The 101,434-nt window shown below is 65.2% G+C and carries 97 protein-coding genes, 1 tRNA gene and 1 pseudogene; 53 read left to right on the forward strand and 46 right to left on the reverse strand.

Annotation, left to right across the window (positions count from 1 at the left end; genetic code table 11):
• Positions 1 to 780 precede the first annotated feature (780 nt).
• The gene (locus tag U858_RS36240) at positions 781 to 1,095 is read right to left on the reverse strand and encodes a hypothetical protein (protein WP_025139489.1); all 315 of its coding nucleotides are present in this window, start codon (positions 1,093 to 1,095) and stop codon (positions 781 to 783) included.
• 229 nt (positions 1,096 to 1,324) lie between these two features.
• Here U858_RS36240 and U858_RS0122915 point away from each other — a divergent pair, with 229 nt between their 5' ends.
• Positions 1,325 to 2,272, forward strand: coding sequence for a LysR substrate-binding domain-containing protein (locus U858_RS0122915; RefSeq protein ID WP_025139490.1), 948 nt, complete (start codon positions 1,325 to 1,327; stop codon positions 2,270 to 2,272).
• Between the two features lie 50 nt (positions 2,273 to 2,322).
• On the opposite strand, the gene U858_RS0122920 is transcribed toward U858_RS0122915, so the two are convergent.
• Positions 2,323 to 3,840: an acetyl-CoA hydrolase/transferase family protein gene (locus U858_RS0122920; protein WP_025139491.1), complete on the reverse strand. Its 1,518-nt coding sequence runs from the start codon at positions 3,838 to 3,840 to the stop codon at positions 2,323 to 2,325.
• A 125-nt stretch (positions 3,841 to 3,965) separates the two neighbouring features.
• On the opposite strand from U858_RS0122920, the gene U858_RS0122925 reads away from it, so the two are divergent.
• Both U858_RS0122925 and U858_RS0122930 read left to right on the forward strand, forming a co-directional pair.
• On the forward strand, positions 3,966 to 4,889 hold the full coding sequence (locus U858_RS0122925; protein ID WP_025139492.1) for a LysR family transcriptional regulator: 924 nt from the start codon (positions 3,966 to 3,968) through the stop codon (positions 4,887 to 4,889).
• Between the two features lie 162 nt (positions 4,890 to 5,051).
• On the forward strand, positions 5,052 to 7,478 hold the full coding sequence (locus tag U858_RS0122930) for a DUF3772 domain-containing protein (protein ID WP_025139493.1): 2,427 nt from the start codon (positions 5,052 to 5,054) through the stop codon (positions 7,476 to 7,478).
• Positions 7,479 to 7,509: 31 nt separating this feature from the next.
• On the opposite strand, the gene U858_RS0122935 is transcribed toward U858_RS0122930, so the two are convergent.
• The 3 genes from U858_RS0122935 to U858_RS0122950 form a co-directional block, all read right to left on the reverse strand.
• A complete protein-coding gene (locus tag U858_RS0122935) occupies positions 7,510 to 8,232 on the reverse strand; it encodes a hypothetical protein (protein WP_025139494.1) in 723 nt (240 codons plus the stop codon).
• A gap of 46 nt (positions 8,233 to 8,278) precedes the next feature.
• Positions 8,279 to 8,752 carry a hypothetical protein gene (locus U858_RS0122940; protein ID WP_029954239.1) on the reverse strand — a complete coding sequence of 158 codons (474 nt, stop codon included), beginning with the start codon at positions 8,750 to 8,752 and terminating at the stop codon, positions 8,279 to 8,281.
• A gap of 458 nt (positions 8,753 to 9,210) precedes the next feature.
• The gene (locus U858_RS0122950; protein ID WP_025139496.1) at positions 9,211 to 9,624 is read right to left on the reverse strand and encodes a hypothetical protein; all 414 of its coding nucleotides are present in this window, start codon (positions 9,622 to 9,624) and stop codon (positions 9,211 to 9,213) included.
• A 122-nt stretch (positions 9,625 to 9,746) separates the two neighbouring features.
• Between U858_RS0122950 and U858_RS0122955 the strand changes: the two genes are divergently transcribed.
• Entirely contained in the window at positions 9,747 to 10,037 is a 291-nt protein-coding gene (locus U858_RS0122955; protein ID WP_025139497.1) for an antibiotic biosynthesis monooxygenase, read from the forward strand.
• 13 nt (positions 10,038 to 10,050) lie between these two features.
• On the opposite strand, the gene U858_RS0122960 is transcribed toward U858_RS0122955, so the two are convergent.
• The 5 genes from U858_RS0122960 to U858_RS0122980 all read right to left on the reverse strand — a co-directional run bounded on the left by U858_RS0122960 (position 10,051) and on the right by U858_RS0122980 (position 14,992).
• Positions 10,051 to 10,671: a PolC-type DNA polymerase III gene (locus U858_RS0122960; RefSeq protein WP_025139498.1), complete on the reverse strand. Its 621-nt coding sequence runs from the start codon at positions 10,669 to 10,671 to the stop codon at positions 10,051 to 10,053.
• 3 nt (positions 10,672 to 10,674) lie between these two features.
• The gene (locus tag U858_RS0122965; protein WP_025139499.1) at positions 10,675 to 10,899 is read right to left on the reverse strand and encodes a DUF1653 domain-containing protein; all 225 of its coding nucleotides are present in this window, start codon (positions 10,897 to 10,899) and stop codon (positions 10,675 to 10,677) included.
• Positions 10,900 to 11,027: 128 nt separating this feature from the next.
• On the reverse strand, positions 11,028 to 12,497 hold the full coding sequence (locus U858_RS0122970; RefSeq protein WP_025139500.1) for a methyl-accepting chemotaxis protein: 1,470 nt from the start codon (positions 12,495 to 12,497) through the stop codon (positions 11,028 to 11,030).
• 473 nt (positions 12,498 to 12,970) lie between these two features.
• Positions 12,971 to 13,678: a glutathione S-transferase gene (locus U858_RS0122975; protein WP_025139501.1), complete on the reverse strand. Its 708-nt coding sequence runs from the start codon at positions 13,676 to 13,678 to the stop codon at positions 12,971 to 12,973.
• Between the two features lie 105 nt (positions 13,679 to 13,783).
• Positions 13,784 to 14,992, reverse strand: a complete 1,209-nt coding sequence (locus U858_RS0122980) for a GlxA family transcriptional regulator (protein ID WP_369797713.1) — start codon at positions 14,990 to 14,992, stop codon at positions 13,784 to 13,786.
• Between U858_RS0122980 and U858_RS0122985 the strand changes: the two genes are divergently transcribed.
• From U858_RS0122985 to U858_RS0123010, 7 genes are all read left to right on the forward strand, one after another.
• Positions 14,991 to 16,046 carry an ABC transporter substrate-binding protein gene (locus U858_RS0122985; protein ID WP_025139503.1) on the forward strand — a complete coding sequence of 352 codons (1,056 nt, stop codon included), beginning with the start codon at positions 14,991 to 14,993 and terminating at the stop codon, positions 16,044 to 16,046. The genes U858_RS0122980 and U858_RS0122985 overlap by 2 nt on opposite strands.
• Positions 16,047 to 16,062: 16 nt before the next feature.
• Entirely contained in the window at positions 16,063 to 17,112 is a 1,050-nt protein-coding gene (locus tag U858_RS0122990) for an ABC transporter ATP-binding protein (protein ID WP_025139504.1), read from the forward strand.
• Positions 17,109 to 17,957: an ABC transporter permease gene (locus U858_RS0122995; protein ID WP_081821693.1), complete on the forward strand. Its 849-nt coding sequence runs from the start codon at positions 17,109 to 17,111 to the stop codon at positions 17,955 to 17,957. Before U858_RS0122990 ends, U858_RS0122995 begins: the two co-directional genes overlap by 4 nt.
• Complete coding sequence (locus U858_RS0123000; protein WP_025139506.1) at positions 17,954 to 18,745, forward strand: ABC transporter permease; 792 nt, start codon at positions 17,954 to 17,956, stop codon at positions 18,743 to 18,745. The genes U858_RS0122995 and U858_RS0123000 overlap by 4 nt, the downstream gene beginning before the upstream one ends.
• Positions 18,746 to 18,780: 35 nt before the next feature.
• Positions 18,781 to 19,794 carry a proline racemase family protein gene (locus tag U858_RS0123005; protein WP_025139507.1) on the forward strand — a complete coding sequence of 338 codons (1,014 nt, stop codon included), beginning with the start codon at positions 18,781 to 18,783 and terminating at the stop codon, positions 19,792 to 19,794.
• 643 nt (positions 19,795 to 20,437) lie between these two features.
• Positions 20,438 to 20,905, forward strand: coding sequence for a type II toxin-antitoxin system RelE/ParE family toxin (locus U858_RS34965; protein WP_081821694.1), 468 nt, complete (start codon positions 20,438 to 20,440; stop codon positions 20,903 to 20,905).
• Positions 20,889 to 21,329 carry a CBS domain-containing protein gene (locus U858_RS0123010; RefSeq protein ID WP_025139508.1) on the forward strand — a complete coding sequence of 147 codons (441 nt, stop codon included), beginning with the start codon at positions 20,889 to 20,891 and terminating at the stop codon, positions 21,327 to 21,329. The genes U858_RS34965 and U858_RS0123010 overlap by 17 nt, the downstream gene beginning before the upstream one ends.
• Before the next feature lie 55 nt (positions 21,330 to 21,384).
• On the opposite strand, the gene U858_RS0123015 is transcribed toward U858_RS0123010, so the two are convergent.
• Positions 21,385 to 22,149, reverse strand: coding sequence for a TSUP family transporter (locus tag U858_RS0123015; RefSeq protein ID WP_025139509.1), 765 nt, complete (start codon positions 22,147 to 22,149; stop codon positions 21,385 to 21,387).
• Between the two features lie 360 nt (positions 22,150 to 22,509).
• On the opposite strand from U858_RS0123015, the gene U858_RS0123020 reads away from it, so the two are divergent.
• The 4 genes from U858_RS0123020 (at position 22,510) to U858_RS0123035 (ending at position 28,005) form a co-directional block, all read left to right on the forward strand.
• The gene (locus U858_RS0123020) at positions 22,510 to 23,397 is read left to right on the forward strand and encodes an FxLYD domain-containing protein (protein ID WP_025139510.1); all 888 of its coding nucleotides are present in this window, start codon (positions 22,510 to 22,512) and stop codon (positions 23,395 to 23,397) included.
• Positions 23,387 to 24,295, forward strand: a complete 909-nt coding sequence (locus U858_RS0123025) for an FxLYD domain-containing protein (RefSeq protein ID WP_025139511.1) — start codon at positions 23,387 to 23,389, stop codon at positions 24,293 to 24,295. Before U858_RS0123020 ends, U858_RS0123025 begins: the two co-directional genes overlap by 11 nt.
• Before the next feature lie 304 nt (positions 24,296 to 24,599).
• Positions 24,600 to 27,191, forward strand: coding sequence for a bifunctional aconitate hydratase 2/2-methylisocitrate dehydratase (gene acnB, locus U858_RS0123030; protein ID WP_025139512.1), 2,592 nt, complete (start codon positions 24,600 to 24,602; stop codon positions 27,189 to 27,191).
• 214 nt (positions 27,192 to 27,405) lie between these two features.
• Positions 27,406 to 28,005, forward strand: coding sequence for a hypothetical protein (locus tag U858_RS0123035; RefSeq protein WP_025139513.1), 600 nt, complete (start codon positions 27,406 to 27,408; stop codon positions 28,003 to 28,005).
• Positions 28,006 to 28,082: 77 nt separating this feature from the next.
• On the opposite strand, the gene U858_RS0123040 is transcribed toward U858_RS0123035, so the two are convergent.
• The gene (locus U858_RS0123040; RefSeq protein WP_025139514.1) at positions 28,083 to 28,742 is read right to left on the reverse strand and encodes a thiopurine S-methyltransferase; all 660 of its coding nucleotides are present in this window, start codon (positions 28,740 to 28,742) and stop codon (positions 28,083 to 28,085) included.
• A gap of 283 nt (positions 28,743 to 29,025) precedes the next feature.
• Here U858_RS0123040 and U858_RS0123045 point away from each other — a divergent pair, with 283 nt between their 5' ends.
• From U858_RS0123045 to U858_RS0123055, 3 genes are all read left to right on the forward strand, one after another.
• Entirely contained in the window at positions 29,026 to 29,571 is a 546-nt protein-coding gene (locus tag U858_RS0123045) for a fasciclin domain-containing protein (RefSeq protein WP_025139515.1), read from the forward strand.
• Between the two features lie 50 nt (positions 29,572 to 29,621).
• Positions 29,622 to 30,377 (forward strand): tetratricopeptide repeat protein, encoded by a 756-nt coding sequence (locus U858_RS0123050; protein ID WP_051593663.1) that lies wholly within the window; start codon positions 29,622 to 29,624, stop codon positions 30,375 to 30,377.
• Positions 30,378 to 30,473: 96 nt separating this feature from the next.
• Positions 30,474 to 31,274: a hypothetical protein gene (locus tag U858_RS0123055; RefSeq protein WP_051593664.1), complete on the forward strand. Its 801-nt coding sequence runs from the start codon at positions 30,474 to 30,476 to the stop codon at positions 31,272 to 31,274.
• Positions 31,275 to 31,319: 45 nt separating this feature from the next.
• On the opposite strand, the pseudogene U858_RS0123060 reads toward U858_RS0123055, so the two are convergent.
• From U858_RS0123060 to U858_RS0123070, 3 genes and pseudogenes are all read right to left on the reverse strand, one after another.
• A pseudogene (locus U858_RS0123060) lies at positions 31,320 to 32,075 on the reverse strand (YoaK family protein); the annotation flags it as partial.
• Between the two features lie 9 nt (positions 32,076 to 32,084).
• Entirely contained in the window at positions 32,085 to 32,777 is a 693-nt protein-coding gene (locus tag U858_RS0123065) for a lysozyme inhibitor LprI family protein (RefSeq protein WP_157838838.1), read from the reverse strand.
• Between the two features lie 126 nt (positions 32,778 to 32,903).
• Entirely contained in the window at positions 32,904 to 33,950 is a 1,047-nt protein-coding gene (locus tag U858_RS0123070; protein WP_025139520.1) for an aldo/keto reductase, read from the reverse strand.
• Between the two features lie 319 nt (positions 33,951 to 34,269).
• Here U858_RS0123070 and U858_RS0123075 point away from each other — a divergent pair, with 319 nt between their 5' ends.
• The 6 genes from U858_RS0123075 to U858_RS0123100 all read left to right on the forward strand — a co-directional run bounded on the left by U858_RS0123075 (position 34,270) and on the right by U858_RS0123100 (position 39,144).
• Positions 34,270 to 35,229, forward strand: coding sequence for an AraC family transcriptional regulator (locus U858_RS0123075; protein WP_025139521.1), 960 nt, complete (start codon positions 34,270 to 34,272; stop codon positions 35,227 to 35,229).
• A gap of 104 nt (positions 35,230 to 35,333) precedes the next feature.
• Positions 35,334 to 36,302, forward strand: a complete 969-nt coding sequence (locus tag U858_RS0123080; RefSeq protein WP_025139522.1) for a LysR substrate-binding domain-containing protein — start codon at positions 35,334 to 35,336, stop codon at positions 36,300 to 36,302.
• A 125-nt stretch (positions 36,303 to 36,427) separates the two neighbouring features.
• A complete protein-coding gene (gene ycaC, locus U858_RS0123085; RefSeq protein WP_025139523.1) occupies positions 36,428 to 37,051 on the forward strand; it encodes an isochorismate family cysteine hydrolase YcaC in 624 nt (207 codons plus the stop codon).
• Between the two features lie 128 nt (positions 37,052 to 37,179).
• Positions 37,180 to 37,728 carry a DUF3455 domain-containing protein gene (locus tag U858_RS0123090; RefSeq protein WP_025139524.1) on the forward strand — a complete coding sequence of 183 codons (549 nt, stop codon included), beginning with the start codon at positions 37,180 to 37,182 and terminating at the stop codon, positions 37,726 to 37,728.
• A gap of 124 nt (positions 37,729 to 37,852) precedes the next feature.
• On the forward strand, positions 37,853 to 38,422 hold the full coding sequence (locus U858_RS0123095; RefSeq protein WP_025139525.1) for a sigma-70 family RNA polymerase sigma factor: 570 nt from the start codon (positions 37,853 to 37,855) through the stop codon (positions 38,420 to 38,422).
• Positions 38,419 to 39,144, forward strand: coding sequence for an anti-sigma factor domain-containing protein (locus tag U858_RS0123100; RefSeq protein ID WP_025139526.1), 726 nt, complete (start codon positions 38,419 to 38,421; stop codon positions 39,142 to 39,144). Before U858_RS0123095 ends, U858_RS0123100 begins: the two co-directional genes overlap by 4 nt.
• Before the next feature lie 3 nt (positions 39,145 to 39,147).
• Here U858_RS0123100 and U858_RS0123105 read toward each other — a convergent pair whose 3' ends face one another.
• Positions 39,148 to 40,293 (reverse strand): sterol desaturase family protein, encoded by a 1,146-nt coding sequence (locus U858_RS0123105; protein WP_025139527.1) that lies wholly within the window; start codon positions 40,291 to 40,293, stop codon positions 39,148 to 39,150.
• A gap of 261 nt (positions 40,294 to 40,554) precedes the next feature.
• Between U858_RS0123105 and U858_RS0123110 the strand changes: the two genes are divergently transcribed.
• The 3 genes from U858_RS0123110 to U858_RS0123120 all read left to right on the forward strand — a co-directional run bounded on the left by U858_RS0123110 (position 40,555) and on the right by U858_RS0123120 (position 41,940).
• The gene (locus U858_RS0123110) at positions 40,555 to 40,779 is read left to right on the forward strand and encodes a YdcH family protein (RefSeq protein ID WP_025139528.1); all 225 of its coding nucleotides are present in this window, start codon (positions 40,555 to 40,557) and stop codon (positions 40,777 to 40,779) included.
• Between the two features lie 175 nt (positions 40,780 to 40,954).
• Positions 40,955 to 41,206, forward strand: coding sequence for a hypothetical protein (locus U858_RS0123115; RefSeq protein ID WP_025139529.1), 252 nt, complete (start codon positions 40,955 to 40,957; stop codon positions 41,204 to 41,206).
• Between the two features lie 131 nt (positions 41,207 to 41,337).
• Positions 41,338 to 41,940: a LysE/ArgO family amino acid transporter gene (locus U858_RS0123120; RefSeq protein ID WP_025139530.1), complete on the forward strand. Its 603-nt coding sequence runs from the start codon at positions 41,338 to 41,340 to the stop codon at positions 41,938 to 41,940.
• A 57-nt stretch (positions 41,941 to 41,997) separates the two neighbouring features.
• Here the strand turns inward: U858_RS0123120 and U858_RS0123125 are convergent, their stop codons facing one another.
• The 3 genes from U858_RS0123125 to U858_RS0123135 form a co-directional block, all read right to left on the reverse strand.
• Positions 41,998 to 42,465 (reverse strand): carboxymuconolactone decarboxylase family protein, encoded by a 468-nt coding sequence (locus U858_RS0123125; protein WP_025139531.1) that lies wholly within the window; start codon positions 42,463 to 42,465, stop codon positions 41,998 to 42,000.
• Between the two features lie 106 nt (positions 42,466 to 42,571).
• On the reverse strand, positions 42,572 to 43,552 hold the full coding sequence (locus U858_RS0123130) for an esterase (RefSeq protein WP_198529755.1): 981 nt from the start codon (positions 43,550 to 43,552) through the stop codon (positions 42,572 to 42,574).
• A gap of 7 nt (positions 43,553 to 43,559) precedes the next feature.
• Complete coding sequence (locus tag U858_RS0123135) at positions 43,560 to 44,831, reverse strand: 2-hydroxycarboxylate transporter family protein (RefSeq protein WP_025139533.1); 1,272 nt, start codon at positions 44,829 to 44,831, stop codon at positions 43,560 to 43,562.
• Positions 44,832 to 44,993: 162 nt separating this feature from the next.
• Between U858_RS0123135 and U858_RS0123140 the strand changes: the two genes are divergently transcribed.
• Both U858_RS0123140 and U858_RS0123145 read left to right on the forward strand, forming a co-directional pair.
• Positions 44,994 to 45,935 carry a LysR family transcriptional regulator gene (locus U858_RS0123140; RefSeq protein WP_025139534.1) on the forward strand — a complete coding sequence of 314 codons (942 nt, stop codon included), beginning with the start codon at positions 44,994 to 44,996 and terminating at the stop codon, positions 45,933 to 45,935.
• Entirely contained in the window at positions 45,932 to 46,435 is a 504-nt protein-coding gene (locus U858_RS0123145; protein ID WP_157838839.1) for a hypothetical protein, read from the forward strand. Before U858_RS0123140 ends, U858_RS0123145 begins: the two co-directional genes overlap by 4 nt.
• A gap of 73 nt (positions 46,436 to 46,508) precedes the next feature.
• Here the strand turns inward: U858_RS0123145 and U858_RS0123150 are convergent, their stop codons facing one another.
• Both U858_RS0123150 and U858_RS35705 read right to left on the reverse strand, forming a co-directional pair.
• Positions 46,509 to 47,759: an NAD(P)/FAD-dependent oxidoreductase gene (locus tag U858_RS0123150; RefSeq protein ID WP_025139536.1), complete on the reverse strand. Its 1,251-nt coding sequence runs from the start codon at positions 47,757 to 47,759 to the stop codon at positions 46,509 to 46,511.
• 157 nt (positions 47,760 to 47,916) lie between these two features.
• On the reverse strand, positions 47,917 to 48,159 hold the full coding sequence (locus U858_RS35705) for a hypothetical protein (protein ID WP_157838840.1): 243 nt from the start codon (positions 48,157 to 48,159) through the stop codon (positions 47,917 to 47,919).
• Between U858_RS35705 and U858_RS0123155 the strand changes: the two genes are divergently transcribed.
• From U858_RS0123155 to U858_RS0123175, 5 genes are all read left to right on the forward strand, one after another.
• Positions 48,158 to 49,279, forward strand: coding sequence for an ABC transporter ATP-binding protein (locus U858_RS0123155; protein ID WP_029954243.1), 1,122 nt, complete (start codon positions 48,158 to 48,160; stop codon positions 49,277 to 49,279). The two genes, U858_RS35705 and U858_RS0123155, sit on opposite strands and share 2 nt — an antisense overlap.
• 84 nt (positions 49,280 to 49,363) lie before the next feature.
• The gene (locus tag U858_RS0123160; RefSeq protein ID WP_025139538.1) at positions 49,364 to 50,362 is read left to right on the forward strand and encodes an NAD(P)H-quinone oxidoreductase; all 999 of its coding nucleotides are present in this window, start codon (positions 49,364 to 49,366) and stop codon (positions 50,360 to 50,362) included.
• Between the two features lie 15 nt (positions 50,363 to 50,377).
• Positions 50,378 to 50,992, forward strand: coding sequence for a glutathione S-transferase (locus U858_RS0123165; protein ID WP_025139539.1), 615 nt, complete (start codon positions 50,378 to 50,380; stop codon positions 50,990 to 50,992).
• A gap of 10 nt (positions 50,993 to 51,002) precedes the next feature.
• A complete protein-coding gene (locus U858_RS0123170) occupies positions 51,003 to 51,473 on the forward strand; it encodes a type II 3-dehydroquinate dehydratase (protein ID WP_025139540.1) in 471 nt (156 codons plus the stop codon).
• A 12-nt stretch (positions 51,474 to 51,485) separates the two neighbouring features.
• On the forward strand, positions 51,486 to 52,445 hold the full coding sequence (locus tag U858_RS0123175) for a glyoxylate/hydroxypyruvate reductase A (protein ID WP_025139541.1): 960 nt from the start codon (positions 51,486 to 51,488) through the stop codon (positions 52,443 to 52,445).
• A 43-nt stretch (positions 52,446 to 52,488) separates the two neighbouring features.
• On the opposite strand, the gene U858_RS0123180 is transcribed toward U858_RS0123175, so the two are convergent.
• The 8 genes from U858_RS0123180 to U858_RS0123215 all read right to left on the reverse strand — a co-directional run bounded on the left by U858_RS0123180 (position 52,489) and on the right by U858_RS0123215 (position 59,261).
• Positions 52,489 to 53,310, reverse strand: coding sequence for an ABC transporter permease (locus U858_RS0123180; RefSeq protein ID WP_025139542.1), 822 nt, complete (start codon positions 53,308 to 53,310; stop codon positions 52,489 to 52,491).
• Between the two features lies 1 nt (position 53,311).
• Positions 53,312 to 54,166, reverse strand: a complete 855-nt coding sequence (locus U858_RS0123185) for an ABC transporter permease (protein WP_025139543.1) — start codon at positions 54,164 to 54,166, stop codon at positions 53,312 to 53,314.
• 70 nt (positions 54,167 to 54,236) lie between these two features.
• A complete protein-coding gene (locus U858_RS0123190) occupies positions 54,237 to 55,262 on the reverse strand; it encodes a PotD/PotF family extracellular solute-binding protein (RefSeq protein WP_025139544.1) in 1,026 nt (341 codons plus the stop codon).
• Between the two features lie 25 nt (positions 55,263 to 55,287).
• Positions 55,288 to 56,073 (reverse strand): amino acid ABC transporter ATP-binding protein, encoded by a 786-nt coding sequence (locus U858_RS0123195; protein ID WP_025139545.1) that lies wholly within the window; start codon positions 56,071 to 56,073, stop codon positions 55,288 to 55,290.
• A 38-nt stretch (positions 56,074 to 56,111) separates the two neighbouring features.
• Complete coding sequence (locus tag U858_RS0123200) at positions 56,112 to 56,801, reverse strand: ABC transporter permease (protein WP_025139546.1); 690 nt, start codon at positions 56,799 to 56,801, stop codon at positions 56,112 to 56,114.
• Positions 56,791 to 57,504 (reverse strand): ABC transporter permease, encoded by a 714-nt coding sequence (locus U858_RS0123205; protein WP_025139547.1) that lies wholly within the window; start codon positions 57,502 to 57,504, stop codon positions 56,791 to 56,793. The genes U858_RS0123200 and U858_RS0123205 overlap by 11 nt, the downstream gene beginning before the upstream one ends.
• Positions 57,505 to 57,628: 124 nt before the next feature.
• Complete coding sequence (locus tag U858_RS0123210; RefSeq protein WP_025139548.1) at positions 57,629 to 58,420, reverse strand: transporter substrate-binding domain-containing protein; 792 nt, start codon at positions 58,418 to 58,420, stop codon at positions 57,629 to 57,631.
• Positions 58,421 to 58,463: 43 nt separating this feature from the next.
• Positions 58,464 to 59,261, reverse strand: coding sequence for an Asp/Glu racemase (locus U858_RS0123215; RefSeq protein ID WP_025139549.1), 798 nt, complete (start codon positions 59,259 to 59,261; stop codon positions 58,464 to 58,466).
• A gap of 269 nt (positions 59,262 to 59,530) precedes the next feature.
• Between U858_RS0123215 and U858_RS0123220 the strand changes: the two genes are divergently transcribed.
• The 4 genes from U858_RS0123220 (at position 59,531) to argE (ending at position 62,935) form a co-directional block, all read left to right on the forward strand.
• Entirely contained in the window at positions 59,531 to 59,944 is a 414-nt protein-coding gene (locus tag U858_RS0123220) for a RidA family protein (protein ID WP_025139550.1), read from the forward strand.
• Between the two features lie 20 nt (positions 59,945 to 59,964).
• Entirely contained in the window at positions 59,965 to 60,636 is a 672-nt protein-coding gene (locus U858_RS0123225) for a DUF1028 domain-containing protein (protein ID WP_025139551.1), read from the forward strand.
• A gap of 95 nt (positions 60,637 to 60,731) precedes the next feature.
• Complete coding sequence (locus tag U858_RS0123230; RefSeq protein WP_025139552.1) at positions 60,732 to 61,700, forward strand: LysR substrate-binding domain-containing protein; 969 nt, start codon at positions 60,732 to 60,734, stop codon at positions 61,698 to 61,700.
• A 47-nt stretch (positions 61,701 to 61,747) separates the two neighbouring features.
• Positions 61,748 to 62,935: an acetylornithine deacetylase gene (gene argE / locus U858_RS0123235; protein WP_025139553.1), complete on the forward strand. Its 1,188-nt coding sequence runs from the start codon at positions 61,748 to 61,750 to the stop codon at positions 62,933 to 62,935.
• A 109-nt stretch (positions 62,936 to 63,044) separates the two neighbouring features.
• Here argE and U858_RS0123240 read toward each other — a convergent pair.
• Positions 63,045 to 63,121, reverse strand: a tRNA-Pro gene (locus tag U858_RS0123240).
• A 155-nt stretch (positions 63,122 to 63,276) separates the two neighbouring features.
• Here U858_RS0123240 and U858_RS0123245 point away from each other — a divergent pair.
• Complete coding sequence (locus U858_RS0123245; protein WP_025139554.1) at positions 63,277 to 64,632, forward strand: aromatic acid/H+ symport family MFS transporter; 1,356 nt, start codon at positions 63,277 to 63,279, stop codon at positions 64,630 to 64,632.
• Between the two features lie 64 nt (positions 64,633 to 64,696).
• On the opposite strand, the gene pstB is transcribed toward U858_RS0123245, so the two are convergent.
• The 5 genes from pstB to ppk1 form a co-directional block, all read right to left on the reverse strand.
• Positions 64,697 to 65,473 (reverse strand): phosphate ABC transporter ATP-binding protein PstB, encoded by a 777-nt coding sequence (pstB, locus tag U858_RS0123250; RefSeq protein ID WP_006221056.1) that lies wholly within the window; start codon positions 65,471 to 65,473, stop codon positions 64,697 to 64,699.
• A 47-nt stretch (positions 65,474 to 65,520) separates the two neighbouring features.
• Positions 65,521 to 66,375: a phosphate ABC transporter permease PstA gene (pstA, locus tag U858_RS0123255; RefSeq protein ID WP_029954245.1), complete on the reverse strand. Its 855-nt coding sequence runs from the start codon at positions 66,373 to 66,375 to the stop codon at positions 65,521 to 65,523.
• A 26-nt stretch (positions 66,376 to 66,401) separates the two neighbouring features.
• Positions 66,402 to 67,418 carry a phosphate ABC transporter permease subunit PstC gene (gene pstC / locus U858_RS0123260; RefSeq protein ID WP_025139556.1) on the reverse strand — a complete coding sequence of 339 codons (1,017 nt, stop codon included), beginning with the start codon at positions 67,416 to 67,418 and terminating at the stop codon, positions 66,402 to 66,404.
• A 136-nt stretch (positions 67,419 to 67,554) separates the two neighbouring features.
• The gene (gene pstS, locus U858_RS0123265) at positions 67,555 to 68,595 is read right to left on the reverse strand and encodes a phosphate ABC transporter substrate-binding protein PstS (protein ID WP_025139557.1); all 1,041 of its coding nucleotides are present in this window, start codon (positions 68,593 to 68,595) and stop codon (positions 67,555 to 67,557) included.
• Between the two features lie 320 nt (positions 68,596 to 68,915).
• Entirely contained in the window at positions 68,916 to 70,991 is a 2,076-nt protein-coding gene (gene ppk1, locus U858_RS0123270; RefSeq protein ID WP_025139558.1) for a polyphosphate kinase 1, read from the reverse strand.
• A gap of 221 nt (positions 70,992 to 71,212) precedes the next feature.
• Here ppk1 and ppx point away from each other — a divergent pair, with 221 nt between their 5' ends.
• A complete protein-coding gene (gene ppx, locus U858_RS0123275) occupies positions 71,213 to 72,700 on the forward strand; it encodes an exopolyphosphatase (protein ID WP_025139559.1) in 1,488 nt (495 codons plus the stop codon).
• 168 nt (positions 72,701 to 72,868) lie between these two features.
• On the opposite strand, the gene U858_RS0123285 is transcribed toward ppx, so the two are convergent.
• The 5 genes from U858_RS0123285 to U858_RS0123305 form a co-directional block, all read right to left on the reverse strand.
• Positions 72,869 to 73,672: a GNAT family N-acetyltransferase gene (locus U858_RS0123285; RefSeq protein ID WP_025139560.1), complete on the reverse strand. Its 804-nt coding sequence runs from the start codon at positions 73,670 to 73,672 to the stop codon at positions 72,869 to 72,871.
• A 216-nt stretch (positions 73,673 to 73,888) separates the two neighbouring features.
• Positions 73,889 to 75,232, reverse strand: a complete 1,344-nt coding sequence (glmM, locus tag U858_RS0123290) for a phosphoglucosamine mutase (protein WP_025139561.1) — start codon at positions 75,230 to 75,232, stop codon at positions 73,889 to 73,891.
• Positions 75,229 to 76,074, reverse strand: coding sequence for a dihydropteroate synthase (folP, locus tag U858_RS0123295; protein WP_025139562.1), 846 nt, complete (start codon positions 76,072 to 76,074; stop codon positions 75,229 to 75,231). Before folP ends, glmM begins: the two co-directional genes overlap by 4 nt.
• An 18-nt stretch (positions 76,075 to 76,092) precedes the next feature.
• Positions 76,093 to 77,991, reverse strand: coding sequence for an ATP-dependent zinc metalloprotease FtsH (ftsH, locus tag U858_RS0123300; RefSeq protein WP_025139563.1), 1,899 nt, complete (start codon positions 77,989 to 77,991; stop codon positions 76,093 to 76,095).
• Between the two features lie 228 nt (positions 77,992 to 78,219).
• Positions 78,220 to 78,852, reverse strand: coding sequence for an RlmE family RNA methyltransferase (locus U858_RS0123305; protein ID WP_025139564.1), 633 nt, complete (start codon positions 78,850 to 78,852; stop codon positions 78,220 to 78,222).
• Positions 78,853 to 78,870: 18 nt separating this feature from the next.
• Here U858_RS0123305 and U858_RS0123310 point away from each other — a divergent pair, with 18 nt between their 5' ends.
• Positions 78,871 to 79,482 (forward strand): YhbY family RNA-binding protein, encoded by a 612-nt coding sequence (locus U858_RS0123310; RefSeq protein WP_025139565.1) that lies wholly within the window; start codon positions 78,871 to 78,873, stop codon positions 79,480 to 79,482.
• A 131-nt stretch (positions 79,483 to 79,613) separates the two neighbouring features.
• On the opposite strand, the gene greA is transcribed toward U858_RS0123310, so the two are convergent.
• Complete coding sequence (gene greA / locus U858_RS0123315) at positions 79,614 to 80,090, reverse strand: transcription elongation factor GreA (protein ID WP_025139566.1); 477 nt, start codon at positions 80,088 to 80,090, stop codon at positions 79,614 to 79,616.
• A gap of 676 nt (positions 80,091 to 80,766) precedes the next feature.
• Here greA and U858_RS0123320 point away from each other — a divergent pair.
• Positions 80,767 to 82,386 (forward strand): methyl-accepting chemotaxis protein, encoded by a 1,620-nt coding sequence (locus U858_RS0123320; protein WP_025139567.1) that lies wholly within the window; start codon positions 80,767 to 80,769, stop codon positions 82,384 to 82,386.
• A 96-nt stretch (positions 82,387 to 82,482) separates the two neighbouring features.
• Here the strand turns inward: U858_RS0123320 and U858_RS0123325 are convergent, their stop codons facing one another.
• A complete protein-coding gene (locus U858_RS0123325; RefSeq protein WP_025139568.1) occupies positions 82,483 to 83,799 on the reverse strand; it encodes a solute carrier family 23 protein in 1,317 nt (438 codons plus the stop codon).
• A gap of 131 nt (positions 83,800 to 83,930) precedes the next feature.
• On the opposite strand from U858_RS0123325, the gene U858_RS0123330 reads away from it, so the two are divergent.
• From U858_RS0123330 to U858_RS0123355, 6 genes are all read left to right on the forward strand, one after another.
• The gene (locus tag U858_RS0123330) at positions 83,931 to 84,359 is read left to right on the forward strand and encodes a hypothetical protein (RefSeq protein ID WP_025139569.1); all 429 of its coding nucleotides are present in this window, start codon (positions 83,931 to 83,933) and stop codon (positions 84,357 to 84,359) included.
• A gap of 156 nt (positions 84,360 to 84,515) precedes the next feature.
• Entirely contained in the window at positions 84,516 to 85,841 is a 1,326-nt protein-coding gene (locus tag U858_RS0123335) for an ABC transporter substrate-binding protein (protein ID WP_025139570.1), read from the forward strand.
• A gap of 106 nt (positions 85,842 to 85,947) precedes the next feature.
• Entirely contained in the window at positions 85,948 to 87,654 is a 1,707-nt protein-coding gene (locus tag U858_RS0123340) for an iron ABC transporter permease (RefSeq protein WP_025139571.1), read from the forward strand.
• A gap of 15 nt (positions 87,655 to 87,669) precedes the next feature.
• A complete protein-coding gene (locus U858_RS0123345) occupies positions 87,670 to 88,755 on the forward strand; it encodes an ABC transporter ATP-binding protein (RefSeq protein WP_025139572.1) in 1,086 nt (361 codons plus the stop codon).
• A gap of 24 nt (positions 88,756 to 88,779) precedes the next feature.
• The gene (locus U858_RS0123350; RefSeq protein ID WP_025139573.1) at positions 88,780 to 89,688 is read left to right on the forward strand and encodes a LysR family transcriptional regulator; all 909 of its coding nucleotides are present in this window, start codon (positions 88,780 to 88,782) and stop codon (positions 89,686 to 89,688) included.
• A 39-nt stretch (positions 89,689 to 89,727) separates the two neighbouring features.
• On the forward strand, positions 89,728 to 90,372 hold the full coding sequence (locus tag U858_RS0123355) for a histidine phosphatase family protein (RefSeq protein WP_025139574.1): 645 nt from the start codon (positions 89,728 to 89,730) through the stop codon (positions 90,370 to 90,372).
• 46 nt (positions 90,373 to 90,418) lie between these two features.
• On the opposite strand, the gene U858_RS0123360 is transcribed toward U858_RS0123355, so the two are convergent.
• The 3 genes from U858_RS0123360 to carA form a co-directional block, all read right to left on the reverse strand.
• Positions 90,419 to 91,195, reverse strand: coding sequence for an SDR family oxidoreductase (locus U858_RS0123360; protein ID WP_025139575.1), 777 nt, complete (start codon positions 91,193 to 91,195; stop codon positions 90,419 to 90,421).
• 113 nt (positions 91,196 to 91,308) lie between these two features.
• Positions 91,309 to 94,551 (reverse strand): carbamoyl-phosphate synthase large subunit, encoded by a 3,243-nt coding sequence (gene carB, locus U858_RS0123365; protein WP_025139576.1) that lies wholly within the window; start codon positions 94,549 to 94,551, stop codon positions 91,309 to 91,311.
• 10 nt (positions 94,552 to 94,561) lie between these two features.
• The gene (carA, locus tag U858_RS0123370; RefSeq protein WP_025139577.1) at positions 94,562 to 95,716 is read right to left on the reverse strand and encodes a glutamine-hydrolyzing carbamoyl-phosphate synthase small subunit; all 1,155 of its coding nucleotides are present in this window, start codon (positions 95,714 to 95,716) and stop codon (positions 94,562 to 94,564) included.
• Between the two features lie 165 nt (positions 95,717 to 95,881).
• Here carA and tal point away from each other — a divergent pair, with 165 nt between their 5' ends.
• Complete coding sequence (tal, locus tag U858_RS0123375) at positions 95,882 to 96,835, forward strand: transaldolase (protein ID WP_025139578.1); 954 nt, start codon at positions 95,882 to 95,884, stop codon at positions 96,833 to 96,835.
• Between the two features lie 46 nt (positions 96,836 to 96,881).
• On the opposite strand, the gene U858_RS0123380 is transcribed toward tal, so the two are convergent.
• Positions 96,882 to 97,409 carry a carboxymuconolactone decarboxylase family protein gene (locus U858_RS0123380; RefSeq protein WP_025139579.1) on the reverse strand — a complete coding sequence of 176 codons (528 nt, stop codon included), beginning with the start codon at positions 97,407 to 97,409 and terminating at the stop codon, positions 96,882 to 96,884.
• A gap of 146 nt (positions 97,410 to 97,555) precedes the next feature.
• On the opposite strand from U858_RS0123380, the gene U858_RS0123385 reads away from it, so the two are divergent.
• From U858_RS0123385 to U858_RS0123400, 4 genes are read left to right on the forward strand one after another with little or no spacing between them, the layout of a single operon-like run.
• On the forward strand, positions 97,556 to 99,769 hold the full coding sequence (locus U858_RS0123385) for an ATP-binding protein (protein WP_025139580.1): 2,214 nt from the start codon (positions 97,556 to 97,558) through the stop codon (positions 99,767 to 99,769).
• Positions 99,766 to 100,131: a response regulator gene (locus U858_RS0123390; RefSeq protein ID WP_025139581.1), complete on the forward strand. Its 366-nt coding sequence runs from the start codon at positions 99,766 to 99,768 to the stop codon at positions 100,129 to 100,131. The genes U858_RS0123385 and U858_RS0123390 overlap by 4 nt, the downstream gene beginning before the upstream one ends.
• An 8-nt stretch (positions 100,132 to 100,139) precedes the next feature.
• Entirely contained in the window at positions 100,140 to 100,787 is a 648-nt protein-coding gene (locus U858_RS0123395; protein WP_025139582.1) for a hypothetical protein, read from the forward strand.
• Between the two features lie 19 nt (positions 100,788 to 100,806).
• Positions 100,807 to 101,376: a biliverdin-producing heme oxygenase gene (locus tag U858_RS0123400; protein ID WP_029954247.1), complete on the forward strand. Its 570-nt coding sequence runs from the start codon at positions 100,807 to 100,809 to the stop codon at positions 101,374 to 101,376.
• Positions 101,377 to 101,434 lie beyond the last annotated feature (58 nt).

Raw genomic sequence — 101,434 nt, forward strand, 5'->3', positions numbered from 1 at the left:
AACCCCGCTTTCCGGTGAATCGCTTCACTTTCCAGCAGCCCCGGGGAAACCCCAGAGGTTGGTTACCGCCCAGTCGGCTAGCAACTTGATTCAGGCCACCCTACCGGGTAAACCCTGATTCGCTGTCACCAGCCAAGCCCAAGACTATAGCACAATTTTTGCAGATTGTGCAACTGGCTTCTGCCTGATTTGCACCATCTTTTGCAAAACCCGCTGACTGCTGGTTCGAGAATCAGGTCACAAACTGCTGACCAACTCATCGCCTTGGAGCCCTGCGGCAAATCTGTCTTGCCGAGGCATCCAGATCCGTTGCACTTGCTTGGCTTCGCTGTTCACAAAACTGCTTGAACTGCGAAGGAGCGAGACTATAGCACAGAATTTTGCGTTGTCACGCGCCGGAAGCAAAAACCTGCGTATCTGCCGCAGGGCATGCGCCACCAGGCTGATCCAGCCGCAGAACGGCGCTACGGATTCGGGCGCGGCTCTACAGCGGCGGGCTGTAGCAGCGCTCTATATAGTGAAGCGCGTTCCAAGAGGGCGTTCCCCGCCAAGATGCCCTCCTCCTGCGCTATCTATATAGACAGAGGCCCCCAACCACCCATCTGGACAAGCGCCCTGGATGGGAGTCCTCTATAGAAAGTCACCTATAGACAGATAGCAGGACGATGCGGCATTTCCCTATCTATATAGATAGCAGGACGACGCAGCATCTCCCCTATCTATATAGGAGAGGGCAGAAAGGACGCCGCCGTGCTTGCCAACGCCCAACCGGACAGACGCTCACCAGCGCAGATTGTCGATAGAGGTGATGCGCTTCAGCGCCTGTTCGCGGGTGGTCTCGTTGACCAGCCATTGCGGAGCGCCGACGTCCTTGAGCATATGGGCGTCCATTTCGTCCGCCAGGTTGCGCAGGACGGCCTCGGCCCGCCGCTGGCGATAGGCGCGCCACAACCGACTGAGGATGCCGCCGCGCGATGCGCTTTGCGGCTCGGCCTGAGCGGTGACCGTGGCAGGCGCCGCGGTGCCCAGTTGGACCTCGGGGGACGCCGACTGGGGACGGGCCGCCCCCGAGCTGCCGGTCGTAGCGCTGGCCACAGCACCAGTCGCAGCACCAGCAGCACCAGCAGCAGCAGCAGCAGCACCAGCAGCAGTAGCAAATGGCGGGGAAATCGAGAGGCAGGTTTGCGCAGACATGGTTGGGCTCCTTGGCTTTATCCGTTTTGGTAAGCGTAGTCGCCCAATATCCGCCTGAAAATCGAATTGTTTTACCCATTACGGTCAGTTAATCTAACCAAATGCGATTCACCCCTATGAAAGTCCGCCCATGCGCCTGCCTTTGAACACCCTGCCCGCCTTTCGCGCCGTCGCCGAGCTGCAGAACCTGCGCGCGGCCGCGGACCGGCTACACCTGACGCACAGCGCGGTCAGCCAGCAGATCAAGGGATTGGAAGAGCAATTGGGCTTTCCCTTGTTCGAGCGCAGCGGGCGCGGCATTGTGCTCAATGCCGCCGGCGCGGCACTGCTGTGCAGCGTGCAAAGCGCCATGGCGTTGCTGGACGAAGGGCTGATGGCAGCGTCCGCGGCGGCCAGCGGCAGCGCGCAGCGGATGCGCGTGTCGGTGCTGCCGTCATTTGCGCAGCGCTGGCTGTTGCCGCGCATGGCGCGCTGGCATGCCCAGCACCCGGGCCTGTCGCTGGAAATCGAGACATCCCAGCAGGTCGTGGATCTGCTGCGCGACGGCTTTCATGCGGCGTTGCGGTTTGGCCGCGGGCCCTGGCCGGGCGTCGAATCCGAACCGCTGTTCGATATGCCGCTGCCACTGATCGCCCTGACGTCCCCCGAGACGGCGCGGGCCTTGCCGGACAACACGCCCGAAACGCTGGCGCGCCAGCCGCTGCTGGGCGAACGGGATATGTGGCAGCACTGGTTCGCCGCGGCCGGCCTGCGGGTGCCCGTTACGCCGGTGGCGACCTTCAATGACGCAGGCATGATGCTGCAGGCGGCGGAACAGGGGCTGGGCATCACGCTGGGGCGTGAATTGCTGGCGGCCGACGCGATCTGCGCGGGCCGGCTGGTGCAGGTGTCGCCCGTCAGCGTGCACTACGAACAGGCGCAGACCTATCACCTGGTCTACCGGCCCAGCCTGCGCGACTGGGCGCCACTGGTGGCGTTCAAGCAATGGCTGCGCGATGAGCTGGAGCGGTCGAGCAAGACGCTGGTGACGCCGGCGCGCCACGAGGCCGCCCAGGCCGCGCAAGAAAAAAAGGGGTAAAGCGGCCCGGCTTTACCCCCCACTGCGGCGGCAGTTAAACCGCGCCAGGCTCAGGCGACCTTGCGCTCGGCGGACGGGGCCGCGCGCATGCTGTCCGTTTCGTTGAAACGCTGGTGCCAGGAAAAGGCTTCTTCCAAGAGATGCGGCGTCTGGCCGCCGCGCTGGCAGGCGCGATCGAAGTAGTCCTGCAGCGCGTCGCGGTACGACGGATGCACGCAATGCTGGATGACGGCGCGGGCGCGTTCGCGTGGCGCCAGGCCGCGCAGGTCGGCCAGGCCGCATTCCGTGACCAGCACGTCGACATCGTGCTCGGTATGGTCCACGTGCGACACCATGGGCACCACACTGGAAATATCGCCGTTCTTGGCCATGGACTTGGACACGAAGATCGCCAGGTGCGCGTTGCGGGCGAAGTCGCCCGAGCCGCCGATGCCGTTCATCATGTGGGTGCCGCCGACATGGGTGGAATTGACGTTGCCGTAAAGGTCGAATTCCAGCGCCGTGTTGATGGCGATGATGCCCAGGCGGCGCACGATTTCCGGTGCATTGCTGATTTCCTGCGGACGCAGCACGATGCGTTCGCGATAGTGCTCAATGTTGGCCAGGATCTTTTCGTACACCGGCTTGGACACCGTGATGGACGAGGCCGACGCGAACGCCAGCTTGCCTTGGTCCAGCAGTTCGATGGCGCTGTCCTGCAGCACCTCGGAATACATGGTCAGGCCATCGAAATCCGACGACTCGAAGCCATGCAGGACGGCGTTGGCGATGGTGCCGATGCCTGCCTGCAGCGGCAGCAACGAATTGGTCAGGCGCCCTGCATCGACTTCGCGGCGCAGGAAGGCGTTGATGTGCGCGGCGATGGCATTGGTTTCGGCGTCGGGCGGCAAGGCGTTGGACGGGCTGTCCGGCTCTTGCGTGATGACGATGGCGGCGATGCGGTCAGGGTCCACCTGGATGAACGGCTGGCCGATGCGCTGGTCCGCCGACACCAGGCCGATCGGCTCGCGCCCCGGACGGTCGCCGGGCACGTAGATGTCGTGCAGGCCTTCGATGGCCGCGGGCACGCCCAGATTCAATTCGATGATGACGGTGCGCGCCTGCTGGGCGAACGACGCCGAATTGCCCACCGACATGGTCGGCACGATGGCGCCGGATTCGGTGATGGCGGCGGCCTCGATGATGGCGACGTCGATGGGGCCGATATGGCCCGCGCGCAATTGCTCGGCGGTCTCGGAAAGATGCTGGTCGATGAAGGCGATGTCGCCTTGGTTGATCTTGCGGCGCAGCGTGGTGTCGACCTGGAACGGCATGCGACGCGCCAGCGCATTGGCCTGCGCCAGCATCTTGTCGGTGTCGTGGCCCAGCGAGGCGCCGGTGATCAGCGAGATCGACAGCGGCTCGCGCTCTGCCCGGCTGGCCAGGGCCGCGGGCACGGACTTACAGTCCCCGGCGCGGGTGAAGCCGCTCATACCGACGGTCATGCCGTCTTGGACCAGCAGGGCCGCCTGTTCGGCGGACGTGATCTTGGCGCGCAGCCCAGGGTGACGGATACGGTCGAGATGCATGGTGTCTCCAGATTTTTTTCGCAGTATAGGAAGGCCTCGCCAAATCTCGTAATGACTTAAAATCATCCAATCCAGTCGTTTTTTTCATTGTTTGAATGTTCCGCGTCTTGCAAAGGAGTTGAGCCTTGGACGTGCGCGCCCTGCGTTATTTCGTGGAAACCGTCCGGCACGCCAGCTTTACGCAGGCGGCCAAGGCGCTGTTCGTGACGCAGTCCACGGTCAGCAAGATGATTCGCCAGCTGGAAGAAGAAGCCGGCACCGCGCTGTTGGTGCGCGACGGCCACACGGCACGGCCCACCGATACGGGTCGCGTGATGTACCAGCGCGGCCTGCAGGTGCTGGAAACCATGCGCCAGCTGACCGAGGAATTGCGGCAGACCGCCGATCTGCAGCGCGGGGCGCTTGAGGTCGGCATTCCGCCCATGATCAATCTGCTGTTCACGCCGGTGGTCAAACGCTTTCGCGAACTGCACCCCGGCATCCACCTGACCCTGCGCGAAGGCACGGGCCGCGCGGTCGAAGACCTGGTGGCCGGCGGAGAACTCGAAGTGGGCGCCACCATCTTGCCCGTCGCGCCCGACAGCGGCCTGGCCGTGCAGGCCTTCGGCAGCTATCCCATCTGGGTGATCGGGCCGCCAGACGCCGCCTGGGCGGGCAAGACGTCTCTGCCGCTGAGCGCGCTGCGCGACACCCGGCTGTTGATTCCCACGGACGATTTCGCGATGACACGGAGGCTGCGGCAGGCCTTTGCCGATGCCGGCATGCAACCCGGCATCGCCGCCCAGAGCGCGCATTGGGACTTCCTGGTGGCGATGGCCTCGGCCGGCCTGGGCGCCGCGCTGCTGCCCGAGCCGCTGATGCAGCGAATGAAGACGCGCGGCCTGAGCACCGCCAAGCTGGCCAAGTCCGGACTGCAATGGGAAGTCGGCCATATCTGGCTGGCCTCCGGCTATCTTTCCTACGCCGCGCGGGCCTGGCTGGCCGTGTGCGATGACGTGCTGGGCAAGCCTCGGCGAGCGGCTGCCCGCAAGCGCGGATCCCAACCCTGAAACCTGCGTCTATCCGACCCTATTTCCCCTGACAGACGGACAGCCAGCGGCATCGCCGATGCCACGAAATCTATCAGGGACGCAGCTGAGTTTTTGTTGCAACGGCCCCGTCTGCGGCTTGTTATGCTGCCGCCTCGACGCGAGCAAATCGCCCCAAGAAAAATGACCCCGAACCTGCAACACCCGCCTTTGCGCGCCGCCCGGCCGCGCACGCTGTCCTTTGCCGCGCTGATCGCCGCCCTGCTGCTGGCGTTCTGCATGGGCCCCGCCTTCGCCGCGGCGCCCGCGGCCCCCGCCGACACCGACGCCACGCTGGCCAACGCCCGCAAGCAGCTCGATGACATCCGCAAGCGCGTGCCGGATGAGACCGACGATGCCAACCTGCTCAAGCAACGCGGCGACGTGCAGGACATCCAATCCAAGGCCGATGCCACCGCCGATGCCCTGACACCGCAGTTGGCCAGCGTGACGGCGCGCCTGAGCGAGTTGGGCGCCCCGCCCGACGGCGTCAAGGAAGCGCCCGACGTGGCGGCGCAGCGCATGCAGCTGGAAAAGAACAGCCGTGCGCTGGATGCGCAGATCAAGCTGGCGCGGCTCTTGTCGGTGGATGCCGCGCAGACCGCTGAGCAGATCTCGGGCCTGCGCCGCACGCAGTTCCAGGCACGGCTGGGCGAGCGCCGTGATTCGTTCCTGTCCAGCCAGTTCTGGGCGGAGTTCCGCGAGGAATTTCCGGGTGACCTCGAACGGCTGGTGGCGCTGCGCGACGACCTGACCACCGCCGTGGGCCAGACGCCCAAAGGGGGCTGGCTATTGTTGGCCGTAGCGGCCGCCGTGGCGATCGCGCTGCGCATCTGGATCGGGCGCGTGCTGCTCCGGATCACGGCGACCCGGGTGCCGCCCGGGCGCCTGCGCCGCTCGTTCCTGGCCGTCGCCTTGCTGGCATTGGCCGTCGCGACGCCCGGCGTCATCGCCGTGCTGATCCACACCGGCCTGGACTGGAATTCGCAGCTGTCGGACAGTACTGGCGCGCTGCTGGCCAACCTGGTGGCCACGGTGTGTTTCGGCGGCTACGTGTCGGGCCTGGGCTACGCGCTGATGTCGACCAACCGGCCGTCGTGGCGCCTGCCGCCCATTACCGATGCAGTCGCGCAGCGCCTGCGCTGGCTGCCCGGCGTGCTGGGCGTGCTGGTCGTGATGATCTGGCTGGCCGAACGGCTGCCCGTGCTGCTGAACGCCAGCCTGACCACGACGATCACCCTGACCGGCATCGTGTCCGTCTTCGTCATGCTGACGATGGCGGTGGCGTTGTCGATCGGCCGCCGCCTGCGGCGCCAGGCGCAACAGGCGGACGCCGCGCCGACGCCCTTCTGGATCTCGTTGCTGCTTACGGCGATGGGTACGGTGCTGGCGATCAGCCTGGCCAGCCTGCTGGCGGGCTACGTGGCCTTTGGCAGCTTCCTGACCAAGCAGGTGCTGTGGGTCGCGATCATCCTGGCCTCGGCCTACCTGCTGTCGACCCTGATCGAAGACGGTTTCAGCACCCTGCTGGGAACGTCGCACCGCGACGACAGCGAAGGCCCCAGCCTGCGCGACCAGGCGGCAGTGCTGCTGTCCGGCGTGGGCCGCGTGGCGGTGGGGCTGTTGGCGGTGATCCTGCTGCTGGCGCCCTTCGGCGAAGGGCCGATGGACCTGCTGCAACGTTTTGACCAGCTGCGCAAGGGCCTGGCCATCGGCGAAGCGCAGATTCGCCCGGGCGCGGTGCTGCAGGCGTTGCTGGTGCTGGCGGTATCGCTCTTGAGCGTGAAGATGCTCAAGCGCTGGCTGTCCAACCGCTACCTGCCGACCACCGAGCTCGACCCAGGCATGCAGTTGTCGGCCGCCACCTTGTTCGGCTATGCGGGCTTCGTGCTGGCCGTGGCCTTGTCGCTGTCCGCAGCGGGCATCGGCCTGGAACGGGTGGCATGGATCGCCAGTGCGCTGTCGGTGGGTATCGGTTTCGGCCTGCAAGCGGTGGTGCAGAATTTTGTCTCGGGCCTGATCCTGCTGGCCGAGCGGCCGGTCAAGGTGGGCGATTGGGTGTCGCTGGGCGGCGTCGAGGGCGACATTCTGCGTATCAACGTGCGCGCAACGGAAATCCAGATGGGTGACCGTTCCACGGTCATCGTGCCGAACTCGGAATTCGTGACCAAGACCGTGCGCAACGTGACGCGTTCGAACCCGCTGGGCCTGGTGCAGATCAAGCTGCCGCTGCCGCTGTCAACGGATGCACAGCGTGTGCGCGAACTGATCCTGCAGGCGTTTGCCGATCACGAGGATGTGCTCGATACGCCGGCGCCGAATGTGTTCCTGGATGGCATCGAAGGCGGCAACCTGGTGTTCAACGCCAAGGGCTATGTGTCGTCGCCACGCTCGTCGTACGGCGTGCGCAGCGCCTTGCTGTTCACGTTGCTGCAACGGCTGCATGACGCCGGGCTGGAGGTCTCGTCGCCCCCCACCATGCTGCTGGCCTCTGCGCCGCAGGCCACGGCCTTGCAAGCGCCTGCCGCCGAAGGACCGGGCGCCACGGCCGCGCCAGCCGCCACGCCCTGATCCTTTGCGCATCGGTTCGCCGGACACGATCTCAACCCGGCGAATAGAAGTCCACCAGCCCTTGGCGATTCATCCGCGGATTGCGCAGCGGCGGCGAGTTGGACATGGAGTTCTGCACCGACAGCACCGGATAGGCTTGCGCGGCGACAGGCGCAGGCGGCGGCGCGTACTGTGCCGTCTGCATCGGCGGCTGAGCGGGCACGATCATGGCCTGCGGCGCGGCGCTGGCGGGCGCGGCCTGGGCCACGGTCGGATTCTCGAAACGATGGTCTGCCGTGGTCAACGACGGATTGGTGCACAGGCCCTGGGCGGTCAACGCCGCCTTGGTGCGATCGTCGGTCTGACACAGGATGTCGACCGCGGCCGTTTCCAGCCTGCGCGAGCGATCCGGATCCTTGGTCGACGCGGCGGCCTGCATGGTGCGTTCGAAGTTGCGGCGCAGGCTGCATTTGGTGTCTTCGACCGGAAACGCGACGTTCATGCCGAACCCTACGACTGAACCGCCGCCGCCCGCCGACACCATGCAGCTGTCTGACGAGAACGAGCCGTAGAAGCTCTGCGCGCCAATCGGCGGCGCCGTGCGCAAGGTGCTCGAGCCGCTATTGTTGGAGTTAAGCGTAATACCCTGGTTGTTGCCGGCGTTGGTGGACCCCGATGACGCCGAGGTCGTCGCAGCGGAAGAGCTGGTCTGGGCGTTGGCCGAGAACGCCACCAGCGACAGCGACAGGGATAAGGCAAGCGCAATGGTTTTCATGATGTCCTCCAGCCGGACGGCCGAGGCCGTCCGGGTTGCCTGCTGCTCAGTGACCGAACCCGCCCATACCGCCCACGGGGCCGATGCCGTGAATCGACGCCGTGGCGCCGATCGCCCCCGCATTGAACGTGCCCGTTGCCGAGGCGTTCGTGGTGGTGCTGCCGAACGTGGCGCCGCCGTTGGCGACACTGTCGCCCACCATGATCGGCGCATTGCCGGTGATGTGGCCGTACGTCTCGCTGGTGGCATATTGCCGGGTGCTCGTCACCACGTTGGTGCCGTCCTTGTCGAACGTGCCGCCGGCGCTGGCGACGCCGCCCGTCTCACCGAACGACGTCTGGTTCGATGAGCCATAGCCGTTGATCTGCGTCGACACCACGGAAGTGCCCGTGGAAACCGACGAGACCGTTCCGGTGATGGTGCCGACGTGGCCCGATGCGGAAATGCTGGGGCTCGGCCCGCCCGCGTAGGCGGAGAACGCGACGAAGGACAAAGTTGCGACTGCTGCGAGCTTTTTCATTTGAGCTCCTCCTGATCCGTTTCATGCGGATGAACAGGTGCCGGTGGCCGACCGGCGCGGACCTTTACCACCCCGACGCAGTACGCCCTTACGGCAACGTGACGCTTGGGACTTTTGTATTGGTACGGAATGATTGCGCCGCACTAAGGATGTCGATATCGGTTAAACGGGCGACCGGTCCCTAGAGAGTGGGGAAGAAGACGTAAAAGATGTCGTGGAATCTGCGAGCACCGCGCCGCGGGCCATGCGGATGGACGAGGCGGGACGCGCCGCGCAAGAAATTGCTGCGGCGCTTCTCAACTCTAAGGATGGGTCGACGGGCCGCGCCCTCGCGCAATTAACCTAGCGCGCACGGCGGCAGGCCGAGCGGCGATAGCCGTTAGGCTGACTGTCAGGATGGACGGAGCAAAGCCGTATCACGACGGCGCAATGGCGTGCCGACGCCGAGCGCGGCAGGGTCAGGCGCGCAGGTCCGTACGAATGCGCCCGGCCAGGCAGGCCGATTCTCGCCGCACAAGCGCAAGGTCCACCGCGACGAGCAACAACAGCACGCCGCACTCGGCCAGTTCCAGCCGGGCCGATAGGTGGTAGCTGGCCAGCAGCGAGATGCCCGCCCCGCCGGCCAGCCAGCAGGGCCAGACAGGTGCCGGTCCCTTGGGCGCGATGCCTTTGGCGCGGCTCAACCCCAGCCAGGCAATCAAGGGCAGGCCAAGCATGGACAGCGGCACATAGATGGCAATGGCCGACAGCACGGCGGCCACGCTGAACTGGGTTTGCGAGGCCAGCGCCATGACGGCGAGCGCGGCGACCGCCGCGTACCACAATAGGCGAGCAACGATCAGGCGCGGCAGGGTGACAGCTTGTCGGTTCATCGAAATGGCGGGGGGCCGGCAGGCCGAACCTGCTGCCCGCCCGGCGACGCGAGGGGATTTTTCAGCCATACTACTCCGCCCGACCGGGCCCTGCCCGGCCCCTTTCATCCGGAGACACCATCATGATCCAGGAGATCGCCAGCATTCATGTCCGCGAAGGCCAAGAGGCGCTGTTCGAGGCCGGCGTGGCGCAGGCCAAACCGCTTTTTATGCGCGCCCGGGGTTGCCATGGCATGGAGCTGTACCGCAGCATCGAGCAGCCGCAGCGCTACACGCTGGTCGTAGATTGGGAAACCGTCGAAAACCATATGGTGGATTTCCGGGAATCGCCCGATTTTCAAGAGTGGCGCAAACTGGTGGCGGGCTTCTTCGTAGAACCGCCGCAGGTGCATCACGAACAGAAAGTGGTCTGAAAAACGGGCGGCGTCAGTCTGACGCCGCCAGCCTTGAACTGGCCGCCAGCGCCACGGCGATCGTGGTGCGCACGTCGGCCAACGCCCGGTGGGTGGGTTCGGATGCCCCCACGTGCCGCGCCAGCACGTCCAGCTTGTGCGAGGGCAGTTCCGGCCAGGCCCGCCGGGCCAGCGCCAGCGTGCAATGGGTGGCATTGGCGAACGGCATGCCGGTCTGCAGCGCGGCCGCTTCCAGGAAGCGACGGTCAAACGACGCATTGTGGAAAAACACCGGCAGGTCTTCGACAAACTCCAGGAACCGCGCAAACGCCTGCGCCACGGGCAGGCCCTGGCTGTCGACTTCGGCTTGGGTGATGCCGGTCAGCCGCGAAATGAAAGACGGCACGGCGCCGCGGGTGCGCACCACTTGTGCGTATTCCCGTTCGGCGGCGCCGTCCAGTCCCACGCGGACTGCAGCGAATTCCAGGATCTCGCAGCTCGAAGTCGACAAGCCCGTGGTTTCCAAGTCGGCCACGATGAACGGGCCACGCAAGGCGTCCAGCGCCGCGGACACCGCCGCCGAAGGCGGGCGAGCGGCACCGGCAGGCCGGGCCGTGGTGCCCGGCTGACGCGTCCTGCGGTAGTAGAAGGCCACGGCCTACTCCGCCGCGCGCAGCGGGGCAAAACGCGGCGAGCCGTCGGCCAGCTGGCCGAAAAACAGGTCGGCCGGCCGCACCCACAGGCCGCGCGCGTGCGGCCAGAGATGCTCGTAGACCACCATCGACTCTTCCGTTTCGGAATGGCGGGCGGTATCCACATAGCGGTACAGGCCGCCCTTGTAGTGGCGATGGGTGGCAAGAGCCAGGGCTTCGGATTCGGTCATTGAAGATTGCCGCAAAAAAAGCACGGCCCGGGCGGGGGTTTCCTGCCTGGGCCGACGGGTTCAAACAAGACCGTATTTATAGCGCACTCGGGCGGCCGGTGGCGCCGCCCTGGGTACTCACCGGGTGTTCAGTACCGCACGTATTCCAGCACGGGCTTGGGCGGCAGCGGCGTGTTGGCGGCCGGACGGGCCCGCACGGCCGGCGCCACCGGTTTCACCGCCGGTTTCAGGATGGCGTGGCCGCCATGCAATTCGTGGGCGGCCTGCAAGGCGGAGGCTGCCTCGGCGGTCATCTGGGTGATGTCTTCGGTCACTTCGCCCAGCTTCCCGGATTGGGCCAGCGAAACCTCGACGACTTCTCCCATGATTTCCGTGACCCGGCGCGACGAGGCCACGATGTCTTCCATGGTGGCGCCGGCCGATTGGACCTGGCTGGCGCCGTTTTCGATCTGCTCGACCGAAGTCGTGATCAGCCCTTTGATTTCCTTGGCCGCAGCAGCGCTGTTCTGCGCCAGGCTGCGCACCTCGGCCGCGACGACGGCAAAACCCTTGCCATGCGCCCCGGCGCGCGCGGCCTCGACCGCGGCATTGAGCGCCAGGATATTGGTCTGGAACGCGATGCCGTCCATCACCCCGATGATCTCCGAAATGCGCTTGGAGCTGTCGGTAATGGCGCTCATGGTGCGCACCACGCCCTGCACGGTCTTGCCGCCTTCTTCGGCGACCTTGCAGGCGTCCTGCGCCAGGGTATTGGCCTGGCTGGCGCGCCCGGCATTTTCGGTCAACCCCTGAACGGCCACACGCAGGGTCTGGGCGGCGGTAAACCGCTTGGTGATGTCGGTGGCGAATTTCACGACTTTGAACGGCCGGCCCTCGGCGTCGAAAATCGGGTTATAGCTGGCTTCGATCCAGACCTGGCGGCCATTCTTGCCGATGCGCAGGTATTGTCCGGTATCGTGCTGGCCGCCGCGCAGTTTGCGCCAGAAATCCTTGTAGGCCTGGCCGCGCGCCTCTTCGGGCAGCACGAACATGCTGTGATGCCGGCCCACGACCTCGTCTTCGCGATAACCCACCGCATTCAGGAACAGGTCGTTGGCGCGAATGATGGTGCCGTCCAGTTCGAACTCGATAATGGCCTGCACCTTGGAAATGGCTTCGAGCTGGCCCTCGGTATCGGCCTGGCGCTGTTGCTGCTCGGTAATGTCAGTGGCGTACTTGACCACTTTGAAGGGACGATTTCGTTTGTCGAAAATCGGGTTGTAGCTGGCCTGCAGCCACACATCCGAACCGTCCTTGCGCATCCGCCGATAACGGCCCGCATCATGTGCGCCCTGCCCCAGCCTTTGCCAGAAATCCAGATATTCGGGGGATTCACGCTCGTCGGGGTCGACGAACATGCGGTGATGCTGCCCCAGCACCTCGTCCAGTTCATAGCCCATGGTGTCCAGGAAATTCTGGTTCGCCATCAACACGTGGCCTTCGAGATCGAATTCGATAACCGCCTGCGCCTTGTGGATGGCCGCGATCTGGCCATACAGGTCCGCTTTCTGCATACCGCGCTCGCCACGGAGCAAGCGGTTTAGGGTAAGCCATTGCATGTTGACATCTCCTGCCAGTGGATGGGACGAGTGTTCTGAAACGGATAAAGAAACGGCGGCTTATCTGAAGCAGACTGCTTGGCGCGTCCCAACAATCAGGCAGTGCACGCCGCGCCGCATGCACACGCTTGCCTGCATATCCGTCGCTACCGCAGCGACGGCAGGTCAGTGAATACAGAAAAAACGGAAGAATGTATCCAGTCGAAAATATTTAATCCTAAAAATCAGGCGTTCTCAATATTTTGAGAAGGCGGTTACTGAAAAAAGTTTCACGACGTTTCTTTATTACTCGCAAATTCAGCATTAATTCAACTACGGCATAAACCGCAATACATGGCGACGTCAGGGTTAATACGCATCCGTCTCGCATTTTCCGAATGCCTGGCGGTAATAATGAAAAGGCCGCCTCGACGGCGGCCCTATTTATTTAACTCGTGAATGAAAATGGCGTCGGATCGAAAACCAATGAGGGTTTATTCCGCGTCCAGTTCCCGATAGTGACGGAATATGCCTTCGCCAAAAGGCAGGCGCCGGCCACTGGCGAAGTAAGGCTGCAACGCCGACAGTTCCGCCACACGCCGATGCAGGGCCATGATGTTGGGAAATTTCACGGCCTGGGTGCCCATGCGCTTGGGAAATGCGTACAGCAGGCCATCGATCAGGTGGAACAGCGATAAATCCACGTAGGTCCAGTGCTTGCCGCCCGCCAGCCAGGCATCCGGCCCGGCCAGCACCCCTTCGAAATAACCCAGGAATTTGGGAATGCGTTCTTCGCGGAAACTGCGAGCCCGGCGGACGGCCTCTTCCTTCTGGTCTTCGTAATAATCGCTGGCGGCAATGGGATGGTGCGTATCGTGCGCCTCGGCCACCATGTCGGCGATGGTCAGCTGCAATTGATTCACCCACAGGCGGCCTTCGACGGTGTCAGGCGCCAGGCCATGTTTTTCGCCCAGGAACAGCAATATGTTGGCAGTCTGCGCCAGCGTCATCTGGCCGGCCACCAGATACGGCGGCGCGAATGGCGGATGCTTGCGGTCGGACAGCATGTCTTTGAGCAATGCGTTTTCACCGCCGGGTTCGCGGGCCCGCTCGCGATAAGGAATACCGCCCGCCTCCAGCGCCAGGCGCACGAATTCGCCCCGTCCGGGGATGCCGTCCCAATACCAAAGATCGTAGGTCATGCAGGTCTCCTTCCAAACGGAATGCCAGTTCCTGCCCATACTAAGGCAGGGGCCAGCCATGCCTGATGACGGCACGGAGCCACACGGTTTCGGGAGGTAACCGGCCTAGACAGCAAAGACGCTGATTTCGCCGTCGACCTGCGCGGCCTGGCGTCCATGCACCTGTTGATACTGGCGCGGCGACTGGCCGAAATGGGCACGAAAATCGCGCGAAAAATGCGCGCCATCGGCAAAGCCGCAGTCCAGGGCAATCTGCGTGATGCTGCAGGCATTATTCAGCAGCAACCAGCTGCCATATTCCAGGCGCAGTTGCCGTTGAAACGCCATGGGCGACATGCCCGTGGCCAGGCGAAAAGCTCTTTCCAGCTGCCGGCGGCCCACGCCGACATAACGGGCAATGGCATCCAGCGGCGGCGGATTGTCGATGCGCTGTTCGATGAAATGCGCGGCCTGGCGCACCCGCACGTCCTGGATACCCGAAAGATCGGTGCGGAAATGCGCTTGCGGCACGCGACCGGGCCGCGCCCCTTGCAGCATCATGTGGCGCATCGCCTGCTGCGCCTTGTCGCGGCCGCAGTGGCGCGCCACCAGGTACAGGCCCAGATCGATCGCGGCCGTCGATCCTGCGCAGGAAATCAGATCGCCTTCGTCGACAAACAATCTGTCGACCACCGCCCGCGTCTGCGGAAAACGTTCGCGAAAGGCTTCAAGCACATTCCAGTGCACGCAGACCGTGCGCGGGCCGATCACGTCGGCCTGCGCCAAGGCGAAGGTGCCGGTGCAAATGCCCAGCAGGCGTACCCGCTGCGCGGCCGCCAGCCGCAGCCAATCGCGCAGCGGCTCGGGCATGCGGCCGCTGGAATAGTCGTTGCCGCCGCAGACGGCGATGTAGTCGAACTGGGTCGGGTCGTCGGGCAGGCCCGCGGCGACGTCGATGGTCAGGCCGGCGCTGGAGCAGCGCGGCTTGCCGTCCCAGCTCATCACACGCCAGGCGGTGTGGATCTGCCGGCTGCGCCCGCCGTGGTCGCCCGCCAGGCGCAGTACATCCACGAAACCGGCAAAGGCGGCCAGCGTGAATTGGTCCAGCAGCACGAGGCCGACGGTCAGTGCGGGTTTCCCCGGGGGCAGCAGGTCTTCGCCGTCTTCATAGGAGAGCGGTGCGGACGAAGGTGGCGCGGCGACAGTCATGACGCAATTATTCAAGTTTATGTCCCGCGCCTTCAAGCTCGTTTTCCCGAGCATCGCCCAAGATGTGGCTGTGGTACTTGAGTCAATGATTCGCGGATCGACAAATCTACAAGGGGAATCCGACATGGCAACACACAGCCGCAGCGCGCTGGGCGCCGCAGTACTGGGTGCGGGGCTGATCCTGGCGTCGCAGGCAGCGCTGGCGCAGCAGCAGAAGATCACCGTCGCCTGGTACGGCGGCAATTGGGGCGACGCGTTCCGGGCCTGCGTGGCGGACCCGTATACCAAGGCGACCGGCGTGACGGTGGTGCCGGAAGTCGGTACGTCCACCACTACGCTGGCCAAGCTGCAGCAGCAGAAGGCCGCGCCGACCATCGATGTGGCCTGGATGGATGGCGGCATCAGCGAGCTGGCGCAGCAGGCCGGCGTGCTGGATGCGCTGGACCCGGCCGCCGTGCCCAATCTGAAGAACGTGATCGACCAGGGCGTGTATCGCGACGGCGCATCCGTGTTCGCGGTCAGCACCGGTTATTACTCGCTGGGCATTACCTACAGCACCAAGGAAGTGACCCAGCCGCCGACCAGCTGGAAAGACCTGTGGAAGCCCGAATATGCAGGTGCGGTGGCGGTGCCCTCGCCGGCCAATTCGTCCGGCGTGCCATTCATTTTCTTCCTGGCCCGCGTCTGGGCGATCGATCCGTCGAACCTGGGCCCGCTGTATGCCAAGCTGGCGTCGCTGGACACCGCCCTGTTCTTTGACAGCTCGGGCGCGGCCACCAACGCCTACCAGAGTGGCGAGGCCGTGATCGGCGCGCATTTCAACGTGGGCGCCTGGGACCTGATCGACAAGGGCCTGCCGATCGGCTTCACGGTGCCCAAGGAAGGCGTCTGGGCGACCGACGCGCGCCTGCACCTGGTCAAGGGCGCGCCCAACAAGGCTGCCGCACAGAAGTTCATCGACACCGCGCTGACGCCGGATGCCGCCGCCTGCCTGGCCACCCGCCTTTACCTGGGCCCGGCCGTCAAGGACGTGCAGGTGTCCAAGGACGTCGCCCGCAAGTTGCCCTGGGGCGCGGAAGGCTCGGTGAAGAACCTGAGCCTGTTCGACTGGAACATCATCAACGCCCGCCGCGCCGAGGTCACCGATGCGTGGAACCGGCAGGTTGCCCGCAAGCGCTGAGCAAGGTCCCGTTCCCATGTCCGCTTTGCTCACTATCGAAGGCGTGTCGATGCGCTTTGGCGCCTACCAGGCGCTGGACCGCATCGACCTGGCGATCCAGCAGGGAGAGTTCGTGGCCCTGCTGGGCCCCAGCGGCTGCGGCAAGACCACGCTGCTCAAGTCGATCGCCGGCTTCCTGAAGCCGGAGTCCGGCCGCATCCTGATCGACGGCCAGGACATCAGCCGCCTGGCCGCCCACCACCGGCCGCTGAACACCGTGTTTCAGAACTACGCGCTGTTTCCGCACATGACGGTGCTGGAAAACGTGGCCTATGGCCCGCGGCGCCAGGGCGCGTCCCGAGCACAGGCCGCGACGCGCGCCCGGGACGCGCTGGACATGGTGGGGCTGGCCGATTTCGGTGCGCGCTACCCCCGGGAAATGTCAGGTGGCCAACAGCAGCGCGTGGCGCTGGCGCGCGCCATCGTCAACCAGCCCAAGCTGCTGCTGCTGGACGAGCCGCTGTCGGCGCTGGACCTGAAGCTGCGCAAGCGCATGCAGCTTGAACTCAAGCACCTGCAGGCACGGCTGGGCATCGCGTTCATCTTCGTCACACACGACCAGGAAGAGGCCATGACCATGGCCGACCGCGTCGTGGTGATGCACGCGGGCCGCATCGAGCAGGTGGGCGCGGGTACCGATATCTACCGGCGTCCGGCCACGCAGTTCGTGGCCGAATTCATCGGCGACGCCAATTTCCTGGCCTACACCGCCACCGACGACGGCGCCCTGGTGCTGGACGCCCAGGGCCTGCGCGTGCCGCACTTTCCGCAGCCGGCCGCCGCCCGCGGCCTGGCGGTATTGCGGCCCGAAGACCTGAAGCTGTGTGACGCGGCCGACGCGATGCTGACCGGCAAGGTGACCGACGTGATCAACGTCGGCAGCCACAGCATGATCCACGTCGACATCGGCGCGCAGACGCTGGTGGCGCGGCATGGCGGCATTGCCCCCACGGGGCTGCATGGCGGCGCCGACGTGGCGCTGGCGTTTGCGCCCCAGAACCTGCACCTGATAAGCGGGCAGCCATGATGCGGCGCGCCTGGCTTTCTCCCGCTTTGCTGCTGGCAGCGCCCGTGCTGTTCTTCGCGGCGTTCTTCCTGGCGCCGCTGGCGGTGGTGGCGCTGGCCAGCGCCACCGGCGGGCCTGACGGGCTGACGCCCACGGCCGCCCAGTACCTGCGCGTGCTGGCCGATCAATACCACTGGGACGTGATCCTGGTGACGTTCCGGCTGGCCCTGTTCACGACGCTGGCCTGCCTGGTGCTGGGCTATCCGCTGGCCTGGTACCTGGTGCGCGTGGTGCGCTGGCAGGCCTGGCGCCGCGCCTGCGTGATCCTGCTGGTGGTGCCGCTGTTCACCAGCAACATCGTTCGCGCCTTTGGCTGGATGGTGCTGCTGGGCCGCAACGGCCTGGTCAACCAGGGCCTGATGGCCACCGGCGCGGTGGACCGGCCGATGCGCTTCATCGGCACCGAGCTGGGCATCCTGATCGGCATGGTCTATGTGCTGCTGCCCTTCGTGGTGCTGGCGGTGGGCAATGCGCTGGCGCGGGTGGACCCGGCCTGCGAACAGGCCTCGGCCGACCTGGGCGCCAGCCCTGCCGCGACTTTTTTCCATGTGACCTGGCCACTGACGCTGCCCGGTGTGGTGTCGGGCGCGATCATCGTCTTCACGCTGGCGGTCAGCGCCTATGTGACGCCGGCGCTGCTGTCGGGCGGCCGCGTCACGGTGCTGTCGATGCTGATCTTCCAGCAATACAGCACGGTGTTCGACTTTCACTACGGCGGCGCGCTGAGCATGGTGCTGCTGGTCTTTACCCTGATCCTGGTGGCGCTGGCCAACCGCGCCGCCACCTTGCCGGGAGCCGCGCGATGATCGCCCGCCACCTGATCCGCCTGATCGCGCTGGTTGTGCTGGCCTACCTGGCGCTGCCGCTCGTGGTGATCCTGGGCGCGTCGTTCACCGCCACGCCGTACCTGGCGTTTCCGCCGCAGGGCTGGACACTGGATTGGTATCGCACGCTGTTGGTGGAAGCCGGCTACGTGGCCGCGTTCACCACCAGCACGGTGCTGGCGCTGGCCGCGACGGTGGCGGCGGTGCTGCTGACGGTGCCCGCGGCACTGGCCCTGGCGCGCTACGAATTTCCGGGCAAGGCCGCATTGACGTCGGTGCTGATGTCGCCGCTGGTGCTGCCGCACATCGTGCTGGGCGCGGCGCTGTTGCAGTTCGGCGCGTACTTCGGGCTGACGCGCAGTTTCCTGTCGCTGTTGATCGGCCACATCGTGATCATCGCGCCGTTCGTGCTGCGATCCACGTTGACGCTGCTGACGCCCGAACAGCGGGCGCTGGAAGAAGCCTCTGCCGACCTGGGCGCCAATCCCTGGACCACGTTTTTCCTGGTGGTGCTGCCGCAGATCCGCCCGGGCATCGTGACCGGTTCGATCTTCGCGTTCATCTCGTCGTGGATCAACGTGGAGCTGTCGATTTTCAATACCACCGCGGACCTGAACACGATCCCGGTGAAGCTTTTCAACTATGTGCAATACACGATTGATCCGACCATCGCAGCCGTATCGGGCGCCACGATCGTGGCTGCGGTCGTCGCCATCGTGATCCTGGATTTGACCGTCGGGCTGGACATGCTGTCCGAACGCGGCAAATAACTTTTCTCTTCTATCTACCGCCTGGAGCTTTTGTCATGCGCAAGCAAGACGCGTTCGATGTCATCTATACCCATACGGAAGGCGAGCCCCTGTGCATCGTGCATAGCGGCATTCCGTACCCCGCCGGCTCGACCATCCTGGAAAAGCGCGCGTTCCTGGAACAGCACTACGACTGGCTGCGCAAGGCGCTGATGCGCGAACCGCGCGGCCACAAGGACATGTTCGGCGTGTTCCTCACGCCGCCGTCCAGCCCCGAGTACGACGCCGGCCTGATCTACATCGACGGCACCGAGTATTCGCACATGTGCGGCCACGGCACCATCGCGGTCAGCATGGCCATGGTGGCCAACGGCCTGGTGCCGCGCGGCAAGGACGGCATCACCCGCATCCGCTTCGAGACCACCGCCGGACTGGTGGTGTCGGAAGTGGCGTCCGAAGGCGACAACGTGCTGTGGACGCGCTTCGAGAACGTGCCGGCCTACGTGGCGGCGCAGGACATCCCGGTGGAACTGCCCGGCTACGGCAAGCTGTCGGCCGACATCGTGTGGGGCGGCAATTACTTCGGCATCGTCGACCTGTCGAACTGCGACCTGCGCATTTCGCCGGACAACGGCACGGAACTTTCGCGCATGGGCCTGTTGGTGCGCGACCAGCTCAATGCACGCCACCGCATCCAGCATCCGACCGAAGCGCACATCAACAACCTGAACTTCATCACGTTCTGGCACCAGCCGACGATCGAAGGCGCCTTCTACAAGAACGTGCACGTGTTCAGCGCGGGGCAACTGGACCGTTCGCCCGGCGGCACCGGCACCAGCGCGATGATGGCGATGTTCGAGGCGCGCGGCAAGATGGGCTTGAACCAGCCGATCAAGTCGGAAGGCCTGCTGGGCAGCGGCACGTTCGAAGGCTGCCTGCTGGGCGAGGTGAACCTGAACGGCACCCGCGCGGTGCGCCCCACGGTCAAGGGCACCGCCAGCATCCTGGGTACGGCACGCTGGGTCATCGACAAGAATGACCCGGTGGGCGCGGGGTTTCTGATCCGTTGAGGTGATGCGGGGCGGCGGCCTGCGCTTGCGGGCCGCCGCCGAGTTGGCATGACCTTATGGCGCAAGTGTGAAACGGTATCTGGCCTTCAGCCTGCGCTAGTTCATACAGGGCCATTAAACCCGCTTCACGATATTCAGGATGGCTTAACTCTGTTAGCGCCGCTTTCCTGTATTCGTCTGTCAAGTTCATAGCCCGGGGACTCCTAGGAACGAAAGTGATGTCCCATAATCGGCGATGTTGACAGTATTCGCTATTGTGGATGGCCGCAGACTCCGCAAATAGATCTCTTGTTTTCAGCACACGACATCATCGAAATAAAGATCGGACGTATTGACGGGGTCGAAACGCTTGTAGCGGCATAGAGCAACACGTAGCCTGTCCTTGTCCAAAACGACAAGGAGCCTTCCATGCTGCGCTGCCCAATCCCCCCCTATTCCACTGCGTTAACGGCCAACCGCAAATCCGTGCCACTCCCGCCCCGATATGTTCAGAGGGACAAACATCTCACTGAACAAGATTGGATCAGACAAATCGAGGCGATCAGTGCGGCTTGCCAGGCAGATCCCTCTCGACTGCTGACCATCAACGACGTTCGAGCAGCGCTTGCCGCCGAGCGCGCATCATCTCGCCCATCGCGCTGACATGACACACGTCGTGTTTTCCCCCGATGCCTTGCGCGACATCATTGAAATGCAGCGGTACTTCAGCGCTGCGGGATCAGCCGGTGCGGCGGATCGATACATCGATGATGTTGTACGGGCCTGTCTGGACTTGGTGAGTTTTCCCAACAGGGGTGCGCAGCGCGATACCGCCACTCCCGATGTGCGATTTCTGCACCACCAACGACGCTGCACGATTGCCTATAAAGTGGGCGAACACGCATCTGTGACCATCATTGGCATTTTCTACGGCGGACGTGATTACAGCCATCTGCTCCGGGAGCCTCTGCCCCAATACCGGCTCTCTATTTATCAGACGCTTGCGGCAATCCCTGCCCCGGGCTTAGGATGGAGCCACGGCCACACCGCTCGCCGCGCGCAGGCGCACGGCAGGGGCCGGCGTTTGAACCTTGCCAGCGATTCGGGAGCACATCGTGAAGAAAGTTGCTGAGATTCTCAGGGAAAAGGCCAACCCCGCCGTCGTGACGGTCTCGCCGGAATCTTCGGTGTACGACGCCATCAAGACCATGGCCGAGCGCGGCATCGGCGCCGTGGTGGTGGTCGATGGCGCCGAGGTGCTGGGCATGCTGACCGAGCGCGACTACGCCCGCAAGATCGTGCTGCAGGACCGCTCGTCGCGCACGACCAAAGTGCGCGACATCATGACCGATTCGGTCTTCTACGTGCGCCCCGAAGACACCCGCGAACACTGTATGGCGCTGATGACCGAACGGCATTTCCGCCATCTGCCGGTCATCGACGAGCAAAAGCTGGTGGGCCTGGTGTCCATCGGCGACCTGGTCAAGGATGTCATGAGCGAGCAGAAGTTCATCATCACGGAACTCGAACGCTACATTTCCGGCCAGTCGCACTGACCTTGCCGCGCGGCGGCTTTCAGCCTACGGCCGACCGCCATTCCCGCCCTGGCGGCTAGCTGCCCGCCAGGATGCGGGACGCGGGCACCACCAGGCCCAGCCCGGCCGCCACCAGCAGCACGAAGACCATCCGCTTGATGGTCTTCATGGACCCGGCGGTGCCGTAGCGGCGCGCCGCCCAGGTCACACCGATCACCACGGGCAAGGCCTGCAGGCTGAGCCAGACCGAATTCGCCTTGAACGCGCCCTGCCCCGTCACCAGCGCCAGCCGCACCAGGGCATTCAGGGAAAACAGCACCAGCAGGCTATTGCGAATGGACGCCAGCGGCAGAGGCTGGCGGTACAGGTGATACACCATGGGCGGGCCGGCGCTGGAAAACAGGCCGCCCAACACGCCCGACACGCCGCCGAAGAACAGGAACGAAGCGCGCGATGACACGCGCTCAAGCGGCTGGGTGCGCGCAACCAGCAGCACGGCACAGGCCATGATGGTGACGCCCAGCAGCAATTGCAGCAGCACCGCCATGGACCCGCTGATCCACGCCAGCGCGGCCACCCCCGCCCCCACGCCGACCAGGCTGCTGGCCAGGGCCGGCGCCATCAGCCGCCAATTGACCTGCGGCTTGGCGCGGGCCAGCGTGACGGCCGCATTGACCAGCGACAGCACGCTGACCACATTGGCCACGTCGGACACGGACGCCAGCTGGAATACGCCGGACAGGCCCAGCAGCACCAGGCCGAAGGCGAAACCCGTCATGGTCTGGGCGTAGGTGGCCAGCGCCACGCAGGCGAGGAACAACACGTGTTGGAAGATGCTCATGCTTCGGGCGGAGCCTGACCTGCCTCGGCTCGGCCCGACCGCGGCAGAAGGCGGCCCAGGGCGGAACGACTGGGAACGGCGTATTCAAGAAGAGGATGGGACGCGGGCGATGATAGCACCGGGGGTGGAGCGCCCTGGCTCCCTTGCCCGAGCCACCGGCTGCGGCCGCCGCCAGCCCGGCGGCCCGGGATCCGATTGCAACCTGACGCTCCGCCCATACATCTTGTCATAACTGGATGCGTTCATGCACCCAGCCTTTCGCCGCCCCCCGCTATCCTTCCCGCCCTGTAAGCCACGCTCTGCCGGGTCTTGCCGCGCCATCCCGGCGCCGCGCCGAACCCGGCGCGTTTTCCATCCAGCATGACGCCCAAACAGACCACGATCAATACGGTGACACTGACCTGCTCCACTTGTGGCAGCGCGCAGTTCATCAAGCTGGACACCAACGAGTACCAGTGCAGCCACTGCCAGGCCGTGACCCTGGTCGAGGACAACGTCGCCCAGCGGCTGGAGAAGATCCTGCGCGACATGCAGCAGCCCGCGCCCGCGGCCGCGGCCAAGCTGCAGCCGGGCGCCATCGTGGCGATCGTGCTGGTGGTGCTGGCGGCGATCCTGGTGCCGCTGACGTTCAACCTCGGCTCGTCGACCCGGACTTCCTACCGCCCGCCGCCGGTCATCCCGCCCCTGGACGCCTCGCTGGTCAAGCTGACCGACGTGCAGGAATGGCGCGTGCGCAACCGCAACCAGCTGGTCATGGTGATGCGCAACGAGACGGGCGAAAAAATCGACAGCCCGCGCGTCACCGCCACGTTCTACCAGGGCGAGCTGACGCTGTCGTCCGCGACCGGGTCGCCGCTGGCGCGCACCCTGCAGCCCGGCGAATACACGCCCGTGGTGATCTCGCTGCCCGACACGTCCTATACCCGCTACACGCTGGAGCCCAGCGTGCCGTCCCGCGCGCGCGGGACCGCGTTGAAGATTGCCGCCGACAAGGTGCAACTGGTGCGCAACGACGGCGACTACCGCCTGGTCGGCCTGCTGCGCAACCAGGGCACGACCGTTTCCAACAGCACGCAGGTGACGGTGATGCTGTATGGCGAAGATGGCAAGCTGATCGGCACTGGCAACGGCTACGGCTCGGCCAACTCGCTCGCCCCTGGTGGGGTGACCTCGTTCGACGTGCGCTGCGAAATGCTGTCCGAGGGCAAGGTCGGCTCCTACGATTACATGGTGCAAAGTGAAAGCTAGCCGTTCCGAACCCAAACGCCTGTCCCTGCCCGCCAAGGCCGGACTGGTGCTGGTCATCCTGGCCGCCGGTGGTTATGCGCTGGCCAAGTACAACGGCCTGCTGCCCTGGGAAAAGGCCAAGGCCGCGACCACCCCGCAGGCCGCCGCGGCCACCGCCGAACCCGCCCCAAAGCCCGCGCCCCCCGCCAGCCGCATCGTGCGGGTCAGCCCCGCCGATACGCGCGTCATCGACCACGTGCGCCTGACCACCGCCGAGCTGCTGGACCCGGACTTCGCGCTGTTCGACCCCGCCGCGCTGTCGCTGTCGCCGCCGCGGCGCCTGCTGGATGAAATCGAGCGCCCGCTGCTGCTGGCCGAAGTCGTCAACCGCAGCGATGGCTACATTGCGCTGTCGCCCGGCTTGACGCTGTCGGTGTTCGACGGCGCCCGCCCGCTGCGGCTGCGCCAGGAATGGTCGCTGCCGTCCATGCTGTATCCCGGCGAGCGCATCCCGGTGCGACTGCAAGGCGAGGATTTCGAGCGCTACAGCGAGATCAAGACCGATTGGCAACCTGCCAAACGCGCCGCGCTGCCCGGCACGCGTCCCAAGCTGGACATCACCGTCGACAACACCGAGGCGGCCGTCGGCACCGGCACGCTGAATTTCACCTACCGTTTCCGCTACAAGTATGTGGTGGTGCATGGCCGGGTGCGCAACGACGACAAGACCGAGGTCCAGAACGTCAAGGTATGGGTCAGCCTGTACGACGCGCAGGACAAGCTGTCGGGCGCCCAGTATTCGGAACTGAAGCTGCCCAAGCTCCAACCCGGCGAAAGCGCGCCGTTCACGGTGAACGTCAAGCAATACGGCGGCAACTTCGCCCGAGTGGCCGTGGTGTACGACGCCAAGGCCAACTAGGCGCGGAACCGGGCGCGGCCGGCCCTCTCGCCAGGACCCGGACCCGCAAAACAGGGGGCAGCCCGCCCCCTGTTTTTCTGTCCCCATTTATTCGTTCCGGCCGCCAACCTGGCCGGGCAACTCCCCGCAACGCCCTCTGGCGCCCCCCGTCCGGGCGGCGTCGTCTGCGAGCGCCGTGGCCTTCCCGCAACGGCTATCGGCTCAGGTCTTATATAAGATATAAGACATTTGCTTGCGCCCCCCTCTTCCCTCTACAATTCCTGCCGACAACCCTTCTTCCAACCCGACTTTAAGCAGGCCTCACATGCTGGATACTTACCGCCAACACGTTGCCGAACGCGCGGCTCTGGGGATTCCCCCGCTGCCCCTGACGGCCAAACAAACCGCTGAACTGATCGAACTGCTGAAGAATCCGCCCGCTGGCGAAGAGCAGAACCTGGTCGAGTTGCTGACCCACCGTGTGCCGGCCGGCGTGGACGACGCCGCCAAGGTCAAGGCGTCGTATCTGGCCGCCGTGGCCCTGGGCTCGGAAGCTTGTGCCCTGATCAGCCGCGCCAAGGCGACCGAACTGCTCGGCACGATGCTGGGTGGCTACAACATTGGCCCGCTGGTCCAACTGCTTGACGATGCGGAAATCGGCACCATCGCCGCCGATGCCCTGAAAAAGACCCTGTTGATGTTCGACGCCTTCCACGACGTGAAGGAAAAGGCCGACAAGGGCAACGCCAACGCCAAGTCCGTGATGCAGAGCTGGGCCGACGCCGAATGGTTCACCAGCCGTCCGGAACTGCCCCAGAGCCTGACCATCACGGTCTTCAAGGTGCCTGGCGAAACCAACACCGACGACCTGTCGCCCGCCCCGGACGCCACCACCCGCCCCGACATTCCGATGCACGCCCTGGCGATGCTGAAGAACAAGCGCGACGGCGCAGCCTTCCAGCCGGAAGAAGACGGCAAGCGCGGCCCGGTCAAGTTCATCGAATCGCTGAAGGAAAAGGGCCACCTGGTCGCCTACGTGGGTGACGTGGTCGGTACCGGTTCCTCGCGCAAGTCGGCCACCAACTCGGTGCTGTGGTTCACGGGCGAAGACATCCCCTTCGTGCCGAACAAGCGCTTCGGCGGCGTCTGCCTGGGCAACAAGATCGCCCCGATCTTCTACAACACGATGGAAGACGCCGGCGCCCTGCCGATCGAGCTGGACGTGTCGCAGATGGAAATGGGCGACGTGGTTGAACTGCGTCCCTACGAAGGCAAGGCCATCAAGAACGGCGAAGTCATCGCCGAATTCGAAGTGAAGTCGGACGTGCTGTTCGACGAAGTGCGCGCCGGCGGCCGCATTCCGCTGATCATCGGCCGTGGCCTGACGGGCAAGGCGCGCGAAGCGCTGGGCCTGCCGCCGTCGACGCTGTTCCGCCTGCCCAAGGACCCGGTCGACACCGGCAAGGGTTTCACGCTGGCCCAGAAGATGGTCGGCCGCGCCTGCGGTCTGGAAGAAGGCCGCGGCATTCGCCCGGGTACCTACTGCGAACCGAAGATGACCTCGGTCGGCAGCCAGGACACCACTGGCCCGATGACCCGCGACGAGCTGAAGGACCTGGCCTGCCTGGGCTTCTCGGCCGACCTGGTGATGCAGTCGTTCTGCCACACCGCCGCCTACCCCAAGCCTGTGGACGTGAAGACGCACCACACGCTGCCGGAATTCATCAGCACCCGTGGCGGCGTGTCGCTGCGCCCGGGCGATGGCGTGATCCACTCGTGGCTGAACCGCATGCTGTTGCCCGACACCGTCGGCACCGGCGGCGACTCGCACACCCGCTTCCCCATCGGCATCTCGTTCCCGGCCGGTTCGGGCCTGGTCGCCTTTGCCGCTGCCACCGGCGTGATGCCGCTGGACATGCCGGAATCGGTGCTGGTCCGCTTCAAGGGCAAGCTGCAGCCCGGCGTGACCCTGCGCGACCTGGTCAACGCCATCCCGCTGTACGCCATCAAGCAAGGCCTGCTGACGGTGGCCAAGCAAGGCAAGAAGAACATCTTCTCCGGCCGCATCCTGGAAATCGAAGGCCTGCCCGACCTGAAGGTCGAACAAGCCTTTGAACTGTCGGACGCCTCGGCCGAACGTTCGGCCGCCGGCTGCTCGGTGCGCCTGAACAAGGAACCGATCATCGAGTACATCAACAGCAACATCGTGATGTTGAAGTGGATGATCGCCAATGGCTACGAAGACGAGCGCACGCTGGGCCGCCGCATCAAGGCAATGGAAGCCTGGCTGGCCGACCCCAAGCTGCTGGAACCGGACGCCGACGCCGAGTACGCCGCCGTCATCGAGATCGACCTGGCCGACGTACACGAGCCCATCGTGGCCTGCCCGAACGACCCGGACGACGTCAAGACGCTGTCGGAAGTTGCCGGCGCCAAGATCGACGAAGTGTTCATCGGCAGCTGCATGACCAACATCGGCCACTTCCGCGCAGCGTCCAAGCTGCTGGAAGGCAAGCGCGACATCCCCGTCAAGCTGTGGGTGGCCCCGCCCACCAAGATGGATGCCACGCAACTGACCGAGGAAGGCCACTACGGCGTGTTCGGCACCGCCGGTGCGCGCACCGAAATGCCGGGCTGCTCGCTGTGCATGGGCAACCAGGCCCAGGTGCGCGAAGGCGCGACCGTCATGTCGACCAGCACCCGCAACTTCCCGAACCGCCTGGGCAAGAACACCAACGTGTACCTGGGTTCGGCCGAGCTGGCCGCCATCTGCTCGAAGCTGGGCCGGATTCCGACCAAGGATGAGTACATGGCCGACATGGGCGTCATCAACAAGAGCGGCGATCAGATCTATCAGTACCTGAACTTCGACAAGATCGCTGACTACAAGGACGTGGCCGACGTGATCGAGGTGTAAGCCTCATCCGCCAGGCTTGCCTGCAGACGGCCCCGGAGCGATCCGGGGCCGTTTTTCTTTGGCGGCGCGGCAAGGCCGAAAAGGGGGCAATTCGCGTCCCGGCGGGAATTTAGTCGGGGACGGAACTTTTTAGACGATACGTTTTCATACAATCACCGTAACCAATGACACAAAACCCCTGACAGCCGCCTGCCGGCCCTGGAGAAGACTGCCAATGACACGGCTCTTGTTGCCGCTGCCGCTGTTGACGGCGCTTGCCGGCTGCGCCACGGCGCCGCCCTCGAACCCCGAGAACATCTGCGCCATCTTCCGCGAAAAGCCGGACTGGCACGATGCCGCGCTGAAAGTGCAGAAGAAATGGGGTGCGCCGGTGCAGGTACCCATGGCGATGATGTACCAGGAATCGTCGTTCAAGCAGGACGCCGTGCCGCCGCGCTATTACTTCCTGGGCATCATCCCCTGGGGCCGGGTCAGTTCCGCCTACGGCTACGCCCAGGCCAAGGACGAGACCTGGGGCGACTACAAGAAAGACGCCGGTGGCTGGGGCTCCAGCCGCGACAATTTTGCCGACGCGCTGGATTTCATGGGCTGGTACATGAACAAGACCCAGCGCCTGAACGGCGTGTCCAAGTCCGACGCCTACGGCCAATACCTGAACTACCACGAAGGCTGGACCGGCTACCGCAACCGCAGCTACGACCGCAAGGCCTGGCTCAAGACGGTCTCGAAGAAGGTGCAGGCGCGCGCCGACAAATTCGCCAGCCAGTACAAGAGCTGCGAAAAGGACCTGACGCGCGGCGGCTGGTTTTTCTAGGCGGGGCTTTCCAGGCGGGTTTTTCCAGCGGCTTTTTTCCAAGGAAGGCGGCTCGCACCGCCCCCCCTTGGCCGCGATCAAGCCTGTACGCCCAGCCGATACACCACGGTATCGAGCCGGCTGACTCCGCGTTCGGCGAACTTGGGTTCCTTGGCCAGGATGTCACGGCGGTCGATGATGACGGCCGGCGACACCCCGGTGAACAAGGCCCGCACTTCGGTATCGACCAGCGCGAACGGCGGCCCTTCCATTTCTTCCTGGGGATAATCCAGGGTGATCAGCAAACCGCGATAGCCCGGCGCCAATTGCCCATAGACGTGGCGCACGTAGGCGCCGCGCATGTCCGCCGGCAAGGCAATCAGTGCCGCACGGTCATAGGCGCCCACGCAATGCGACAGCAGTTGCGCGTCCAGCTTGAAGATATCGCCGCAGATGATCTCGATATTGCCCGCGACATAATGCTTGCCGTAGGCGGTGTCGTGGATGACGGGCTTGAGCTCGTTTTCAGTGAAGAATTGCTCGACCGCCAATTGGGACAGTTCCACGCCCAATACCTGAAAGCCCTGGGCCGCCAGCCACACCATATCCAGCGACTTGCCGCACAGCGGCACCAGCACCTTGCCCCCGGGGGGCACCGACAGCGTCGGCCAGTATTTCTGCAACAGGGGCGTCACGCGCGTTTGATGAAAATGCGTGCGACCGTCGCGCCAGCGTTCCAACCAGAATTCCGCGTCCATGCTTTGTATTTATCCTCCTGAAAATAGCGAATTACTCCATTCGCGGGCGGTGCCGCGCGCCGGTGCGCGGCTTGGCAAGACCCCTTGATACTACCTGTACGGCGGCGGACCAGCATCGGGAACAAGCGGCCGAATAATGCCCATACTTGCGCGCGATCCAAGCAAAGGCTGGGCGGTACAGGCGTCCGGGCATGCTCCTAGGGTTTATCCCAACCCCTGTCTTGCATCCATGCCAAGGCCAGCCCCGTATGTGTTCGTGACGGCCAACACAAAGGAGATCGTCATGAAATTGCTAGCCTCGATTGCCATCGCCTGCTCTGCCCTGACCCTGTCGCCGACCTATGCGGCCGACGTCATGGTGGGGGGACAAGCGATGATGCCCAGCAAGAACATCGTGGCCAACGCGGTCAATTCCGCCGACCACACCACGCTGGTCGCAGCGGTGAAAGCCGCCGGCCTGGTGGATACGTTGCAGGGCAAGGGGCCGTTCACGGTCTTCGCGCCCACCAATGCCGCGTTCAACAAACTGCCGCCCGGCACGGTCGACACCCTGGTCAAGCCGGAAAACAAGGCCACGTTGACCAAGATCCTGACCTACCACGTGGTGCCGGGCAAACTGGACTTCGACGCCCTGGCCGCCAAGGCCAAAAAGGGCGGCGTCACCGAACTGACCACGGCCAGCGGCGGCAAGCTCTGGGTCATGATGAACGGCAAGCACAACCTGACCGTCAAGGACGAAAAGGGCGGCGTGGCCAATATCAGCACCTATGACGTATACCAGTCCAACGGCGTGATCCACGTGATCGACAGCGTCCTGATGCCCAAGTAAGCGCATCCGGGATATCGTAGGGGTCCCTGCGACCCCTACCCCGCCCCCTCATGACCGCAACGCTGCTTCGTGCTTGTCGATCGTTGTCCGGTTTACGTCTTGCCGCGATACCCGGCCTGTTGGCCGTCTTGCTGCTGGTCGGCCAGCCCGCCCACGCGCAGCAAGCCCAGCCCCTGGAATTCGATAACGCCTACAAGGCCGAACTGGCTTCGGAGAGCGCCGCCTTGCGCACCCGCATCCAGCAATGGCCCGCGCCGCTGCAGGACATGAACCAGCAGATCTCCGCCGCACTGCGCGCCAACGATCCCGCACAGGCGCAGCGTATCGCCGAAGCCCTGTCGCAACGCGAGCCGGGCAATGCCGACATCAAGAACTTCCTGGGCAAGCTGCAATCCATCAACGGCCAGCAAGCGGCGGCGGTCAAGCTGTTCGACGAGGCGATCACCCTGGCCCCGGACAATCGCTGGTTCTATGTGAACAAGGCCGGTGCGCAGGCCGAATTGCGCGATCTGCCCAACGCGCTGGCCACGGCGCAGGCCCTGACGGCACGCTATCCGCAATGGAGCATCGGCCTGAACCTGCAAGCCGCGCTGCTGGACGGCCTGGATCGCATCCCGGAGGCGCTGAAGGTGTATGACCAGGCGGTGCACGCCACGCCGCCCAGCGCCCAGATCCTGACCAACCAGGGCCTGCTGCTGCGGCGGCTGGGCCGCCAGGCCGACGCCCGCGCCAGCTACGAAGCCGCGCTACGGGTGCAGCCCGGTTATTCCCGCGCCCAGGCCGAGCTGGCGTCGTTGCCGCGCTAGCGTTTCCTGAAGGCCGATTGCCCCACCACCGCAGGCCGGCTTTTCAGCAAGGTCGACTGCCCCACCCTACCGTCGTCCGTCGTCCCAGGAGCCCACATGCCCCGCATGCCGAACGTCATCTCCATGCCGCACCCCGCGTCCGTGCCCTGCCCGCCCCGCCGTGCGTTGACACTGGCACTGGCCGCGCTGGCCGTGGCGCCGCTGCGCGTCACGGCGGCCGCCGCGCCGAATGAGCGCGACGCCACCATCCGGCGCGTGTTCCAGGCCGATCTGGCGAGCATCCGCTACGGCGCTGACCATGCCAAGCTGATGCGCAATCTGGGCGTGATCTGGATTCCCGTGGAGACGGGCGCGCCCGGCATCGAATTCGAACATCCGCTGGGCGGCAATGACACGGTAGCTGCGGCAATGACGCTGCTGGGCACGGCCGACAAAAGCCTGGCAACCCAGCGCATGGCCGAGGTCTGCCGGCTCGTGCCCGCCTATGTGCGCCGCATCGGCCAGTTGGCGCCTGGCCGCTATGCGCTGCCGCGAGAGCGGCGCGAAGCCTTCGACTTTCCGGATAGCGGCGTGGATGCCAAGGGCTTTTTCCAACTGCGCCGCGAACATCTCACCCTGCTGCGCGCGGCCAACTGGCGCGAGGCTGGCCAGGGCGCGCTGGAAGCGGTGCTGCGTGAAGGCGACGCCTTCTGGCCCATGCCCTACATCGACGGCAAGCGCCCTTACGGCGACAGCAGCTTCTTCCAGATCGACATGGCGCGCGCGCTGGGCGAACCCTATGCGCAAGACGCCCAGGGCCGCGCCATCACCGAATCGGCCAAGGATGCGCGCCTGGCCAGCCTGCACTGGCAGACGGCCGCGGCGCTACAAGTCTTCCTGGCACACGCGAAGACCTAGGCGCTTCCCGCAATGCCACATGCCGCGCACGACGCGGCGTCACGGCCGGGAAAGGAACCCGCGGATATCGTCGGCCACCGGCACCGCGGCCAGCACCATCAGGCACAGCGCCAGCGGCAAGGTGGATCCGAAACCGTAGTGGAAGAACGAATACGCCCCCACGACACCGCCGGTAAAGAACAGCGTGACCATCCCGCCCAACACGATCAGCTTGCCGCGATCGGCCCGCACCGGCGGCGTCTGTGCGGCATCGGCCCGTGCCAGGTTCCAGTAGAACAGCTTGCCCAGTTCGATGCCGATATCGGTGACCATGCCGGTCACGTGGGTCGTGCGGATCTCGGACTTGGAAACCTTGGTGATCATCGCGTTCTGCAGGCCCATGATGTAGCACAGCAGCATCACGGTGCCTGGCACGTAGAACCAGCGCAGCGTTTCCAGATTGGCGCCCAGCAGCAGGCCGAACACCAGCAGCAGCATGGCTTCGACCAGCAGCGGCAGCGCGAACTCGCTGGCCAGGTGCGAGCGGCGCCCGAAATGGATCAACGACGCCGACGTAGCAGCCCCCGCCAGGAACGACAGCAACGCGGCCAGCCCTTGCAGCACCACCGCCAGGCCGCCCAGCGCCATGTGGTCGGCCATCATCGACACGATGCCCGACATGTGCGAGGTGTACTGCTGCACTGCCAGGAAGCCGCCCGCGTTGACGGCGCCCGCGGTGAAGGTCAGAAAATAAGCCAGCCGCCGGTTGGCCTGTGGCGTACGGCTGACCGCGGTGAGCTGGCGCAGGAAGGGAATGGGCACGGCAACGCCTCAGCGCACCGGAAAATAGGTGCCACCCAGCGAGCCGTTGACGCCGCAATTGGGCGAGCTGGCGCCGTTCTTATCGCCGGGAGGCGGCACTTCCTCGGCCACCACGCCCGCGCCCTTGCGGCGCAGTTGCAACGTCCAGCCGCCAGCGTCCTTTTCCTGGATCACCAACCTATCACCGCGCACCTCGCCCACCCCATAGGTGTCGCAAACCCAGCTGGCTTTATAGGGGTCTGCCGCCGACGCTTCGGCGAGCAAGCGGCCATCCGCTTGACGAGTCACCTTGAGTTGCCCGCCAAAATTGCGCCACTCGCCTTCGAACCCCTGGCGAGGCGTCAACACAAGCGACGCAAGGAACTTGTCGCGGCTCCCAAGACGTTCGGCGATTTCCGCCGCGCCTGTCATATTGACCCAAGGGTGCTCATAGGATTCGTCGCGCACGCCGACGAACAGCCATTGCTCGATGGACAGCGCCCTGGATGTCTCGGCATCGAAAGCGCTGCGCGCCTTGCCGTAACGGCTGGCAATGCTGACGTCCAACGCGGCCAACTTGGGATCGGCACAAATCGCTTTTTCGGCGCCGCTCTTGGCGCGGGCACAATCGAAAGATGGCTTGGACGCCGCCGCCCAGGCGCCATCCGCCATGGCAACCATCATGACAACCGCAACCCCTGCGGCGCGCGCATAGCGCTTCATAACGAAAGCGCCCGGGAAGGAAGACACGGCCAGCCTGGCCGACCGCGCCCGATCCCGGGATTCTACCGCCGCATCCGCGAGGGCGGCAGCCCTGGCCGCCGGGTGTGCACCCGGCGGCCAATGCGGTCAGTCGGCTTGCGACTCGGCCAGCTGCTTGCGACGGAATTCGCCCTGACGCACGTGCATCCAGCCCGGATACTCCGGCGGCAGCGCGCTGACCTTGTCCAGCAGGTCCAGTTCGTCAGGCGTCAGCTTGATGGCGGTGGCCGCCAGGTTGTCGTCCAGCTGGTCGACACGCTTGGCGCCGATGATGACGCTGGTCACCGAACGCTGGTGCAGCAGCCACGCCAACGCCACTTGCGCCACCGACACGCCGCGCGCATCCGCCACCTGACGCAAGACATCGATGCTGTCGAAGGCGCGGTCGCGGTCGACCGGCGGGAAGTCGAACTGGGCGCGGCGGCTGCCGGCCTCGGCCTGGCCGTCACGGCTGTACTTGCCGCTGAGCAAGCCGCCTGCCAGGGGGCTCCAGACCATCAGGCCCACGCCTTCGCTTTGCAGCAGCGGCACGATCTCGCGTTCCAGGTCGCGGCCGGCGATGGTGTAGTACGCCTGCAGCGATTCGAAGCGGGCCAGGCCCAGGCGCTCGGCAATGCCCAGCGCCTTCATGATCTGCCAGGCCGCCCAGTTGGACACGCCCACATAGCGCACGTGGCCGTGCTGCACCAGGTTGTCCAGCGCGCGCACGGTTTCCTCGACCGGCGTGGCCGGGTCGAAGCCGTGGATCTGGTACAGGTCGATGTGGTCCAGCTGCAGCCGCGACAGGCTTTTCTTGACGCTGTCCATGATGTGAAAGCGCGAATTGCCGCGAGCATTGACACCCGCGCCGGTCTGGCCGAACACCTTGGTCGCGATGACGACGTCGTCGCGCGCCACTTTCAGGTCGCGCAGCGCCTGGCCGGTGATGATTTCAGAGCGCCCTTCCGAATACACGTCCGCCGTGTCGATGAAGTTCACGCCCGCGTCCAGCGCGCGCCCCACCAGGCGGTTGGCGTCTTCCTGTTGCAGGTCGCCGATCTTGCTCCACAGTTCGCCTTCGCCGCCGAAGGTCATGGTGCCCAGGCAAAGTTCCGAGACGAACAGACCGGTGCTGCCGAATTTCTTGTACCGCATCATTGCACTCCTTCGTGGGCGTGGCGCGCCGCCGGTCCCGGAATGGGACGGCGATGTCGCGTGGCCGGGGTGGAAACAGTATGCGTCGCCGAGCCCTTCGGATGGATGCTCGATCCTGCCCTTTTTTTGCCTGATTCTCTGGCTGCGAGTCTACACACCGGGCATCCGCCCGATCCTCCGCATTCTTTGCCTAATCCTCCGCGCGCAGCCGGCAGGCCGTCCCAAGATGGCCTCTCCGGGTCTACACTCGATAACGCCTGATTCTCCGGCCGCCTCGCGCCCCACGCGTACGCGAGGCCGCCTTCCACGGAGCCGCCCGATGCCTCCCACCCCCGATCTGCCCATTGCCACCCCCGCCGCCATCCTGGATGCCGCGTTCGAGCCTGCCCGGCGCGAATTGCTGTGCCTGCTGGAACGCATGACCGGGGCGCTGGAGGGTTCGCTCGATACCCCCATCGAAGGCCTGTACCTGCATCGCATCTCGCAGCCCACCGGCCCCAAGCCCGCCTTGCAGAAGGCCGCGCTGGCAGTCATCGCCCAGGGGTCCAAGCGCCTGTTGATCGGTGACGAATCCTACGAGTACGACCCCTTCCACTACCTGATTTCGTCGGTCGACCTGCCGGTGGTGGCCAAGGTGTCGGTCGCCAGCCCGACCCTGCCTTACCTGGGCCTGCGGCTGGACCTGAATCCGGAAGAGATTTCCGAGCTGATCAGCGACGAGAACCTGCCGCCGCTGGTGCCGGCCGAGGCGTCGCGCGCGCTGTGCGTCAATCCGCTGGGCGGAACGCTGCTGGACGTGATGCTGCGGCTGCTGCGCCTGCTGGACAGCCCGCGCGACATTCCGATCCTGGCGCCGATGGTCAAGCGCGAATTGCTGTACCGCCTGCTGATGAACGGCCAGGGCGTGGTGCTGCGCCAGACCGTGCTGCAGGACAGCCAGCTGAACCGCGTGGCCAAGGCCATCCGCATCCTGCGCGACAACTATGCCCAGCCGCTGCGGGTCGAGGAAATCGCCCGCGACGTCCACATGAGCGTGTCGTCGCTGCACCATCATTTCAAGCAGGCCACGGCGATGAGCCCGCTGCAATACCAGAAGCACCTGCGGCTGCAAGAGGCACGCCGGCTGATGCTGACGGACGACGCCGGGGTGGCCCTGGCCGCCCACGCCGTGGGTTACGAGAGTTCGTCGCAATTCAGCCGCGAATACAGCCGCCTGTTCGGTACGCCGCCTTTGCGCGACAAGCAGCGCTGGAAGGACGAGGCCCTGGCGGCTGCCTGATTCTCTGGCGCGACGCCGCTGGTCCAACGTCTCGGGCAGGGCCGGCCGGGCAAAGGGCGATATGCTTGGGCATCCACCATCCCGATGACCCACCCGTGCGCCCTATGCAAGACCTGAACGACCTCTACTATTTCGTGCAAGTCGTGCGCAACGGCGGGTTCGCGCCGGCCGGGCGCGCCCTGGGCATCCCGAAATCGCGCCTGAGCCGCCGCATCGCCGAACTCGAAGAGCGCCTGAACGTGCGGCTGATCCAGCGGTCCACCCGCAGCTTCGCGGTCACTGAACTGGGGCAGGAATACTTCGAGCAATGCCTGGCCATGCTGGCCGGTGCCGAAGCCGCCCAGGACGTCATCGACCGTACGCATGCCGAACCCCAAGGCACGATCCGCATGAGCGCGCCGCCCGCGTTGATCTACTATTTCCTGGGCGACGTGGTGGCCCGATTCATGGAAAAGTGCCCCAAGGTGCACGTGTACCTGAAGAGTTTCAGCCGACCCGTCGATGTGCTGCGCGAAGGCTACGACCTGGCCGTGCGCGTACGGTTTGGCCACATCGAAAGCAGCGACCTGGTGATGAAGCACCTGGGCATGGGCTGCCAATGCCTGGTGGCCAGCCCGGACCTGGCACGCGGCCTGGCCTTCCCCGGCGACCCGGCACAGCTGAGCCAGATGCCCACGCTGGCCCTGGGCACCGAGCAGCGAGAATGCAATTGGCAGTTGCTTGGCGCCGACGGCGCCCGGCTGACGGTGCCGTTCACGCCGCGCCTGGTCACCGACGACATGCTGGCGCTCAAACAGGCCGCGCTGCGTGGCGTGGGGGTGGTGGCCCTGCCGCTGCTGATGATCCACGAGGAACTGGATGCCGGACGGCTGGTGAATGTGGGCAGCTCCTGGCAGCCCGAACCTGGCAACGTGCATGCCGTCTTCCCGTCGCGCCGAGGTCTGTTGCCCGCGGTACGCGAGCTGCTCGACTTCATGTCCCTGGAATACCGGCGCATCGCCGAACTGGAGTCCGGTGCACAACGCCGGCATGGCCTGCTTCTGCCCACGGCGCCCCCGTTGTCCGAAAAATAGGACGCTGAATACCATTTTGACCCACTACCGACATATTGTGCTTGTATTTAGGATGACGGCTATTCCCTCAAGTGACCCGGCGTGGCCCACGGCCCGCCCCCTTTCAAGCAGACGGAGCAAAAGCCATGACCAAACCCTATGTAAAGCTGGACAAGAACGAAGCGGCGGTACTGCTGGTCGATCATCAGGCAGGCCTCTTGTCACTGGTGCGCGACTTCCAGCCCGACCAGTTCAAGAACAACGTGCTGGCCCTGGCCGACCTGGCCGACTACTTCAAGCTGCCCACCATCCTCACGACCAGTTTCGAAGACGGTCCCAACGGTCCCCTGGTGCAGGAACTGAAAGACAAATTTCCGAAGGCGCCCTACATTGCCCGTCCCGGCAACATCAATGCCTGGGACAACGAAGACTTCGTCAAGGCCGTCAAGGCCACCGGCAAGAAGCAGCTGATCATTGCCGGGGTCGTCACCGAGGTGTGCGTGGCTTTCCCCGCGCTGTCCGCGCTGGAAGAAGGCTTTGACGTGTTCGTCGTCACGGACGCCTCGGGCACCTTCAACGAAGTCACCCGCAATGCCGCCTGGAGCCGCATGGAGCAGGCCGGCGCCCAACTGATGTCCTGGTTCGGCGTGGCCTGCGAACTGCATCGCGACTGGCGCAACGACATCGAAGGCCTGGGCACGCTGTTCGCCAACCACATCCCCGACTACCGCAACCTGATGGCCTCGTACTCCGCCAACAAGGCCAAGTAAGCCCGCAGGCCGGTGCGAAAAATATTTCGCACCGGCCTGCATCCAAACGCGGCTCCCGCGGGTAGTACCTGCAACGGCGCGCATTCTGCCCGCCGTATCCGCCAGGGACATCCCCCAGGAGACCGCTCATGACCACTCGCCCCACCCCTGCCACCGGCCTGTTGGCCGCCGCCCTGCTGGCCGCCTGCGGCCTGATGCAAGCCGCCCCCGCCATGGCGTATTCGCAGGACGCCCTGCCCGCACCCGTCCAGGTCCCCGCCGGCCACAAGGTCGCCTGGGAAACCGTCGGCGCAGGCGAAATCACCTATGAATGCCGCGCCAAGGCGGACGCCAAGGACCAGATGGAATGGGTCTTCGCCGGTCCGAAAGCCGTACTGAAGGATCGCCAGGGCAAGCAGGTCGGCACCTACTACGGCCCGCCCGCCACCTGGGAAGCCGCCGACGGCTCCAAGCTGACCGGCACCCAGGTCGCCGTGGCGCCCGCCGGCACGGGCAACCTGCCCTACCAGCTGGTCAAGGCCAACCCCGCCATGGGCGCCGGCGCCCTGACCGGCGTCGCCTACATCCAGCGCACCGCGCTCAAGGGTGGCGTCGCCCCGCAAACGCCCTGCACCACGGCCGGGCAGCGCAGCCAGGTCTCGTACCAGGCCGACTACATCTTCTGGAAGGCGGACTGAAGGGACGGGCCAAGGCGGCGTGCAACGGCACGGGTCACGGTGGCGGGAGTCCGGTAACATGCCAGCATCCGCCGCCGCCCGGGCCTTGCCCGGCCCCACGCCCACCGCCCCTGCCCCCGCGCGCATGCCGAACCGACCTGTTCCGGATTTCGATTACGAAGCGGCCCTCGCGCAGTGCGCCGCGGGGCGACGCTCGGCGCTGGAAGCCCTGTACCGGCATGAAGGCCCGCGGCTGCTGGGCGTGGCCCAGCGCATCGTGCGAGACCGCGCCCGCGCCGAAGACATCGTGCACGACGCCTTCGTCAATATCTGGAACCGGGCCGCCAGCTTCGACGCCACGCGCGGCTCGGCCCGCGGCTGGCTCTACAGCGTGGCCCGCAACCTGGCGCTGAACGCCGTCCGAGACGGCCGCCACGAAACCGCGGTGGACGACGACACCGCCGCCGCGCTGGACGCCCGCGATGCGATCGAGGCCTGGCACGACACGCGTGAAGCCTTCGACTGGCGCGACAGCGCCGGCCGCATCGGCGCCTGCCTGGAACAACTGGAACCCGTGCGCCGCAACTGCGTGCTGCATGCCTACGTCGAAGGCCTGTCGCACAGTGAAATCGCGCAACGCCTGGGCGCCCCGCTGGGCACCGTCAAAGCCTGGATCAAGCGCAGCCTGAAAGCGCTGAAGGAATGCCTGGCATGAGCGCCCTGCCCGATACCCCCGAAGGCCTGGACGAACTGGCCGGCGAATACGTGCTGGGCACCTTGTCCGGCGCGCGCCGTCGCGACATCGACGCCCGCCTGCCGCACGATACCGCGCTGCGTGCCGCCGTCGACCGCTGGGAAGCGCGCCTGCTGCCGCTGGCCAACCTGGCCACGCCGGTCGAGCCGTCGCCTGGCCTGTGGCCGCGTATCGAGAAGACGCTGAACGGCCAGTCGGCCGCCGCTCGGGCCGGCGCATCGTCGCGTCCGGGATGGTGGGACAGCCTGTTCTTCTGGCGCGGGGTCGCCGCCAGCGGCCTGGCCGCCGCGCTGGTCCTGGCCAGCACCCTGGCCCTGCGGCCCGCGCAAACGCCCGGCCCGATGCAATACATGGTGGTGCTGGTCGCCCCCCAATCGCAGACGCCGGGCTGGGTGGTGCAGGCGCAGGCGGGCGAGCGCGAGGTGCAACTGGTGCCGATCGCAGCCATGCAGGTGCCGGCCGATCGCGCGCTGGAATTCTGGACCAAGGCCGACGGCTGGGCCGGCCCGGTGTCGCTGGGCCTGGTCAAACCGGGCGAACCGGTGCGCATCCCGCTGGACAAGCTGCCGCCGCTGGAACCCAACCAGTTGTTTGAATTGACGCTGGAACCGGCCACCGGCTCGCCCATCGGCAAGCCGACCGGCCCGATCCAGTTCATTGGCCGGGCCGTGAAGGTGATGTAGCCGCTATTTCTTGCGGAAGGGATAAGCCTGCTGCGACAGGAACGTACCCGGCATGTCGTTGTCCAGGATGCCGTAGTTTTCCGGCAGGCGGTTGCCGGCGCCGCGCACCGCGGTGCCGAACAGGTAGTCGATGAACGACAGGTGCGCCGCATAGTTCTTGTCGATGGCTTCCGTGTCGGACGAATGGTGCCAGTGATGGAAATCCGGCGTCACGATCACATAGCGCAGCCAGCCCCAGGGCAGCTTGACGTTGGAGTGGATCAGCACCGCCTGGAAGCCCACGATGATGATGTAGGCGTCCAGCACCGGCTTGGAAAAGCCCAGCGCGAAGAGCACGCCCAGCACCGCCACGCGGGTGATCAGCAGCTCGACGATGTGCAGGCGCGAACCGGCCAGCCAGTCCAGCGTGCGGGTACTGTGGTGCACCGCGTGGATGCGCCACAGGAACGGCACCTCGTGATACGCCCGATGCGCGGCGTACTGCACCAGGTCGGCCACCAGCACCGCCAGGAACAGTTCAGCCAGGTACGGCAGCGACTGGATGGCCTGCTGCAGCGGTTCATAGGCCGCCCACGAGAACAACCGGTGCACGAAGAAGTTGATGCACAGCAGCACCGCCCCCACCGACAGGTGGTTGAACAGGAAGTGCTTCATGTCCACCTGCCATTCGCCGCGGAACACCGGCTGGCCGGGGTACAACGGGAACAGCTTTTCGAAGATGATGAACACGGTGCTGGACGCCAGCAGGTCCAGGATGAACCAGTCCAGGCCCAGGTAAGGATGGTGGCCCGTATTGGTGGAGGTCACCACCACCTGGCTGCCCCCGGCGGCCACCGCGCCGCACACCAGCACGAATGCCGTGATGTTCAGCCAGCGCTGGCGGCCAAACACGATGTTGGTCAGCGCAATGGTGCCCGACACCAGCAAGGCGCCGAACAACAGCGCGCGCATGGCTTCCACCGTATAGAAGGTGCGCAGTTCAGGCGTGGTCAGGTAGGCCGGGAAATGAAACGCCAGCACACCGAGCACGGACAGGATCGCCAGGAACAGCGCGATCACGCCGGTAATCATGCCGGTACCCGGATGGATGCGACCGTCTTGCTTGAACAGATCCAGGACTTGACGGTGAATGGGCGCGCGCTGATTCATTTCACTTTTATGGCAGACCACGGGGAAGCGAGTGTATGCCCGGCTCCCCGGTCACCATGTAATCAAACGTGAGCAGATAAATCCAAGCGACTGTGAGGCCCACCCGGGCGTGCGCCGCATCAAATTCGCCGCCTCGCCTGCGGCCACCCGAGGTTGACTTTGACGGGCCATTGCGATGTCATGGACCTGACAGCTCATCACGGGCCGGCCCGCCGGCTCCCGCGCAGTCCCCCTCCAACCGGATCAAGCAAAGAGGCCGTCATGTTCCCTGAGTATCGCCAACTGATTACCCAACTGAAAGCCGAAAACGGACACTTCTCGGCCCTGTTCCAGCGCCACAACGACCTGGACCAGGAAATCAAGAACATGGAGGCCGGCATCGTGCCCGCCTCGGACACCAGCGTCGAAGTCCTGAAAAAGGAAAAGCTGCTGCTCAAAGACAAGCTGTACAACCTGCTGCGCGCGGCCGACCAGAACGGCGGCTAGCCGGCGCAGTCAGCCAGCATTCCCGAGGCGCCATCTGCGGCGCCTTTTTGTTGCCCGCTTTTTTTGCCCGCATCTGTTGCCCGCTTTCGTTGCCCGCTTGCTGACAAATACCTGAACGAATAGAATCCCTCTGGTCCGGCCGCTTTTGCCGGAGGCGTAACCGAGGTGCTGCAAGGTGCATGACAGAGATTTCAAGCCAGGCGAAGCCGTGTCGCCCGTGACCGGCTGGGCCATGTTGCCGCTGGTCGAACACGACTCCCTGCTGTTCCGGCTGGATTTCCTGCCCGACCCGACCCCGTCGCCCACCGGGCCCAGCGCCCGTGGCCGCGTCTATGCCATGACGTCCGAGCAGCTGCAATTGCTGCTGGATTCGCTCAAGGCCCAGCTCGACAAGCTGCAACCCGGACCCGCCGCCGCGCGCCACTGAGTCTTGGATCGGGCGCGGCGTCAAGCGGGTCCGACCCGCTTGGATCAGCAGCGCTAAAGATAGATTAGTATCTTTAGATTCTCTAATCACACTACACCCGCTAGTCTGTCGCCCTTGCTTGCAGGTACGACATGACTCACGCCTTTCTTCCCGGTTTTCTCCTCAGCTTCAGCCTGATCCTCGCCATCGGCGCGCAGAACGCCTTCGTCTTGCGCCAAGGCCTGCGCCAGGAACACGTCCTGGCCGTCTGCCTGGTATGCGCGGTGTCGGATGCCCTGCTGATCGCGGCGGGCGTCGCGGGGTTCGGGCTGGCGTCCAACGCCCTGCCGTGGCTGGAGCCGGTGCTGCGTTATGGCGGCGCGCTGTTCCTGTTCGCCTACGCCGTCCGCAGCCTGCGGTCGGCCCTGCGCAACCACGGCAGCCTGACCCCGTCTTCGCGCCAGGCCGCCGGGCTGGGCGCCACGCTGGCCACCTGCCTGGCCTTCACCTGGCTGAACCCGCACGTCTACCTGGATACCGTGGTGCTGCTGGGGTCGATCTCCAGTCAGTACGAAGGGCAGAAGACCGCCTTCGCGCTGGGCGCCATGACGGCCTCGTTCGTGTTCTTTTTCACGTTGGGCTTCGGCGCCCGCCTGCTGCGGCCGGTATTCGCCAGCCAGACCGCCTGGCGGGTGCTGGATGCGCTGGTCGGCATCGCGATGCTGGCGATTGCGGTCAAGCTGGTGTGGCCCTGACGCTGCCGCAGGCGCGGCGCCGCGTTCGCAGGTCCGACCGCGCTCGCGGCCAGCCCCTTACTGCGCCTGCGCCGCCTTCTTTGCCGCAGCCGGCACATTGCGGAACGTGACGCCCAGGCGATTGAAGGCGTTCATCAGCCCGATGGCATAGGTCAGGTCCGCCAGTTCCTTGTCGTTGAACGCTGCGGCAGCCGCCTGGTAATCGGCGTCCGGCACGCCGGTTTCAGCGACCCGCGTCACGCATTCGGCCCAGGCCAGCGCGGCCTGTTCGCGCACGCTGAACACCGCCCCGCCTTCGCGCCACACCGGCACCAGCACCAGCTTGTCCACCGCCACGCCCTGCTTCTGCAAGTCGCGTGAATGCATGTCGATGCAATAGGCGCAGCCATTGATCTGCGAGACGCGCAGATAGACAAGGTTGACCAGCACTTCCGGCAGGCCGCAATGGCGCAGGTAGGCGTGCACGGCGCCGAAAGCCTTGTAGCCTTCGGGCGAGGCCTGGGTGTAGTCGATGCGTTGGCTCATGATGGGTCCTGATGGGTGTCTATCGAAGACTCCATACTGCGCCCGCGCGGAATTTTTCGGTAGATCCAAGAACCAGGTTGCGTGCTGGGCCATGATGGCCGCGCCGCTATCTGCCCGGCATCTGCGCGTCGACCCAGTCGGCAACCCGGTCCGCAATGTCGGCCGAGTTGCCATCCATCATGAGCAGGTGGGAATTGCCGAGTATCCCGCTGGCCGGCAGATCCAGTGTATCCACCCGGCCGCCCGCCGTTCGTACGCGATCCAGCCAACGATCCGCCCCGGCGCGATAGCGGCGCCACAGGTCGCTATGGCCAAAATGATCGCCCCAGACCACCAGGTGCGGCACCTCTGCCGCCTTGCGAGCCATGCCGGCGTCCAACGCCGGTGCGCCGGCCGGCTCGATCAACACCACCGCGGCAATCGCCCGCGGCATCAACGCCGCCAGTTGCGCCGCATGGCGAGCCCCTTCGCTATGGGCCACGATGATGCTGCGGCCAAACTGGCGCAGCAGTTCACCATAGGCAGCAAGGGTCCTGGCGCCATTGCATGTCCAGCGCGCCACGAATTGCTTGCCCAACTGGTCGATCCGCGCCACCGGAAAGCGCAGGCCGGGATGCGCCGCCCGGTTCGGGTAGCCGCCTGGCGGGCCGAACCGGAAGATGGACCAGGCCTGATCCACCGTGCGATGTTCCGGCGCCGTCGGCGAGATTTCTGGGTACGGTGCCCAGGAGGCCCGCCCCCGTTCGACGGCGTCGCTGACGCAGGTATGAAAACCGCGCCGCATGAAGTGTTCATGCCATCCGGGACGCCCATCCGGCGTTTCTTCCCAGGTGGCGCCCGTCATGCCGCCCCCATGCCAGAACAGCACGGGTAGCGAATAGGCCGCCCGAGCCAGTTCGAAATGCTGCGCGTACAGCTGCCCGACCTGATAGCGCCCGTTGGGATCGGACTGCCGCGGCGGCTCGCCCGGCACGGTCTCGAGGGTCTTGGGCGGCAAGCCTTGCAGATCCAGTGCCTGCCCGCCGATGTGAAATCCGCGCACGCGGCGCAGGGCAATCACGTCTTCCTGCATGGTTGGCGCCGCCACGACATTCCTAGACGACATAGCGAACCGCAATCAGTGCCAGCGTGACCGTGATCGCGCCGCCGATGCGCGTGGAAATCTGCGCGAACGGCATCAACGCCATGCGATTGGCGGCCGTCAGGATGGCGATATCGCCGGTGCCGCCCTGGCCGCTGTGGCAGGCGTTCACCACGGCCACATCGATGGGATACATGCGCAGCCGCCGCGCCACTGCGAAGCCGGTTGCGATCATCGAAAAGACCGTCGCGAACACCGTCACCAACGTGGGCAGATTGAAGGCGCTGACGAACTTGTCCCAGGGTGTCAACGCCACGCCCATGGCGAACAGCAAGGGATATGTCACCACCTTGGACGTAAAGGCATACAGGTCCTTGCCGGCGCGCTCGATCTTCAGCGGGATCATCCGCAGCAGCTTCATCGCCACCACCAGGATCAGCATCGCGATCGGCGCGGGAAAATCAAACAGCTTCTGGCCCAGCGTGCCCAACAGGTAGAGGCCTACGACCGTCACCAGGCCACTGCCCAGCGCCAGCGGTTCGAACACGGAAGGGGCAGGCGCGCCGTCCGTCTGCGAGGCCTGCAACGGATCGGCGCCGGGTTGCAGCTGCCCTTCCCCCGTCAGGTGCGGATAGCGCTTGCCCAGCATGTTCAACAGGCCCGACAGGATCACGGCGGTAAAGCTGCCCAGCATGACCACCGGAATGATCTGCGCGAACAGCACTTCCTGCGGCTGGTCCATCAGCATCGAATAGCCGAGCGAGAGCGGAATCGCACCTTCGCCCAAGCCACCGGCCATGATGGGAATGACGATGAAGAACAGGCTGTGTATCCAGTCGAACCCCATGGCCATGCCGACCCCGGTACCGACGACGCCCGCCACCACCGAGCCCGCCGCCAGGGGCACGAAGATCTTCAGGAATCCAGCCACCAGGACCTCGCGCGGCATGCTCATGATGCTGCCGACGATGATGATGGCGATATACAGGTACAGGAAGTTGGACACCTTGGTGAAGGTCTGCACCGACTCGACCACCTGCGGCGGAATCACGCCATAGAACGTCAGCGCGGAAGGCACCACGAACGCCATGATGGCGGCCGCGCCCGTCACCGAAATCAGGCGTACGCGCTTGCTCAGTTCCATGAAGACAAAGCCGCCCACCGCCAGCACCCCGATCGACATCGACAGGTCGGACGGCACTTTGCCTTTCGCGGTCATGACGCCGATCACCAGCAACAGCGCGGCAAACACCGGCAAAGGCACGACGCCGATCTGTACCTCCATCAATTTCAACCAGGCGCGCAACCATCCGGGTTGGGTCGGGGTCGCTGCCTGTTCCGCCTGTCTCATCGCGCTTCCTTATCGTTATGCGGGAAAGCGGCGAATGTAGCCATGCCATCCATAAATGTAAAATATGCCAAATTTATTCTTCCATATAAATAATCAATGGATGAGACTGACAAGCTGCCGCTGAGCCTGCAGCACCTGACCGCGCTGGTCGCCATCAGCGAAGCCCGCAGCATGACCGCCGCCGCGCAGAAACTGGGCATGGCCCAACCGGCGCTCAGCATCGCGATCGCCAAGCTCGAAACGCGCCTGGGCACGGCGCTGCTGCACCGCGAACCGCGCGGCGTGCGGCTCACGCATGCGGGTGAATTACTGCTGGCGCGCGCCTACGACATCCTTGCGCTGACGCAGGCCAGCCTGCGCGAGCTAAATGCCCTGCGCCAGGAACCGCAAGGCGAAGTCGCCATCGGCCTGCCGTCGTCAACCGCAGCAGTCGCGGCCCTGCCCATCATCGAAAGGCTGTCCAGCACCTATCCCAAGATCAAGCTGCGCGTGGTGGAGGCCTTTTCCGGCTACCTGTGGAAATGGCTGCAGAACAACGAGATCGACATGGCCGTCGTGTTCGACCGTACGTCCACGATCGACCTGCACTGCCTGCCGCTGGCCCAGGAAACCATGCACCTGGTCAGCCGGCGCGGTGCGCGCGCCCGCCATGCGCCCGTGGCAATGTCCGAATTGGGCGCCTATCCCCTGGCCATGCCGTCGCGCGCCAACGGCTTTCGTACGGCCTTGGAAACCCATGCGGAAAAGCATGGTGCCGCCCTGAACGTGGCGCTGGAAATCGATGCCGGGCATCAATTGGTCAAGCTGGTCGCCAGCGGCCGCTACCATAGCGTGCTGGCGCCCTGCGCGGTCAAGGACGAGATCGAAGCGGGGCAGGTAGATGCCCGGCCGATCCATCCCCCGCTGGCCCGCACCGTCTGCCTGGCGCAACGTAAACTGGGCAAGATCGCCAATCCGGTGGATCTGGTGGCGGATGAAGTCATCGCCGAATGCCGCAACCTGATTGCGTCGGGTGCCTGGCAGGCAACATTGCTATGACGCAAGGAGACACCGTGCCGTTACGCGCCCCCTTCATGAAACCGCTCTTGCTGCTCGCGCTTTGCGTGCTCGCAGGCCCCGTCCGCGCCGGCTGCCCTGCCCCCGAGCAATGGACGCGCAGTTTCCAGCAGGACCACGCCGATTTCCACTGGAATACCGAGCGTCACGATCCTTCGCTGTACACCCCCGCCTTCGATGCCGCCCTGCGCGGGGAATGGGCCTACGCCAAAGGCGAAGTCGGCCACCTGGATTACGACCCCTGGCTGGGCGCGCAAGACGGCGACATCGGCGGGGCACCGGTTTTCGAAGCGGAGTCGACCTCGGAAGACACCGCCATCGTCGCCATGCGCTATCCCTTCGTCCTGGAGCCCGGCGGACCCAAAACCCCGCAGATCGTGCACCTGATCCTCAAACGGCAAGCGCCGCAATGCTGGCGGCTGGATGACTTCATCACGCCGCTGGGCGAGTCATTGAGACGCGTGTATGCCGCGGCGCCGTGAGCGCCGGGCATTGCCGCCCGCAAGTGGCCGGACGGTCAGGTCCGGCCCGCTTGCAGGCCACACGCCGGCTGCGTCATTCTTTCTTGTAAGCCAGGTAGTCCAGATGGATGCCGATATGGTCGGCGATGTAGCGGGCGTCGTGCCAGACGCCCCAGATGAAGGATGAACTGCGGTTGGTGAGGTTGGGCAGGCCGAGAAAGTAGATGCCTTTTTCGGCGGAAATGCCACGCTTGTGGATGGGGTAGCCCTTCTCGTCGAAGGTGTCGACGTCAATCCAGCTGAAGTCCACTTTGAAGCCGGTCGCCCACAGGATGGTCTTGATGCCGGCCTCGGCCAGGTTCAGGCTGAGGATGGGGTAAGCCAGGCATTCCGGGTCGGGCAGGAGCTTCCAGGCATCCGGTTCGGGGGGCAGGTCCAGGCCGTTCTGCTCGATGTAGGCATCGGCTTCGCGCAGGACCTCGAAGTAATCGGCATCGCCCTGGGCGACATCACGAGCCAGGTTGTCGGCAAAGCGCAGTGTGCCGTTCTCGTAGGCGGTCGTGATGCCGACGAGCTGGATGCCGTCGTGGGCCAGGCGCCGAAAGTCGACGGTCTTGCCGTTTTCGTAGCCGCTCACGGCGAAGGCGACGTGTTCGCGCTTCGGCTTTTTCTTGACTTCATCCCACATTCCCAGCGCGCCCAGCCACCAGCAATAGTCGCGTCCGCGGTAGGAACGGGGCGGTCGGTAGTGCTCACCCACCGACAGGTAGACGGTGCGGCCGGCCTGGCGCAGCTCTTCGGCGATCTGTGAACCGGAAGCGCCCGCGCCGACGACCAGTACGGCGCCGTCAGCAAGCTGGTCCGGGTTTTTATAGGCCGAGGAATGCAGTTGCTGGATGCCGGCGCCTTCCGGCACGATGTTCGGATAGGTCGGCACCTGGAAGGGGCCGGTCGCGGCGACCACGTGCAGCGCTTCGATCGTGCCTTCGGACGTGGTGACAGTGAAGCCCGGGCGCTTGTCATTGCGCTTGACGCGCCGGACCTCGACGCCGGTGCGCACCGGCGCATTGAGCATCCTGGCGTAGTCTTCAAAGTACTGGGCCATGCGCTCTTTCGGCGGAAAGACGTCGGGCCCGACGTCATCGAACTTCAGGCCGGGAAAGCGATCGTGCCAGGCGGGGCCGTTGGCCACCAGCGAGTCCCAGCGTTCGGAACGCCAGCGTTCGGCGATCCGCTTGCGTTCGAGCACGATATGCGGAATCCCCATGGCGCCAAGGTGCTCGCTCATAGCGATGCCGGCCTGGCCGGCGCCGATCACCAGCGTATTGGTTTTTTCAATTGACATGTGAAGATCCTAAGAAGTACCGAGACCCTGGTGCGTCTCGAGGCTGACACGACGAGCAAGGACAAGAAAGCCGGCGAACCGCGTGCACGATCCCGGTGCGCGCTGAACGATTGGCACGCAGTGTGACCCCGAAGCCCAGCGTTGATAACTTCGTTTTTCAGACGGCTGACTTAGGAAAAAGCAAATATGTCGGTTTGCCCGGGTGCAGCGCTTGCGCCGTCGTGATTTCTTTTTTCCGATGGCCCCCATCAGCATCGGCAACGCACTGGAAATAGGGCTTTACCGTATTCTTGGCTGCACCAGATCGCTGGCGTCGCAGCCCTGCGTGCCATGCGACCCCCGCCTGTTTTTTCCCGGAGTTTCGCGCCGGGAAACTGAACTCCGTGAGTGCAGCAGCCATGCCGAATCTTCCCTTTGCCTCCGATAGCTCCAGCGCGGTCCGCCTGGAGGGCGTCGTCAAGCAATATCGCGATCTCGCGGTACTGAAACAGGTGTCCCTGAAGATCGAGCGTGGGGAATTCCTGACGCTGCTGGGTCCGTCGGGCTGCGGCAAGACCACCTTGCTGAACCTGATCGCGGGCTTTGCCGATGCGAACGAAGGCGAGATCTTCATCGACGACACGCCGGTGACGGCGCTGCCCCCGTATCTGCGCCAGATCGGCATCGTGTTCCAGAACTACGCCCTGTTCCCGCACATGACCGTCGAGCGCAATATCGCTTACGGCTTGCGGATGCGGCGCGTGCCGGCCGCCGAGATCGAACAGCGGGTGCGGGAAGCCATGGCCCTGGTCAAGCTCGATGGCCTGGGCGAGCGCAAGCCGCGCGAGCTGTCCGGCGGCCAGCAGCAGCGCGTGGCGCTGGCGCGGGCATTGGTGATCCGTCCCAAGGTGTTGCTGCTCGACGAGCCCTTTTCCGCGCTGGACAAAGGCCTGCGCGGCGCCATGCAGGTAGAGATCCGCGACATTCAGCGCAGGCTGGGCGTGACGACGATCTTCGTCACCCATGACCAGGGCGAGGCCCTCAGCATGTCGGATCGCATCGCCGTGATGAACCAGGGCAAGATCCGGCAGGTCGCCACGCCGGACGAGCTCTACCGCAATCCACAGGATCCGTTCGTGGCCTCGTTCCTGGGCGACGTCAACATCCTGCCCGCGCACTATCACGGCACCAGCGCGGAAACCATCCAGCTGCGCCTGGGCGCCGGGTTGACGCACATCCCCCGCCAGCGCCTGGTGGGCGGCTCGCACGAAGGCCACCGGCTCGATCTTTATGTACGGCCGGAACACATCAAGCTGGAAACCCTGCATAGCGGATCGGTCCTGAGCGGCACGGTCGTCAACCACGTGTTCCAGGGCGACCACGTGGATCTGTACCTGGAGGTGCACATTCCCGTAGAGGGGCGCCAGCACGTCATGGTGCGCACCTTCGACCTGAACTGCCTGCAGGAATGGCCCGTGGGCGCCGTGGCGGGACTTGCGCTGCCCGGCCAGGGCGTCACGGTCTTCAACGCGTCGTCCTGAAGCCGGCGCAGGCAATCCCCCCGTTTCCTGGCGGCCGCGCCTGCGCAGCCGCCGAGTGTCCATTCGTCCCCGAGGCCCAATGCCATGCCCCAGATTCCCGTTGAAATGCAAGCCATCATCGCCCGCGAGCCGGGCGACGCCACGGTGCTGACGCTGGCCGGCAGGCCGGTACCGGCGCCAGGCCCCGGTGAAGTGCTGCTGCGCGTGCATTCAGCCGGCATCAACCGGCCCGACATCATGCAGCGCCAGGGCGTGAGCAAGCCGGCGCCGGGCGTGACCGACGTGCTGGGGTTGGAGGCTTGTGGCGAAGTGGCAGCTTGCGGCCCCGGCGTGCCGGACGCCTTGCGCGGGCAGCGCCTGATGAGCCTGCTTGCCGGCGGTGGCTACGCGCCCTGGTGCGTGGCCCGCGTGGATCACTCCCTGGCGGTGCCCGAGGCGCTGGACGATGCCGCGGCAAGCGCCCTGCCCGAAGGCCTGTTCACCGTCTGGCACAACCTGTTCGAACTGGGCCGCCTGCGCATGGGCGACACGGTGCTGATCCATGGCGGCGGCGGTGGCATCGGCACGCTGGCCATCCAGATGGCGCATGCCGCCGGCGCGCGGGTCATCGCCACCGACGGCGAGCGCGACCGCTTCGACGCCCTGCGCGAACTCGGCGCCGATGAGGTGATCTGCTTTCATGACACGGATTTCGTGCAAGCCTGCGAAGCCTTCACGCAGGGCCGCGGCGTGGATGTGGTGCTGGACATCGTCGGTGGCGACTATGTGCGGCGCAACCTGCAGGCGCTGGCTTTCGGTGGGCGGCACGTCAGCCTTTCCTTCCTGCAAGGATCGGCCATCAACATCGAACTGCTGACGCTGATGCAGAAACAGTTGAGCCTGCATTCTTCGACCATGCGTCCGCAGACCGATGCCGAGAAGGCCCGCATGGCCGTCGCGCTCAGGCGCCATGTGTTGCCCCTGGTGGCCGCGGGCCGCATCCGCCCAAGGATGGCACACAGCCTGCCCCTGGCCGATGCCGTGCGCGCGCATCAGTTGCTGGAAAGCGGCAAGGTGTTCGGCAAGCTGGTCCTCAAACCCTGACCCCCGGAGTCCCGCTTGAAACTTCTCTACGCCCCGACGTCGCCCTTCGTGCGCAAAGTGATGATCTGCGCGCACCTGACCGGCCAGGCCGGACACATCGAATGGCTGGCCAGCGCCGCGCATCCGATCAACCGCGACACGCGCATCGCCGCCCACAATCCGCTGGCCAAGGTGCCCACCCTGATCCTGCCGGACGGCAGCGCGCTCTACGACAGCCGCGTGATCTGCGAATACCTGGCCGACGCTGCCGGCGACACGCAGCTGTTTCCAGCCGGCCCGGCCCGCTGGGTGGCCTTGACGCGCCAGGCCCTGGGCGACGGCCTGCTGGATGCCGCCCTGCTGGCGCGCTATGAACACACCGCCCGGCCAGCCGAGATCCAATGGCCCCAATGGCGCGAGGCCCAGCTCGTCAAGGTGCAGGCCAGCCTGGCGGACATCGAGTCGCAGGCGGACGACCTGCCGCGAACGCATCCGAGCATCGGCGAGCTGACCCTCGCCTGCGCCCTGGGCTATCTGGATTTCCGCTTTCCCGAACTGGATTGGCGCGCCGCGCATCCGCGCGCGGCGGCGTGGTTCTCCGTGTTCAACGCATTGCCTGCCATGCAGGCGACCCTTCCCCACGACGCCTGAGACTGCCTCCATGACGACGCCGAGCGCTCCCCCAACCTCTTCCACGGTCTGGTTTCTCAATGGGCCCAATGCCAATCTCTACGGACTGGATGCCAACAAGACCTACGGTTCCGACAGTTTTCCCGTGCTGCAACAGCGCTGCGAAAGCAAGGCCGCCTCGCTGGGCATCCGGCTGAACTTCGTCCAGTCCAACCATGAAGGCCAGCTGGTCGACTGGATCCAGGAAGCCCGCGGCACCGCGCAGGGCGTCATCATCAACGCGGCTGGCCTGACCTACTCGTCGGTGCCCATCCTCGACGCCTTGCTGTCCTTTCCGGGCAGGATCATCGAAGTCCACATGAGCAATATCTGGCGGCGCGAAGCCTTCCGCCATCATTCCTATATTTCCAAGGCCGCCGATGGCGTCATCGCGGGGCTGGGCGGCGATGGCTACGAGCTTGCCATCGAAGCCATGTCCCGCCTGATCCATCGCGACGCCTGAGGTAGACCGCCCATGCACGCCTCCCCCCGCTCCGCCGTGTCGGGCGCCATGATCTTCTACAGCGAATTCGACGACTACACGGCGTGGCGCGACGCCATGCAGGCGCGCCTGCCCGACCTGCGCGTGGTGCACGGCGACGACGCGCACGATCCGGCCGACATCCACTACGCCCTGGTCTGGAAAGCGCCGCCGGGCTTCTTCGACCGCATGAAGAACCTGCGCCTCATCGTGAATCTGGGCGCGGGGGTGGATTCACTGGTTGGCCGCGAAGACCTGCCCGCCGAGGTGCCCATCACCCGTCTCACCGATCCCAACATGGCCCGCATGATGGCGGGCTATGTGCTGTTTGCCGCCCTGCGTTATGCGCGCGACATTCCCCATTTCGAGGCCGCGCAGCGGCGGGGCGAATGGGCCTATCGCCATCCCCGCTCGCCGGAAACGGTGCGCGTGGCCGTGCTGGGCCTGGGCGAGCTGGGCGCCTGTGCGGCGCGGGAACTGTCCCGCCAGGGGCTGACGGTACTGGGTTGGTCGCGCAGCCCGCGCAGCATCGAAGGCATCGAATGCCATGCCGGCATGGCGTCGCTGGATACCGTGCTGTCGCGCGCCGACATCCTGGTGGTGATGCTTCCGCTCACTCCCGAAACACATGGCTTGCTGGATCGCGAACGCCTGCTGCGCCTGCCGCGCGGCGCGGCCCTGATCAATGTGGCCCGGGGCGCGCTGGTGGACCAGGCTGCCCTGACCGACCTGCTGCGCAGCGGCCATCTGGGCGGCGCGACGCTGGACGTCTTCGAGCGCGAGCCGCTACCGCCCAGCGACCCGCTCTGGGCCATGGAAAACGTGCTGATCACCCCCCACCTGGCATCGGTGGCCATTCCGGCCTCGGCCGCCGAACAGATCGCCGACAACGTACTGCGCGTCAGCCAGGGCTTGCCACCCGTCAATCGGGTGGATGCTGCGCGCGGCTATTGACAGGCACGGCCCTGGCCCGTGGGCCAGGGCCTGTTGACAGGCTCTAGTGGTTATCCTCGATATTCAGGATCCTGCCCAATCCCAGGAAACGGTTGGCGAAGATCAGCAAGGTCGCCGTCACCACGATATAGACCACCGACAATGCGGCCAGGGTCGGGTCGGCGAACTCGCGTACATAGTTGTACATGGTGACGGGAAGGGTCTGCGTGTTCTGGGTGGTCACGAACAGCGACGCGGTGAATTCGCTGAACGACATGATGGCCGCGAACAGCCAGCCGCCGAACAGGCCGGGCGCCAACAAGGGCACGGTGATCGTGAACAGCACCCGCACCGGTGACGCTCCCAGGCTGGCGGCGCTCTGCTCCAGACGCACATCCAGGTTCTCCATCGAGACATACACGCTGCGCAGCACGAACGGCAGGACGAGGATGACGTGGCACAGGATCACGATGCCGTAACCGCGATCGATGTTCAGCTGCGCCACCAGGATCAACAGGCCCAGCCCCACCGTGAAGTGGGGAATCACCAGCGGCGAGAGCAGGATGGCCTGCAAAATGTTCTTGCCGGGAAACACCATGCGCTTGACGGCAACCGCCAGGCCAGTACCGATCACCAGCGCCAGCAACGACGACCAGAACGTGACCACCATGCTGGCGCGAAAGCCGTCACGGAAGTCCGAGTAGGTGAAGACCCGCTCGAACCAGCGCCAGGACCAGGCCTGCGGTGGAAACGTGAGCAAGGCTTTTTCATTGAAGGAAGCCAGCACCACTACCACGACCGGCAGCAGTACGAAAGCGAGGATGAGCGTGATCAGCACAGGGGCGCCGATACGCAGCCACAGGGGCAGGGATTTGCGCAGGCTCATGTCAGTGTCCTCCAATGACCTTGAGACGCCGCGTGACGCGGCCGAGCAGCATCAGCGCAATCGCCGTCAGGCCCAGGCCCATGACGCTCAGGCTGGCCGCCAGGGGAAAGTTCATCGATGAAAATCCCAGCTGGTAGACCAATGTCGAGACCGTCGGCACCCGGCCGCCGCCGATCATCTGCGGCGTGGCGAAGGCGCTGAACGTCCAGGCGAACGAGGTCGTGATGCTGGCCAGGATGCCGGGCATGGACAACGGCAACGTGATGGTCAGGAAGGTGCGCACCGGCCCCGCGCCCAGGCTTTCCGCGGCTTTCTCGTAGTCGCGGTCGATGTGCGAGATGGCGGTGGCCAGCATCAGCACGACCACGGGAACGGTGACGTGCACCAGTGCCACCAGTACGCCCAGATGACTGAACATCAGCGTAAGCGGCGTATCGATCAGGCCCAGCTTGAGCAACATCGAATTGATGAAGCCCGTGCTTCCCAGCACGATGATCCAGGAATAGGTACGCACGATCTCGCCCAGGAATAGCGGCGTGATGGAGACGATCAGGATGAAAGACTTGATATAGCGGTTTCGCACCCTGACCAGGGCGTACGCCAACGGGTAGGCGACGAGCAATGAGAAGACCGTGGTCTCCACGCTCAGGCGCAAGGTGTTGACAAAGGCATCGACGTAGATTTTCTTGCCCATGCCCGAGAAGTTCGTCAGCGTCAGGCCGCCGACATCCAGCGAACCGGGAATGAAAGTGCGCAAGCTGTACTGCAGCACGGCCGCCATGGCGACGCAGATGCACAGCGCGATGAAGCTGGCCGGGGATATCAGCCATCCCCTCAGATTGGAACGCGCATCCATGGTGGACCCATCCTTCGTGTACGGTGAAAGCATGGCGGCGCCGCGGTCAGACAGGCCGCGGCGCCGGCGATCAGTTCATGATGTTCTCGGTGAACCACTTGCGCCATTCCGCGGTCTTTTCGGCGCGCAGCTTGTCGTCGATGACGATGGCCTGGGTATCCCATTGCTGCCTGGTCGTGAACACGCCCGGCAGCGCCGCGTCTTCCGGCGAGACCTTGGCGTCGTCAATGACGGGGCTGGCCTTCTTGGCAGCCACGATCTTGGCCTGCACGTCGGGCGAAAGCGCGATGTTCATGAACTTGTGCGCCAGGTCGATCCTGGCGCTGCCTTTCATGATGCCCATGGTATCCACGCCCAGCACCGCGCCTTCCTTGGGCATGGCCACCTTGATCGGCACGCCTTGGCCGATCATGTAGTAGGCGTTCATGGACAGCACGATCTGTACGGGCGTCTCGCCGGCGGCGATCAGTTGCTGGCTGTTGGCATCGTTGGTGTAGAAGGCCTTGAAGTTGGGTTTCAGGGCCTTGAGCTTGTCCTGACCCTTTTCCCAGGTGCTCGCATCGCCGCCCGAGAGCAACGCCGCAATGTCGATGATATGGCTGGGGTCGAAATCGGGCGCCGACAGCTTGCCTTTCAGCGCCGGATTCCAGAGATCGTTCCAGCTGTTGAAGGTGATGCCGGCGGGCACCAGGTCGGGGCGGTAACCGATGGTGTACACATACGCCCAGCTGCCGATATGGTAAGGACTGATCCTGGCGCGCTCGACCAGGTGCGCATAATTGGGGATCTTGCTCAGGTCCAGCTTCTCGTACAGGCCGGCATTGACGTACAGCCAGCCGATGTGCGAGGTGGTGAACGTGATGTCGCTTTCCGGCTTGGTGGCGAGCTTGGCCTTGTTCAGGCGGTCGATGGTGCCGCCCGTGATGTACTTCACCGGCACCCCCGTCTGCCGCGTGAACTCGCGGCCGATGGTTTCATCGATAAGGTCCCGGAAGCTGCCGCCCCAGGTGCTCACCACCAGGGCATCCTGCGCGTGCGCCGTGCCGGCGAGGGCCGCGCCGGCAAGCATGCCGGCGCAAATGAGTTTCTTGATCATGACAACCCCTTGTCTATGTTGTTGGCTACAGAACCTGCTCCAGGAAAGTCTTCAACCGCTCGTTCCTGGGCGAGGCAAAGAATTGTTCGGTGGGCGCGGTCTCGATGATTTCGCCGCGCTCCATGAACACACAGCGGTCGGCCACCCTGCGGGCAAAGCCGATCTCATGCGTGACGCAGATCATGGTGATGCCTGTATGGGCCAGGTCTTCCATGATGCGCAGCACGGAACCGACCGATTCCGGATCCAGCGCCGATGTCGGTTCGTCGAACAACATGATGCGCGGGCGCAGGCAGAGCGCGCGGGCGATCGCCACGCGCTGCTGTTGCCCGCCCGAAAGCTGGATCGGATACTTGCCGGCCTGTTCGATCACATTGACCTTGGCGAGGTATTCCCGTGCCGTCTGCTCGGCCTCGCCGGCCGGCGTCTTCAAGGCGATCTTCAGCGCAAAGGTGCAGTTCTCCAGCACCGTCATGTGCGGGAAGAGATTGAAGCTCTGGAACACCATGCCCAGCTGGCGCCGGACTTGCTCCACGCTTTCCGGGCGCCGGGTCAGCTCGGTGCCATTGACGTGAATGCCGCCCGAGTCGTGCTGTTCCAGATGGTTGATGCAGCGGATGAGCGAGGACTTTCCCGATCCCGATGGGCCGCACAAGATCACGATTTCACCGCTGGCCACCTCAAGGTGGATATCCCGCAAGGCGTGAAACGTGCCGTAGAACTTGTTCAATCCCGAGATGGACACTGCGGGCGCGCATTCGGAGCGGACGGTGGACAACGGCGGCGTGATGCGGGACAGGATGGCAGTCATGGTGGTTCGCGCTCTGGTGGACGGTCGGCCGGGGCGGTTCAGACTCTGACGAGGTAGCGGTTCAACTTGCGATCCGCGATCGAGAATCCAAGACGTATGCAGTTGGTGATGCACCAGTAGATGGCCGCCGCCGTGATCAGGGGCGTGAACGGGTCGTAGGTGTAGTCGAACACGGTGTTGGCGGCGGCGGTCAGGTCGACCAGCGTGATGGCGCTGACGGCCGCCGTGCTTTTCACCATGATGAGCAGCTCGTTCTGATAGGCGCGCAGAACATAGCGCGCCATCAGCGGCAGCCGCAGGCGAAGCAGGATCTGCGCGGGCTTCAGGCCCAGGGTCTGCGCGGCTTCGATGGTGCCCTTGGGAATCGCCGCCAGCCCGCCGCGAATGATCTCGGCCATGAAGCCCGAGTGCGTCAACGCCAGGCCCAGCCAGGCGCAGACGTAGGCGCTGGAAAATATGTCCCACAGGAAGGTGTCGCGCACGAAAGAGAACTGCGGCAGTCCGCTGTAGATCAGGTACAGCAGCACCAGGCTGGGCACGCCGCGAAAGAAACCGATATAGCTGCTGGCGAAGACGGCGCGCGGGCCCGGCCGAAAGCTCGCCAGGGCAACCGGCAGCGCCAATAACAGGCCGATGACCAGCACCGGCAACAACACGGCGAACGTGGTGCCCGCGCCGGCCAGCAGTTTGGGCAGGCTGTCCCAGGCCACCTGGAAATCAAAGTGCATGAGACGCTCCCTGGGTCACGACGGGATGAAAGCCCCGCGCGGCCCACGTTTCGACGCGGCGGGCCACGTAGTAGGTCAGCCAGGTCATCATGAGAAAGAAGAACGCCGCCAGCAGGTAGTAGACGAAAGGCTCTTTGGTGACACCGGATGCCAGCTTGGCGTAGGCCATGATTTCCTTCAGGCCGATCAGCGAGATGAGCGCGGTGTCCTTGAGCACGACGATCCACATATTGGTCATGCCAGGCAAGGCCAGGCGCAGCATCTGCGGCAGGATGATCTTCAGCCAGATGGCGCTGCGCGGCACCAGCAGCACGCGCGCGGCCTCGAACTGTCCGTGGGGCACGTTCTGGATCGCGCTGCGTATCAGGTCGGCCAGGTAGGCGCCGTAGACCATGCCCAGCGCCGCCACCGCCGCCATGAAAGGCGTGATCTCGATGCGCTGGCCGATGCCGAACGGCGCAAGCAGGCCGGCGACGATCTGCGAGCCGCCGTAATAGAACAGAAAGCCCACCAGCAGCGACGGCACGCCGGTGAAGATGGAGGCATACGGGATCCAGATGACTCTGGCCAGCAGCGTCGGCCGCAGCGTGACCAGGGCAAAGAACGTCCCGATCACAAGCGCCAGCAGATAGGCGCAGACGGCGACCTGGATCGTCATCATCGCGCCGGTCGCGAGTTGCTGCACGAAACCCATCGAAGGCATGAGGTATTCCTAAAGCCTGGTCACATTGAAAGGCGCCAGGCACAGACCCTGGCAAGCGTGCGAAACGTGCCGCCCGGTCCGCCGGCCTCGTGCCGGGCGGCTCAGGCGGGGTGCGCGGACAGGGCTAGCGGCAGGCCGCTTCCTCGGGCAGCAGTTCCACTTCCATGTAAGGTTTGCGCAGCTTGGTGAAGGTGCAGTCCTTGATGATGGTTTCCAGCGTGGCGTTCATGCGGTTGAGCAGCTCGCCGCTGTCCTTGCGGGCGATCCAGCTCGAACCCGCTTCACCGCCGCCGGTCCACAAGTCGCCGCCCGCGAACTTCCAGCCCTTGCCCTGGGGCTTGGACAGGAACTCGTTGGTCCAGCTGATCTTGGGGCCCAGGCTCATGTCCAGCCGCCCGTTGGCGAGATCGAGCCGGATCTGATCGGGGTTGTCGTAGAACACGATCTGCACGGCGTTGCCGAACGTCTCGGACACGTATTTGGCTTGCGCCGAACCGCGCTGCAGGCCGATCCGTACGCCCTTGAGCCCCTCGGGCGTGAAGGTGTAGTTCTTCGCTTCCGGCACCACGTAGGAGTCCGGATTGAACAGCACCGCACGGCCGAACAGCACCTTTTCCTTGCGTTCGGGCAGCGGCTTGGTCTGGCTGACCACGGCATCCAGCTTCTTTTGCAGCAGCGCCGGAATCAGGGCCTTGAAGTCCATGACGACGATTTCGCAATCGACCTTCATCCGTTTGCACATCTCACGCGCCAGGTCGGGTTCAAAACCCGTCAGGCGACCCGAGGGATCGACCATGCTGAACGGGGGATAGCTTCCCTCGTTGCCAAGCACCAGCTTCTCGGCATGGGCCGGCGCCAGGACGAATAACGAGGCGCTTGCGAGTGTGAGCGCCGTGATGGTTTTGTGCAGATGCATCTTTTTTCCCCTTGTTTATTGGTGATCCGCCGTGGCGAAGTGCTTACATCGTGTCGGCCTTGGTCAGGTTGGCGTTGAACAGCGACCCGTAACCGGGTTTGGCGCCCGCCGCGCCGGTGAGGTCCAGGCAATGCCAGAACGAGGCCTGGATGGCGGAAATCACCGGCTTGCCGAGCTTCTGCTCCAGCGCCTCGATGGCGCCGACGGTCCTGAAATTGGTGCACGACACGAAGATGGCCGTCGCGTCAGGGTGGTCGACCGAGATCACGTGGTCATAGACCTTCTCGAGCGAGACCTCAGCCAGCGCGTGGTCATCCGAAATGCCCAGGCAGGCGCTCCTGACGACCTCGTGGCCGTTTTCCTGCAGAAAGCGGATGGCACGCTCGTGGATTTCCGGCAGATAGGGCGTGGCCAGCGCCACCTTGCCCGCCTTCACCTTCTTCAGTGCCGCGAGCGTGGCGGTGGACGCCGTGGTGATCTTCGGCCCCGGCACCCATTGCCGCAGCTTCTGGATAAGCGCCTGGTCGTAGGCGGTGCCGTGAAGAAACGAAGCGCTGGTGCCGCCGAACAGCAGCACGTCGATGGGGGCCGCGCCCGCCAGCCGCGCGGCCTGCTCCAGTTCCGGGGCGTTCATCATTTCCTCGATGCCCTGCACGGTGACCTTGGGCAGCTTGATGCGCGCGGTATGGGTGGAAACCCCCGGTCCGGACATGGCCCACGTCTCTTCTTCCATCACGACGCTGGAGGCGATGTAGATCAGCCCGATGCGGGCAAGGTCGCCGGACCCGTCGTAGCGAAATCGGGGATAGGCGGCGGGTAGGAGCGTTGAGGCAATGGTCATCCGGATTCCCTGCAAGGAAGGTGGCTTCGGCCAGCGAAAACCAATGATGAGAGACGCGATCCGAGCGACCAAGTCGCCTTTTCCGTTGGCGTGGATAGATTTTCCTGATGGCCGCCCGCGTCAGGATTTCCGAGACGGGACGCCGGAAAAAACAAATAGGCTGCCGCACCGCTTGGGCCGACCATCAGCGGGCAGATCACGGCCTTATGCGATGCCGTCCGCAAGGCAAGCGCGGGGCCCCCGGATAAACCCTAATAAAGATACGAGCCATGAAGCACAAGCGCATACGCACCTTCAATACCAAGGCAACCTACCCGGAACAGAAACTCGACAACGATCTGTGCCAGGCCGTCGTCGCGCGCGGCAGCACCGTCTTCCTGCGCGGGCAGATCGGCCAGAACCTGGACACGTCCGAGAGCGTGTGCATCGGCGATGCCTCGGGCCAGGCGGAGCAGGCGATGAAGAATATCGACATGCTGCTCAGGGAAGCCGGCGGCGAGCTGCAGGACATCTGCAAGATCACGATCTACCTCATCGACCCCCGTTATCGCGAGGCGGTCTATCTGGTGGTCGGCAAGTGGCTCAAGGGCGTGTTCCCCGTGTCCACCGGTATCGTGGTGTCGGCATTGGCGCGTCCCGAGTGGCTGGTCGAGATCGACGCGACTGCCGTTATTCCGGATTGACGCCCCAGGAGGCCCAGGTCATGACTTTTTCCATCATTGCCCGTTGCCCGGCCACCGGCCAGTTCGGCGCGGCCGTCTCATCGTCGTCTCCCGCCGTCGCGGCGCGATGCGTGCGCGCACGCGCTGGCGTGGGTGCGGCGGTCAGCCAGAACATCACCGACCCCGCGCTGGGGCCGCTCATCCTTGACGCGATGAGCCAGGGCCACTCGCCCGAGCGTGCGCTGCAGTCGCTGGCCGAGCGCCCTTTCATCAGCTATCGGCAGTTGATGGCCATTGACGCCACGCAGGCGCCGGCCATCTTCACCGGGTCGAACGCGCTGGGCCGCCTGGCCAGCGCGAAGGGCGAGCACGCCGCGTGCGCCGGCAATATGCTGGCCTCGCTGGACGTGCCCGCTGCCATGCTGTCGGCCTTCGAGAAGACGCCGGGTTCGCTGGCCGAACGCCTGATGCAGGCCATGCTGGCCGGTCAGGCAGCCGGCGGCGAAGAGGGGCCGGTGCATTCGGCCGGCCTGCTGGTGGTGGCGGATCTGGATTGGCCCATCGTGGACCTGCGCATGGACTGGGTGGAGCAATGCCCGGTTGAAACCCTGTACGAGGCCTGGAAGGTCTACGAACCGCAGATCCAGGATTACATCACCCGCGCCAGGGATCCGCGCGCCGCACCGAGTTTCGGCGTGCCAGGCAATCTGTGACAGGCTGTGGCAAACGGCGAGTGCGAGAAAACCCGAGGAGCGCCAGGCCCGCTGTGCGGGCATAGTGGAGACACTTTTCTTTCTCACATCGGACTATGCTCAATCGCATTTCGCTGCGCCAGATGGAGTACTTCGTCGCCACGGCCAAACACGGCAGCATCGCCGCGGCATCCAGCCAGATCCACATTTCGGCGCCGTCGATTTCGGCTGCCATCGCCCACGTCGAAACCGAGCTGGACGTGCAGCTGTTCGTCCGGCATCCGTCCAAGGGCCTGGCCCTGACGGTGCTCGGCCAACAGGTCATGAGCGAATGCGAAGACCTGCTCGAACGCGCCTCACGCCTCTACAAGATCGCGTCGGTCTCCAGCAATACCATCCAGGGCACCTTGCGCGTGGGCTGCTTCCAGTCGCTCACGGCCATGATCGCGCCGGAAGTGATCTTCGGCTTCTCGCGCGCCTTCGACAAAGTCGACCTGCACATGGTCGAAGGCGACCAGCAGTTGCTGATCGACAAGCTGCATACCCTGGAGATCGACGTCGCGCTCAGTTACGACCTGAGGCTGGGCGATGAAATCTCGTTTGAAGCGCTGGCGCGCCTGCCCCCGCACGTCGTGGTGAGCGAACTGCATCCGCTGTCGCAGCAGATCGCGGTGACGCTCGAAGAGCTGGCGCGCTTGCCCATGGTGCTGCTGGACCTGCCCTTGAGCCGCGATTACTTCATGTCGCTATTCGCAAAGTTCGGCCTGGAGCCGAACATCGTGGCGCGTTCGCGCTCGGAAGAAGTGGTGCGGTCCATGGTCGCCAACGGCATCGGCTATGCGCTGTTCAACGTGCGGCCGAAATCCACGCAAGCCCTGGATGGCAAGCGGCTGGTGCGGCTGCGCCTGGTGGGCGAACACCGCCCCATGCTGCTTGGGCTGACGACCTACAAGCCGATGAAACCGTCACGGCTGACCGAAGTCTTCATGCAGCGCTGCCGCGCCTATATCTCGGATCAGTACATACCCGGCATGAGCGAAGGCAGCTTCTTCGACCCCTATGTGCCGCCTCCTGAAAACAACTGAACGGACGGCACGCCCGCGCGCCGCCCGCAACCCTGCAGGTCCATGCCATGAGCACACCGACGCCGGACAACAGTCCAGACCTACTGCGCGAACTGATCGCGTTTGAATCCGTCACGCTGACACCCAACATCGCGCTCATCGAACGCGTGCAGGCGTTGCTGGCGCAGGCGGGCATCGCGTCCACGCGGGTGGCGGACCCGCAGGACGCCCGGCGCAGCAATCTGTTCGCCTCCGTCGGCCCCCTGGACGTGCCCGGCATCGTGCTCTCGGGCCATACCGACGTGGTGCCCGTGACGGGCCAGCCGTGGACCTCGCCGCCCTTCGAGGCCACCGACCGCGACGGGCGCATCTACGGCCGAGGCAGCGCAGACATGAAGGGCTTTGTCGCCTGCGCCGTGATGGCCATGATCCGCGCAGCCCGCCAGCCGCTTGCGCGGCCCCTGCATCTGGCGCTGTCGTTCGACGAGGAAATTGGCTGCGTCGGCGTGCGCCATCTGCTGCGCGCGCTGGAACCCATGCAACCCGCCCCGCTGCTCTGCGTGGTGGGCGAGCCGACGCTGATGAAGATCGGCACCGGCAACAAGGGCAAGGCAGCCTACCGGGCCTTGTGCTGCGGCCAGGCGGGCCACTCGGGGCTGGCGCCGCATTACGTCAATGCCATCCATACGGCCAGCGACCTGATCAGCGCCCTGCGCGACGTGCAGCATGACCTGGCCGACCACGGGCCGCGCGAACCCGGCTACGAAGTGCCCTACACCACCGTGCATGCCGGCACCATCAAGGGCGGCACGGCGCTGAACATCGTGCCCGCGGAATGCGAAGTCAATTTCGAGATCCGCAACGTCGCGCAGGACGACCCGAACCAGATCCTGGAGCGGGTGCTGGCGCTCACTCAGACAAAGATGCGTGCCGCGGGCGCCCTGCCCGATGCCGAGCCGCCCCGGGTCACGACGGTCAACAGCTATCCCGGACTTGCCACCCCGGAGGACTCCGCAGGCGTGGCGCTGCTGGCCTCGTGGTTACCGCCGGACACGCCGCTCACCAAGGCCGCCTTCGGCACCGAAGGCGGATTGTTCCAGCAGCTGTGGGGGCAGACGGCGGTGCTGATCTGCGGGCCGGGCAGCATCGACGTGGCGCACAAGGCGGATGAATACGTCGAACTGTCCCAGCTTGAGGCGTGCGACGCGATGATGGAGAAGCTCACACGGTATCTGATGGCGCCGGCGGGCCGATAGGCCTCGGATGCACGCCAAAGATCTGCGCTGAGGCGTCTCTCTGAAGACACATGCGCCAGAAAACGAAAAGGGTTAGCTCACCAAAAATGAGCTAACCCTTTGTTTTTACTGGTCGGGGCGGTGGGATTCGAACTCACGACCCTCTGCTCCCAAAGCAGATGCGCTACCAGGCTGCGCTACGCCCCGAGGGTGGCAACTATACCAGATACGGCAGGCGCGCCGAAACGGCGCCCTTCCCGCTTCCCGGAAGGCCGTTTTCGCGCGCAAGCCCTGATTGACACCTATATAGTTGAAGCATAAATTAAATTCAGATCCATAACGACAATCTCATCGGGAAAATCATGGCCACCGCCTCTGCTTCATCCGCCTGGGCTGCTCCAACGCGGACCACCTATACCGTGCTGTTCGTTTGCTGGCTGGCGATCCTGTTCGAAGGCTACGACGTCGGGGTGATGGGCGCGGTGCTGCCCGCGCTGGCCGACGACAAGAGCTGGAACCTGACGCCGATCCAGCTGGGCATGCTGGGCAGCTACGCGCTGGCTGGCATGTTCGTGGGCTCGTTCGCGGTCGGCACCCTGTCCGACCTGCTGGGCCGCCGGCGCATGCTGCTGGCCTGCGTCACGCTGTTTTCGCTGACGATGATCGGGGCGGCCTGGGCGCCCACGCCCACCTGGTTCGCCACGTTCCGCTTCATCGGCGGGCTGGGGCTGGGCGGCGTGATTCCGGTGGCGGCGGCGCTGACCATCGAATATTCACCGCCGGCCAGGCGCGGCTTCAACTATGGGGTCATGTACTCGGGCTATTCGCTGGGCATCCTGTGTTCGGCCGCGGTGGCCATGGCGCTGCTGCAGCACTGGGGCTGGCGGTCGGTGATCCTGGTGGGCGCGGTGCCGCTGCTGCTGGTGCCGCTGCTGGCGCGCTGGCTGCCCGAGTCGCTGGAATACCTGCTGGCCAAGGGTGACGAAGCCGGCGCCCGCGCCATGGCCGATCGCCTGGGTATCGTGTCGCTCGAGCCGTTCCGCCCCCGCGACGTCGCGGGCGAGAAAGCCACCTGGCGCGATGTGATGGCGGCGGTGTTCTCGCCGCGCCACCTGCGCGCCACCCTGTGCTTCTGGGGCGCGCTGTTCCTGGGCATGATGCTGGTCTATGGCCTGAACACCTGGCTGCCGCAGATCATGCGCAAGAACGGCTACGACCTGGGTTCCAGCCTGTCGTTCCTGCTGGTGTTCAGCCTGGCGTCCGCCATTGGCGGCCTGGTGCTGGGGCAGTTTGCCGACAAGACCGAGCCGCGCAAGATCGTGGCCCTGTTCTTCCTGGTGGGCGCCGTCGGCATCTACTGCCTGACCTACAACAACCCGCTGGTCGTGAACTACCTGTGGGTGGCGCTGGCGGGCGTAGGCAGCATCTCGTCTTCGCTGATCCTGACGGGCTACCTGGCAGGCTACTACCCGGCGCATGCGCGCGGCGCGGCCACTGGTTGGGCGCTGTCGTTCGCCCGCATCGGCGCCATGAGCGGCCCCATCGTCGGCGGCTACCTCGCCAGCCTGCAATTGCCGCTGGCCTGGAACTTCATTGCCTTCTCGTGCGCGGCGGTACTGGCGGCCGTGTTCGTGATCCTGATCCCCGGCCGCTACGCCGGGGGATCGCAGGCCCAACCCGCCACCGGCGCGCAGACCCTGCAACAACAGCGGTCCTGAAAACGACAACGGCGCGCCTTGCGGGCGCGCCGTCAATGATCCGGCCACACAGGCCGGCGTCAATTCAGCCGAAACGGCCGGTGATGTAGTCTTCGGTTTCCTTGCGCGACGGCTTCACGAAGATCTGGTCGGTCTGGCCGAATTCCATCAGCTCACCCAGGTACATGTAGGCCGTGTAGTCCGAGCAGCGCGCGGCCTGTTGCATGTTGTGGGTCACGATGACGACGGTGTAGTCGTTCTTCAGTTCGGCGATCAGCTCTTCGATCTTGGCGGTCGAGATCGGGTCCAGCGCCGAACACGGTTCGTCCAGCAGCAGCACTTCCGGCTTGATGGCCACGCCGCGGGCGATGCACAGACGCTGCTGCTGGCCGCCCGACAGGCTGTTGCCGCTTTGGTGCAGCTTGTCCTTCACTTCGTTCCAGAGCGCGGCCTTGCTCAGCGCCCATTCCACGCGCTCGTCCATCTCGCCCTTGGACAGGCGTTCGAACAGACGCACGCCGAAGGCGATGTTGTCGTAGATGCTCATGGGGAACGGCGTGGGCTTCTGGAACACCATGCCGACCTTGGCGCGGATCAGCGAAATATCGGTCTTGGCGGTCAGCAGGTTCTCGCCGTCCAGGATGATTTCACCCTCGGCGCGCTGGCCCGGATACAGCTCGAACATGCGGTTGAAGGTGCGCAGCAGCGTCGACTTGCCGCAGCCCGACGGGCCGATGAAGGCGGTGACCTTCTTCTCCTGGATCGACATGTTCACATTGCGGATCGCATGGAACTTGCCGTAGTAGAAGTTCAGGTTCTTGACCTCGATCTTGTTCTTGACGGCGGTAGCAGTGTTTTCCATTTGGTTTCCCTAGGTCCGGCGCGCCTGGCGCGCCGGCAAAGCGATCTTTACTTGCGGAACATGTTGCGGGCGAGGATGTTGATGCCCAGCACCAGCAGCGTAATCAGGGTAGCCCCGGCCCAGGCCAGGTCGTTCCAGTCCTTGAAGGGGCTGGCGGCGTATTGGTAGATGACGACCGGCAGGTTGGCCATCGGGCCGTTCATGTTGGTCGACATGAACTGGTTCGACAGCGCCGTGAACAGCAGCGGCGCGGTTTCCCCCGAGATGCGGGCAATCGCCAGCAGCACGCCGGTGATGATGCCGGTCTTGGCAGCGCGATAGCAGACCAGCGTGATCATGCGCCACTTGGGGCAGCCCAGCGCGGCCGCGGCCTCGCGCAGGCTGTTGGGCACCAGCAGCAGCATGTTGTCGGTCGTGCGCACCACCACCGGAATCACCAGGATCGACAGCGCGATGGCGCCGGCCCAGCCCGAGTAGTGCCCCACCTGCGCCACGTACACGGCGTAGATGAACAGACCGATGATGATCGACGGCGCCGACAGCAGCACGTCGTTCAGGAAGCGCGTGGCCGGCGCCAGCCAGCCGCGCTGGCCGTATTCGGCCAGGTACGTGCCGGCCAGGATGCCGACGGGCGTGCCGATCAGCGTGCCCACGCCGGCCATCATCACGCTGCCGAAGATGGCGTTGATCAGGCCGCCGGTTTGCCCCGGCGGCGGCGTGATCTCGGTGAAGAGCGTGTACGACAGCGCCGGGGCGCCCTTCGTCAGCAGCGTCAGGATGATCCAGAACAGCCAGAACAGCCCGAACACCAGCGTGCCCAGCGAGACGGTCAGCATGATGCGGTTGACCACGCGGCGCCGGCGATACACGCCGTTCTGCATATTGAGTACGGATACAGCCATGTTCTTTTCCTTGGGCTCGCGGCGAGTCAGGTTTTCTTGCCTTCGCCGGCAGACAGGCGAACCAGCAGCATCTTGGCCAGGGCGAGCACGATCGTCGTGATCAGGAACAGGATCAGGCCCAGTTCCAGCAGCGCCGATTTCTGGATGCCGCCCGCTTCGTTGAATTCATTGGCCAGCGCCGAGGCGATCGAGTTGCCCGGCGAGAACAGCGAACCGGACCACTTGAAGGCGTTGCCGATCACGAAGGTCACCGCCATGGTTTCACCCAAGGCGCGACCCAGGCCCAGCATGATGCCGCCGATGACGCCCGACTTGGTGAACGGCAGTACCACGCGCCACATCACTTCCCAGGTCGTGCTGCCCAGGCCGTAGGCCGATTCCTTCAGCATGGCCGGCACCAGTTCGAACACGTCACGCATCACCGCCGCGATGAACGGGATGATCATGATCGACAGGATCAGCCCGGCAGTGAAGATGCCGATGCCGAAAGGCGGCCCGGCGAACATGCCGCCGATGATCGGCAGGCTGCCCAGCGTGGCAATCAGGAAAGGCTGCACGTATTGCTGGAACACCGGCACGAAGACGAACAGGCCCCACATGCCGTAGATGATCGACGGGATGGCGGCCAGCATTTCGACGGCGGTGCCCAAGGGGCGGCGCAGCCAGGTGGGCGACAGTTCGGTCAGGAAGATGGCGATGCCGAACGACACGGGCACGGCAATGATCAGGGCGATGGCCGACGTCAGCAGCGTGCCGATGATGGGCACCACCGCGCCGTAGTTCTGCTTGACCGGGTCCCAGTCGTTCAACCACAGGAACGACAGGCCATACTTGGCCAGCGATTCACGGCTGCCGTAGATCAGGGAAATAAGAATCGCCGCCAGCAGGATGAACACCAGGAAGGCGAACAGGCGGGTCAGGTTCTTGAACAGCGCATCCATCAGCGCGTTTTTGTTTTGCTTCATAGGCGAAGGCGTGCCGGTAGTCACGGAGTCCGCCACGCTGGGCGAAAGCGGCACACTATTATCCATTACCGCGCTCATGGATGGACTTTCCTTAGGAAACCTGGGGGGAAACTACGAGAGGATCCGGGAGACCCGCCCCGGCACCGGGTATCCGGAGGCCGAGGCGGCGGGCAGAGACCGGCGCGGGGCGATGCCGCCGCACCGGTCATCCGCTTTACTTCCAGACGGCCTTGCCGTCGGCGGACTTGACTTCGCCCCAAGCGGCGCGAATTTCCTTGGTCACGGCGTCCGGCAGCGGCACGTAGTCCAGGGCTTCAGCCGACTTGGCGCCATTCTTGAAGGCCCAGTCGAAGAAGTCCAGGACAGCCTTGCCTTGGGCGGGCTTGTCTTGCGACTTGTGGATCAGGATGAACGTCGCGGCGGTCACGGGCCAGGAATCGGCGCCCGGTTCGTCGGTCAGCACCACGCCCATGCCAGGCGCGCTCTTCCAGTCGGCGTTGGCAGCGGCAGCGGCGAAGGCCTTCTGTTCCGGCTGGACGAACTTGCCGTCCTTGTTCTGCAGCTGCGTCCAGGCCAGCTTGTTCTGCTTGGCGTAGGCGTATTCCACGTAGCCGATCGAGTTCTTCAGCTGGCCGACGTAGGCGGCGACGCCTTCGTTGCCCTTGCCGCCTTGACCCACGGGCCACTTGACGGCCTTGCCTTCACCGACTTGTTCCTTCCACTCCGGCGACACCTTGGACAGGTAGTTGGTCCAACCGAAGGTGGTGCCCGAGCCGTCCGAACGGTGCACGACGATGATGTCGGCCGACGGCAGCTTCAGGTCGGGGTTCAGCGCCTTGATGGCGGCGTCGTCCCACTTCTTGATCTTGCCCAGGAAGATTTCGGCCAGGACCTTGCCCGACAGCTTCAGCTTGCCCGGTGCGATGCCGTCGACGTTCACGACAGCCACGGTGCCGCCGATGACGGCCGGGAATTGCAGCAGACCGTTCTTTTCCAGGTCAGCTGCCTTCATGGGATCGTCCGAGGCGCCGAAATCGACGGTCTTGGCGATGATCTGTTGCTGGCCGCCGCCCGAACCGATCGACTGGTAGTTGACCGCGCTGTTGCTGGCAGCCTTGTAGTCCGACGCCCACTTGGCGTAGACGGGGTACGGGAACGATGCGCCGGCGCCGGTCACATCGGCGGCCTGGACGGCAAACACGGCGGCGCTCAGAGCGACACCCAGGGAAACTTGTTTGAAGACACGTTTGAACATCTTGGTTCCTTCTGTGCTCGTTAGAGGAGTCTTGGCAGGCTTTCTACTGCCTGTCTTTCAGCGACCCTCGCATCTTAGAAGTCCAACGTGACAAGATAGTGACAGTCACATTCCCCCCCCGGAGCGCTGCGCGCTTCCCCCCCAGGGGGGCGCCGGTGGCGGACCGGCGTAGCCGGATCCGCGCGGCCTGGCTCTGGGAGCGCCTGCCTCGAACGCGGTTTTTTGCTCTCGGGAAAATTGGGGGCGGATGGCGTGAGACGGGACGAGGCTTGGTGGGGACGGATGCCCACCCTCGCCCCCCTCCCAGCGCCAGGCTGGGGCTAGACGCCCAGCTTCTGCATCAGGTACTGGTGCAGGTTGAACGGCTCGCGGCGGCTCTTGACGCGGACGTAGTCGCCGTCGGCCTGCTGTTGCCAGGCCAGCTGGTTGTCGCGCAGGGCAAAGGTGAAGGCTTCGTCGATGACGCGCTTCTTGAGCGACTTGTCGTAGATCGGGAAGGCGATTTCGACGCGGCGGAAGAAATTGCGGTCCATCCAGTCGGCCGACGACAGGTACACAGTCTCGGCGCCTTCCGCGTAGAAATAGAACACGCGCGAGTGTTCCAGGAAGCGGCCCACGATGGAACGCACCCGGATGTTCTCCGACAGTCCCGGCACGCCGGCCCGCAGGGCGCAGACGCCGCGCACGATCAGGTCGATCTTCACGCCGGCCTGGCTGGCCTTGTACAGTTCTTCGATGATCTGCTCTTCGAGCAGCGAGTTCATCTTGGCCATGATGCGCGAGCGTTTGCCCGCTTTGGCCGCGCGGGCCTCGGCGCGGATCAGCGCCACCATGCCGTCATGCATGGTGAACGGCGACTGCATCAGCGCCTTGAGCGAACGGCGCGCCCCCAGGCCGGTCAGTTGCGCAAAGACCTTGTCCATGTCCTCGCACAGCTTGGGGTCGGCCGTCAGCAGGCCGAAATCGGTGTACAGCCGCGCGGTGCGCGGATGGTAGTTGCCCGTGCCCAGGTGGGCATATCGGCGCAGGCGGCCCTTTTCACGCCGCAGCACCACGGCCATCTTGGCGTGCGTCTTGTGCGCTACCACGCCGTACACCACGTGGGCGCCCACCTCTTCGAGCTTGGAGGCCCAATTGATGTTGGTCTGCTCGTCAAAGCGGGCCATCAATTCCACCACCACCGTCACTTCCTTGCCGGCGCGCGCGGCGGCCAGCAGGATCTTCATCAGCTCGGAATCCTCGCCGGTACGGTAGATGGTCTGCTTGATGGCCATCACGTCCGGATCCAGCGCGGCGGCGGTCAGGAAGTCGATGACCGGCTGGAACGACTGGTACGGGTGATGCAGCAGGCGGTCCTGCTCGGCCACGGCCTCGAACAGGTCGGCCGGCTTGTCGCCGACCCGGTCGAACGGCGCCGGCAGCGGCGCGCGGTAGTCGGGGAACAGCAGGTCGGGGCGGTCGGGCGAGTTGCACAGCTGCATCAGGCGCGACAGGTTCACTGGGCCGGGCACGCGGTAGGTGTCTTCCGCCTTGAGCGAGAACTCGCGTTGCAGGAAGGTTTCCAGTTCCACCGGCGTGAGCTTGTCGATTTCCAGCCGCACCGCGGCGCCGAAGTTGCGCTGCGACAGCTCACCTTGCAGCGCGTGGCGCAGGTTGGTGACTTCTTCCTCGTCCACGAACAGGTCGCTGTTGCGCGTCACCCGCCACTGGTAGCAGCCCAGCATTTCCAGGCCCGGGAACAGCTCGCCGACAAAGGCGCGCAGCAACGACGTCAGAAGGATGTAGCCCTCGGGATGGCCCGACAGCTCGGACGGCATCTTGATCAGGCGCGGCAGCGCGCGCGGCGCCTGCACCACGGCGATGGACGCCTGGCGGCCGAAGGCGTCGGCGCCGGACAGCGACACGATGAAATTCAGGCTCTTGTTGTAGACGCGCGGAAACGGATGCGCCGGGTCCAGCCCGATGGGGGTCAACAGCGGCATCACGTCGCGATTGAAAACCTCGCGCGCCCATTCCTGCTGCTGCGGGTTCCATTCGGATGCGTGGTGCAGCGCAATGCCCTCGGCCTGCATGGCCGGCAGGATCTCGTCATTGAGCAGGGCGTACTGCCGCCCCACCAGCTCGTGCACCGCCTGCTGGACGTTTTCGAACGCCTGGTCCGGCGTCATGCCGTCCGGCCCCACCAGGTTGGGCGACTGGCGCTGCTGCTCTTTCAGGCTGGAAATCCGGATTTCGAAGAATTCGTCCAGGTTCGAGCTGACGATGCAGACGTAGCGCAGCCTTTCCAACAAGGGCGTCTTGGGATTCTCCGCCATCGCCAGCACGCGTTCGTTGAATTTGAGCAGCGACAACTCGCGATTCAGGAGCAAGGGCTCGGCGGGCGGGCGTGTGGTCATACCGGATTCCATACGTAGGGAGAGCGTGGAGTTTTACTGCAAAAGGGTGACGGTTCTATGACACAACGCCAAATGTGTAGCGTACGACAAAACCGGGACACATGGCGCACCCTTCTTTCGACGCCAACCATATGTTCCATAAGCGAAAACCCGCAGCCGACGGCGCTGTCACATGGGGTATCTATAATCAGGCCACCTCAAAGCCAATATTGACGAGCCGCATGGATCAACTTCTGGCCGCCGTGGACCTCGGGTCCAACAGCTTCCGCCTCTCCATCGGACGCATCGTTCAGCAGGACGGTACGCCCCAGATTTATCAGATCGACCGCCTCAAGGAAACCGTCCGGCTCGCCGCCGGCCTGGACGCCGAAAAGCGCCTGGGCGACGACGCCATCGAGCGGGCCATCGCCGTGCTGGAACGTTTCGGCGACCGCCTGCGCAGCTTCCACCCCAACCGGGTGCGAGCCGTGGCCACCAACACCTTCCGCGTGGCGCGCAACACCCGCGACTTCCTGCCCCGTGCCGAAGCCGCGCTGGGCTTTCCCATCGAAGTCATCGCCGGCCGCGAAGAGGCCCGCCTGATCTTCTCGGGCGTGGTCCACACCCTGCCCCCCTCGCCCAACAAGCGCCTGGTGATCGACATCGGCGGCGGTTCCACCGAAGTCATCATCGGCAAGGGCCACGAGCCCGGCCTGATGTCGTCGCTGTATATGGGCTGCGTCAGCTACAGCCGCCAGTTCTTCTCGGACGGCATCGTCGATGCCCACCAGATGAAGCTGGCCGAACTGGCCGCCCGCCGCGAAATCGAAGTCATCGCCAAGCAGTACCGCAAGACGGGCTGGAAAGAAGCCTATGGCTCGTCCGGCACCGCCAAGGCGCTGTTCGCCATCCTGACCGAAGGCGGTCTGTCCGACCGCGGCATCACCCGCGCCGGCCTGACCAAGCTCAAAGACCGCATCGTGCGCGCCGGCCGGGTGATCCCGTCCGAACTGCCCGGCATCAAGGTCGAGCGCGCCGACGTGCTGCCCGGTGGCCTGGCCATCATGAGCGCCCTGTTCGACGAACTGGGTATCGACGTCATGCACACCGGCGACGGCGCCCTGCGCCTGGGTGTGCTGTACGACTTGCTGGGCCGCGACGACGAACACGACAAGCGCGACGAATCGGTGCGCCAGTTCATGAAGCGCTACCACGTCGACGTCAACCAGGCCCGCCGCGTGCACCATGCCGCGCTGAGCCTGTTCGACGCGATGATGCCCGAAGGCCCGGAGCGCACCGAACTGCGCGTGGCGCTGGGCTGGGCGGCGGACCTGCACGAAGTCGGCCTGTCGATCGCCCACAACGCGTATCACAAGCACACCGCCTACGTGCTGGAAAACGCCGACATGCCCGGCTTCTCGCGCGCTGACCAGCAATTGCTGGCGCTGCTGGCGCTGGGCCACCAGGGCAAGCTGAGCAAGCTCGAACCCCTGGTGCGCACCCGCGCCCAATGGATGGCCATCCTGAGCCTGCGCCTGGCGGTGCTGCTGTTTCGCCGCCGCGGCGAAATCGAGCCCCTGCCCCTCACGGCCTCGATGCGCAACGACTCGATCGTGGTGCGCGTGAACCGCGATTGGCTCGCGCAGCATCCGCTCAGCGACTTCACGCTGCGCGCGGAAGAAGCCGAGTGGTCGAAGGTGGGGTTCTCGTTCGAACTGCTGGAATTCTGAGGCAAACGACGACGCGGGGCAGGCCCCGCGTCGTGTGGCTCAGGACTCAGGCGGGCTAGAACGGCAACAGATCCGTCTGCCGTTCCAGTTGCTTGAGTTCCAGACGGAAAGGCCGCGTGGCCCGCCGTATCAGTTTGATCTTCATACGGCGGAACAGGCGGCGCATGATCAGCGCTGGCCGTTGGCGACGGGTTGATCCAGGCCGAAGTGGCGGCGGTAGCGCTCGTCCATGCCGTCCATCTTCAACAGCACCGGGAAATCGGCGGCGTTGAAATCGGGGTCCCAGGCAGGTTCGCCGCATACCGTGGCGCCCAGCTTCAGGTAGCCCTTGATCAGCGGCGGCACACGGGCCGGCAGCGTGCTGTTGAGCTTTTCCACCGGATAGCGGTGCAGCGGCGTCACATGCGGCTGGCCCGCTTTGGGCAGTTGCTTCGAAATGGTGCGCCACACTTCGGCGGCGGTCACGCCGTCGTCGCGCAGGCTGACGCTGGCGCAGCCCAACACGTATTGGTAGCCGCCCCGGCGCAGGTATTCCGCCAGGCCGGACCACAGCAGCATGATGACCGCGCCATTGCGGTAATCGGCGTGGGTGCACGAGCGCCCCACTTCCACCAGCTCGTCGCGGATCGCGCCCAGGCCGGACAGGTCGAATTCGGATTGCGAGTAGTACCCGCCCGCTTCGCGCGCCTTTTCAGGCGTGAGGATGCGGTAGGTGCCCACGACACGGCCGGTGTCGAGTTCGCGAACCATCAGATGCTCACAAAAAGGGTCGAAGCGATCGTGCTCGATCCCGTCCTGGGCATCCGGGAAGACCGCGCCCATGTCTTCGGTGAAGACGTCGTAGCGCAGGCGCTGGATTTGTTCGATTTCCTCGGCCGTGCGCGCCAGGCCGACCACCAGCACCCTGGCGGCAGGTCCCGTCCACGGTTCGGCGGCATTACGGCTTGGGTTGATGCGTGCTAGTTCCAGCATTGCGCGAAGCTCCTAGAGAGTCCGGTCAGTTTGGACGCCCTGTATGTCAAAGACTTGACCAATATGTTACGTGACTATGAAGTTTAGATCGGAGCGATGCGGCCCAATTCCTGCAAAGCTCGACAATTCTTTACAAAGCAATACGCAATATTCACAAACAATGGCCATTCATCGCAAAACGATGAATGGCCATGTTCGATCCACGCAAAAAAAGGCTTATCCCAGGCTGGCCGCCAGCTTTTCAGCAGACGTCACGGCCAGGGCCTCGTCCTCGGCTTCGACCATCAGGCGCAGCTTGGGTTCGGTGCCCGAAGCGCGGATGAGGATGCGGCCGCGGCCCGCCAATTCGGCCTCGACGGCCTTGCGCGCCGCGCTCAGGCCCGGATGCGTCTTCCAGTCCTGGCCCGGGGTGATCGGCACGTTGATCATCTTTTGCGGGTACATGCGCAGGTCTTTCACCCAATCGGCCATCAAGACCTGGTTGCGGCGCAGCGCGGTCAGCACCTGCAAGGCCGCCACGATACCGTCGCCGGTGGAGTGGCAATCCAGGCACAACAGGTGGCCGGAGCTTTCGCCGCCATACAGCCAGCCGCGCGCCTGCATCTGTTCCAGCACGTAGCGGTCGCCCACATTGGCGCGCTCGAAGCCCACGCCCAGGCGGTTCAGCTCACGCTCGAAACCGAAGTTGGTCATCAGCGTGCCGACCACGCCGTCGACCTTGCCGCGCTGCATGCGCTCGCGCAGGATGGCATAGAGCAATTCATCGCCGTTGTAGATGCGGCCTTCGCCATCCACCATCTGCAGCCGGTCGGCGTCGCCGTCCAGCGCGATGCCGACCTGGGCGCCGCGCGCCTTCACTTCCTTGGCCAGCAACTCGGGATGCAGCGCGCCAACGCCCTTGTTGATGTTGAAGCCATCCGGATGCACGCCGATGGCATGCACCTCGGCGCCCAGCTCTCGAAAGACGTGCGGCGCGATGTTGTAGGCGGCGCCATGGGCGGCATCCACCACGATCGTCATGCCGTTCAGGTCGAGATCGTTGGGGAACGTGCTCTTGCAGAATTCGATATAGCGGCCCTGGGCGTCCGACATGCGGCGGGCGCGCCCCAGCCCTTCGGAGCTGACGCAGCCCAGCGGCTCGTCCAGCGCGACCTCGATCGCGGCTTCGATCTCGTCGGGCAGTTTCATGCCCTGGGCCGAGAAGAACTTGATGCCGTTGTCCTGGTAGGGATTGTGCGAAGCGCTGATCACGATGCCGGCGACCAGGCGCAATGCGCGCGTCAGGTAGGCCACGGCCGGGGTCGGGATCGGACCCGCCAGCAGCACGTCGATGCCGGCCGCCGACAGACCGGCTTCCAGGGCCGATTCCAGCATGTAGCCGGAAATGCGGGTGTCTTTGCCGATCACGACCTGCGGGCGGCTGCCGCCGCGCCCCGCGTGTTCGCGCGCCAGCACACGGCCAGCGGCATAACCCAGGCGCAACGCGAATTCCGCGTTGATCACCGGTCCGCCGACTTCGCCGCGAACCCCATCGGTACCAAAATACTTGCGTCGGATCATGAAGTGATAGCTCCTTGTTCTGCCGCCTGCCATACCTTGAGCGCGTCGACCGTGGCCGCCACATCGTGCACTCGCACGATGGACGCGCCACGGGCCACACAGGCCAGGGCAGCGGCAATGCTGCCGGGCAGCCTGTCGCCGACCGGCCGGCCAGTGGCCTGGCCGATCATGGTCTTGCGCGACAAGCCGATCAGCAATGGATAACCGCCGCTGCGCAGGCTGGACAGCCGGCGCAGCAGTTGAAAGTTCTGGTCGGCGGTCTTGCCGAACCCGAAGCCCGGGTCCAGCACGATGCGTCGGGGGTCGATCCAGGCCGCGCGCAATTTCTGGGCGCGCGCCCCCAGGAAGAGCCCGATCTCGCCGATCAGGTCTGAATATTCGGGCGGCGTCGCCTGCATGGTGCGAGGCTCGCCTTTCATATGCATGACGCACAGGCCGCAGCGCGATTGCGCCACCGCCTCGATGGCGCCAGGCTGCCGAAAGCCGTAGATGTCGTTGATCATGTCGGCGCCGGCATCCAGCGTGGCGCGCATGACCTCGGGCTTGAAGGTGTCGATGGACAAGGGCACGCCGCAGTCGCGCAACGCCTCGATCACCGGCAACAAGCGGTCCAGTTCGTCGGCCACCGAAACCGGGTCGGCGCCGGGGCGCGTGGATTCGCCGCCCAGGTCCAGGATCTGGGCGCCTTCGTCGATGAGCTGGCGCGCGTGGGCGACGGCGGAATCGGTATCGTCATGCTGGCCGCCGTCGGAAAACGAGTCCGGCGTGACATTGACGATGCCCATGACAAGCGGGCGCTCGAGATCAAACTCGAAGCGCCCGCAAAGGAAGTTATTTGCCATAACTCAGGACGGAAGACCTCAGACTGCAGCCGCCGTATTGCCGCCTGCTGCCAGGCCGCTCGGGGGCGTGTCGGGCGTATCCGACGGGCCCTGCGGCGTCTTCGGGGGACGCGGGGGGCGGCCCTCGATGATGTCGTTGATCTGGTCGGCGTCGATGGTTTCCCATTCGAGCAGCGCGGCGGTCATGACTTCGACCTTGTCGCGGTTTTCTTCCAGGATCTTGCGCGCCACGCCGTACTGCTCGTCGATGATGCGGCGGATCTCGGAATCCACCTTCTGCATGGTGGCTTCGGACATGTGCGTGGTCTTGGTGACGCTGCGGCCCAGGAAGACTTCGCCTTCGTTCTCGGCGTAGACCATGGGGCCCAGTTCGTCGGTCATGCCGTAGCGCGTGACGATGTCGCGGGCGATGGCCGTGGCACGTTCGAAGTCATTCGAGGCGCCGGTGGTCATCTGGTCCATGAACAGTTCTTCGGCGATACGGCCACCGAACAGCACGGCGATGGTCGACAGCAGACGGCCCTTGTCCATGCTGTAGCGATCAGTTTCCGGCAGCTGCATCGTCACGCCCAGCGCACGGCCGCGCGGAATGATGGTGACCTTGTGGACCGGGTCGGTCTTGGGCAGCAGACGGGCAACGATCGCATGGCCGGACTCGTGGTACGCGGTGTTCTTGCGTTCCTCTTCGGGCATGACGATCGAGCGGCGCTCGGCGCCCATGATGATCTTGTCCTTGGCCTTTTCGAAGTCGGACATATCCACCGTGCGGCCATTGCGGCGAGCGGCGAATAGCGCGGCTTCGTTGACCAGGTTGGCCAGGTCGGCGCCCGAGAAACCGGGGCAGCCGCGCGCCAGGATGGTCGCGTCGACGTTGGGCGACAGCGGCACCTTGCGCATGTGGACCTTCAGGATCTGCTCGCGGCCACGAATATCGGGCAGCGGCACCACAACCTGGCGGTCAAAGCGGCCCGGACGCAGCAGCGCCGGGTCGAGCACGTCGGGACGGTTGGTGGCGGCGATCACGATGACGCCCTGGCCGGATTCAAAGCCGTCCATTTCCACCAGCATCTGGTTCAGGGTCTGTTCGCGTTCGTCGTTGCCGCCACCCAGGCCGGCGCCACGCTGACGGCCCACCGCATCGATTTCGTCGATGAAGATGATGCAAGGCGCGTGCTTCTTGGCGTTTTCGAACATGTCGCGAACGCGGGCAGCGCCCACGCCGACGAACATTTCAACGAAATCCGAGCCCGAGATGCTGAAGAACGGCACCTTGGCTTCGCCGGCGATGGCCTTGGCCAGCAGCGTCTTGCCGGTACCGGGCGAGCCGACCATCAGCACGCCGCGCGGAATGCGACCGCCCAGCTTCTGGAACTTGCTGGGGTCGCGCAGGAAATCGACCAGTTCCTGGACGTCTTCCTTGGCTTCATCGCAGCCCGCCACATCGGCGAAGGTGATCTGGTTGGTGTTTTCGTCGAGCATGCGGGCGCGCGACTTGCCGAAGCTGAACGCACCGCCCCTGCCGCCGCCCTGCATCTGGCGCATGAAGAACACCCACACGCCGATCAGCAGCAGCATGGGGAACCAGGACACGAAGATGCTCATCAGCAGCGATTGCTCTTCGCGCGGCTTGCCCGAGACCTGCACGCCGTACTTGAGCAGATCGGAGACCATCCAGAGGTCGCCCGGCGAGGTCAGGGTGTAGGCACGGCCCGCGTCCGGGGTGACGTAGAGCACGTCGCCGCCAGGGCCGCCTTGCACGTCCACCTTGCGGATACGTCCCGCCTTGGCGTCGTCCATGAACTGCGTGTAGGTCACGCCGTCCTGGGTCTGCGCGCGTCCGTCGAACTGCTTGAAGACCGTGAATAGCACCAGGGCTATCACCATCCAGACGGCGACTTTCGAAAATGAATTATTCAAGGTCGATCTCCTGCTTTCGATTCCGACCGGCGACCGCGCACCCGCATATGGCACAGTCACAAGTATGTCAATAGCCCATTCTACCCTGTTGGACCGGGTTGCGTCCTGGGAACAGCCGGGGCCTCTAAATTACGTCTGATTCGTGATTTGGCTGGTCGTTGTCTCGGCAGGCCGGCCGTGGCCGACCGGGGGGTTTCTTCTGACCGGGACGCGAGGCCCCGGCATGGGTTATTTCAGATCGCGGGCCACCAGAAAGGTTTCGGAGGACTTGTCCCGCGACGCCTTCGGCTTGCGCTCGACCACCCGCTTGAAGTGCTGCTTGAAGCTTTGCACGATCTGCGAGAAGCCAGTTCCGTGGAAAGCCTTGACGATCAGCGCCCCGTTGGGCTTGAGATGGGCGAGCGAAAATTCCATCGCCAACTCGCACACATGCTGGATGCGCGCGGCGTCGGCGATACCCACGCCTGACAAGTTGGGGGCCATGTCGGAAATTACAAGGTCTACCGCGCGCGATCCGACCATGTCTTCCAGTTGTTTCAAAATGTCATCTTCGCGGAAGTCGCCCTGGATGAATTCGACGCCTGCCACGGGCTCCATGGGCAGCATGTCGAGCGCGATGATGCGTCCGTCCACGACGCCGCCGGGCCCGGCCAGGCGCTCGCGCGCCACCTGGGACCAGCTGCCCGGGGCCGACCCCAGATCGATGACCAGGTCGCCCCGGCGCATCAGTTTCTCGGTGTCGAGGATCTCGATCAGTTTGAAGGCGGCGCGGGCCCGGTAGCCCTTCTGTTGCGCCATCTTCACATAGGGATCGTTGATGTGCTGGTGAATCCAGTCTTTAGAGAATTTATTCTTGGCCATTACCGTACAATTCCACGCATGCCTATATTAGAACTTACCTCTCGTGAGCGCAGCGACCTTCGGTCCGCCGCTCACCCTTTGCGCCCCGTCGTCCTGATTGGCGACAATGGCCTGACTGAAGCCGTGCTCAAGGAAATCGATCTGGCACTCGCTTCCCACGGCCTGATCAAGGTCCGCGCCGGCGGCGACGACCGCGAGGCTCGCGATGCCATGCTGTCGACCATCTGCGACACGCTGTCCTGCGCCCCCGTGCACCACCTGGGCAAGACCCTGATTCTTTTCCGCCCGCTGGCCGGCAATATCAAGCCCGCCGCGCTGGCCGCCATGGAACCGGAACGCCCTGCCTCGACCAAGCGCCGCGCTTCCGAGCCGCATACGCCCAAGAAGCTGGCCGCCGAAGGCAAGACCCTGTCCAAGCGTCCGCGCCGTTCCGAAACCGAAGAGCCCAAGCCGGCCAAGGCCCGCTTCGTGCCCCAGGACCAGCTGAACAAGAACGGCAAGCCGATGCGTCCCAGCAACAAGAAGACGGCCTCGAGCGGTCACGGCATTCCGCGCCGCGCCGGCAGCGCGCTCAGCCTGCGGGCCGGGGCTCGCAGCGGCACCAGCCGCAAGTCGTCGCCCAAAAGATAGAACCCGGGCACAAAAACGGGCGCTTTACGCGCCCGGTCCACCATAGCGTTCCGCCTTGTTGCCGCGGAAATCCTGACGAACGCTACGTTCTGGCTATGGTGTTTTGCTGATGTTACCGCTATTGGCAGGCGTCAGATGTAACGCACGCCCAGGACTTCATATTCGCGAACGCCAGCCGGGGCCTTGACCTCGACCACATCGCCTTCGCTCTTGCCGATCAGTGCGCGGGCCACGGGGCTCGACACGGAGATCAGGTTCGACTTGATGTCGGCTTCGACGTCGCCGACGATCTGGTACGTCACACGGTCGCCCGAATCCAGGTCTTCGATGTCGACGGTAGCGCCAAACACGGCGCGGCCTTCGGCCTCGAGGGAGGACGGGTCGATCAGGTGGGCATTGGAAAGCGTGCCTTCAAGTTCGGCAATCCGGCCCTCGATAAAACCTTGGCGCTCGCGAGCCGCATCGTACTCGGCGTTTTCCGACAGATCGCCCTGCGCGCGCGCTTCAGCGATAGCGTTGATGACGGCGGGACGTTCCACGGTTTTCAGCCGCTGGAGCTCTTCTTGCAAGCGCTCGGCCCCGCGCACGGTCAAAGGAATGGCAGACATTGTCGTTTCCCAAACAAAAGTAGAAAACGCCCCCGACGGAGCGTTCTCGGTGTGAAGGTCTTGGACCTGACGCAGTAGGCGTCCGGTCGGCTCGCCAGGCGGATGCGGCAAGCTGCGACCAAAACAAAACCCCGGCTCGGGTCGGAACCGGGGCAATCAAGGCCATATTGTGGTCAAAGTCCACGGGAATTGCAAGCCACCGGAGAAACCGTCGTTTTCGGCGCATTTCGCCGCTGTAACCCGCTAAAACCCGTCGTTTCTCAAAACGGTCTTGTTTTCGACCCGTCCCCGACAAGCCTGGCCCTGACCCGCCAGAAGATCGGCGCCGGAAGGCGTTGCATAAAAGATACTCACCGATAACCCGGATATCGGGACGCCCCCGGGTTTCTGTAAAAACGCCCTGTTGTATTCAATAAAAAAGGTATAACCGACAAATCGGCCCATTAATAACAATTAAATACAAGTCGGAATCAACCGGCGATTTTCTTTATTCAGACCCGAGGGGCGCTGCGGCCAGAAACATAATGCGGCCGCCGCGTGTATCGATCGATTGTGCGTGTTGCAGATTGGGCGGACGCATCGCAGTCATCCGGCTCGACGTTTGCCCCTCTACCGCAGCGCCCATGGGCTTGGGGCCCGCGCCAGCGGTGGAGCGCGTTCAAGAACGGGAGCTCTCATGCTGGAAAAACTGAAAGTCCGTACGGGAATGATGCTGGTGCTGGCCTGCTTCGTCGTGACCCTGGCGCTGGCTTGCGGCTTGAGCTGGATGAATGCCGAAAGCAGCGTGCGGGAAATCGAAGACCTGAATAATGTGGCCGTGCATCAGGTCGACCCGTTGTACGAGGCCAATGGCGCCCTGTTGCGGACTCGGCTGGCGCTGGCCGCCGGCATCGCAGACCTGCAGGCGGGCGCCAACGACCAGGCCGCGGCGGCGGAAGCGACGGCGGCCGAGCAACTGCAGTTGGCGCGGGAACGCTTTACCCGCTACATGGCCGTGCCCAAGAGCGAACGCGGCCAGGAGCTGGCCCAGGTGCTGCAAGGCCGTTTCAACAGCTACGCGGCGGCGCTGCAGGAACTGGATTCGGCGCTGAAGGAACGTTCGGTCGCCCGCTACCAGCAAGGCGAAAGCGCCGTGCGGCAGTCGGACACGGATTTCGCCAAGGACATGCAGGTTTTCCTGGCGCGGGTGCAGGAACGCAGCGACGGGGTGCTGGACCGCTCGCAGACGACCTATGCGACGGCCAGGGTGTCGTCCATCGTGCTGCTGTCTGTGGCCGTGCTGCTGGCCGTGCTGTGCTGGGCCTTCATCCGCCGCGGCGTGCTGCTGCCGTTGCAGGACGCGGGCCGTCATTTCGACCGCATTGCCGCTGGCGACCTGACCCAGCGGGTGGACGCCCGCTCGAACAACGAGATCGGGCTGTTGTTTTCGGCGGTCAGGCGGATGCAGGACGGACTGACCCGCACGGTGACGACGGTGCGCCAGGGGGTCGAGGAAATCAACGTCGGCGCGGCCGAGATTGCCGCGGGCAACGCCAACCTGTCCAGCCGCACCGAAGAGCAGGCGGCGGCGCTGGAGGAAACGGCGGCCACCATGGAACAGCTGGCCGCCACGGTCAAGCAGAACGCCGAGAACGCCGCCCAGGCCAACCAATTGGCCGCAGTGAGCATGGAAGTGGCGCAGCGCGGCGGCCATACGGTCGGGCAGGTGGTGGCGACGATGCAGGGCATTTCGGACAGCTCGCGCCGCATCGCCGACATCGTGTCGGTGATCGACGGCATCGCCTTCCAGACCAACATCCTGGCGCTCAATGCCGCCGTTGAAGCGGCGCGCGCGGGTGAACAGGGCAAGGGCTTCGCGGTGGTGGCGGGCGAAGTGCGCTCGCTCGCCCAGCGGGCGGCGCAGGCGGCCAAGGAGATCAAGGCCTTGATCGAAACGTCGGTCGAGACGGTCACGGCGGGGTCATCGCAGGTGTCGGCCGCCGGCCAGACCATGGAGGAGATCGTGACCTCGGTGCAGCGGGTGGCCGACATCATGGGCGAGATCTCGGCAGCGTCGGCCGAACAGGCCGGCGGCATCGACCAGGTCACCCTGGCGGTGTCGCAGATGGACGAGGTGACGCAGCAGAACGCCGCGCTGGTGGAAGAGGCCTCGGCCGCGGCGTCGGCGATGGAAGACCAGGCGCGGCGCCTGTCGGAGGCCACCGCGGTGTTCAAGACCCAGTCTGGCCAGGTGATCGAGGCGACGCCGGTACGGGTGACGGGCCGGGCGCCGGCCTCGCGGCTATCGCGGCCGTGACACAGCGTGGGCCTGGGCGGGCGCCATGCCGGCCAGGGCTCGCCGGCAGCCCCCTGGCCCGTGCCGGATCCCGTCGCCGGGCCCTTGCCTGCCGCCCTACCCCTGTTTCTTGCGGCGCAGCAACGCGTACAGGATGATCGCGCCGAAGGTGGCGGTACCGATGCCGCCCAGCGTGAAGTTGCCCAGCTTGACGGTGAAGTCGCCCGCGCCCAGCACCAGCGTGACGGCGGCCACGATCAGGTTGCGGTTGTCGCTGAAGTCGACCTGGTTCACGACCCAGATACGAGCCCCGGCGATGGCGATCAGGCCGAACACCACGACGGACATGCCGCCCAGCACGGGGGCCGGGATGGTCTGGATCAAGGCGCCGAACTTGGGCGAGAAGCCCAGCACGATGGCGATCAGGGCCGCGATGACGAACACCAGCGTCGAATAGATGCGGGTGACCGCCATCACGCCGATGTTCTCGGCGTAGGTGGTGACGCCGGTGCCGCCCACCGCGCCCGACACCATGGTGGCCACGCCGTCGCCGACGAAGGCGCGGCCCAGGTAGCGATCCAGGTCCTGGCCGGTCATGGCGCTGACCGCCTTGACGTGGCCCAGGTTCTCGGCGACCAGGATGATGGCGACCGGCACGATCAGGCCCATCGCCTCGGCCTTGAAGACCGGTGCGGCGAAATGCGGCAGCCCGAACCAGGCCGCGGCGTACACGGCGGAAAAGTCGATGGGCTTGCCCAGGTTCAGGCCATTGGCGCAGATGGCGTACACCACGCAGGCCAGGATCAGGCCGACCAGGATCAGCAGCCGCTGCACCATGCCCTTGGTGTAGACGGCGATGCCGCCCACGCACACGATGGTGACAATCGCCATGACGCTGTCAAAGCCCGAGGCGCCCATGGCGCCCTTGGCGGCGATGGGCGCCAGATTCAGGCCGATCACCGCGACCACCGCGCCGGTCACGACCGGCGGCATCAGGGTATCGATCCAGTTGGCGCCTCCGCCCGCGCGGGCGTTGACGATCCAGACGATGACGCCGATCAGGGTGTAGGCCAGGCCGCAGGCGATGATGGCGCCCAGCGCCACGCCGATATTGGCATTGGCGCCTCCGCCGGCATAGCCCGTCACGGCAATCACGCCGCCGATGAAGGCGAAGCTGGACCCCAGGTAGCTGGGCACCCGGCCGCCGACGAACAGGAAGAAGATCAGGGTGCCGATGCCCGACATCAGGATGGCGACGTTGGGATCGAAGCCCATGAGCAGCGGCGCCAGCACGGTGGAGCCGAACATCGCCACCACGTGCTGCGCCCCCATAGCCACGTTCTTGGGCCAGGACAGCCGTTCATCGGGCGCGATGATGACACCGGGTTCGGCGTCGTCGGCCAGGCGCCAGCGCGGAAAATAGGAATTGGACATGGATTCCCCGGGGGTGATTGGTGTGAGCGGGCGCCAGTGTAAAGGGGGGCGGGAACGGGCGGCAACTTAAGTTCCCGGTCAGCATGCCGTATTAGTGGAAACCCCAGTCATTCTTCCTCCCGGAGATCCTCATGGCCATCAATTCCATCGGCGGCACCTCGCGCATCGGCAGCATCGCCGACCTGTGGGCGCAGAAGATCCAGGCCAACAAGGAAGCCAAGGACGCCAAGGACGACAGCCAGGGCGTCACCGTGACGCCAGACGGCAAAGTCCGGGTATCGAATGCCGGCGCCATGAAAGTGGGTCAGTCCAAGGAGACAGAGTCCTCCGACAATGACGACACCTACACGCGCCAGATCAAGGAGCTGCAACGCCAGCTCAAGCGGATCATGGAACAGATCGAGCGCGTGCGCGCCAGCAACGCCTCCGCCGAGCAGAAGGCGACCCAGCTGCAGGCCCTGAACTCCCAGGCCATGCAGGTCATGGGCCAGATCCAGAAAGTCATGGAACTGCAGGCCAAGGCAGCACAGACCGCAGCCCGGGCGGCTACGCGCGCGTAAGCGCCTGCGGGCGTGCGCCCGCCCCCCTTTTGCCTGCCCCGGCATTGCGGTGCGCGACGCCGCGGCTGATGACGCGCATCAAAATTTCTGATTGGACGCGTGGCGGGCGCAGCCTTTAAGGTCTCCGGACAAATCAAAAAACCACGGAGACAAACCATGCATGCAATGCGCACAGCCCTTGCAGGGGCGCTGCTGGCCGCCTGCGCGGCGCCGGCCCTGGCGGGCACCGTCACGGTCATCACGTCGTTCCCGAAAGACCTGACCCAGGCCTACAAGACCGCGTTCGAGAAGGCCAACCCGGGCATCACGCTGGAAATCCTGAACAAGAACACCGTGTCCGGCATCGCCTACGTGCGCGAAACGCCGGCCGGCCAACGCCCCGAGGTGTTCTGGGCCAGCGCCCCCGACGCGTTCGAGGTGCTGGGCCGCGACAAGCTGCTGGCCAAGTCGTCGGACGTGGCCAACAAGGACGTGCCGGACAAGATCGGCAACTACCCCATCAACGACCCGGGCGGCATGTACCTGGGGCAGGCGCTGGCCGGCTACGGCATCGTCTACAACACACGCTACATCAAGGCCCATAACATTCCCGCGCCGGTCGAATGGAAGGACCTCTTGGCGCCGCAGTGGTTCGGCCACGTCGGCATCACGTCGCCGTCGCGCTCGGGCACCATGCACCTGACCGTGGAAACCATCCTGCAAGGTGAAGGCTGGGACGACGGCTGGAACACCCTGCTGCGCATGTCGGGCAACAGCAGCGCGGTGACCGAACGTTCGTTCGGCGTGCCGGACGGCGTCAACAACGGCCAGTTCGGCGCGGGTCCGGTCATCGACTTCTTCGGCCTGTCGAGCAAGTATTCGAAGTTCCCCGTGGAATTCGTCTACCCGTCGGAAACGGCCATCGTGCCGGCCAACATCGCGCTGATCGACGGCGCCAAGAACACCGAGGAAGGCAAGAAGTTCATCGCCTTCACGCTGAGCCAGGCTGGCCAGGAACTGCTGCTGGAACCGAAGATCTCGCGCCTGCCCGTGCTGCCGTATTCGGCGCTGGCCGGCAAGGTGCCGCAAGGCTATCCGGACCCGGCCGAGATCGCGCGCCGCAGCAAGGTCCAGTTCAACGCCGACCTGTCGCAGACGCGCTACTACGTGGTGCAGTCGCTGTATGACCAGACCGTCACATTCCGACTGAAGGAATTGCAGGCGGCCACCAAGGCGATCTACGACGCCGAAGCCAAGCTGGGCGAGAAGGCCAAGAGCGGCAAGCCGGCCGAACTGTTGGCACAGGCGCGCAAGCTGGCGTGGGCCCCGCTTGTCGATGGCAAGAAGGCCGCCGACCCTGCCTTCCTGAAGATCTTCAGCGGCAACAAGAAGGACGCGGCGGTCAACCAGCAGATCACACAGCTGGAAGGCGAATGGAACGGCACGGCCAAAAGCAATTATGAGCAGGCCGTGAAGCTGGCGCGGGAAGCGGCAGCGCTGTAACGCAGGACCTGCCGGGCGGGGGGCTCGCCCCGCCTGCGTGACCGCCGGCCCGGCCTTGCCGCTGGCCGGCGGGCACCGCCTGTCTTCAACCACAACGGGAATCTCGATGAATCTTCCGGGCCATACCCGCCTGCCCGCCGGCCCCGTGCTGGCCGCGCTTCTGGTGCTGGGTTTCCTGGCGCTGTTCCTGGCCGTGCCGGTGGGCACCGTGTTCTACACGGCGTTCGTCAATGCGGACGGCAGCTTCACCACGGGCCATTTCGGCGCCTTCTTCAACCAGCCGCTGATGCGCGAGGCCTTCTTCAACAGCCTCTACGTCGCGGGCTGGTCCGCCCTGCTGGCCTCGCTGATCGCGGTGCCGCTGGCGTACTTCACGGTGCGCTTCGACTTTCGCGGCGCGCTCATCATCCAGACATTGGGCGTGTTGCCACTGATCATGCCGCCCTTCGTGGGCGCCGTGGCCATGCAGCTGATCTTCGGCCGCTCGGGCAGCGTGAACCTGCTGCTGAACGATTGGTTCGGCTTCACCATCCCGTTCATGGACGGGCTGAACGGCGTGATCTTCGTCGAGGCCCTGCACTACTTCCCGTTCATCCTGATGAATCTGGTGGTGGCGCTGCGCAACATCGACGGCGCCATGGAAGAGGCAGCCTTCAACCTGGGTTCGCGCGGGTTCCGACTGTTTCGCCGCGTGATCTTCCCGCTGGCGCTGCCCGGCTACGTGGCGGGCACGTCGCTGGTGTTCGTGAAAGTGTTCGATGACCTGGGCACGCCCCTTGTGCTGGGCACCACCAACATGCTGGCGCCGCAGGCCTATCTGCGCATCACCCAGGTGGGCCTGGAGGATCCGCTGGGCTATGTGATCAGCGTGATCATGATCGCGTTTTCGATCCTGGCGCTGTGGCTGTCGGCGCGGGTGCTCAAGGGCCGCGACTATTCCACGCTGCAAAAGGGCGGCAATTCGATCCAGAAGCGCAAGCTGCGGCCGCTGGAGAGCACGCTGGCCTATGGCTGGATCGCGCTGGTGCTGCTGCTGGTGCTGTCGCCGCACATGGGGGTGCTGCTGCTGTCGCTGGCCAGCGTCTGGAGCTTTGCGCCGCTGCCCGACGGCTACACGCTGGCGCACTACGCCGCCGTGTTCAGCGAGTCGCAGGGCATGATCGCCAACACGCTGCTGTATTGCGGCCTGGCTGCGGGCGTGGACGTGATCCTGGGCACCGCCATCGCCTACCTGATGCTGCGCACCCGCCTGCCGGCCCGCCAGTGGCTGGATTTCCTGGCGTCCGCCGCGCTGGCGATTCCCGGCATCGTGCTGGCGATCGGCTTGCTGCGCACGTTCCGCGGCGTGGAGATTCCCGGCACCGGCACGCTGCTGACCTCGTCGTGGATCATCATCATGATCGCGTACTCGGTGCGGCGGCTGCCATATGCGCTGCGCTCCTGCGTGGCCTCGCTGCAGCAGATCAACGTGTCGCTGGAAGAAGCCGCGCAATCTATGGGCGCGACCCGCATGCGCACCATCCGCCGGGTGGTGGTGCCGCTGATGGCCGGCGGCATGCTGGCCGGCTTCGTGACCAGCTTCGTGACGGCGGCCGTCGAGCTGTCGGCCACCATCATGCTGGTCACCAAGGACAGCCAGGCGCCGATGAGCTACGGCATCTATCTGTACATGCAGAGCGCGGCGGGCCGCGGGCCCGGGGCCGCGCTGGGGGTACTGGCCGTGGTGGCCGTAGCCGTCGGCACGTATGTCTCGCACCTGCTGGTGGAACGCGCCCAGGCGCGCCAGCGTCCGGCGCGCGGCGACGAGGCTTGAACCAAGGGGAAAAACATGAAGAAAGTCAGCGTTGAATGCCGCAACATCCGCCTGTCGTACGGCAAGACGGAAGTGCTCAAGGACGTCAACATCAGCATCGAGCCCGGCGAGTTCTTCGCCCTGCTGGGGCCATCGGGGTCGGGCAAATCGACCCTGCTGCGCCTGATCGCGGGCTTCAACCGCCAGAACGCCGGCCAGTTGCTGGTGGATGGCAAGGACATCAGCGGCATCCCGCCCTGGAACCGCAACATCGGCATGGTGTTCCAGAACTATGCCTTGTGGCCGCACATGACCGTGTGGGACAACGTGGCATTCGGCCTGGTCGAACGCAAGCTGCCGCGCGACCAGATCCGCGCCAAGGTCGAGGCCGCGCTGGAACTGGTGGGCCTGTCGCAGTACGCCCGCCGCCGGCCCAACCAGCTGTCCGGCGGCCAGCAGCAGCGCGTGGCGCTGGCCCGCACCATTGTGATCGAACCGCAGGTGCTGCTGCTGGACGAACCCCTGTCGAATCTGGACAAGAAGCTGCGCGTGCAGATGCGCCAGGACCTGCTCAGCCTGCAACGGCGCCTGGGCATCACCACCATCTTCGTGACGCACGACCAGGAAGAGGCGATGACCACCGCCGACCGCATGGCCGTGCTGGACCATGGCGTGGTGCAGCAGATCGGCGCGCCCAGCACGCTGTTCGACTATCCGGTGAACCGCTTCGTGGCCAACTTCGTAGGCACCATGAACGTGCTGGAAGGCAATGTGCGCGAGCGCACCAGCGGCAGCGTGGTGCTGGCGGTGGAAGGCGTGGGCGACCTGCACCTGCCGCTGGCGGTCGAAGCCCCCACGGCGCAGCGCCTGGCGGCGAGCTTCCGGCCGCACACGGTGCAGATCGAAATGGCGGACGGGCTGGGCGATGCACGCTATGTGTGGCTGCCGGGCGTGGTGGAAAGCAGCGAGTTCCTGGGCGAATTCACCCGCTACCAGGTGCAGGTGGGCGAACAGCGCCTGACGGCCGACCAGTCGCACCTGGCAGGGCTGTCGCCGTTTCCGGTGGGGGCGCCGGTATCGATCGGGCTGGAGCCGACCCAAGTGCGGCTGCTTGCCGCCTGACGCCGGTTCCCCTACAAAGGCGCCATGGAAATCTATCAGATACGCGCCTTCGTCACGGTAGCCCGATTGGGCAACCTGACCAAGGCGGCCGAAGCCCTGTCGCTGACCCAGCCCGCCGTCACCGGGCAGATCAAGGCCCTGGAACAAAGCCTGGGCGTGGCCCTGTTCGATCGCAGCGGTGGGCGGCTGGCGCTGGCCAAGGCCGGCGAAATGCTGCTGCCCACGGCAGAATCGCTGCTGGTGCTGGGCGCGCAATTCAAGTCCGAGGCGCAGCAGTTGCAGGGCAGCCTGCAAGGCGTGGTCGAACTGGGCGTGCCCAGCGAAAAACCGGACTTCCTGCGGCTGGGGGAACTGGCCTCGGCGATCGCCCAGCGGCTGCCGCTGATCGAACTGAAGACGCAGACCCTGCCCACTGCCACGCTTGCCGAACAGGTCAGCACCGGCCGCTTGCCGGCGGCGCTGACCATTGCCGCCCACCCGCCGCGCGGGGTGTTGTGGCAGCCGCTGCGCAGCGTGCGCTATCGCATCGCGCTGCCCAAGGAACAGGCCGCCGTGCTCAAGCGCGGCGGCTGGCGCGAAGTGGCGCAGTTGCCGTGGCTGGACGGCCCGGCCGGCAGCCATACCCACCTGCTGCTGCGCGACATGTTCGAACGCCATGGCCTGTCGCCCCGCGTAGCCATGCAGCACGACGACCAGGCCAACCTGGAAGCGCTGGTGCGGGCGGGCGCCGGCTGCGCGCTGCTGCGCGAGGAAACCGCGCTGGCCGGCGCGGCCTCGAACGACTTCATCGTCTGGGGCCAGGCCCGCGCCGACGCCATGCTGGGCTTCATCCTGCCCTACGAACGCGCTAGCGAGCCCGCGCTGGTCGCGTTAAGCTCGGTCATTCAAACCATCTGGAAGCCGCGCGCGCCGATCGCGCCCGACCCGCTTTGAGCCGGGCCCGCGCCCTTTCCCCACCGTATCGATATTGCAATGACTGAAATCTGGTTCATCCGCCACGGCGAAACCGACTGGAACCGCGAACGCCGCCTGCAAGGCTGGAAAGACATCCCGCTGAACGAATTCGGCCGCAACCAGGCCAGCCTGCTGGCGGGGCGCCTGCGCGAAGAAGCCCGCCACACGCCGATCCACGCCCTCTACAGCAGCGACCTGCAACGCGCCCACGCTACCGCCGTGCCGGTGTCCGAGCAACTGGACCTGCGCGTGCGCGTCGAACCCGGCATCCGCGAACGCGGCTTTGGCGTGCTGGAAGGCCTGGATCACGACCGCATCGACGTGCTGGCGCCCGAAGCCGCTGCCGCCTGGAAAAGCCGCGATCCGCTGCGCCCGCTGGACGGTGGCGAAACGCTGGGCCAGTTCCAGTCGCGCGTGATCTCCACCGTGGATGACATTGCCAGCCGCCACGACGGCGAACGCATCCTGATGTTCACGCACGGCGGCGTGCTGGACATCATCTGGCGCCATGCCAGCGGCGTGCCGCTGAATGCGCCGCGCGACGCCGCGCTGCTCAATGTCAGCATCAACCGGGTCGGCGTGAAAGGCCGCCAATGGCAAGTGCTGGATTGGGGCGACGTGGGCCACGTGGCCGCCGAAGTCGGCGACGACGTCGTGCCGTGATGCCCTGAGGCCTGGCCGCCTGGCGCGGCCTGGCCCGTCAGATCTACTACTGCCCTGCCTTGTCCGCCTTGCGCGGTTTGCGCGGCGCATTGCGCGCCAGGCGGTCATAGACGGCATTGGGCAACAGGCGCATCAGCTTGGCCACCACGCCCATCTGCCAGGGAATCACCGTGTACGACGTTCCGCGCCCGATGGCCGCCTGCGCGCGCCGCGCAAAGGCGTCGGCATCCATCAGGAACGGCATGGAATACGGATTGTGCGCGGTCATCGCCGTGCGGATGTAGCCCGGCGCGATGGTGACGACGCGGATGCCATCGCCCGCCAGTTCCAGCCGCAGGCTTTCGCAGTAGGTCACCACCGCAGACTTGGATGCGCTATAGGCGCCCGCCCCTGGCAGGCCGCGCACGCCCGCCACGCTGGCGATACCCACCAGCCGCCCGCTGCCGGCAGCGCGCATGCTGTCGACAAAGGGCTCGAAGGTGGCAACGGTGGCCAACAGATTGGTGTCGACAATGGCTTTGAAAACGTCGTAGTCCTCGCCATGCTCGGTCAACGTGCCGGCGCTGATGCCGGCACTGGCGATCACCACATCGACACGCCCCTGGCAGAAGGCAATGAAGTCCTGCGCTGCCGCATGCAGGGCAGCGCGGTCACGAACGTCAACGGCATAGCAACGATGCGTGCCTGGCAAACTGGCGGCCAGCTCGCGCAGCGCGTCTTCGCGCCGACCCAACAAACCCAACGTGGCCCCGGCTGCGGCATATTGCTGCGCCAGGGCGCGGCCCAGGCCGCTGCTGGCGCCGGTGATGAAGACTCTGTTCATGATGGATTTCCGCGCACGCTAGGTGGCGCGCTAGGCGGCGCCTGATGTGAAAAGGGCTGCCCCTTCCGCAAGGAAAGGGCAGCCCGAGCATACAGGAATGTTATTCCTGGGCGTTATTGGCCCTGCAGCGACGCGTGCAGTTCCTGCAAGGGGTAAACCTGCAGGCCCAGACCTTGGCGCAAGTACTGCATGCCTTCGACCGCGGCGCGGGCGCCAGCGATGGTGGTGAAGAAGGTCACGCGCGCAGCGAGCGATTGGGTACGGATGGTGCGCGAGTCGACGATGGCGTTGCGACGTTCTTCGACGGTGTTGATGACCAGCGAGATCTCGCCGTTCTTGACCATGTCGACGATGTGCGGACGGCCTTCGGTGACCTTGTTCACGCGCTGCACGGGAATGCCAGCCGCTTCGATCTCGGCCGCCGTGCCGCGCGTGGCGACCAGCTTGAAGCCCAGGGCATGCAGGCCGCGCGCCACTTCCACGGCGCGGGGCTTGTCCTGGTTCTTCACGCTGATGAACACCGTGCCGGATTCCGGCAGGCGCACGCCTGCGGCCAGCTGCGACTTGACGAAGGCTTCGCCGAAGCTCATGCCCACGCCCATCACTTCGCCGGTCGACTTCATTTCCGGGCCCAGGATGGTGTCCACGCCCGGGAACTTCACGAACGGGAAGACGGCTTCCTTGACCGAGAAGTAAGGCGGCACGACTTCCTTGGTGATGCCCTGGGCCGCCAGCGTCTGGCCGGCCATGGCGCGCGCGGCGATCTTGGCCAGTTGCAGGCCGGTGGCCTTGGACACGTAAGGCACCGTACGCGAAGCGCGCGGGTTCACTTCCAGCACGTAGACGTCGCCGCCCTGGATGGCGAACTGCACGTTCATCAGGCCGCTGACGTTCAGGGCCTTGGCCATCATGGTGGTCTGGCGCTTGATCTCGGCGATGACGTCGGCCGACAGCGAGTAAGGCGGCAGGCTGCAGGCGGAGTCGCCCGAGTGCACGCCGGCTTGCTCGATGTGCTCCATGACGCCGCCGATGAAGACGGTTTCGCCATCGGCCAGGCAGTCGACGTCGACTTCGGTGGCGTTGTTCAGGAAGCGGTCCAGCAGCACCGGCGAGTCATTGCTGACCTTCACGGCCTCACGCATGTAGCGTTCGAGGTCTTGCTGCTCGTGCACGATTTCCATCGCGCGGCCGCCCAGCACGTAGCTGGGACGCACCACCAGCGGGTAGCCGATTTCGGTGGCGTGGGCCAGGGCCTCGCCTTCGGTGCGGGCCGTGCGGTTGGGCGGCTGGCGCAGGCCGAGCTTGTTGAGCAGCTTCTGGAAGCGCTCGCGGTCTTCGGCGACGTCGATGGATTCAGGGCTGGTGCCGATGATGGGCACGCCGTTGGCTTCCAGGGCGCGCGCCAGCTTCAGCGGGGTCTGGCCGCCGTACTGGACGATCATGCCGACCGGGTTTTCCTTGTGGACGATTTCCAGCACGTCTTCGAGCGTCAGGGGTTCGAAGTACAGGCGGTCGGACGTGTCGTAGTCGGTGGACACGGTTTCCGGGTTGCAGTTGACCATGATGGTCTCGTACCCGTCTTCGCGCAGCGCCAGCGCGGCATGCACGCAGCAGTAGTCGAATTCGATGCCCTGGCCGATGCGGTTCGGGCCACCGCCCAGCACCACGATCTTCTTGCGATCGGTGGGGGCGGATTCGCACTCTTCCTCGTACGTGGAGTACATGTACGCGGTGCGGGTGGCGAATTCAGCGGCGCAGGTGTCCACGCGCTTGTAGACCGGACGCACGTTCAGCTGGTGACGCAGCTTGCGCACTTCGGATTCGGCCGAATCCAGCAGGAACGCCAGGCGGCGGTCGGAGAAACCGCGGCGCTTCAGTTCCCACAGGGTGGCGTAGTCCAGATCTGCCAGCGTCTTTTGCTCGAGCGCGAGCTCGATGTCGACGATTTCCTTGATCTGCGACAGGAACCAGGGGTCGATGTGCGTGATGGCGTGCACTTCGTCGAGCGTGAAGCCCTGGGCGAAGGCGTCGCCCACGTACCAGATGCGTTCCGGACCGGGCTCGCCCAGTTCGACCTGCAGCTTTTCGCGGTCGGTGGTTTTCTGGTTCAGGCCGTCGACGCCGACTTCCAGGCCGCGCAGCGCTTTCTGGAACGATTCCTGGAAAGTGCGGCCGATGGCCATGACTTCACCCACGGACTTCATCTGGGTGGTCAGGCGGGCGTCGGCGGTGGGGAATTTCTCGAAGGCGAAACGCGGCACCTTGGTGACGACGTAGTCGATCGACGGCTCGAACGAGGCGGGCGTGGCGCCGCCGGTGATTTCGTTCTTGAGCTCGTCCAGCGTGTAGCCCACGGCCAGGCGCGCGGCGACCTTGGCGATGGGAAAGCCGGTGGCCTTGGAAGCCAGCGCCGACGAACGCGACACGCGCGGGTTCATCTCGATGACGATCATGCGGCCATCGCGGGGGTTGACCGCGAACTGCACGTTCGAGCCGCCGGTGTCCACGCCGATCTCGCGCAATACCGCGATCGATGCATTACGCATGATCTGGTATTCCTTGTCGGTCAGCGTCTGGGCCGGCGCCACGGTGATCGAGTCACCGGTGTGCACGCCCATGGGGTCCAGGTTTTCGATGGAGCAGACGATGATGCAGTTGTCCGCCTTGTCGCGGACCACTTCCATCTCGAATTCCTTCCAGCCCAGCAGCGATTCTTCGATGAGCAGTTCGCTGGTGGGCGAGGCTTCGAGGCCGCGGCGGCAGATGGTTTCGAATTCTTCGGCGTTGTAGGCGATGCCGCCGCCCGAACCGCCCATGGTGAAGCTGGGGCGAATGACGGCAGGGAAGCCCGAGGTGCCGACTTCGGCCGCGATGCGGCGCTGCACTTCCCAGGCTTCGTCCATGGTGTGGGCGACGCCCGACTTGGCCGATTCCAGGCCGATGTCGGTCATGGCCTGCTTGAACTTCTGGCGGTCTTCGGCCTTTTCGATGGCGTGCTCGTTGGCGCCGATCAGTTCGACGTTGTGCTTTTTCAGCACGCCGTGGTGGGCCAGGTCGAGCGCGCAGTTCAGCGCGGTCTGGCCGCCCATGGTGGGCAGCAGCGCATCGGGCTTTTCACGCTCGATGATCTTTTCGACGGCTTGCCAGGTGATGGGCTCGATGTAGGTGACGTCGGCCGTTTCCGGGTCGGTCATGATCGTGGCGGGGTTGCTGTTCACCAGGATGGTGCGGTAACCCTCGGCCTTGAGCGCCTTGCACGCTTGCGCGCCGGAATAGTCGAATTCGCAGGCCTGCCCGATGATGATGGGGCCGGCGCCGATGATGAGAATGCTTTTTAGGTCTGTACGCTTGGGCATGATGCAATCTTTACTTTTGGCCGGACATCAGGCTGATGAACTTGTCGAAGAGCTCCAGGATGTCGTGCGGACCGGGGCTGGCTTCGGGGTGGCCCTGGAAGCAGAAGGCCGGACGGTCGGTGAGCTCGAAGCCCTGCAGCGTGCCGTCGAACAGCGACACGTGCGTGACGCGCGCATTGGCCGGCAGGCTGGCCGCGTCGACCGCGAAACCGTGGTTCTGGCTGGTGATGAAGACGCGCTTGGACGCCAGGTCCTGCACCGGGTGGTTGGCCCCGTGGTGGCCGGTCTTCATCTTGAGCGTCTTGCCGCCCACGGCCAGGCCCATGATCTGGTGGCCCAGGCAGATGCCGAATACCGGCAGCTTCTTGTCCAGGAACACGCGCGTGGCGTCGATGGCGTAGTCGCAGGGCTCGGGGTCGCCGGGGCCGTTGGACAGGAACACGCCGTCGGGGTTGAGCTTCAGGACTTCTTCGGCGCTGGTCTGGGCCGGCACCAGCGTCAGGCGGCAGCCGCGATCGGCCAGCAGGCGCAGGATGTTGGACTTGATGCCGAAGTCGTAGGCGACGACGTGGAACTTGGACTGGTCGGGCTGGGTGTAGCCTTCGCCCAGTTGCCAGGTGCCTTCGGTCCAGGTGCTGTTGGACTTGATGGACACGACCTTGGCCAGGTCCTGGCCGGCCATGCCGGCAAAGCCGCGGGCCAGTTCGACGGCGCGGTCGGCGTCGGTGCCAACGAAGATGCAGGCGCCCTGAGCGCCCTTTTCACGCAGGATGCGGGTCAGCTTGCGGGTGTCGATGCCGGAAATGGCAACGATGCCCTGGGCAGACAGGTACTCGGGCAGCGATTGCGTGGAACGGAAGTTCGACACGCGGGCGGGACAGTCGCGGACCACCAGGCCGGCGGCGTAGACGCGATTCGCTTCGACGTCTTCGGCATTGATGCCGGTATTGCCGATGTGCGGATAGGTCAGCGTGACGATCTGGCCGCTATAGCTGGGATCGGTGAGAATTTCCTGGTACCCGGTCATCGCGGTGTTGAACACCACTTCGGCAACGGTATGCCCAGGCGCACCGATCGACACGCCTCGAAAAATGGTACCGTCCGCCAGAGCCAGAATTGCAGGAGGGAAGCGGTTGATCCCCTCGGAAAAAAGTTGCGGCAGCACAGTAAACCCCGGTTTTATGAATCGATAATCAAACCTTCGAATTATACCTTGAGCGGCCGTTTTCCCCGGAAAACCGCGCCAAATAAGGCCAGGATCGAAGATTTGGACCGTCGGCAGTGATACGCTAAAGCACCTTCAACCCTGACGTTGTGAGCCGTTTTGTCCATGCCCAGCCAACTTGACGCCCTGCGCAATCACACCACCGTTGTCGCCGACACCGGGGATTTCGAAGCGATGAAGGCGCTGCGTCCCACCGACGCCACTACCAATCCGTCCCTGATTCTTAAGGCCGTGCAGCAGGACGCCTACCGCCCGCTGCTGGAAAAAACCGCCCGCGACCACCGCGGCGCCCCCACCGCCGAGCTGATGGACCGCCTGCTGGTCGCGTTCGGCCGCGCCATCCTGAACATCGTGCCCGGCCGGGTCTCGACCGAGGTCGACGCGCGCCTGTCGTTCGACACCCGCGCCACCATCGAACGCGCCCGCGGCCTGATCGCCCTGTACGAAGCCGCCGGCGTGCCGCGCGAACGCGTGCTGATCAAGATCGCGTCCACCTGGGAAGGCATCCAGGCCGCCCGCGCGCTACAGGCCGAGGGCGTGCGCTGCAACCTGACCCTGCTGTTCTCGCTGCCGCAGGCCGTGGCCTGCGCCGACGCCAACGTGCAGCTGATTTCGCCCTTCGTGGGCCGCATCTACGACTGGCACAAGAAGGCCGCCGGCGCCGCCTGGGTCGAAGCCGACCACGCCGGCGCGCGTGACCCTGGCGTGCAGTCGGTGACCCGCATCTACCAGTACTACAAGCGTTTCGGCATCGCCACCGAGATCATGGGCGCCAGCTTTCGCAACGTGGGCCAGATCCTGGCGCTGTCGGGCTGCGATCTCCTGACCATCAGCCCCGAACTGCTGACCCAGCTGGCCGCCACCGAAGGCGACGCCCCGGCGCAATTGCGCGCCGATGCCGCCAGCGGCGACATCGCCCGCATCGCGTCGGACGAAGTGGCCTTTCGCACGCAGCTGAACGACGATGCCATGGCCAGCGACAAGCTGTCCGAGGGCATTCGTGCATTCGTGGCCGACGCCATCAAGCTGGACGCACTGATCGAAGCCCAGCGCGGCTGACGTCCCTGACCTGCCCGGCGGGCGGCGTGCCGCCCCCGGACGGTTGTCAGCGGTGGTCGTGCGAGTGCACCTGCAGCGCTTCCAGAAAGCGCGACACCATGTTGTAGGCGGCCACGGTGGCCGTCAGTTCGACCGTCAGCTTGTCCGAGCCCATCGCGGCGCGCGCCGCCTGGAACACCGGTTCCGGCACCTGCACCTGGCGCGTCATGGCGTCGGTATAGGCCAGCACCGCGCGTTCGCGTTCACTGAACAACGTGGATGCCTCCCAATCGGGCAAAGCGTCCAGCTGGGCTTGCGACAGGCCTTCCTTCAGGGCGATCGGCGCGTGCTGGTCGGCTTCGTAGGGCGCGCCGTTGACACTCGCCACCCGCATGATCACAAGCTCGCGAATGTCGCCCGGCAGCGAGGATAATTGCCGGATGGACGTCAGGTAGTTGAGCCAGCCCCCGGCCACGGCCGGGCTGTGCAGCAGCATCTGGTACAGGTGCAGCACGCTGCCGCGCTCGGCAACGATACGGTCCACCAGGGGCTGCGCTTCGGGGTGGGACAGGTCGGCGTAGGGAAGACGCGCCATGAAAACTCCGTAGGGGATTAGGGCCGGTTGGCGCCAAAGAGCGTAAGGCCTTCGCGCGCCAAAAAGCCGAGACGCAGCAAATGCACACATTCGCAAGAACTTTGACATAATGACAGCACATTGCGCGCCTCCAGGACAAGCCTAGAATGAATGCGCCCACCCAGTCCCACCCGCCTGTCACGCTCGCAAATTGCGACAGCGAACCGATCCACGTACCGGGCGCCATCCAGCCCCTGGGCGCGTTGCTCGCGTTCGATGCCGCGGGCGTGCTGCGCTACGCGAGCGAAACCGCGCCGCAGGTGCTGGGCACGCCGCTGGCGCTGGGCTACCGCTGCGAACCCGGCGCGTTGCCGCCGGGGCTGGAACACTATCTGTCGGTATGGCTGGACAGCGCCGACCCGGTCTTCGACCCGCTGACCCTGGCGCTGGACGAACACACCTATGACGTCATTGCCCACCGCAACGCGGATGGCCTGACGCTGCTTGAACTGGAACGCCGCGGCGACGACACCGGTATCGCCGACCCCGCGCGCATCTACCGCGGCATCGAACGCATCCGCCTGCAGCGCGACATTGCCGGCCTCCTGGACCGCACGGTGCAGGAAGTGCAGCGCGCCACAGGCTTTGACCGCGTCATGGCCTACCGTTTCCATCCGGACGACAGCGGCGAGATCGTGGCCGAGCGGCGCGGCGACCCCACCCTGGAAGACTGGGTGGGGCGGCGCTATCCGGCAGGCGACATTCCCGCCCAGGCGCGCCGCCTGTATACGGTGAATACGCTGCGCCAGATTGCCGATGCGCAGTACCAGCCGGTGCGTGTGCTGGGCGAGGACCGCCATGACGAGCCGCCGCTGGAAATGAGCTTTTCGGTGCTGCGCAGCGTGTCGCCGATTCATCTGGAATACATGGCGAACATGGGCGTGCGCGCCTCGATGAGCCTGTCGCTGGTGATCGGCGGCAAGCTGTGGGGCATGATCGCCTGCCACCATCATTCGCCGCGCCAGATCCCCTACCCCGCCCGCCTGGCGTGCGAGGCGCTGGCACAGGTGCTGTCGGCCGCGCTGGCCAATATCGAAGGCAGCGAGCGCGCCGAACAGGCGCGCCGCAGCGCCGCGCTGGTCAGCCGGTTGGCCGAACGGGTGTCGGCGTCCGAAAACGTGCACCTGGCCCTGTCCGGCGGGCCCGATTCCCCCGCCGCGCTGCTCCCCAACGACGCCGCGCTGTGCCTGTGGGGCAACAGCGTGACGGTGTTTGGCGGCATCGCACCGCGCGGCGAACTGGCCGGCATCCTGTGCGCACTGGACCAGAGCGGCCAGCGGCTGGTGCACACCAGCAACATCGCGCGCGACTATCCCGACCTGCAGACCGACCTGGTGCCGTACGCGGGCCTCCTGGCCTGCAAGTTCGACCCCATGAACAACGGCTGGCTGATCTGGCTGCGCAAAGAGCAGATCGAAACCGTGGTGTGGGGCGGCAAGCCCGAAAAACAGTATGCCGTCGGCAACCTGGGCCCGCGTCTGACGCCGCGCGGTTCGTTCGAAGCGTGGCGCGAAGTGACGCGCGACACCAGCGCACCCTGGCTGCCCGCCGAACTGGATGCGGCCGACAACCTGCGCGACGAGCTGTCCCATATCGCCACCAGCCGCGCCGCCGACGTGGACCGCGCCCGCACCGCGCTGCTGGCGATGCTGGGCCACGACCTGCGCGATCCGCTGCAATCCATTTCCATGGCGGCCACGCTGCTGTCGAAAACGGATTCCGGTGCCCGCATGGGCGAGCGCATCCGCTATTCCAGCGGCCGGATGCAGCGCCTGATCTCGCAGGTGCTGGACCTGTCGCGCTTGCAGGCCGGCATGGGGCTGGGCATCGAAAAGCGCGAATGCTGCCTGTCCGAACTGATCAATGGCCTGATCGAGGAAAAGCGCCAGGCCTACCCCGGCCTGCTCATCGAACCCGACGTGCAGCCCGGCCTGACCCTGATGGCCGATACCGACCGCATCGCCCAGGTGATCACCAACCTGATGAGCAACGCACGCCAGCACGGCGCGCCGCGCATGCCGATCCGCGTGACGGCGCGCCTGGACGGCGAGGCCATCGAACTGACCGTGGCGAACCATGGCGCGCCCATTCCAGACGAGGTCATGGCGCATCTGTTCTCGCCCTTCAAGCCGGAATCCATGGGCCATTCGCGCAATCGCAATGGCCTGGGGCTGGGGTTGTATATTGCCGAACAGGTGGTCCGCGACCACGATGGTGAAATTGCCGTCGGCTGCCATGACGGCCTGGTGGTTTTCACTGTTATCCTGCCGCGCGGCGCTGAAGCGCCGCCCGCAACCCCGCATCCTGGAGACATGATTTGAACGAAGCGCGCTCGCTACGCGTCCTGCTGGTCGACGACAACGAAATGGGCTCTGAACTGCTGGCCGAATTCCTGGCGCTGTCCGGCCTGGAGACCCGCTGCGCCGTCAATGGCGAAGATGCCCTGGCGCAAGTCGCCGCCTTCGACCCGCAGGCGGTGCTGGTCGATATCCTGCTGCCCGACATGGACGGCTACGAACTGGCCCGCCGGCTGCGCGAGCGCAGCGCGTCGACCCGCATCTATGCCCTGAGCGGCCTGGCCCGCCACGAACGCCACGAAGACGCCACGCGCCTGTTCAATGGCTGGATCGAAAAACCCGCTGATCCCGACGCGCTGCTGAGCGTGCTGCGGCAGGCGGATTGAGGCCGCCGATGCACGCCGATATTCCAGCCCAGGCCCTGGCCGCCGATGGCGTGCGTTTCAAGGTGCTGGCGCAGATCTTTCCCGTCTTGCGGCACGAGACCCTGGCGCCGCTGTCCAACGCCACGCTGGCCGTGGCCATGCTGCGCCAGACGCCGGAAGGCGCCAGCGCCGACGCCCTGCAGCAGCGCTGCCAACGGCTGGCCGGCGACCTGCAACACATGCTCGAAGACAGCGTCAATGTGGTGCGCGACCTGGACCAATGGCTGGCCGATAACGGCGCGCGACTACCGGCCGACGCGCTGCTGCGCCAATGCCGCAAGCTGCTGTTTTCGCAATTGATGTGGTCCAAGCGCCAGGTGCGCTGGCCCGACGAGGCCGCTGCGATCGAACTGCCGGCGTTCGCCTCGCGCTACCTGGTGATGGCCTGGCTGCTGTGCATGCTGCCGTGGCTGCCTGAAGGGGCTGAGCTGGTGCTGGATGCCTCCGCCACGGACGTCTGGCATGCAGATTTTTCAGCCGCGTCCCAGGCGCCCGCGACGCCGCAACTGTTCGATGCGCAAGACATCGCGCTGTTGGCCGCGGCCTCGGGGTGGCGCCTGGAGCGCCAGCCACAGCGCTGGTCGCTGCACCTGCCGGCCGCCGCCACCGCCTGTTGACAACTCAAAGGAGCTTCGCATGATCTCCCCCGTACACCAGGTCCTGCGGGACGGCACCCGCGAACGCCACGAAACCCTGGACCAAGGCCTGGCCTTGGCCGATGGCGACGTCAGCCGCGCCCATTACCTGAACTACTTGCGAGCCCTGCTGGGCTGGCTGGAACCGGTCGAACAGCGCCTGTGGCAGCTGCAATGGCCGGAGCAATTGCGGGCCTCGGCCCGTGCGGGCAAAAGCGCCCTGATCCGCGCCGACCTGCAAGCGGCCGGTGATGCGGCGCCGGTGGCGCATTGCGCCGACGCCCCTGCGCCAGAGCAGGCCGACGCCTATGCACTGGGCGTGGCCTACGTGGTGGAAGGCTCGCAACTGGGCGGACGCTTCCTGGCCAAGCGGCTGGAGGACATCACCCCGCCCCTGCCGCTGAGCTATCTGCGCGGCTATGGCGACGAGGTCGGCGCGCTGTGGAAAGGGTTTCTGCAGCACCTGGACAGCGCGGCCCAGGGGCACGAGGCGCGTGCGCTGCAAGGCGCACAAGATGCATTCGACAGCCTGACCGCGTGGCTGCGCAGCCAGCGGGCGTTGCAAGCCTAGCCCGCCTGTCAGTTCCTGAAGGGGCCCGCCACATCCGCGCGACGCCCATGAAAAAGCC

Source organism: Achromobacter sp. DH1f (assembly GCF_000633435.1).
GTDB lineage: Bacteria > Pseudomonadota > Gammaproteobacteria > Burkholderiales > Burkholderiaceae_B > Achromobacter > Achromobacter deleyi.

Bases quoted from the DNA above. Each gene is read 5' to 3' on its own strand.
- U858_RS0122915 (WP_025139490.1), top strand. From the start codon at position 1,325: ATGCGCCTGCCTTTGAACACCCTGCCCGCCTTTCGCGCCGTCGCCGAG.
- U858_RS0122920 (WP_025139491.1), bottom strand. From the start codon at position 3,840: ATGCATCTCGACCGTATCCGTCACCCTGGGCTGCGCGCCAAGATCACG.
- U858_RS0122930 (WP_025139493.1), top strand. From the start codon at position 5,052: ATGACCCCGAACCTGCAACACCCGCCTTTGCGCGCCGCCCGGCCGCGC.
- U858_RS0122935 (WP_025139494.1), bottom strand. From the start codon at position 8,232: ATGAAAACCATTGCGCTTGCCTTATCCCTGTCGCTGTCGCTGGTGGCG.
- U858_RS0122940 (WP_029954239.1), bottom strand. From the start codon at position 8,752: ATGAAAAAGCTCGCAGCAGTCGCAACTTTGTCCTTCGTCGCGTTCTCC.
- U858_RS0122950 (WP_025139496.1), bottom strand. From the start codon at position 9,624: ATGAACCGACAAGCTGTCACCCTGCCGCGCCTGATCGTTGCTCGCCTA.
- U858_RS0122955 (WP_025139497.1), top strand. From the start codon at position 9,747: ATGATCCAGGAGATCGCCAGCATTCATGTCCGCGAAGGCCAAGAGGCG.
- U858_RS0122965 (WP_025139499.1), bottom strand. From the start codon at position 10,899: ATGACCGAATCCGAAGCCCTGGCTCTTGCCACCCATCGCCACTACAAG.
- U858_RS0122970 (WP_025139500.1), bottom strand. From the start codon at position 12,497: ATGCAATGGCTTACCCTAAACCGCTTGCTCCGTGGCGAGCGCGGTATG.
- U858_RS0122975 (WP_025139501.1), bottom strand. From the start codon at position 13,678: ATGACCTACGATCTTTGGTATTGGGACGGCATCCCCGGACGGGGCGAA.
- U858_RS0122985 (WP_025139503.1), top strand. From the start codon at position 14,991: ATGGCAACACACAGCCGCAGCGCGCTGGGCGCCGCAGTACTGGGTGCG.
- U858_RS0122980 (WP_369797713.1), bottom strand. From the start codon at position 14,992: ATGTCGGATTCCCCTTGTAGATTTGTCGATCCGCGAATCATTGACTCA.
- U858_RS0122990 (WP_025139504.1), top strand. From the start codon at position 16,063: ATGTCCGCTTTGCTCACTATCGAAGGCGTGTCGATGCGCTTTGGCGCC.
- U858_RS0122995 (WP_081821693.1), top strand. From the start codon at position 17,109: ATGATGCGGCGCGCCTGGCTTTCTCCCGCTTTGCTGCTGGCAGCGCCC.
- U858_RS0123000 (WP_025139506.1), top strand. From the start codon at position 17,954: ATGATCGCCCGCCACCTGATCCGCCTGATCGCGCTGGTTGTGCTGGCC.
- U858_RS0123005 (WP_025139507.1), top strand. From the start codon at position 18,781: ATGCGCAAGCAAGACGCGTTCGATGTCATCTATACCCATACGGAAGGC.
- U858_RS34965 (WP_081821694.1), top strand. From the start codon at position 20,438: ATGACACACGTCGTGTTTTCCCCCGATGCCTTGCGCGACATCATTGAA.
- U858_RS0123015 (WP_025139509.1), bottom strand. From the start codon at position 22,149: ATGAGCATCTTCCAACACGTGTTGTTCCTCGCCTGCGTGGCGCTGGCC.
- U858_RS0123020 (WP_025139510.1), top strand. From the start codon at position 22,510: ATGACGCCCAAACAGACCACGATCAATACGGTGACACTGACCTGCTCC.
- acnB (WP_025139512.1), top strand. From the start codon at position 24,600: ATGCTGGATACTTACCGCCAACACGTTGCCGAACGCGCGGCTCTGGGG.
- U858_RS0123035 (WP_025139513.1), top strand. From the start codon at position 27,406: ATGACACGGCTCTTGTTGCCGCTGCCGCTGTTGACGGCGCTTGCCGGC.
- U858_RS0123040 (WP_025139514.1), bottom strand. From the start codon at position 28,742: ATGGACGCGGAATTCTGGTTGGAACGCTGGCGCGACGGTCGCACGCAT.
- U858_RS0123045 (WP_025139515.1), top strand. From the start codon at position 29,026: ATGAAATTGCTAGCCTCGATTGCCATCGCCTGCTCTGCCCTGACCCTG.
- U858_RS0123050 (WP_051593663.1), top strand. From the start codon at position 29,622: ATGACCGCAACGCTGCTTCGTGCTTGTCGATCGTTGTCCGGTTTACGT.
- U858_RS0123055 (WP_051593664.1), top strand. From the start codon at position 30,474: ATGCCCCGCATGCCGAACGTCATCTCCATGCCGCACCCCGCGTCCGTG.
- U858_RS0123065 (WP_157838838.1), bottom strand. From the start codon at position 32,777: ATGAAGCGCTATGCGCGCGCCGCAGGGGTTGCGGTTGTCATGATGGTT.
- U858_RS0123070 (WP_025139520.1), bottom strand. From the start codon at position 33,950: ATGCGGTACAAGAAATTCGGCAGCACCGGTCTGTTCGTCTCGGAACTT.
- U858_RS0123075 (WP_025139521.1), top strand. From the start codon at position 34,270: ATGCCTCCCACCCCCGATCTGCCCATTGCCACCCCCGCCGCCATCCTG.
- U858_RS0123080 (WP_025139522.1), top strand. From the start codon at position 35,334: ATGCAAGACCTGAACGACCTCTACTATTTCGTGCAAGTCGTGCGCAAC.
- ycaC (WP_025139523.1), top strand. From the start codon at position 36,428: ATGACCAAACCCTATGTAAAGCTGGACAAGAACGAAGCGGCGGTACTG.
- U858_RS0123090 (WP_025139524.1), top strand. From the start codon at position 37,180: ATGACCACTCGCCCCACCCCTGCCACCGGCCTGTTGGCCGCCGCCCTG.
- U858_RS0123095 (WP_025139525.1), top strand. From the start codon at position 37,853: ATGCCGAACCGACCTGTTCCGGATTTCGATTACGAAGCGGCCCTCGCG.
- U858_RS0123100 (WP_025139526.1), top strand. From the start codon at position 38,419: ATGAGCGCCCTGCCCGATACCCCCGAAGGCCTGGACGAACTGGCCGGC.
- U858_RS0123105 (WP_025139527.1), bottom strand. From the start codon at position 40,293: ATGAATCAGCGCGCGCCCATTCACCGTCAAGTCCTGGATCTGTTCAAG.
- U858_RS0123110 (WP_025139528.1), top strand. From the start codon at position 40,555: ATGTTCCCTGAGTATCGCCAACTGATTACCCAACTGAAAGCCGAAAAC.
- U858_RS0123120 (WP_025139530.1), top strand. From the start codon at position 41,338: ATGACTCACGCCTTTCTTCCCGGTTTTCTCCTCAGCTTCAGCCTGATC.
- U858_RS0123125 (WP_025139531.1), bottom strand. From the start codon at position 42,465: ATGAGCCAACGCATCGACTACACCCAGGCCTCGCCCGAAGGCTACAAG.
- U858_RS0123135 (WP_025139533.1), bottom strand. From the start codon at position 44,831: ATGGAGGTACAGATCGGCGTCGTGCCTTTGCCGGTGTTTGCCGCGCTG.
- U858_RS0123140 (WP_025139534.1), top strand. From the start codon at position 44,994: ATGGATGAGACTGACAAGCTGCCGCTGAGCCTGCAGCACCTGACCGCG.
- U858_RS0123145 (WP_157838839.1), top strand. From the start codon at position 45,932: ATGACGCAAGGAGACACCGTGCCGTTACGCGCCCCCTTCATGAAACCG.
- U858_RS0123150 (WP_025139536.1), bottom strand. From the start codon at position 47,759: ATGTCAATTGAAAAAACCAATACGCTGGTGATCGGCGCCGGCCAGGCC.
- U858_RS0123155 (WP_029954243.1), top strand. From the start codon at position 48,158: ATGCCGAATCTTCCCTTTGCCTCCGATAGCTCCAGCGCGGTCCGCCTG.
- U858_RS35705 (WP_157838840.1), bottom strand. From the start codon at position 48,159: ATGGCTGCTGCACTCACGGAGTTCAGTTTCCCGGCGCGAAACTCCGGG.
- U858_RS0123160 (WP_025139538.1), top strand. From the start codon at position 49,364: ATGCCCCAGATTCCCGTTGAAATGCAAGCCATCATCGCCCGCGAGCCG.
- U858_RS0123170 (WP_025139540.1), top strand. From the start codon at position 51,003: ATGACGACGCCGAGCGCTCCCCCAACCTCTTCCACGGTCTGGTTTCTC.
- U858_RS0123175 (WP_025139541.1), top strand. From the start codon at position 51,486: ATGCACGCCTCCCCCCGCTCCGCCGTGTCGGGCGCCATGATCTTCTAC.
- U858_RS0123180 (WP_025139542.1), bottom strand. From the start codon at position 53,310: ATGAGCCTGCGCAAATCCCTGCCCCTGTGGCTGCGTATCGGCGCCCCT.
- U858_RS0123185 (WP_025139543.1), bottom strand. From the start codon at position 54,166: ATGGATGCGCGTTCCAATCTGAGGGGATGGCTGATATCCCCGGCCAGC.
- U858_RS0123190 (WP_025139544.1), bottom strand. From the start codon at position 55,262: ATGATCAAGAAACTCATTTGCGCCGGCATGCTTGCCGGCGCGGCCCTC.
- U858_RS0123195 (WP_025139545.1), bottom strand. From the start codon at position 56,073: ATGACTGCCATCCTGTCCCGCATCACGCCGCCGTTGTCCACCGTCCGC.
- U858_RS0123200 (WP_025139546.1), bottom strand. From the start codon at position 56,801: ATGCACTTTGATTTCCAGGTGGCCTGGGACAGCCTGCCCAAACTGCTG.
- U858_RS0123205 (WP_025139547.1), bottom strand. From the start codon at position 57,504: ATGCCTTCGATGGGTTTCGTGCAGCAACTCGCGACCGGCGCGATGATG.
- U858_RS0123210 (WP_025139548.1), bottom strand. From the start codon at position 58,420: ATGCATCTGCACAAAACCATCACGGCGCTCACACTCGCAAGCGCCTCG.
- U858_RS0123215 (WP_025139549.1), bottom strand. From the start codon at position 59,261: ATGACCATTGCCTCAACGCTCCTACCCGCCGCCTATCCCCGATTTCGC.
- U858_RS0123220 (WP_025139550.1), top strand. From the start codon at position 59,531: ATGAAGCACAAGCGCATACGCACCTTCAATACCAAGGCAACCTACCCG.
- U858_RS0123225 (WP_025139551.1), top strand. From the start codon at position 59,965: ATGACTTTTTCCATCATTGCCCGTTGCCCGGCCACCGGCCAGTTCGGC.
- U858_RS0123230 (WP_025139552.1), top strand. From the start codon at position 60,732: ATGCTCAATCGCATTTCGCTGCGCCAGATGGAGTACTTCGTCGCCACG.
- argE (WP_025139553.1), top strand. From the start codon at position 61,748: ATGAGCACACCGACGCCGGACAACAGTCCAGACCTACTGCGCGAACTG.
- U858_RS0123245 (WP_025139554.1), top strand. From the start codon at position 63,277: ATGGCCACCGCCTCTGCTTCATCCGCCTGGGCTGCTCCAACGCGGACC.
- pstB (WP_006221056.1), bottom strand. From the start codon at position 65,473: ATGGAAAACACTGCTACCGCCGTCAAGAACAAGATCGAGGTCAAGAAC.
- pstA (WP_029954245.1), bottom strand. From the start codon at position 66,375: ATGGCTGTATCCGTACTCAATATGCAGAACGGCGTGTATCGCCGGCGC.
- pstC (WP_025139556.1), bottom strand. From the start codon at position 67,418: ATGAGCGCGGTAATGGATAATAGTGTGCCGCTTTCGCCCAGCGTGGCG.
- pstS (WP_025139557.1), bottom strand. From the start codon at position 68,595: ATGTTCAAACGTGTCTTCAAACAAGTTTCCCTGGGTGTCGCTCTGAGC.
- ppk1 (WP_025139558.1), bottom strand. From the start codon at position 70,991: ATGACCACACGCCCGCCCGCCGAGCCCTTGCTCCTGAATCGCGAGTTG.
- ppx (WP_025139559.1), top strand. From the start codon at position 71,213: ATGGATCAACTTCTGGCCGCCGTGGACCTCGGGTCCAACAGCTTCCGC.
- U858_RS0123285 (WP_025139560.1), bottom strand. From the start codon at position 73,672: ATGCTGGAACTAGCACGCATCAACCCAAGCCGTAATGCCGCCGAACCG.
- glmM (WP_025139561.1), bottom strand. From the start codon at position 75,232: ATGATCCGACGCAAGTATTTTGGTACCGATGGGGTTCGCGGCGAAGTC.
- folP (WP_025139562.1), bottom strand. From the start codon at position 76,074: ATGGCAAATAACTTCCTTTGCGGGCGCTTCGAGTTTGATCTCGAGCGC.
- U858_RS0123305 (WP_025139564.1), bottom strand. From the start codon at position 78,852: ATGGCCAAGAATAAATTCTCTAAAGACTGGATTCACCAGCACATCAAC.
- U858_RS0123310 (WP_025139565.1), top strand. From the start codon at position 78,871: ATGCCTATATTAGAACTTACCTCTCGTGAGCGCAGCGACCTTCGGTCC.
- greA (WP_025139566.1), bottom strand. From the start codon at position 80,090: ATGTCTGCCATTCCTTTGACCGTGCGCGGGGCCGAGCGCTTGCAAGAA.
- U858_RS0123320 (WP_025139567.1), top strand. From the start codon at position 80,767: ATGCTGGAAAAACTGAAAGTCCGTACGGGAATGATGCTGGTGCTGGCC.
- U858_RS0123325 (WP_025139568.1), bottom strand. From the start codon at position 83,799: ATGTCCAATTCCTATTTTCCGCGCTGGCGCCTGGCCGACGACGCCGAA.
- U858_RS0123330 (WP_025139569.1), top strand. From the start codon at position 83,931: ATGGCCATCAATTCCATCGGCGGCACCTCGCGCATCGGCAGCATCGCC.
- U858_RS0123335 (WP_025139570.1), top strand. From the start codon at position 84,516: ATGCATGCAATGCGCACAGCCCTTGCAGGGGCGCTGCTGGCCGCCTGC.
- U858_RS0123340 (WP_025139571.1), top strand. From the start codon at position 85,948: ATGAATCTTCCGGGCCATACCCGCCTGCCCGCCGGCCCCGTGCTGGCC.
- U858_RS0123345 (WP_025139572.1), top strand. From the start codon at position 87,670: ATGAAGAAAGTCAGCGTTGAATGCCGCAACATCCGCCTGTCGTACGGC.
- U858_RS0123350 (WP_025139573.1), top strand. From the start codon at position 88,780: ATGGAAATCTATCAGATACGCGCCTTCGTCACGGTAGCCCGATTGGGC.
- U858_RS0123355 (WP_025139574.1), top strand. From the start codon at position 89,728: ATGACTGAAATCTGGTTCATCCGCCACGGCGAAACCGACTGGAACCGC.
- U858_RS0123360 (WP_025139575.1), bottom strand. From the start codon at position 91,195: ATGAACAGAGTCTTCATCACCGGCGCCAGCAGCGGCCTGGGCCGCGCC.
- carB (WP_025139576.1), bottom strand. From the start codon at position 94,551: ATGCCCAAGCGTACAGACCTAAAAAGCATTCTCATCATCGGCGCCGGC.
- tal (WP_025139578.1), top strand. From the start codon at position 95,882: ATGCCCAGCCAACTTGACGCCCTGCGCAATCACACCACCGTTGTCGCC.
- U858_RS0123380 (WP_025139579.1), bottom strand. From the start codon at position 97,409: ATGGCGCGTCTTCCCTACGCCGACCTGTCCCACCCCGAAGCGCAGCCC.
- U858_RS0123385 (WP_025139580.1), top strand. From the start codon at position 97,556: ATGAATGCGCCCACCCAGTCCCACCCGCCTGTCACGCTCGCAAATTGC.
- U858_RS0123395 (WP_025139582.1), top strand. From the start codon at position 100,140: ATGCACGCCGATATTCCAGCCCAGGCCCTGGCCGCCGATGGCGTGCGT.
- U858_RS0123400 (WP_029954247.1), top strand. From the start codon at position 100,807: ATGATCTCCCCCGTACACCAGGTCCTGCGGGACGGCACCCGCGAACGC.